Genomic DNA, 115343 nt, shown 5'->3' on the forward strand with positions numbered 1-115343 from the left:
AATCGACTATATGACGCCGATAAAGCGCTACGAGGTGCTTAATAAGATTATCTGCGATTTAAGGGGAGACGATCTCTATTTACACTTAAAAGGGGTAGATGAGCTAAACCTTAGACACGATTCCATTCTCTTGGAAGGTTGCAACACCAGTTTTCAAGGGCACCTACAGCTGGAAACAGAGGATTTTGCCGATAGTTATAATTGGGCCCAGGCCATTGCTGGACCGGTACTTTCTGTTTGCGCCAACTCACCCTTGCTTATCGGCAGGGAATTATGGCAAGAATCGCGTATCGCTCTTTTTACACAAAGTGTTGACACTAGGGCTAGTGCTTATTTGCCCAATGAAAACGATGCCAGGGTAGGCTTCGGAAAAGATTGGGTGCAGGGGTCTATTGTAGATTTTTATCGCGATAGCGTTGTAAACTTTCCGAGTTTGATCACAACCGAGCTGACCACGAATAGCCTGAACGAATTGGATAGCGGTAAAATTCCGAAACTAAAAGCCCTACAGCTACATAATGGTACGGTCTATAAATGGAACAGGCTTTGTTATGGCATTACACAAAACAAGCCACATGTGAGGATCGAGAACCGATACCTTCCCGCAGGGCCAACCACTGATGACGAAATTGCCAATTTTATGTTTTGGGCCGGTCTTATGTGCGGGCGTACCAAGGCCTACGATAGTATACATGAAAAAATGGATTTTAGAGATGCTAAAAGTAATTTTTATAATGCTGCCAGATACGGCAGCTCAGCCCAGTTTTATTGGAACCACAAGGTAATCCCCTACAAAGAACTATTGCTTGACGAACTGCTTCCCTTGGCCTACAAGGGACTTTACGCTATGAAGGTTACACCCAAAGACGTAGAGCACTATTTAGGAATCATAAAGAACAGAATTAACGGAAGAAATGGCGCTCGCTGGATGGTGGAAAGCCTTAGGGCCCTAAAAAAGAAGCACAAAACGCCAGAGGCTGTACGCATATTAACCGCGAGTATGCACGAGAACGAACGAAAAGGTTATACCGTAGATGCGTGGCAATTGGCAAGGGGGCACGAATACGTACTGGAGGAAGAAGAAAAAACGGTGCGCTTGTTTATGAACACAAAGGTGGTTACAGCAGAAGAAAATGACAGTGCCGCTTTGGTACTAAAAATGATGGAGTGGAAAAACATTCACCATCTGCCCATCGTTAACCAACGGAGCGAACTAACTGGATTGTTCACTTGGACAGATGTTAAGCACTATGCCGATAATGACATAAGGCGTAATTGCTCCGCGGCCGATTTGATGCGCACCAAATTAATTACCGTTGCCGAAAACATTACTATAGGAGAGGCCAGGCATATCATGGACACCCATAAGATCAATTGTCTTCCAGTGGTTGCCGGAAAGATCTTGAGGGGAATTATAACTACAAAAGACCTTTAAAATTTAATGGAAGTATTAAATCAGATTTCAAAAGAAACAAGATGTATTGGGCAATTGGAAGGCAAATCAAAAGGGCCTACTCTCGTTTTCTTTGGCGGAATTCACGGAAACGAACCAGCCGGGGTAACTGCATTGGAGCAGGTTTTTACGCATTTACAACAAGTACGGCCGGAAATTAAAGGATCGGTTTTTGGAATACGGGGAAACACGCCTGCTTTGTTTCAAAAGAAACGATATATAGAGAATGATTTGAACCGTCTTTGGTCCGAGGAACAAATAAAGCTGATCAAGAACAAGCCGCGGTCCGAACTTGGGCCCGAGGAATTGGAGCTTCTTGAATTAAAACAGACTATTGAAGACGTCTTACAAAAGCAGGCCCCGCCTTTTTATTTTATCGATTTTCATACGACCAGTAGTGCTACCTTACCCTTTATCACCATTAATGACGCCCTTATTAACAGGAAGTTTTCGAAACAATTTCCCGTGCCTACTATTTTGGGGATAGAAGAGTATTTGACCGGGCCGCTTTTGAGCCACATGAACCAATTGGGCTATGTCTCTTTGGGATTTGAATCTGGCCAGCATGATCAGGAGGTCGCCATAGTTAATAGTATTGCTTTTTTTTGGCTCACATTGGTTTTTGCAGGAGTTTTAGAAAAAGAGGATGTTCCCGATTTTGAGCAGTCGTATAGACAATTAAGCGAATCGGCATTGAATAAAAGCGATTTCTACGAAGTGGCGTATCGCCATGTACTGCATCCTACGGACGAGTTTAAGATGCTTTCGGGTTTTGAGAATTTTCAAAAAGTGTCCAAAGGAAAACTTTTGGCGTGGCAAAATGAAAAGAAAATAATTGCGAAAAAAAACATCTTGTTGTTTATGCCATTATATCAAGAACAAGGCGGCGAAGGTTTTTTCCTGATCAATAAAATATCTAAATGGGCCTTGGCCTTGTCTATAGCCTTTAGAAAAATCAAGGTAGACAATCTTTTGGTTTACCTACCGGGCATATCATGGCAGGGTCCAGAAAAAAAAGCGTTATTGGTTAATTTGACCGTTGCACGCTTTTTTGCGAAGTCCTTTTTTCATTTGTTGGGTTATCGCGCTGCCGAGAAAGACAACACCCATGTGTTAATGCATAACAGGGAGTTGACGGCAAAAAATGAGATGTACCGCAATGAAATTTGGTATAGGGCGTAGGGGATGCTATTTCTAAAAACTACTTATAGTGTATTCTTGAGTAAAGAATCACAAGAGCTAAGGGACTGTCTTTGGGTTGTTACTATTAATCGTTCCCATTAAATAAGACCACTTCATAATCAAAATTTTTTAGTTCCTCGCCAACACCTACATTTTCAATGCTAACCGTGAAAACGGTGTCTTCTGTTAGCGCATTCGTATTGATTGAAGGCACCCATACAATGGTTCTATCTCCATAACTGTTGTCCAGCTCCTCAATGGTAAGTTCTACTGATTGATTATTTTCATTTTTCATGCTTACGCTGGCAGCTGTAAAATCGGCGTTTGCGATTGAAAAAGACCATCGTTGATAGGCAAGTTGCTTGGGAGTATAACCTTTGGGAGGCCAGGAAATGAACTCAGGAGCGTCAGATGGTGGTGTTCCGGCGTTGCCCAACACCCAAATGGCGTTTGTAGCATCGGTGTTTCCTATACCTATCTCCTGTAGTTTAGGCCAAAGCAGCCATCTTCTATGACCCACAGGACCATTCGCAGAACCGGCATCCCGCATATAGGAATCTACTGCTTCAGCGTTTTTGGATTGTGTCAAAAGGGAATTACCTGCACCATCCTTTCCCGCTACCGTATAACATTTCCAGCTATTCGGAGGGGAATGGTCCAAAGCGCCATTTGACTTCATCATCAAAGCGGCATGTTGCGCTTTTTCGCTTTTGGTTTCATTTTCTAAAATTGAATTGTTGAGGCCCGCCGCCCTTCTAAAATATTCGATACGCGCAACTATTTTTTCTATAGTTTTTTGCGGTACTGTACCAGGGTCGCAGGAAGGCTCATCTCCAGACCAGGCCACATCGGGAGATTCGGTTTTAGAGGCAATGTAATAATCCTTATATAGCTTTTTGGCGGCATTACGGGCTGTTAAATCTACCGGAATAGCTTCTTCTTTCCCTTCTTCTTCTTCAACATCAAGAATAGAATCTTCTTTTGAACAGGAGCCTAGGAAAAAAGCAAGACCAATGGCAAGAGCAGGAATTAAAGGGAAGCGCATATGTATAAAGTTTTGGAACTCTTTAAACGTAAAATTTTAAAAATGGGTATAAACTTTTCGATGAACCGTATACATTCAATGCTTCTCACTTGTAATCTTCAACCGAAATTAAGCCACGGTTGTTAGCTTATGGTTGTGGAGCATATGATTTTTATGTAAAAAAATGAGCAGCAATTAATGCTACGATTTTATATAAATTCTGGCTATGATTGACCACAGGAAAACAAGGGTTATGACCGCGCAGAAGGGGGAATGAAAATGTGCTCTTTAATTAGCGTATTTATTAAAGAATTGTTCTGTATCCTCTATGTTTTTAACCAACAAAATCCAGCAAACTTCGGAGAAGTCCGAGAAATCCAATCCGCCAGCAGAAATTGCTTTGTTATTATAACGCCCTTCCTTGCCATTGTATTTATTAGACAAATCCATTGCAAGTTGCCATATTTCAATCAACTTTGGATTGGTGATTTTATCTTTCCAAAACGTATAATTTGGGTCACGAAATCCCGGTGTTCCGTTTCCAACAGCATTTCCATCGGGAATTTTGTAATAGTTAGCGTTTTCTTTAACAAATTTAAGGTCATTAATAGAAGTTACTTCTTCGTTCCAATCGCTATGTTGCACAACATGAATGCGCTTCGAAATATTTAGTTTAGGCAAATCTGATTGAATTTCTTTTAATAATCCGGCCGTAAAATTAGATTGACCCGCTTCTGCAATCCAGACATCGCCTTGGCCCATGAGGGTTTCTAGGGCTATAACCTTAACCTGTTCAATGGCGAGTTGAAAATTTTCATTGGCGTCTGTCCAGTTATCTTCAAATGCAAGTTGAAATAAAGGATTGGGAGGAACATATAAGCCTTTTTGGTTGCCGTAGGTGCCGGCAACCGCATGGTGCCTTATCCCAGAGAACTTAGGATTAGACATTAAAGTCGCAACCGCAGCTACTGAATGAAGATCATCTACATCCGTTTTACAATCATAGTGTAATAACAATAGATCTTTTTTGAGATTGAAACTACCTTTTTTTGAAGTTCTCAAAGGTGTTGCATTACTTTTGAAAGCAAATAAAATAGTTGCTACTACGATGAATATTTGTGTATGATATTTCATAGTGTTGCTTTAATGCAGTCTTTTTTGCAAAGGTTTTTTCATTTGTTAGCGTTATTGTCCATTTTGTACCGAACACGATTTTTTCGTTAAAAACGGACGGTAGCTAATGCCACTATTGAAAACATGCTCTTGCGCTGACTCTTGATATGCTAATACGAGGGGTCACGCTCGTATTAGCAGAAATAACATATAAATATGACCAACAAAATTCCTGCTACTCCCCGGCCTGCCAAACGTTATTTTCCGCATTAATATCTGCCATCAACAAAGAAGGGTCAATAACTACGGCTTTAATTTCAGATACAGGTTTCCCAATAGTAAAAGAATAGCTTGGGTTGGTCCAAGGCCAATCTTCCAATACAGTGCGTGTAATGGCAGGGTACGGATTGTCCTTTTCACCACGCATCATGCGTAGCGGTGCGTAAAACGTTTCGCGTGTATCATCTGCATAGACCACAAGAACATCCATAGGCATGGGCATGAGGCCAATGCGCTCTAAAGTAACAGTAGTTTCAGAACCATTTCCTACAACCTCTTTTATGCCATAGTCAATGGTGTTGGTGGTCTGTGTCCAATCCATTAAGTACCAATCCAATTCTAGACCGGATACTTTTTCAGCACTTCGCTTGATATCATTAGGCACAGGATGTTTGAATTTAAAATCGGCATAGTACTTCTTTAAGGTTTCCATCAGTTTATCCTGACCTATAATATAACCTAACTGCGCTAGAAAAACAGCTCCTTTGCTATATGCCGCAACACCGTAGGCAAAATTGACATCATAACGATCGGCGTGCGTAGTCTGTGGCTGTTCCTTTCCAGAAGCTACTAAGTTAAAATAGCCCCTATAGGAACCTTCAAATGGGTTGGCCTTATTCTGTTCCATGATTTCGTTCATAGCAAGGCTAGAAATAAAAGAGGTAAAGCCTTCGTCCATCCATTCGTGTTTGGCCTCGTTTGTGGCCAGCACAAACTGAAACCACGAATGCGCCATTTCGTGTGCCATAACACCCACTAGACTGCCAAATTTACGCTCTCCGGTAATCAAGGTGCTCATGCCATATTCCATACCGCCGTCACCACCTTGGATAACAGAGTACTGCTCATAAGGATATTCGCCTACGGCTTTGTTAAAAAAGTCCATGGCCGCTGCCGTTTTTGGCTGTAGGTTCTTCCAGTTTTCTTTGATTTCCGGATCGTCCTTGTACAAAAAGTGTAGGGTAGGACCATTTTCCATCTGCAAGGTGTCGTGAAGGTATTCTGGATCCGCTGCCCACATGAAATCATGCACCATTGGGGCTTTAAAATGCCAAGTCAGTGTTTTTCCTTTTTGTTTTTTTACCTTGGTTCCTTCTGCCTCATAGCCGTGTCCAATTTCTTGCGGATTTTGTAAATATCCCGTACCGCCCACGGTATAGTCCTTATTCAAAGTAAGCTTCACGTCAAAATCTCCCCAAACACCATGGAATTCGCGCGCTATGTAGGGGTCTGCATGCCAACCTTCAAAATCGTATTCTGCCATTTTTGGATACCATTGCGCCATAGAAAGGGCAACGCCTTCCTCGTTATTACGACCAGACCTTCTAATTTGAAGGGGAACCTGACCTTTAAAAGCCATCTCAAACGTAGTTTTTGCACCAGGGGCAATCGGTTTTGCCAACTCTACTACCAAAACGGTACCTTCTTCATTAAAAGTAACGGCTTGTCCGTCTTGGGTTAAGCTTCCCACTCGTAAATAACCCATTTCCGTTTCGGATAATAGAGAAATACGACTTTTTTTATCTTCGGTAATCATTCTTTTATCCGGATCAGCTATGGTCTGTAATCGCATGTCCATTTCGCTTCCTGGTTGAAAGGCGTTAAAATATAAGTGATAGTAAACCCGTTTAAGTTCATCTGGCGAATTGTTGGTATAGATCAATTTTTGAGTACCTGTGTACAGAAAAGTCTCTACATCCATGTCCACTTCCATCGTATAATCTACATGTTGCTGCCAATAGGAAGTTGTGTTTTGCGCCAAGGCCGAAAAAACGAATCCCTGAATTAAAAGTAGTGTTGTTAATAATCGCATGGTTTTCATTTTTTTAATTTATAATTGAAGTGTACCGTTAGCAACTTTGGATGCCATAATCAATGCATTGTAAGCATTTACAATCTTACCCGATACGGAAATAGATTGAAGCGTCGCTGTTTTTGAATTATCGCCACCTAAGACCACTTTCGCCTTTATAGGCAAGCCAGATTGTAAAATTACCTTTTTTACCTGTGAAGCCTTAAGATCTGGATACTGTGAAAACAACAGGGCAGCAACACCAGCAACTGCAGGGGCGGCCATAGAGGTGCCTGGCGAAAACTGATATTCATTATTTGGATATGTGGAATAGATATCAGTTCCAGGGGCAAAAATATCAACATTGATCTTTCCATAGTTGGAGTAGGACGCTAAAAGTTCGGAACCATACTTTGGGTCCAATGCGCCAACTGTAATCACATTGTCTGAAAATTCGGCCCCGTTGTTTACTTGGTCGTTTGGAAAGTTGGGATTTGCAGGGTCATCTAAATCAGCACCATCGTTGCCCGCAGCATGCACAAAAAGAACATCGTTCTCTGCGGCATATTTTATAGCGTCGTACACCCATTGGGCATTTGGGGAGAAAGATTTTCCGAAACTGCCATTAATTACTTTAGCACCGTTATCTACCGCATAGCGTATGCCTAAAGCAATATCTTTATCGTATTCATCTCCGTTTGGTACGGCACGGATACTCATTAGGGCTACATTGTTTGCAACTCCGTTGGCGCCTTTTCCGTTATTTCTTTCGGCACCAATAATGCCAGCTACGTGTGTTCCGTGGCTTTCGTCATCCACGCGATTGTCAGGGTTTCCGTTCCCGTAGTTGGTATCGTTCCAATCATAAGGGTTATCACCAACGATTTCCCTACCGTTAAAATCTTTATTGAGGTTGTAGTTTAAGCGCTCTGTAAAGTACTTAATACCATCACCCAATTCTTCCAAGACCTCGGGAATGGTATCCTTTATGCCGAACATTTGAGCTAAGATTGCTTTGTTCCTAAGCATTCCTTCGTCCGTTGTTTTTATTGCTGCTACCTCTTGTTTTGTATAGCTTTCCTTTCCGAGCTGTTTCTTAACCGCAGCATCTGCATCCTTTACCGCCTGTAAAATTTGTTCATATTGCTGTTTGTTCTGTAACGCTTCTTGATAATCGGCATCCAATTTGGTCTTCGCTTTTGCCAAAGTGGCCGCATCACCAATATTGAGCCTTAGCATACGTGCGTATTCTAACTGTTCGTTATAGGATTCCCCTAAAAAGTTATAGCCGTGGATATCGTCCACATATCCATTGCCATCATCGTCTTTGTTGTTTCCGGGCTTTTCACCTTTGTTGGTCCAAAGTACATCGTCCAAATCTTCATGGCTCAAATCCATACCCGAATCTAATACGGCAACGATGACCTTTTTTCCTTTTTTGTTTTTAATGATTTCCGAATATGCCTTGTCCACACTCATTCCGGGAATGGTATCCGACACCAAGTCTAAATGACCCCAGTTTTCTTTTTCGGCTTTACTAAGGTCTGAAATCTTTAATGGGGTTGTGTCTATGTTTTCAACGGGGGTAAGAACTAATCCTCCTGTACTGCCACAACCCACTAGGGTAAGTAGCGAGAGAAGGAAAACGGACTTTGAAATACTGTTCATCATATTTTATGTGTTAATGTTAATCGAATGTGTGTTCAAATTGATTCTTAAGAATTGTTCAGGACAAGGATGTTTTTAGCCCAAGGCTGACAAATATATTAATTAAAGAGTTCATCAAAAGTGTAAATAGTATCTAATCGCACACCTTTTTCTGTATGTTTCACAGTGCACAATTCGTTATGGGCATCATGCTCAAAACAGAGATAAATTTCCTTGTCCGCTGCATAGTTCAGAAAAACTTCTTTTTCCTTTAAGGTAATCAGTGGTCGCGTATCGTATCCAATCACATATACTAGAGGTATATGGCCAACAGTAGGTATCAGATCGGCCACAAAAACGATAGTTTTGCCCTTGTAGGTGATCTGTGGTAGCATTTGTTTGTCCGTATGTCCGTCTACAAAATGAATACCAAACCCTAATTCGGAAGTTTCCATATATGGCAGTTGGTTCAATGGTAAAAAGTGGAGTTGACCACTTTCTTGCATGGGAAGTAGGTTTTCCTTTAAGAAAGACGCTTTTTCCCTTGCATTAGGATCTGTGGCCCACCTCCAATGGTCTTGGTTTGTCCAAAATTTAGCATTCTTAAAAGCGGGTTCATAACCCGTGCGGCCTTTGTTCCATTGTATACATCCACCACAATGGTCAAAATGTAAATGGGTCATGAAGACATCGGTAATATCGTCTCTATGAAACCCATGTGCCGCCAGTGAAGCGTCTAAACTAAAATCGCCCCACAAATGATAGTACCCAAAAAACTTGTCGGATTGTTTATCACCTAGTCCGGTGTCTATAAGGATACGCTTGTTGCCATCTTCTATTAAAAGGCTCCGGGCCGCAATATCTATTAGGTTGTTGGCATCTGCCGGATTTGTTCGCTGCCAAATGGTCTTGGGAACTACCCCGAACATGGCACCACCGTCCAGCTTAAAGTTGCCGGTTTCTATAGGGTAGATTTTCATGAGGGCAAAATAATAAAACCTAGCGAAACCGGTACCTTATTAAGAATAGTTTATCATTTATCCCGTCCTTAGAAATCTTAGGTTTCAACATTTTTAACATTTGTTGACAAATAATAGCGTAATGTTTTTATGGGGATACATTATTTTGATTGCCAACTACCAGCTTAGGCACACAGCCTTGTCACATCAACCTAGTTGACCTTACGGAAAATATTGCTCTTTTTGGTTCGGGTAAGGGCAATTCTAGCTTCATAAATTATTATTTTTACCCAAAACGGATATTATGGTAGAACTGGCAGGAATCATTATTCTCGGCATTGTTGCACAATGGGTGGCTTGGCGCTTAAAATTGCCCGCTATCCTACCCTTAATATTAATTGGGTTAATTGTAGGGCCTTTAGCTACGTTATATACAGAAGATGGAGGAAAGCTCATTGAACCCATATGGACCGGTGAAAAAGGGTTGTTTCCTGGAGATGGACTTTATTATTTTGTGTCCTTGGCCATAGCCGTAATTTTATTTGAAGGCGGCCTTACCTTAAAACGGTCCGAGATAAAGAACGTGGGACCGGTGATTACGAAACTTATCACCTTAGGTTCCTTGGTCACTTTTTTGGCAGCGGGCTTGGCCGCACATTTTATTTTTGGGCTTAGCTGGCAAATTTCGTTTTTATTTTCTGCCTTGATTATTGTAACCGGCCCCACGGTAATCACCCCAATTCTCAGAAATATCCCCCTTAAAAAGGATGTTTCTGCTATTTTGAAATGGGAGGGCATTTTAATTGACCCTATTGGTGCCTTGGCTGCCGTATTGGTTTTTGAGTTTATTAGTGTTGGGGGAGGAGAAGGCTATACGCTAACTGCGTTGATTGAATTTGGAAAAATTCTACTCTTCGGGTTCACTTTTGGCTTTACTTTTGCCCACGGTCTTGCTTTTGCAATTAAAAAGAGCTTTATACCGCATTATTTGTTAAACGTAGTTTCCTTATCTGTGGTGCTTTTGGTATTTGTGGAGTCAGAAGTCTTCGCGCACGAGTCTGGACTATTGGCCGTTGTGGTCATGGGAATGGTTATGGGAAATATGGACCTACCTAATAGAAAGGAACTTTTGTATTTCAAGGAGTCGCTTAGTGTATTGTTGATATCTATATTATTTATACTCTTAGCTGCCAACATCAATATTTCGGATCTTGAATTAATTCTCACTTGGAAAACTGTTGGACTATTTGCTGTAATTGTTTTCCTTATAAGGCCCTTGGGCGTTTTTCTAAGCTCGGCAGGGTCCAGTTTACTATTGAAGGAGAAGTTCTTTATTAGTTGGGTAGGCCCTAGAGGTATCGTTGCTGCTGGTATTGCTTCGCTGTTTGGCTCAAAATTATTGGCTAGGGGTGTACCCGGGGCCGAATATATTACGCCTTTGGTGTTTATGATCGTATTGGGCACGGTCTTGCTTAATGCTACAACTGCGCGTTTATTTGCCAAATTGGTTAAGGTGTTTTTAAATAAATCCGAGGGTATTCTTATCATTGGGGCTTCCAAGGTCTCTCGGCTTATCGCTAACTACCTGCAAAAAAATAACCGGCATGTGGTCGTCATAGATAATAATGAGACGAACGTAAGTAAAGCGACCAAGCTTGGATTAGAGGCCTTCGCTGCTAATATATATTCCGATTCTCTCACGGATTTTATAGAGTTGAGCGATGTAGGCTATTTAATGGCCTTGACCGGAAATTCTGATATTAACAAATATTCTATTGATAAGTTCCAGAAAGATTTTGGGGAAAACGGATCTTTTAGATTGGTGGATGCAGACGAAATGAACGACCCCGAAAACAATCCAAAAGAAGGACTTTTTTCGCATACCGATGATTTTATAAAACTAACGGAAGCGTCAAGAAAAAACCCAAACATTCACGAGATTGCATTAAATGGGGCAGAGCATTACCAAGGTCTAATAGAAATTACCAAGGCAGATGAGGACATTGTGCCGCTATTCTTAAAAACACCAGATGGAGAACTGAAGATTATTTCAGCGTTTAGCGAACAATTTAAAGATATCCAGGAAGGCTATAAATTGGCTTATTTAGGAAAAATGTTTCCTAACGATACCGAAAAAGCCCCTGTTAAAAAGTAGAAAGAAGCTGAAAGAGCCTAATCTGGTTTAGAAGTGACTCAAAACTAAATGGTGTTGGGGTCAATATCTTTTTCTAGTTTTAGATTTATTGGGGAAGAGATTTTCTTACCGGTAGAAATCGATTCACTTTTTAAACGCTTAAATACAAGGATTTTACGCACACATCTTATTTTCCTACATTCACAACAATTGTTATTGCAATAGTACTAACTACTATACATTTGGTTTCGTAATAATAAAAAACAATCAAATGAAGAAGTTAGTGTTTAGTTTAATGGCAGTTGCCAGTCTAGTATTTGTAGGATGTTCGGATGATGATGATGAGAACAAATGTGCCTCATGTGACCTTTTAGGGGTGTCTATTGAAGCTTGTGATAATGGTGATGGAACCGTTACAGTTTCTGGAGCAGGAGAATCAGAAGTATTATCCGGAGATGATCTGGAAGGACAAACTGCCGCAGAATATGTGGAGGCTTTGGAACAAGGTTGTGGACTGTTATCAAATTAAACCTCACAAGTCTTATATTTAGGCTTATAAAATTATTAAAACCAGAAATTCGTCTTAAAAAGATGGGTTTCTGGTTTTTTGTTATGTCTAATAAAAAAGATAAGTTGCCCAGTGCAACGTTATTATGATGCATTAATGGTTGCCTTTGTTAGGGTTATTACTGCCAAGATAAGTGAGCTAAAAAGAATAACTACTCTTAAATACCTAATCGTTCAATTTTAACACTGCCATAAAGGCTTCTTGAGGCACCTCAACATTGCCCACTTGGCGCATACGTTTTTTCCCTTTTTTCTGCTTTTCCAATAGCTTACGCTTTCTTGAAATATCACCGCCGTAACATTTTGCGGTAACATCTTTACGAAGTGCTTTTGTGGTTTCGCGAGAAATAATTTTTGCGCCAATAGCGGCTTGTATAGGAATATCGAACTGTTGTCTTGGGATGAGTTCCTTTAATTTTTCACACATCTTTTTACCAATGTGAACTGCATTATCTGCATGGATTAAGGCAGAAAGGGCATCTACAGGTTGTGCGTTCAATAAAATATCTACGCGTACCAGTTTAGAAACCCGCATTCCTATAGGTGTATAATCAAAAGAGGCATAACCTTTGGAGACAGTCTTTAACCGATCGTAGAAGTCAAAAACGATTTCCGCTAAGGGCATATCAAAATTCAGCTCAACACGCTCGGTAGTCAAGTAGGTTTGATTGGTTATCTGGCCTCGTTTTTCGATACATAAGGACATCACATTTCCCACAAAATCGGATTTTGTTATAATGGTAGCTTTGATATAAGGTTCTTCAACACGATCAATACTAGAGGGATCGGGTAAATCTGTAGGATTATTAACAATTACAGGAGTGTCCGGATTTTTTCGGGTAAACGCGTGATACGATACGTTGGGAACGGTTGTTATGACCGTCATATTAAATTCCCGCTCTAAACGTTCTTGTATAATTTCCATGTGTAGCATACCCAAAAATCCACAACGGAAGCCAAAGCCCAATGCCGCACTACTTTCAGGTGCAAACACCAAAGAAGCATCGTTCAATTGTAGTTTTTCCATAGAGTTTCGAAGCTCCTCAAACTCTTCTGTATCAACAGGATAGATTCCTGCAAAAACCATAGGTTTAACATCCTCAAATCCCGCAATAGGATTAACTGTAGGTTTAGCGGCATCCGTAATGGTATCGCCTACCTTTACCTCTCGCGCGTCTTTGATACCCGTTATCAAATAGCCAACATCGCCTGCTTTAATGCTTTTCTTTGGATGTTGCGTTAATTTTAAGGTACCCACTTCATCGGCGAAGTAATCTTTGTCCGTAGCAACGAATTTAATTTTCTGTCCTTTTTTTATTTCCCCGTTGATGACTCTAAAATAGGTCTCTACGCCACGAAACGGGTTATATACCGAATCGAATACTAACGCTTGCAGGGATTCGTCCACATTTCCTTTGGGTGCTGGTATACGTTCAATAATGGCCGCCAGTATTTCTTCGATTCCGATTCCGGTCTTCGCGCTCGCGGGAATTACTTCCTCTGCTTTGCAGCCCAATAAATCGACGATGTCATCGGTTACTTCTTCCGGATTGGCGCTGGGCAAATCTACCTTGTTGAGTACGGGGATTATCTCCAAATCGTTCTCTAGCGCTAGGTAAAGGTTAGAAATTGTCTGTGCCTGTATGCTCTGGGCAGCATCTACTACCAAAAGGGCGCCTTCACACGCAGCAATGGAGCGCGATACTTCATAAGAGAAATCAACATGGCCGGGCGTGTCTATAAGGTTAAGAATATACGCTTCGCCCTTATAGGTATATTCCATTTGTATGGCATGGCTTTTTATGGTAATACCCCTCTCGCGTTCCAAGTCCATACTATCTAAGAGTTGTTCTTTCTTCTCACGGTCCGTAACAGAACCCGTGAATTCCAATAAGCGATCCGCCAAGGTGCTTTTACCATGGTCTATGTGGGCAATGATGCAAAAATTTCGAATGTTTTTCATAGCAATAGGTACAATGTCTGTTGGTAAATGCCACAAACAGTATAGAATCGTAGCAAAACCAATTGCAAATATACTCTAATTTACAGCGCAATTTTAAGCAACTATGCTGAAAATATGGTCTATTTGAGCGAATAGCATCGTAGGAAGGGATTACAAAATTTATACAGAAAAGCCATAATTATTTATTAGTTTTGGAAGCCAACCCAAATGTAAAGTGAAATCCTTGCCCTTCATTCTTTTTATGGCCTTGTTTTGTGGTCACATAGTCGTAGGGCAATCCTACGAACTTAAGGGAAAGGTACGGGACCAAAAAAATGAAGCGATTCCTTTTGCCTCTGTTTTTTTATTGCGTTCGGCTGATTCTGTTTTGGTAAAAGGAACTTCGGCAGATGAATTTGGAGGTTTTGAAATAAGCGGTATACCTGAAGGCCTCTATCTTTTGCAGGCAAGCTATATTGGGTGGGCCTCCACAAATATGGTATTGGATATTTCAAAGGACATCACTATCGGGGCCGTTATCATAACACAAGAATCCGAAGCTTTGGATGAGGTAGTGGTAACGGCGAATAGGCCAAAAGTAGAGCGCAAAGTAGACCGTTTGGTTTTTAACGTTGAGAACACAGTGCTATCACAAAGCAGTTCTTGGGATATCTTAAAACAAACACCGGGTGTCATTGCCATGCAGGACGAATTACAGATTAGAAACCAAGCTGCCACCGTTTATATCAACGACCGGAAGGTACAGCTCTCTGAAGAGGAAGTTAGAAATTTATTAGAAAATTATCAAGGTGAAAACATTAAATCCGTAGAGGTAATCAGTAATCCTCCCGCACGGTATGACGCCGAGGGCGGTGCGGTGCTTAATATCATTACTAGCAAAAATATTTCTTTAGGCTATAAGGGCAACGTTAACTCTACGTATACACAGGGGGTTTTTGCTAAGTATAATTTTGGCACTTCACATTTTTACAAGACCGAAAAATTAAACCTGAACCTTAGTTATGGGTTTGCGCCCAGAAAGGAATTTTACGATGTGAAAACTGAAATAAATTTTATAAACGATACTGGTATTTTTTCTAGGTGGACAACAGATTTCGATAACACAAACAGGTTGCGTAGCCATGTTGCCGGGATGGCAGTGGATTATGAGTTTGATGACAGAAATGAACTGAACATTACGGCAAACGCACAGTTATCTCCTTACCGAAAATATGACAACCGACAAACTACCGTTATGCGCAACAGATTTAATGCTGTTGATTCAACGTTTACAACCTTAAGCCCAGAGGACGAGAGAAAGAACAACCTGTCCGGAGATATTACGTATAAGCATAAATTTAAGGAAAACGGTTCGGTTTCGATGAACGGGCATTACACAAAATTTGATCTCTCCAGAACACAGAATGTGAATTCCGATTACTTTGATCCAGAGGGTTCATTTTTAAGGGAGTTCAATTTTTTTACGGATGCGGAACAAGATATACAAATTGCCACGGCACAAGTAGACTATACAGGGATGTTAGGCAGCACTAGTATGGCGGCTGGAATGAAAGGTTCTTTTATAGCGTCTGAAAGCACCTTGGATTATTTTTCGGCAAATAACGGATTGGAATTGGACCCGGCCTTGTCCGATCGTTTTTTATATGACGAAAATGTATATGCTGCCTATACCAGCATATCGCATGACTGGGAAAAATGGAGTCTTAAAGCGGGGCTAAGAGCAGAGCACACCCAAAGCACGGGAACTTCTATAGCCCTGTCAACGAGTAATGATTTAGAATATTTTGAGTTGTTTCCTAGTTTTTATCTATTGCACAATAGAAATGAAAACCATAGTTTTTCCTTTGATTATTCCAGAAAGTTGAGACGACCAAGGTACCAAGACCTAAATCCTTTTCGCACGTTTATCAATGAAAACAATTTTGTAGAGGGAAATCCCAATTTAGCACCTAATTTCAGTCATAATTTTAATTTGAACTATACGCTAAAGCAAGAATTCTTTTTTGATTTTTATTATCGTGATAACGGTAATTTTATTTCTAGACTTACTTTCCAGGACAATGAAAACCAAATCTTAAGGGATATTACCCAAAACGTTTTGGAAAGTAACTCGTATGGGTTGGACTTTAACTATGGGAAATCTATTAGCAATAATTGGTATGTGTACAGTTATATTTCTATTTTTCATGAAGATGAGACTTTTTTAGCCCTAGAGAGTGGTAATGTTCCCGTTAAAAATGAAATAGATGGTATTTATGTTGATATTAGTAATTACCTAACACTTTCTAAGGACGGTACGTTCCAAGGCGAGTTCGGCCTTGTCTACCTGTCTGGTTTTTTACAGGGTTCTTATATTCAGTCAGAAACCACAAATCTTACGTTTGGAGTGCGAAAATCTTTTTGGAACAAAAGAGCCTTGGTAAGTCTCGCCGTAAATGATGCGTTAGGAAAGGCCAATGGGAAGATTACCTCTAGGTATCTAAATCAGGACAATAGTTATTTAGCCATTCCTGAAACGCAATATGTTCGTTTTGGGTTTACCTACAACTTCGGAAACTTTAGATTGGAAGATAACGATCGTGAAATAGACAAGAAGGAACGTGACCGTTTGAATTCGGAGTAAGCCATGAAGAGTAAAAGGCTTAAAATTCCTGAACACATGTAGGATAATTCTACATAGTTTGTTTATTTTAGCTCTTATAGCACCAACCTATTTTAATGATCACCAAATTAAGATTTTTTTTATTCTTATTCCTTTCAATTTCGTTTGTAACCGCACAGGATTTTAGTATTAAGGGCGCGGTTTTGGATGCAGACCAAGAGCCGTTAACCTTTGCCAATTTGCTCTTACAAACAAAAGAAGGCAAACTTATAAAGGGTGTAACCACAGATACCAACGGGCTATTTGAACTGAAAGGCGTACAGACTGGAGACTATCTTTTGTTCGCCAGTTATATAGAAAGCACCTCGGATACCTTATCGATTTCGCTTACCGCAGACTTGGATATAGGTAACTTAATTATTTCAAATGAAGCACAAACCTTGGATGAAGTGGTGGTCACTTCCCAAAAGCCGAGCTTGGTAGAGTTGGCAGACCGTTACGTTTTTACTATATCAAATACGGCCCTGGCCGATGGTGATATTTGGAACGTATTAAAACGTACGCCCGGCGTTGTTATCGTTAATAATAAACTTACCGTAAACAATACTGGTAATGTTGGTATTCTTATAAATGGGAGAAAAGTAAATATTCCAGAAAGTGATATTATTGATTTGTTATCAGGCAGCTCAGCTAGCAATGTAGAGGCTATAGATGTCATCACCTCGCCACCCGCAAAATATAGTGCAGAGGGCGGCCTTCTTATAGATATTAAAATGAAGACTAATCTGGTGGCCGGTTATAATGGAGCGGTCTATAATAGATATACCCAAGGTGTTTTTGCAAAGCATACGCTAGGAACCGATCATTTTTTTAAAGGAAAAAAGACAGATTTTTCATTGGCCTATTCGTATAGTAATGACAAGGATTTGGTTCGTTATACTGACATCACTAATTTTTTTGAGAATGGGCTGCCCAACGAAATTTGGACAGCCGAACAAAATGTAATCAGCAAACGTAAACAGCACAATGTCAACGCTTTTTTTGATTACGCGCTAGATGAAAGAAACACCATAAGCTTATCTACCATTAATTCCCTTGCGCCAAACGTAAGCCGGTTTTCCTTTTCGGAAACCGATATTGCTGAGAATCAAGGAGCTTCCAACGGAGGTTTTGATACGTCAAACGATTCAGACTTTAGCCTTTATAATACCTCATTGTATTTAGACTGGGTACACAAGCTAAGTAAAGAAGGTTCCCAATTGTCTTTTAATACACATTATACCTCTTATACTTATGATCGTAACCAAGATATAGACACCGATTTCTTTGATATTAATGGTGCTGTTACGGGAGAAAACGATTTTATTACTCAGACCGTTCAAAATACTGGATTGTTTAGCATTCAGGGGGATTATAGCGCTAATATGGGCAAATCTTCGCAGTTGGAAACAGGTCTTAGGTATGCCTCCATAAATTCGGACAATACTATTGACCAAGAGGGTTTTGACCGAAACCAACCAGGTATAGATCCTACGGAAACCGGTGAATTTATTTATAAGGAAGATATTACCGCGGCCTATGCGAGCTTAAACAATACTTGGAACGATTGGAAGCTGAATTTAGGTCTGCGGGCGGAATATACCGAGACGGAAAGTAAGTTGGATACCGATGAGGAAAATAACGAATTCAATTATTTAGAACTCTTCCCTTCCATATCCTTACTGTACACGCACAAAGAGAAGCATGCTTTTAAACTTAATTACTATCGTCGTATCACCAGGCCTAGGTACGGCTGGTTGAATCCTTTTCAATTCTTTCAGAACAATAACACAGTCGTAGAAGGAAATCCGGACCTGCTACCTACGATTCGCAACTTTGTAACGGTATCGTATACCTTTAATAGAAATCTTACCCTGAGGCCGTTTTATGACATTCAAAACAATGGGTTTTTACAACAGGTTACACAAGATAACGAGGGTAACCTACTAAGGTTCATAGCCACCAACCAAAATGAGAATACAAGTTATGGATTGGATATTATTTATAACAGAAGTATAACCAACAGGTGGTCTACCTATGTGCTGTTCAACTACTACTATAAGGAGAATATTTTTACGGATTTGGAAACCGGACAGCTACAAGATAATAATGCTTGGATAACCTATGTAAGAACGACCCAAAGTTATACCTTTTTAGGGGACAGGTCTTTATTTGCGGATGCTACCTTTAGTTACATGTCACCCACTGTTATTGGAAATTCTGAAAGGGATGCTGTTAGTCAATTAGGATTTTATGTGCGTAAAACTTTATGGAACAAAAAAGCAAGCATATCTCTTACCTTAGATGATATTTTTAACCAAGGCAATCAGTTTTTTACGCGGCAATATCTCAGTCAAGATAATTCTTCTTCCGTACGGCAAGAAAATCGGTTGGTCGTACTTGGGTTCAGATATTCCTTTGGAAACACTAAAATAAGAAACAATAAAAAGCGAAAAAGCACAGATGAACGTGATAGGATATAGACCTAAGCTAAGAAGCGTTTTTATAATTGAGCGGTGTACACCCATGAGCTTTTTTAAATGCCCTGTAAAAGGCGTTCTTTGAATTGAACCCAGAGGTCTCTGATAGAGCGTCTACCGAATATTTGGTAAGGTAGCCATCGTTTATTTTATCCACGGCATACGCTATCCTAAGGTGATTAATATAGTCGTTAAAGTTGCTGAATTTTGAATCTCCAATACTATTGGATATTCTTCGAGAAGGCACGCCTATTGCTTTAGAAAGCGAATGAAGTGTTAGTTCCGGACTCAAAAAAGTTTTCTGTTCTTGAATCACGGCATGAATTCTATTTGATGGCAGCGCGTTTTCCGTTTGGGGTAATTTTAGATGCAGTTTTGGTAGGCCAACAAGTACATGTGGATTCCATAAGAGATAACATGCAACTAGGAGAAAACTGACGTTCACTAGAAATGATACTATATATACATAACTACCAAAACTAGGGATACTATCCAATACCAATAATGCATTATAAATATAAAGAAGCAGTAAAGCCACACTATATATGGTTTGAATAGTTGTTAAATGGAACACCCATTTTTTAACCCTAGTAAACTGGCGGGAACTTTGATTAGGATGTTTTTTAAAAAATGAAACAATCAAATGCCATTGTAGTGCAAGGTAGAAAACAGAGGAAATACTCCTTACGAGAATATTCAACCATTCTGGAAATATACCGTCCTGTCCTCTGTAACTAAGCTCAAAATTTTCAGTTATATTGAAAACATATAACGCTTTGTCGTTGAGGTCCATCATATAGAAAGGGAAGTAATTTATAGTGAAGAACAGAAATGGAACAAGGTGGAGCACATCCCAAATTTTTAGTCTGTTTTCTCCAAAAAGCACGGTCCTTATGTATAAATATGCTAGAGGGAAAATCAAAAAATTAAGGGGAGCGGGAACTTTATATAAGTAGGGAAAATGATTGATTAGACCGTATATAATAAGTAAATAAAAGGAGTGACAAAGCCCAATTAGAAAAAGCATTGCGCCCAACAAAATTCCCGATAAAGAATTATTCTTATTAAACCGAAACCAAATGAGAAAAGATGTAAACAGGCAAAGAATGATTCCGGTAAGCTGTAAAATATCAAAAAACATAAATCTCTAGTGGTTACGTTGTTTTAATTTTTCTGTGGTTTTCTAAGCTTAATATAGTGTTTTTACAGTATTAATTGGCCGTCATTAAGACCCCACAAGTGCCGAGGCTAATTAATAAATAGACACCGGCAAGTATCATAAAAATTTTTCCTCCTTTTTTTTTGTCTTTTGCAAAAAGCACAATGCCTACAAGCAAGAATAATAGTGCTGGCCCAAACATAATCAAGGCCAATACAACTACAAGTCCGTCTAAATTTCCAACTTCCAATATCATAGCGCTTCTCTTTGTAGTTCTTTGAGGCGTTTTATTTTATCGTCTCTATAAAACAAATTCATAGTCTCAAAAGGTATGATTTTATAATCCTTGTTTACAATGTGCACACAGGATTTTTTTATCGCCCTCACATCAAAATTATGAGCGTCTATAAATTGCATAATTATGATACGGAACAGATTATCGTATCCTAGTTCGGGAGCATCTATTTTGGGCAGGCAGCACATAATGCTCTTTAAGTTTTCAGATGCTTTTTCTACGGAATTCCCGGTACTGAACAATTCGACCATCTTGCCGTGTAAATGCTCGTCTTGTTCGTAGATGATCGTATTTTTTCCTTCGTTCAATAAATCGTCCGGATTTATATAGCGCGTCAACGGACTTACATTGTCCCCTAGTTTTAAGGCATAGGCCATGACTAAAGCATCCGGGTTACAGGGAACAGGAATTAGGTCATCTGCTTTAAAAATGGGAGATTGCTCCAATATTTTGCGTCGTACCTCGGTGAGCGTAATCCTATTTTCATCTACTTCAAAATTCTCCAAACGTCCTGCAATTTGAGTAGGTTGAAAAGTAACACCCCTAATACACTTCTGTTTTAACGCGAAATCTATGGTTTTGCCCATCTCATGGTCATTCAATCCTTTCTGAAGGGTAACCACCAAGGTGGTCGAAAGATTTAATTTGTTAAGATGCTCTATGGCTTTTAGGCGCATATCCGCTAAATCTGCACCCCTCAGGGTTTGCAACACTTTATTATCGAGGGAATCGAATTGTAGGTATATTTCAAAATCGGGCGCATAGGTGGCCAATCGTTGTGCGAAATCAAAATCTTTCGCAATTCTTATGCCGTTGGTGTTTACCATCAAATGTTTGATGGGAAGAGTCTTCGCATAATCCAAAAGCTCAAAAAATTGTGGGTGTATAGTAGGCTCTCCGCCACTTAGTTGCACCACGTCCGGTTCGCCCTCGTTTTTAACAATGACATCTAACATTTTTTTCATCTCTTCCAAGGTTCTATGTCGCCCATAAGTAGGCGAAGAACCGGCATAACAAGTAGGACACGTAAGGTTGCAACGGTCGGTCATTTCTATAACCGTTAGGCAAGAATGTTGTTCGTGATCTGGGCAGAGGCCACAGTCGTACGGGCAGCCGTATAATGTTTCTGTATTAAAGCTTTTAGGATATTCAGATGCTTTGTTATAGTTGCGAATGTTTTTGTAGTATTCAATATCATCTGCAATGAGCACTTTGCTGTTACCATGCTCCTTACATTTCTTTAACATGTAGACCTTTTCGTTTTCAAAAACGATTTTGGCATCTACGCGTCGCAAACATTCTGGACAAAGGCTTAGGGTGAAATCATAGTAGGTATACTTACTGTCGGGCATTGATGATCAATTGAAGAATGAATTTATAGTAATATCCCCAACAAATTAAGCATAATAGTTGAATGCTGCTTAGCCTTAAAACAAAAAAAGTGTTTGGCTTTATAAACTCAACACAAAATCGAAATCCAAAATAGCTTACCATAAATAATTTGAAGTAGCTCCCGCTCTTAAGCTTTATTGTCCTTTTCTGTAACCGTTTGATGAAGATAAAAAGAAACATTAGAAATACTACTTCATATAATGCTATCGGATGTCTTAACGAGCCATCGCCCAAATCCATTCCCAAAAAAAGAGAAGTTGTTTTGCCATAGGTAAATTCAGTAGTGCCTGCCAAAAAACAACCAACACGGCCAATGATAATTCCAAGGATTATGGGTAAGGTAAACAGGTCTCCGGAAGACTGTTTTTCACCTATTACTTTCTTAACAAGCTCTACCCCTAGTAGACCACCAAAAAGACCGCCCATAATGGTCTTGTTATTTACAAGTGTCACCCACCCCTCGTTATAGTGCGTGATTGGATTTTCTAGAAATGCTACAAGCCTAGATACTAAAAGGGCCCCAAAAATAGCACCGATGATAATGGAAAGTCTGTTAGTCGATGAAATGTTGTCCTCGCTCTGTTTCCGAAGATAAACGTAGTACCGGAACGCCACAAAGAAAGCTGCATATTCTAATATAAGGTGCATGTTAAGAGTAACTCCGAATAATTGTGGCTCAAAAGGGAGGCTCATCCTTTGAAAAGAATTAGCACAAGAGGGATTGCAACAATAAGAAATACATATAAACCTCCTAAATAAAAGAACACCTTGGCAGCCTTTCGTTTTTCGGCAGCTATACACAACCAGCCCAAAACCAACAGAATAGCTAATGGGACAAAGAGAACAAGCCCTAAAAGGAACATATTAGTACTTGAAAATATTTCTATGTCCGACATGCTAACAATATACTGAATCTTCCTCTGAGACCCGTGATATTTTCTATACCAGACAGGTCTTGTACTGCCTGCAACGAACTAGTTATTTGGGTCCTCCTGCCATTCGGCAATAAACAAGTTGGTGTCTCTCGTACCTCCATTATTACGATTACTGGAAAAAGCCAAATATTTGCCGTCATTGGAGAATACGGGAAAGGCATCAAAGGTTTCGCCATGGGTAACACGCTCTAAATTCTTACCATCAATATCTATAAAATAAAGATTGAAGGGAAATCCTTTTTCGGCCTCAAAATTACTAGAGAACAGTATTTTTTCTCCTGAAGGATGAAAAAACGGACTCCAATTCGCGTTACCTAAAAAGGTTAATTGTTTTAAATTAGAACCATCGGCGTTACATATGAACAATTCCATATCTGTGGGTTCTACCAAACCTTCTGCCAAAAGGTCTTTATATTCCTTAATGGCTTCAGGTGTTTTAGGACGCGATGCCCTAAAAATTAATTTACTCCCATCGGGCGAGAAGAATGCGCCACCATCGTAGCCAAGCTCATCGGTAATCTGTTTTACATCGGATCCATCTAAATTCATGGTGTAGAGCTCTAAATCACCACTTCTGTCGGAAGTAAATACAATTTTATCGCCTTTTGGAGAAACAGTAGCCTCTGCGTCATATCCAGGTTCATTGGTCAATTGTGCTGTAATATTCCCTTTAAGGTCAGCTACAAAAATATCAAAGGAGTCATAGACTGGCCAAACGTAATTACCGTTCTTTCGTAAGGGAACGTCTGGACATTCTTTGTCTACTAAATGCGTGGAACCGTATACGTAATGTTTATTATCAGGTAGAAAATAAGCACAAGTGGTACGTCCCATTCCAGTGCTTACCATGGGCGGTTTTTTATCCTTAAAGCTCTCCTCAATATTCATTAGGAACATTTGATCACATTCCATACCCCAGTCCTTGTTGTTGGATTGAAAAATCATTTGCTTATCGTCCCAGCTCCAATAGGCCTCTGCATTGTCGCCACCAAAGGTGATTTGACGGATGCTTTTAAAATACTTTTCCTCGGGATAAATAAGGGTATCACTACCTGCCATTAAAGAAGTAGCCTCTTTTGGAGTTTCAACCACAGGTTTGGTTTCGGTTTTACAGCTTGTGACCATAAATAGAAGGAACAAAACAAAAAGAATTCTCATTTGATGTGTATTTTTGAGTAAAAATAAAGGCTATGGCTCGTATAATTACAATTTTACTCGTGATTTTTACTATTTCACTTTCTTGTAAAAAAGAAGTGCCTAGAAAAATAAGCTTAGAAGAGGATGTTTCTTTTTTGGCCAATGATAGTTTAAGAGGTCGTGAAACGGGTACTCCGGAAGAGCTGGTTGCAGCAAATTATATACAGCAACGTATGGAAAATATAGGGTTGGTTCCAAAAGGGAATTCGGGTACCTATTTCCAGACCTTTACATTTAAACCAAAAACAGACCCGCATACCGAGGCTCAGTTTGTTTCTGGAGACGGCACCATTACAGGCACTAACGTTGTAGGATACATTGATAATAAAGCTGCTAAAACAGTAATCATTGGGGCGCATTACGATCATTTGGGAATGGGTGGCGAGGGTTCGCTTTATGCAGAAGGAGATGCCATACACAATGGCGCGGACGATAATGCCAGTGGTGTGGGTATAATGCTGCAATTGGCAGAACGCCTACAGGACAGCCTTATGGGCAGTAATTATCTTTTTATTGGGTTTTCGGGAGAGGAAATGGGACTTTTGGGCAGTAACTATTTTTGTAAAAATCCTACTATCGATTTTGAAGAAGCCAACTACATGATCAATATGGATATGGTGGGTCGCTTACGGAAAGACAACACCCTCTCGATAACAGGAACGGGAACGGCGCCGGTATGGAACCAAGTATTGAACAGCACCAATCCAGGTTTTAAATTGGTATTGGGAGAATCGGGTATGGGGCCTAGCGACCATACTTCTTTTTACTTACAGAATATTCCTGCCTTACATTTTTTTACCGGACAGCATAAGGATTATCACAAACCTTCGGACGACTCGAATAAATTGAACTACGAAGGCATGAAAATGATTGAAAACTACATTGTTGCGGTTATTGCAGAATTGGACGATGACCCAAAACTTTCTTTTAGAACTACCAAGAACGAAAGTGAGGAAGTACCCCGTTTTAAAGTAGGATTAGGCGTTATGCCCGATTATCTTTTCGATGGCGAAGGCATGCGAATAGACGGTGTGTCTGAGGATAGGCCTGCTTTTAATGCGGGACTACAAAAAGGGGATGTTGTTATACAATTAGGCGACAGTACAGTAGTTGATATGATGAGTTATATGCGGGCCTTATCCGCTCTTGAGGAAGGTAGTACAGCAAGGGTTATTGTAGAAAGGGACGGAAAGAAGGTAGAGGCCGAGGTGAAATTTTGATACGTTAATCTAACAGAATTCAGATTAGGCGCAACTTTTTTCAATAAGTTCACACATTAGTCTATGTGGCTACTATCTGTAATAAAAACAGTAATAGTGCTAGGCAATTAAATCAGTTTTAGCGAAATCATCATTGCTGTTTTGATGATAATAGCGCTGCATTAAACATAGCCCATGCTCAATTCTACTATGTTGCGATTTTAATAGTACTGCCGAACGGGAAGAAAGGTCTTTAATTGTCATTACTTCTTCATAGCTTATAAGCGAACTTTTTGAGTTTAAAATGGTATGTTTTAATATTTTAAGGTCAAGATTGCTTGTATTTACTATTTCCGTATCAAATTCGGTGAAACCTAAAAATCTTTTTAATGTGATTATATCGTGAAAAAAGCCCTCCATAGTAACAAGTTCTTCCCTTAACTGTAAGGTGAACCTATTTTTTTCCCATGCCAAATCTATAAGAAGCCCAGAAAGATGATCTTGCTCTACTAGATTTGAAGCGCTGGCTAGCGATTGTTCTAAACGATTATTGCAACGGATTAAGCTAAAAAAATGCTGTTCTATGCTATAATTCATAATTTTCACATTACAATTAATAAATCTTTTGAAGCTTTTTATATCCAATGGTACTATTTAAAACATAGGGTTGTTTTACGTTGTAATCTATTCAAAAGCAAAACCAGTTGAAACTCTAAATACAAAAGCATATAAAACAACTGCATACATGGAAAATCCAAACCAAGCGAATATTTTGAAATAACTTTTTACGAAATGGTTTCCTAATTTCCTGAAACCTTCATGGTATATGTCTTTTACTAAATTTAATGTATTCATAAGTAGGGTTTTTAAAATTGTTGTTAAACGGAATTGATGTAATTGTTTCTGACAACTATACTAAAAAGGAAAAACTGGTTAAAACCAAAGTTGAAAGTAGAATCGTCGTTGACTTAATGATTTTTAAATTTTTCATAATAAAAAGGGTTGTTGCTATTAACACTGTAAACTTAGCCCGAATACTCGGTGAAAGGTTTCGTTTTTCGGTGAATGGCGCTTTAATGTAGACGAGTAGGAATATACTTACAAATAATACATTATTGATATATGCAAATTCATTAAAACCAAGAATTGAATTGATGCGATTTGGAGTGTTGTCTCAAACAAGCGATATAAGGAGCAAGGAAGGTTTTGGTAGCACATAACATTTGATGAGAATAGTATGTAAATGCACTTAAAAGTTAAGATATAACCAGGATTTAGTTTACCTTTTTTAAAAATAACAGCACATTATACTTGTAACTCTTGAAGTACATCAACGGTTAGCGGTTTGCTTATAAATTGATCAATACTAGCATTAATTTCAGAGTTTAACTTATCTGCGGGAAGTAGTGATGTAGACAGAAGCACAACCATCATCTTGCATTTGAGGCTTTCGTCTAGTTCTGCATAAAAATCTAGAAACTCCCATCCGTCCATTATAGGCATGTTTACGTCAAGGAATATAATATCTGGCCTAATATATGTGGTGTTGTCGGTTGCAATTAGGAAGTCTAATGCTTCCTGTCCGTTCTCTACAACAATAACATGTTCCGCAAAATTCGCTTCCTTGATCACATGCTTATGTATGTAGTTAGTGGCATAGTCGTCATCTACAAGTAATACACAATTTACTTTTTCCTTCATAAGAGTATGTTTCTAGATACAAGTTAGCGTTTATAATTTTATAATTTGAGCTATGCGTTAACCCATAAACTGGATTGGGCACATGACCCCAATCCAGTTCATCAAAATGAATCCCAAATAACCCAATAGCTAAGGTGTAACCGGCACCAAATTAGGGGAATTACGTAGTTATAATTACAGAAACATAGCTAACGCAACACATGCCAAAGCCTTACAATAGCTTTTTACATAATGATTCTTTAAGTACTTCCTGTATTTTATTTTTATAGTTTTCATAAGCTTGTATTGTTAAAAGGTAGTCTACTATCTATCGAACAACCATAATTTTAAAACATAGGGTTGTTTTACGTTGTAATCTATTCAAAAGCAAAACCAGTTGAAACTCTAAATACAAAAGCATATAAAACAACTGCATACATGGAAAATCCAAACCAAGCGAATATTTTGAAATAACTTTTTACGAAATGGTTTCCTAATTTCCTGAAACCTTCATGGTATATGTCTTTTACTAAATTTAATGTATTCATAAGTAGGGTTTTTAAAATTGTTGTTAAACGGAATTGATGTAATTGTTTCTGACAACTATACTAAAAAGGAAAAACTGGTTAAAACCAAAGTTGAAAGTAGAATCGTCGTTGACTTAATGATTTTTAAATTTTTCATAATAAAAAGGGTTGTTGCTATTAACACTGTAAACTTAGCCCGAATACTCGGTGAAAGGTTTCGTTTTTCGGTGAATGGCGCTTTAATGTAGACGAGTAGGAATAAACCTACAAATAATTACGTTGCGTACTTTCATAAACAACAATAGCTTAGGCATGCCTAAGCTATTGTTGTTTATGAAAGAGCACGGAGAACTGTTCTCTATTGCACGGTAATTTCTAAAGTAGGTTTAAATGTTTCAGTAGTCCTTCCCTATGGGAACGACTAACGGGTACTACATCCTTATCAATCAATACACTGCTATCTTCAATATCTATTATTTTTTTGGTATTGATAACATAAGACCTATGAACTTTAAGAAAAATGTCTTGGGGTAGTTTATCCTTAATCTTTTTAAGTGTAGAATGTACCGTATAATTTGTGTCTGCGGTTTTAAGCAAAATATAATCTCCCCTAGCTTCTATTAAGTTTATACTGGGTATATCTATTTTAACAAGTCTCCGATCTATACTTACGTACAGGTCGTCGGCAGACAAATCTGGGTTTGGATTCCCAAGTATTGGCACAATATTTTTTCCAGTAGAAAGAACCTTTGTCACACTTTTATCAAAACGCTCTTGAGTAATTGGTTTCACTAAATAGTCCACAACACAGTTATAATTAAAAGCATCAAGAGCGAATCCTTTATCTAGAGAGGTTAATATAATAGGAGGCAAACTTTTAATGGATTTAATAAAGTCAAACCCATTAAACAAAGGCATATGAATGTTAAGAAAAATAAGATCTATCTCATTCTCGTTCAAATATTTAATAGCGCTGGTAGCGTTGGGAAAGCTATCTAACATTATAATGTTTTGGTTATTATCGGCTAAGTATTCAATAATAACTCTCGATGTTTCCTCGTCATCAATTATGATACTCTTCATAATCGTACGCTTTTAATAAAGCTCATTAAGCCGGGTAAGATAACTTCAAAATCTACTTTAAGTACTATGCTCTTCTCTAATAAGTTGGCTCTATAATTTTCTGCAATTTTAAAACCATCATTTAATCCTAAAATTTTAAACTTATGATTTATTTTATGAACGTATCCTGCTGTTTTATGGTAATCCTTTTCCTTAAGATGTAATTGGTAGGCTTCTATCTCTTTTGGAAGTTCTCTTTCTATAATACCCAAAAGGGTTTTTGTAAAAATCTTATTTCCTTTTGAGAGTTGCGAGATATAGGTAATATTTGGAGCTTCGGTCATGATCTATATTGTAAATCTTATTAGTCACAGGGATTAATTTTAACCTTCTATAGGACAAAACCCCACCCTACAAATATTATGTAAGAAAAAACCCGTTAATTAATTCGGTTATATATAGTATAACTTCCAACTGCTATACCTATTGTAATTTTTAGACAATATGTTGTGAACACAATAAAAATCGATGTAAAATACAGAAATTACTTATATTTTATTGTGAAACAAGATCTAAGTCTAATCAAATAAAGAAAGTTGCAAGCACCTCTTATTACTAAATCTTGCCGATGTAGCTTTCTGTTCAGACTACTATTTCTTTTTACTTATGTAGTTGCTTTTACCGTTCAAGCCTATTTCAGGTTCCAGTACTCGCCATTGGTAGAATCTTTAAAAAATAGACTGCTTAACCTGTATGCCCCTTAAAGTAGGGCATAAAAGGCTTAAAACTTAAATTCAGACACTTGATATACCATAAGATATCAATCTAGTCGTACGGTATATCATTTAAAATATAACTTTTCAAGCTAACGTTGGGCTTGAATATTTAAACACTATGATTCAGCCACTGTCATAAGATTCTGTACAGATTCAGAACCCCTATCAAGCGAAACTATAGGCGTTATAAATTATATCAGCAGCAAAATCATAATAATGATGTATTTTCTTACGTTAATTACTCTATCACGTAAATTTTATTTCAAAAACTGATTATGCAAACATACCAAACAAATGTATTGATGAGGGATTCACCCGCTCCCATAATGATATTGGATAAGGATTTGGAGATTATAAACCATTCGGATGAATGGTTAAAAGAACACCGAATCGAGCAGGATTCACTCGTCGGGCAATCAATTTATAATATTCAACCAGAATTACCTTTGGGTTTTTTAAAGATTCTTAAACAATCGCTTCATCAAACTAAAAATAACAGTGCAGGTGAAAAATTTCACCTTTCTGATGGTGGAGTTGTATGGTTAAGCTGGAGAATAAAGCCTTGGCGGGACGCTGATGGTGCTGCGCTAGGACTTATAGTAATCTTGGATAATATTACGATTGCAAAACGAAAGGAGGAGTTGCTTAAAAAAGCACAGGCAGTTGCCAAAATTGGGGGATGGGAGGTAGATTTGATTGCCAATGAAGTGTTTTGGACGGACACCACTAGGAAAATTCACGAATTACCAAAGGAGTATATGCCAAAACTTCAGGAAGGGATCAATTTCTATAAGGCAGGAGAACACCGTGATAGAATTTCACTATTGGTCAGTGAGGCCATCAGTTCGGGAACTCCATGGGATACCGAGTCTATTATAATTACAGGTAAAAACAATGAAATATGGATTCGATCTAAGGGCGAAGTAGAAATCGTAAACGGAAAATGTGTGCGTATTTTTGGAACCTTCCAAGATATAAACGAACAGAAGAAGGCAGACCTTAGGTATAGAGAAATATCCGATAGGCTAACCATAGCAACGAAAGCCGCAGGGTTTGGAATTTGGGAGTATAACGTATTGGACAATTCCTTAATATGGGACGATAATATGTATTGGCTATACGGCATCAAAAAGAAGGATTTCTCTGGGGTTCTGGAAGCTTGGGAATCTTCAATTCACCCCAAGGATAAAGAACGTATGCTAAAGGAGTTGGAGATGGCCATTGCCGGCGAAAAGGAATTTAAGACAGAATTTCGTGTAGTAAGTGCTAACGGAAGAGTCCGGTTCATTAAGGCAGAAGCCGTGATACAGCGAGACACGAGAGGTGAACCCCTAAAAATGATAGGTATTAATTGGGATATTAGCGAAATACGAAAAGCCGATATAAAACTAAAAAAATTGTGGAATACGACACGAGAACAAAATGAAGGACTAACAAATTTTGCCTATATCGTTTCACATAACCTTAGAACACATGCAACCAATTTATCTGCTCTGTCCGGTATATTGGTTCAATCAGAACACGGTGGTTTCCAACCCGAAGATGAGGAAAGGAAAAATATTGTTAAAATGATTAATGATGGAGCAGAAAGTCTAACGGAGACGATTACACATTTGAACGAAGTGGTTCAAATACGGTCTGATGTTAAAGAAAAAATTGAAAAAATAAACCTGCGTCAATCAATACAGGGAGTGTTAAGCAATATTGGCAAAGTCATCGCTGATCAAAATGCAATTTATGATATCGACGTAGATGAAAACGTAGAAATAAAAGCAATCCCTGCATATTTAGACAGTATTTTACTTAACCTTTTCACAAATAGTCTTAGATATTCACATCCAGAAAGGAGGCTTAAAATCAATGTTTCCGCAACAAAAATAAAGAATAAAGTTGTCGTAAAATTCTGGGATAATGGCCAAGGAATAGATTTAAAAAGATATGGCAAAAAGATATTTGGCATGTATAAGACTTTTCATAAGCACAAAGATTCTAAAGGAATTGGACTTTTTATAACCAAAAACCAAATCGAGGCTATGGGCGGCAAAATAGACGTGAAAAGCGTGGTAGGGGAATGGACGGAATTCAACTTGTTCTTTAAACACTAATAAATCTAAATGTATGAGTGCTATTAAAAACACCTACATTATCGATGACGATTCATCCTTCACTTATATCATTAAGCTTCAGCTTAAGGGTTTGGGTAAGTTCGGAAAAATTCTGACATATAAGAATGGCCAGGAAGGAATAAGATCTTTGACTAAACAGGTTAATGCCAATGAGGCAATACCCGAAGTAATTTTCCTAGATCTTAATATGCCTATAATGGATGGATGGGAGTTTCTAGATGATTTTGTAAAATTTTCAAATAAAGTTCGTCAAAGAATTTCACTCTATATAGTGAGCTCCTCGATTGATCCTCGTGATTTAGAAAGAATACATAAATTGGATAATGTAAAGGGTTATATTCTAAAACCTATAACTGTAGATGATCTTAACTCCGTAATTAATAAAATTACCTAAGCGCATTAGTGTTGCTTATTGTGTTTATAACCTAAATTTTAATAGCCCCTAAATCAACGGTTCATTTCCATATACACCTAACTATTAATCAAAAAAATAAAAAATTCGATTACTAATTGATAGCACGACGTTTCCTAGTCTAGGAAAGCTAACTCTTGACTAGTAGGATATTTATCTTCATTCATTTTTTCTTAATTTTGACAACTCCAAAAAAGAAAAAACAGATATGCCTAAAATTGGCGACATTCAATTACCGGATTTTCCTTTATTATTGGCTCCCATGGAAGACGTCAGCGACCCTCCTTTTCGTGCTTTGTGCAAGGAGCAGGGAGCAGATGTGGTATATACGGAATTTATTTCTTCGGAGGGACTCATTCGCGATGCTGCTAAAAGCGTAATGAAACTGGACATTTATGAAAAGGAGCGCCCGGTAGGGATTCAGATTTTTGGAGCCAATTTGGATTCTATGCTGCAATCTGTTGAAATTGTAGAAAAATCAGGACCGGATATAATTGATATTAACTTTGGCTGTCCTGTTAAAAAGGTGGTTTCCAAAGGTGCCGGAGCAGGTATTTTAAAAGATATAGATTTAATGGTTTCTTTGACCAAGGCCATGGTAGAGCATACTAAACTCCCCATCACCGTAAAGACCCGTTTGGGTTGGGACGACGATTCCATAAAGATTGTTGAGGTTGCCGAACGCTTGCAGGATGTAGGTTGTAAGGCGATCGCTATTCACGGTCGCACCCGTGCACAGATGTACAAGGGAAACGCCGATTGGAAACCTATAGCGGAAGTTAAAAACAATCAGAGAATGCATATTCCCATTTTTGGCAATGGTGATGTGAACACCCCGGAAGCCGCTGTAAAAATGCGAGATGAATATGGTTTAGACGGTGCAATGATAGGTCGTGCCAGCATTGGATATCCTTGGTTTTTCAGGGAAGTAAAACACTTTTTTGAAACGGGAAGGCATTTAGCTCCACCAACCATGATGGAACGCGTAGATGCCGCACGAAGACATTTACAGATGTCCATAGCCTGGAAAGGAGAAAAACTTGGTGTTTTTGAAACACGTAGGCATTACACGAATTACTTCAAGGGTATCCCGGACTTTAAACCGTATCGAATGAAAATGGTTACCAGCGACGAATCTGTTGATGTTTTTGCGGTCTTTGATGAAGTCTTACAAAAGTTTGGCGATTTTGAGTTTGTGTATTAGATTCGTTAACCGCATTCTAACGTTCATTGCTTTTGTATATAAACCCAATGCTCCTTGTTAAAATTCCATTCGCAGATGTACTTAGGTTCAACCAAAAAATCAAGGATTATTTTAAATTGAATTACGACAGAATAATCTGTATTGGCATCAGAATAGTTTATACCTATTTTGAAGAATTAGCAATACAATTTTTGAAGACTCATTCAAATACAGAGTCGCAATCCTTAGTTGGACCTTCAAATTTTCTTAGGTAAACGTACATGCCATTTTTCGTTTTTCCTTTCTCAAAACCTTCTTGTGTCATCTTTGGGTCTATTTGACTGTAATGACATTTGATTGATTGGAATGCATTGTCCAAATCCTGTTGGGAATATGGAATTTTAGTTTTTAAATACCTGCTAGATTGCCCTCTCAATATTTTGGATTCACTGTCTTCGATACTCTCCGAAGGTGTGCCGTAGTAAAATAGAGACATGGGTTTTCCCCAATCGTTACTTAGAAATACCTGTGTTACGGAGGCACCTACTAAACGATGGTCCATATGGGTAGAACCACCATCTGGCCCCCAGGTAATTATAACGTCGGGCTGCTCTTTTTCAACAATGCCATAAAGTTCTTTTATCATTGCTCTGGCATGTGGCACATGTCCATCATATCCTTCAGCAGCTCTTAATTGGTCATGATAGTCCAAATGGGTGAGCGTTACCCCTAATTTTTCTGCAGCGCATTTCATCTCTTCCTTTCTTGTGGCTACCAAGGTTTCACCAGCTTTATGGTCATGGTAGTCATTTGTACCTAACCTGCCATCGGTAGCGATGACCAGATGTACTTTTGTACCCTCCCGAACGTACTTGGCCAATATTGGGGCTACGGTACTTTCATCATCAGGATGCGCAAATACAGCAAGAATAACCTTGCCTTCATGGGGTTTCTGGCTCCATACCCCGCTGGATTGAAAAAGAAAGATAAAGGACATGGAAAATAGAAGGACGGATCGGATATTTGATGTAAATAAATAATCTGAAATTTTCATAAGGGTCTTATTTTGGGTTATGGAACCGGTGTATTACAGTTTCTAGCTTTAGAGTTTCATTTTAAAGATAGTAAATGATATCTAAATTTTATATTGAATTGCATCGAGTATTAGTGGGGTAAAAATGAAATTCTTTTAGCAAATAATAAAGGAAGCAATTATGGGCAAAACAACCCTATAAATTCGTTTTTATCAAGAAACGAAAAAAAGAGTTCGAAGATTAAAATAGCAAATTGTACCTTACATTTGAATTTTAACTGATTTTAATAGGATGAGCAATAGAGGTTTAGCAGGTGCACTACTACTGTTTTTTCTTGTCATTAACCTAGGTAATGCGCAAATAGAGTTTAAGCTTTGGGAAGACGAAAAAAAACCGTTTTATAAGGAAAACAATCTAATTGAGTTCGAAAAAGAGGCTTGGGGAACAACCGCGCTGGGGAATATTACCGAACCAACACTCACGATCTACCAAGCTGAAGGGCAAAATACAGGCAAGGCAGTGGTAATAATACCTGGAGGAGGTTATGAGTTGGTAGCCATGTATCATGAGGGATATGAATTAGCAGAACTACTTGCCAAGAATGGAATAACAGCCGCGGTATTGAAATACAGAATACCTAATCCCAAATCATCCAATAAACCGCACTTGGTGCCATTGTCCGACGCCAGAAAAGCACTTAAAATTATGCACGAAAAAGCGGACGTTTATGGTATGCGCACCAATGAAATAGGGGTTGTTGGTTTTTCTGCTGGAAGCCATTTAGCAACGGTTCTGGCGCTTTGGAAAAGTGATGATCAAACCGAAAATCCAGACTTCACCGGCTTGATATACGGCGTTACCGATTTAAATGAAGGGAATAGAGGCTGGTTGGAAAGCAACTTGTACCATAGAAAGATGACAGAAGAGGAGGCAGAACAAAACACCTTACTTAAATTGGTAAACAAGGATACTCCACAGGCTTTTTTAGTGCATGCTGTTGATGATGATTCGTGCAGGGTAGAAGAAACTACCATGTATGCTCAAAAGCTTTTGACGCAAGGAGTTTTGGTCGAAACACATATTTTTCCAAAAGGAGGGCACGGCTTTGGTGTTGGTTCTGCATCAGATGGTACTGATCAATGGGTGGGTTTGTTTGTGAATTGGTTAAAGCATAGTACATTTTAGGAAGTATAACCCAGTAGTTATTTGTTCTTATTCAGTAGCTACAGCATATAGATACCTAAAAACAAACGGCAAAACCTAAAAGGGATTGCCGTTTGTTTAGCGTTTGGCTAATTCAAATGAGTGAGTATTGATTTGGGTTTACAATACAGGAGTCAGCACAATATTTCTATAGGCTACATTGCCATGATCTCCTTGCAGGTAAAGTGGGCCTGGCGCAAATACGTCAGGGCTCATTGCTCCGCCAGTTGGACCATGCACCGCTTTGTTATCAATGATTTTTTTACCGTTCAAAATAACGGTTACGTGACGTTCTACCAAGGTTATATCTAGTGTTTGCCATTCACCACCTTGTTTTTCTGCAGCTTCCGTTGGCGTAATTCGACTGTAAAGCGCCCCCATATTATGGCTGTCCAATGGAGAACCATAAGAATCCACTACTTGTATTTCATATAGCCCTCTAAGAAAAATTCCGCTATTATGTCCTTTAGGAACGTTCACCTCCAATTTTAAGTTAAAATCGCTAAATTCTGCTTCAGTCCTTAGATTTCCGTAGGATAGGTAGGTGCCATCTTCTGGTTGTACTGGATCATTCTGTAGGGTGCCGTTCACTATTTTAAAGCCATTGGCTTTTTTCGGATCAATAGGTCGCCACCCTTGGGTATCCTTACCATTAAAAAGAGTGATAGGTTTTCCATATTTAATGCTATCCAAATTGGGGGCAGGGCCCACTGGCGGCATCCGTTTACCGCTAAAAACACTAACTTGTTCTCCCGTTCCATCCCAAGCCGGTCCGGTCATGGTGCCTGTAATGTTATCTCCTGTTCTGGTCATACGCATGGTCCAAGTCCTTATATGGGTACGTTTTTTATCCGTATCTTCCTTATCATGCACCTTTTCACCGGTGCGTGTAACTACTAGGGTATTGTCATCCACAAGATAAATATCGGAAATAGGCAAAACACTACCGCCAATCCATAATAGTTCTCCGTCCAAATACCCTTGATTTTCATGCACGTGTAACCACGCAACGCCACCACTTTCTATAGACATGCCCCACATACCAATAAAGCTGTTTTCTATTTCAACTTTAGGGCAAGAGGTTGTAGCAAAAACGATAGTACTGGATAACAAAAGCGTTAAAAAGAAAAGTGATAATTTTTTCATGGTTTTAGTTCGTTTACTGGTTTTGAAAAAAATATGTATTGATGATGCCTAGTACTATAAAAGTAAGCTTTTAATTTATTTTTACATACTCAGCTTTAAAATTGGTTAAGTATGGTTCATTAGTATCGTAAAGCTTAAGTTCGATCATGCCATATCCTTTATGATATGTAACGGTACTTCAAGTGGGATGAATACATCTGTCCAAACGTTACAATTAAATAGAATGTCTTACTTGATAAATTAATTCATTAATACGAATTTCATTTTTCCCCTGGCACAACTGGAAATTCTGTAATTCTAAGCGTAGTACAGCCGTATGGAATCAGCGTAATCTCCTCTATTTCCATTGTTTTGGAATCGTTAACACCATGTTGTTCTGGGATTTTTGGAGCTCCATTTATAAGTTTCCATTCCTGTAACCGCGAAGCTTTCATTTTAAGCGCTATAGGTGCATTCTTAAGATTCCATGGATACGTATTATCTTGCAAATCACTTTCGATAATTTGAACAACGGATGGTAATGCATCAAGTTCGGATTGAATCAATGCATAATTCCAGTTGTCTTTGGGATATATTTCGGTAAAGGAGCCATAACCGTCATTCCTGTTTTTTGTCCTTTCTTCCCCTTCTATTTTTAGGGCGTATACTAATGGACCTCTTTCAATTGCTGTTGAACCCTTATGCCATTGAGATGTGCGGATATGCATAGGCAATTCAAGCACAAGGCTATCTCCGTTTTTCCATTGGCGATCAATAATTGCGATACCATTATTTACGCTTACCGCTACACTTGTACCGTTAATACTAATTTTAGGGTTGGTGGTCCATTCGGGAATTCGTAAGTGAAATGGAAAATGAGCCGTACGAGATAATTCTAACTTAAATTGAACAGCTTCTCTAAATGGAAATATGGTACTTTCGGTAAGTTGTAAGTCTACTCCATTGGCTACTTTCATTTGGGCTTGGCCAGGACCATATAGTAAAGCGGCCACCCCTCCATCTGGAGTTGCATAAAATAAATTCTGAACAAATTTAGGCCAAGATTGGTGCATGTTGGTGGTGCAACAGGGATAGCCTGTTAGTACTCCAAAGACAAAATCTGTTCCTTTATGGTTCTCAGTTTCGTATGATTCGTGTAGTTGGTCGGTAAGCTCAACTTGATTAGCAGCTTGAAAATACTGTCGTGAAGTAAAATCATCAGATGCTTGGGTAGGGAGTGCATTATACGCGATGCGTTCTAATAGGTCGGCAAATTGAATATCTCCCGTAATCTGAAGGATACTTTCCAAGGAGAACATCTTCTCCGATACAGAACAGAATTCTACGCCCTTTACGGGATCTGTACCATGTAAGGGCTCATCCCCTCCGTACATGCCCTGGGGCTGTCCATGGAATGTTCTGATATCTGCTAAAGCTTTCTTGGTGGCTATAATAAATTTTTCGTCCGCTTCCTTTTGATACCGGACAATGGGCTGTTTTAATCCTTGCGCTAAGTTTACGGTGTGCATACTACCAATTTGAGCAATACTTGTGTTTTTGATTTCAGTAGTATCAAATGGATACCCTTTCATCTTAAAAAACTGATAGGGTACAACGGAATCCATAATTTTGGTATCATTTAAAAAAATAGACGTCCAAGGAAAGGTTTGTTCATCAATAACATCTCCAAGCTCCAATAAAAATGCGTCTCCGGTAATGTTGTATAGCCAATAGACCACCTGAAGATTATCTGCGCCCCTGCGCCCAGCCCAAAACGTATTGGTGTCCAAGGGCCTGGTATGAAGTTCTTTAAGTTGGTATTTAAAATACTTCGTTAATGTTTTAATGACTCGCTCATCCCCTGTAGCGCTGTAGTGTTGCCGTAGGATTTTTAACATGACCATTTTAGGCCACCAGTCCTTTCTGTTGCCACGTTGGAGCCCAGGCTCGTATTGCGGCTCAATTTCAAAAGGTATTGGACCTATATATCCCTCGGCGGTTTGATTGTTCAACGTCCATTCTATCCAAGGTTTTACCTTGGATTTTAGTTCGGCATCATCTAATAAATAGGCCAACGGAAGTAAGCCATCAATCCAATAAGGTCCTCGTTCCCAACCGTCCCCATCACCACCCAGCCATCCGTTTCTGGAGCCTACTACTTCTGGATAAATACTGTCCAGGTTTCCTGTAAGGCCGGTTGCCATAGCTAGTAACTGACTACGGAGCCATCCTTTTGGCTGTATTGCCCCCAAAGGAAGTTCTAAATACGCCCTAGGTTGTAAAGGTGTTCTGTTCTGGATATAATTTGAACTTGCTATTTGGTGCTTTTCCTTGTTTTTATTTTCAACTTGATTGCAAGAAGAGAAGATAGAAGCGATAATTGCTAGTAGCAGTGTTTTTTTCATTTTTGAAAGTGAATTTCAGCCAAAATTAATGACCTAGTAAGAATCTGATATGGGGTATTTCTGCCCATCAACATTCTAAATTGTTTTTTCTTTTCTGCTAGTTCAACACTAACTCCTTCAAAGGTTATTCTTAATGGTTTTGCGCTGTCATCTATGATAAACTCCATAACGTCCTGGTTTCGTGCTATGAAACTCTTAAAATAAAACTAGCTACAAAATAAAAGGACAGCTTTAGGCTTTATGTGAAAAGATAAATATAGCTAAAAATTCAAAAAAGTTAGAAATGTCGTTTAATGAAAAGTTTTGCATTAAAAAGACAACAAGAATACGACATCATTGATTTCAGTTGTTTTAAAAGGTTCGTGTGTTAGATACTTGAGGCAATTGATTAAATTAGAGTTTTAGGAAAAGATTGCGTAACGCATTCTGGAATTTGTAACAAACAAAATCATTGGTAACTTTAGAAATAGTCTACTAAAACTACATCCATGAAACATACCTTTTTTATTCTGATGGCCCTATTGTTTGTCAATATCAACGTAATGGCGCAATCGATTAACACAAAGGTTGTTTTGATTACGTTGGATGGGCTGCGCTGGCAAGAATTATTCTCAGGGGCCGACCCAATGTTGGTCACTAACGAAGCCTTTGTAAACGACACAACCGCTTTGAAACAAGCATTCTGGAGGGAGAGTGCCACAGAACGGCGAAACGTTCTTTTTCCATTCCTATGGAAGGAAGTTTCGGAAATCGGCCAATTACACGGAAATAGAAATTTAGGCAGCAAGATGGATTTGACCAATACCTTATGGTTCAGCTACCCCGGTTACAGTGAAATCCTAACAGGCCATGCAGACGACATTCGAATTACCAGCAACGATAAATTTCCCAACCCGAATACAACAGTGCTGGAGCTGGCCAACAAAGACCCAAGATATAGGAATAAGGTAGCGGCTTTTGGCAGTTGGGATGTATTTCCTTACATCATAAACGAAGATCGTTCAGGGGTACCTGTCAATGCAGGGTTTGGATTAGCAAAGGGTGATGCGCTTACGGAGCGTGAAAAATTCCTGAACCAATTGCAACCTAGGGTGCCAAGCCCATGGGGAACTGTTCGGCTGGACGCGTTTACTCACTATTATGCCATGGAGCATCTGAAAAAGCACCATCCCGAATTCGTCTATATTGCTTATGGAGAAACGGATGATTTTGCCCATGATGGCGATTATGCAGCTTATTTGAAATCTGCGCAAAACACAGATACATTAATAAAAGAACTTTGGGAATTGACTCAAAATGATCCTTTTTATAAGGATAACACGCTTTTTCTCATTACCACAGATCACGGTCGTGGTACGGAACCCTTAGAAACATGGAAAGGGCACGGCGATTCGGTAATCGGTGCCGGTTCTGTTTGGCTTGTTGCTTTCGGGAAAGATGTTTCTGTTAAAGGTGAAGCGGCCAGAACCGAGCAATTATATAGCAATCAAATTGCGCCTACTATTCTTAAAATCTTGAATTTGAAGAATGGTTCGACGAAAATGAAAGGGAAACCGCTACAATTGGAAACAAATTAATTTACCTCAGGTTTTATGTATAGTTTGTTTTGGTCAAAAGAAGGCAATATTTGAATTCTTTATATGGGTAGCTATTATTTACTTTTATATAATGGCCCAACATCGCCCTAGGAATCTAAATGGAACATTGGCCAACGCAATCATTTGCTTAGTAGCGATTAGATAAGAGTAGACCTTCTTATTTAGAAATCACACCACTGATCGCTTCTCCAATAGCCATAAGTTCTTGAGTCTCTGCCGCTGTAAAATCATAGGGCACACGTTTTCCTATTCCTATTACGCCGTATAGGTTGTCATCCATTAGCAGGGGAGCGGCAATGGAACCTTCTACTTTAGTCTCCTTGGCAGCTGGCCTTGCTACGCCACTATCATCGGTCTGGAGGTTACACATTTCTACCGGTTCTTTTCGTTCAGCGGCAATCCCGGCCATACCTTTCCCTATGGGAATCGTAGCTAGTTTAGGGAGTAAAAAATCAGGAACACCAACATGGGCCTGTACGTTCAAGAGTTCTGTTTCTTGGTCTAAAAAATGTAAGGTGCCGGTAGTACAATCAAAACTGGAAACGACGGTTGCTAGTAGGTTTTGCCAATCTGTATTCTCGTTTTTTAATAGCGTACGTACTTTATTAAGTATAGAAAAGTTTATGGAATTCATGAGGTATGGTTTTGATGTTTCTAATTGCTGCTTAAAGTTTTATAGTAACAGCATAAAGATACTACTTTGCCTTATTGTTTTTTAACACCTTGTCTAAGCACGATATGCTATATGATATAAAAGCTATTTTAGTCTTTAGTAAGCTTACTTCCCCACCAGTCGTCATTGGGTTGAAAATCTGGAGATAGAAATTGGAGGCGTTGGGCTTCCAATTGAGGTAGCAGAACATCTATTTTTTGTTGCTTTAGTATTTTAGCCAGTTTTGGGTCAAAGGTACTATCAGGTAACGGTTTGTTGGCGTTTACATCTTTTAGGAATCTAGTTAGTTTGTTGGCCATGGCTTCCCCTCGCTCGGCAAACTGACTCAATACGTTGTTTTGTTCTCTTGGGTCGGAGGATAATTTGTATAGCTCGTAACGGTTATCTTCCCAATAATGAATAAATTTCCAATCGCCTTCACGCATCATAGATGCAGGTTCTCCACCTTGATTTCCGTAATGGGGATAGTGCCAAAATAAGGCTCTGTCTTCAATTTTGGCTCCCTCCAAAAGGGGTTTTAAACTAACGCCGTCTATGTGCTGTTTTGGTTTCAACGGTAAATTAGCCAAATCCAACAAAGTGGGGTAAAAATCGGTTCCTATGGCGGGATAATCTACCTGTTTCACATCTTTTAACCAAGGCACTTTAATGAAATAAGGTTCGCGAATGCCACCCTCCCATTGGTAGCCTTTTCCTCCGCGTAAAGGAAAATTAGTGGTGGAAAATGCGTCCCCTGAAACCACGCCACCATTGTCAGAAGTAAAAACGACGATGGTATTTTCCTCCAGTCCTAGCGCAATTAATTTATCCAATACGATTCCCACGGCGTCATCCATTTGTTGTACCAATCCGGCATATATTGGATTGTCCTGTACGGTGCGGATGGGCAAAACCCGTTCCATGTCGTAACCAGCATCTTTTATCCCTTGCTTTTCGGCTTTAGCGCGATATTTAGCCCAAGTCCGTTCGCTTGTTTGTATGGGGCCATGCACAGCATAAAAGGAGAGGTAGGCCAAAAAGGGGGTGTCCTTGTGCTGTTCAATAAAGTCTGCCGTTTCTTTTCCAAGTCGCAACGAAAGGTTTTCGCCTGGGGTAGTATTCTCTAGATTTGGATTTTCCCATGGAGAAAAGAAACCTCCGATTGGGCTCCCCTTATCCCAGCCACCTTTATTTATTTGGAAACCATGGTCTGTTGGCCAGCTTCCTTTCGAGCCCAAATGCCACTTTCCGGCAAAAAAAGTTTTATAACCGTTTGAGGCAAAGGCTTCCGCTAAGGTCGTATCGTTTTTAGGGAGTACATGGTTATAGGCAGCGGGCAGCAATTTGTCGTTTCTGTTCAAGGCCCTCCAACTTGTTCCGGATTTAGCACCTATCCAATCGGTAATTTGATGCCTTGCGGTGAACTGTCCCAGCATAATACTGGCACGGGATGGGCTACAAACTCGACTCGCAGCATAACCCTGTGTAAAAATAGTGCCTTCCTTGGCAATACGGTCCACGTTCGGCGTTTCGTAAAAGGTGCTTCCAGTAGCGCTGAGGTCATGTAGGCCAAGATCATCGACTAATATAAAAACGATGTTTGGCTTTTTCTTTACTAGTTTTTTCTCTTTTGGGTTACAGGAAACCAGAATGACACTAAAAAAACTAAGGAGTGTAAAGTTCAGGATTTTCATATTCGCTTAGGATTATGCTAATTTTTGGGAGGCAGACCAATTTAAGTACCCTCAATAATAAGAAATATATAGCCGTAAACATAGTCGCCAATAGGTGATAGATACCAAACGTATTTCCAATACTTTTTTTTGGTCAAATAGATTTTGTGTTAAATAAATCTTAGCAACAAAGTATATTGTCTTAAGAAAAGCATAATTGACAACAGATAAATTCATTGCCTTTAATTTTTTAGTACCTTGAAAATAAAAATTTATGAAAGATTCTGCAATGTTTTGGGTAGGGGCAACCACGTTGGTGCTACTAACAGTAACGGTTATGGCAGCTATGAACTTCCCTTTTAACTGGGTATTCTATGTAACGGTTTTAGGACAAGTGATGATTGTTTTTATGGTATACCGGGTGTTAACGGACAACTACAAAACCGAGAAAACCTTTGCCGATTTTTATGAGGACAACCCTATTGGGAGGGAGGAACGGTACAGATAAAATGTTACGGCATCAATTCATCTCAACGCCACCTAATACACCTCAAAATTAAAACCTGCTGTAATAATGCTGGAAGTGAATGTAGTATCCCTGTCGTATTTATAGAATTTTAAATCTATACGTTTTAAACCGAATTTCCAGAGTTTGGCTTTGGTAAAAATGTCAGTGTAGGAAACACCCAAACCTAATTGGTTGGCCACATACTCCGACAAATCATAGTCCGAGGTATAGAATTCTTCCGTTGACAGTGCTTTTTCAAAGGGGCGAAAATAATCTGCCGCACTTTGGCGGTAGTACCGGTAGGAAGGGTATATCGTAAACTTGTTCGATAGTTTTATGGGGAGCTCAACATTTGCGGTGTGGGAGACTATTCCCCAAGTATCATTATAGTATCGGTAAAAGGTTCGGAGTACAAATCGGTCGCTTACAAACCAATTTAATCGTCCACCTAGCGCTACTTTTAAACGGGTATCGGGAAGTTGTTCCATGGCATCCGCTAACTGAAAATCACCAACAAAGGAGTCCGCAATATCTGCAAAATAGACACGCTGAAAAGGAGTGGAAAGCAATCCTTGCTGTTGCACAAAATCTAGGGATAATGACCCTTGTACATTTTTATGCAGTATCTGCGAAAAACCAAAACCTAGATTATAGGAGTTTCTATTTTCATTTTCAAAGGGAACAAATTGCGGACTGTAACTGGTATTCCCGGTAATTGTATTGTCCAAGAAAAATCCATTATTAAGGCCGTTTCCGTTGGGGGCGAAGGGCCTTAATTCAAATGGATAAATTGCGGTCCAAGAATCTAGATATACGGTTCCGTTAACACTAATTTCGGTATTTCGTTCATTGAACAACCTTGTGTAACTACCGCCAAAACCTACCGAAAAGTAATCATATTCCGAAGATACCGAAGCTAAAGCTGACCAAATTTTGTTCCGGTCGTCCGAAGCGTGGCTATAGGACGCGGTTAGGTTTGTCCAAACATCGTTGCTTGAAGCGCCCGAACTGGCTACGAACGGATCTGCTTGCCGGGTACCATCAAAAGGGTCCACATTACTGGATGAGGCAGAAGTGTATGCAGAGACCCCCGCGTCAATAGTCAACACATCATCGTCGTTAAGCGGAATAGCTATAATTATGGTTCCGGTAGCGTCCGTTAGTTCTTCCGTTCCAAGACCTCCTGTTACCGCTGCATTATCACCATCTTGATTGTAGTAGCTAGATAATAGGTCCACTTCCACGGTTTCCAATACGCGTTTTTTGTAGCTCTTTTCATCCTCTAGCTGCTGCTGTGAAAACGTCATGAACGAAGTCAGGAAAAAGAGCAGTAGTATGTTTTCTTTAATTCTATTCATAACTAAAATGGAAAGCCTTTTATTTATAACGGCGCGATATCAACGTCAATTTAAGATGTACAACTATAAGCGTACAGTGCAAAACCTAATTACATCCGCATCCACCACCTGTTTTCCCTCCATTTGCCCCGGCCGCCCCTTCTCTGTACGTATGCGCAATAGTGACATTACGGTCGCAAGGTAGGTCGGACAGTTGCATATCCGGATCGTTAATAGCCACCTTTTCATATTCTTTTACCACGACACAGCTATTGAAGCAACATGCCAGCACTAGTAAAATGACCAATGGTTTACTCATAAGGTGTTTATTTTAATATTCTTTGATTTGAAAACTTTCCCGTCTTCGTCTATAATAATACATTCCACATCTGGGAGCTGATTAATACGGTCCAAACCGGTTTCTACGCCCATAACAAAAACGGATGTTGCCAACGCATCGGCAAGCTCCGCTTTTGGTGCAAAAACAGTAACACTTAAAATACCAGTGGATGGGTATCCCGTCCTTGGGTCAATAATGTGGGAATATCGTCTTCCATTTAAGACGACCTGTTTTTCATAATTCCCAGAGGTGACTACGGCCTTGTCTACAACCGGAAGCAAGCCAAACCCCTTGTTTTTATCCATAGGGTTGGTAAGTGCCACTTTCCATTCGCTACCATCGCGTTGTTTTCCCCAGGTGTTCATGTCTCCTGAAGCGTTTATAATCCCTGCTGGAACACCTTTTTTTAGCAATAGCTCTTTTGCCTTATCTGCAGCATAGCCTTTTCCAATGGCGCCGAAACCTATTTTCATACCAGGGAACTTAAGAAAAACTGAAGTATGCTGTTCGTCTAAGAGTATGTTTTGAAAACCTACCATTGAAACTGATTTTTGAATTTCTGCTTTGCTCGGTATTGTTTTCATGCTTCCATCAAATTTCCAGATACGGTCCATAGACGCATAGGAAATGTCGAACGCGCCATCTGTTAGTTTAGAAATTTTCAAGCATCGATCTATTAAATCAAAAAGTTCTTGGGAAACTACGACCGCTGTTTTTCCAGCCGCATCATTAATTTTGGATGTTTCTGAATCTGGGGTCCATGAAGATATTAGTTTTTCTATCCGATCAATTTCCGAAATAGCCAGTTGTATATAATGGTCTCCTTCAATTGCGTTTTGTGCAACAACAGTTATCTCAAAACGACTCCCCATTAATTTCAACGTTTGTTTGTAGGAGTTTTGAGCACTTACCATGCAACAAAAACCTCCAAGGAGAAAAAGTAGGATAGTTTTCAAATTCAGTTCAAATAACGATTAAGTTCTCTTATATACTCTTTGGGCGCAAGTCTTTTATAACTAGTCTGCCCCAGTTCTTTACCATCTGCATTTAGCACGACAACTAAGGGAAATATACCTTTTTGGTTATACTTTTCGGCTAATAATTTATTGGCCAAAGTCTGTTGTTCGGAAAGTTGATTTGTTTTTTTTCTAGGAAAATCTGCTCGTAGCATCACATAGTTTTCAGCGGCATACTTTTGAAACGTTGGGGTACTCCAAACCTCATGATCTAATTTTATACAGGGCGCACACCAATCCGAACCTTGAAAAACCAGAATAATAGGTTTCTTGGACTCCTTAGCGGCAGTCTTTGCCATCTCAATATCGGTTTGCCAATCTTGGGATATTCCGTGTAAAGAGAATAAACAAAGAATTATAACTAAAATAAGATGTTTGCTCATTTATAACTTCTAATGGCCAATTGTTTAAAATATAAACCAAAATTTTTAATATAAATTGTTTGCAAGAGGTAATAAAGCTAGTAAAAACTACTGTTGAAAAGGTTTTGTGTTGTTGGTAAAACGTAACAGCGGGTAGTTCATTTGAAGTTTCTTTCACTAAATCAGCAATCTGTAAATTTCTCGGACTTGGATTGGTTAGTAAATGAATTATCAGTAATTGGCACGCTAACTAGTTGCAAATGCAGTAATCAGGACAATCTTTTGCAGAAAAATCCATGAATTTTACGGTACTTTAAAAAGAGAAAGAATCGTTATTTAGATTATAAGGCCGAAATTGTGATAAAACGAATTGAAGAAGAACTAGCATTAAAACTACGGCAATGGGGGACCGAACAAGCTGGCATATCTTGTATACTTCAAATGGATATTGACTATAATGAAACTTCCGTTAGTACTAGAAACCGCTACCTAAAATTCATGATTGTGACCCAATCGGCGGAGCAACTTATGAGTGAAGCCGTTTGGTTAGAAAATTTTGGATGCTATTCAAAATGTCATAAAGCAAACCATGGTTTTTTTCAAATTATTAAGGCTACTTATGAAAGCGGAATTACTATTAACTTTGTACTGATTGAAGGTGAAGACAAAAATGATGCCTACAAGTTCTGCGAAATAGAAGACTTGGAAAAGAGTGTAAAAATATTGCTGTGTAAAAATTAGGGCATTTGATGTTTGAGCGAATTTTTGTTAGATTGTTTTCGAGAAAATCAAGATTTAGATGTTCCAAGGCCTTTCCAAATAATTTTAAGTCTGGACTTATGAATGACTGAGGGCCCTGACCCTAGCTAATTTACCTGCCTCATTTAGCTGAATTGGCCAAGCTATTGTTTAAATCCTCCACAGAGTTCATTAAAATTGCGCTTGCCTCATTTTGTATTTGATTATAATGTTCTACGTATAGTAAACAGCACACGATAATAGCCAAGACAACGACAACATCCATTATTAATCTGGACCTTTGAGAGATTTCCTTTTTTTTCATAAAATCTAAACTTTTGATTTTCAGTAGGAAAGATACCATAAAATAATAGAATTAACAAACATTTAAGAAAATTACCATTTCTTTGTTTTCGGCCTATTGAAACATAATGAGAACGGCTCCTAAAGCTGTAAGCACTAATATCATTTTTCTAAAGAAGGATTCCTTAATCAATTTGATGATTTTTATTCCCAAGAAGAAACCTAGCAAAATACCAGGTAGCAGTTTAAGATTAAGGATTAAGGTTTCTTCCGAGATAGTTTCCCAAACAAAAATATGAAAGGGAAGTTTTATAATATTTACAATTAAAAATAGCCAAGCAGCGGTACCAATAAAGTGATTTTTTGGCAATCGCATTGCTAAAAAGTAAATATTGGAAAACGCACCGGCCAAGTTTCCTACCATCGTCGTTATTCCTGCGACAACACCAATTGCGCTGGAAAATGACCAATGCCTAGGTACAGTTTTAATTTTTTTCCTATCCCACCAATACATCATAAAAACAGTAATTAGTATAATGATGGCCATACCTATTTTAAACAGGGATTCTGGAAGGTCCTTGCCTACGTAAACGCCGATTAAAACCCCCAGCGTCATCCAGGGCAATAGTCGGAAAACATAGCGCCACTGTGTATGACGATTGTAGTATATGACTGCAAAAACATCGGCAAGGACCAGTAATGGCACTACCATTCCCGTAGATTCCTTAGCGCCAAAAGCCAAGGCCATAAAAGTGACGTTAATGACAGCAATCCCTTTAATTCCTGCCTTGGAAAGTCCAATCACAAAGGCCGCCAAAATAGCGAGAATCCAAGATGTTAGGGAAATTTCCATAGTCGTTAATATGAGTGCAAAGGCTATTGGGCGAACAAAGCGCAAAAGTATTCTAATTTATTTTATCTTTAGGCGTTAACCAACAGCCAAACCATGGAATTAAGCACCCTTGACTATAGTTTTATCATAGTTTTCTTCGCTATTATTTTAGGGATAGGAATTTATGTCTCTAAAAAATCTGGTAAAAATTCCACTGAATTTTTTCTCTCTGGCAGAACAATGCCTTGGTGGCTTTTGGGTCTATCCATGGTCGCTACTACATTTTCAACAGACACGCCCAATCTAGTTACAGATATAGTGCGTACAACTGGAGTTTCTGGAAACTGGGTGTGGTGGTGTTTTTTACTTACCGGAATGTTGACCGTTTTTGTCTATGCCAAACTTTGGCGTAAATCCAATGTAAATACAGACCTAGAGTTTTATGAGATGCGTTATGGTGGCAAACCCGCCAGTTTTCTTAGAAAATTCCGAGCGATTTATCTGGGCGGACTTTTCAATATTATCACCATGGCCTCTGTTACTTTGGCAGCCATAAAAATAGGAGGTATTATGTTGGGTCTTGAGCCTTGGCAAACTGTGGTTGGAGCAGGATTGATTACGGTAACCTTTAGTGCTCTTGGTGGATTTAAAGGTGTTGTCTATACAGATTTCCTGTTGTTCTTTGTGGCAATGTCAGGGGCAATTGGAGCTGCTTACTATTTGGTAAACATACCAGAAGTTGGTGGGATTGCTGCGCTTATGGCAAATGAAAACGTAACTGAAAAACTATCAATCTTACCTGATTTTAGTAACCAAAAAGCGCTCATAACCTTATTAATTATTCCATTGGCAGTACAATGGTGGAGTTCTTGGTATCCTGGAGCCGAGCCTGGCGGAGGCGGCTATATCGCCCAACGTATGTTGGCGGCAAAAGATGAGAACCATGCCATTGGAGCCACCTTCTTTTTCAATATCATGCATTACGCACTAAGACCGTGGCCTTGGATTTTAGTGGCTTTGGCATCTTTGGTCGTGTACCCGGATATTGCAAGTATAGCTACGGCCTTTCCGAATATCGAGGAAAGCAAATTAGGTCATGACCTTGCCTATTCTGCCATGTTGACAAAGTTACCTAGCGGCCTTTTAGGGGTCGTACTTGCGTCTTTAATAGCCGCTTATATGAGTACAATTTCTACCCAATTAAACTGGGGGTCTTCCTATATCGTTTTTGATTTTTACAAAAGACAGATTAACCCGGATGCCACTGAAAAACAAATGGTAGCGGTGGGTAGATTAGCTACGGTTTTGCTTATGGTGCTTAGCGCATTGTTCGCTTTAACCTTACAAAATGCTATTGAGGTATTTGATTTGTTAATACAGTTTGGCGCGGGTACGGGATTGGTTTTTATTCTACGTTGGTTTTGGTGGCGTATAAATGCCTGGAGCGAGATAACGGCCATGTTCGCCTCTGGTATTTTGGTTATTAGTCTGGCAAAAACAAGTTTAGGGGATATGCTCTTCGACCCCACAACAGGTGTTTTTCCAGATTGGGCGAATTACCCGTTCATTGTGGTGGTAACTACCACTATTTGGATGGCGGTCACTTTGATGACCAAGCCAGAATCCGATGAAACCTTACGAAGCTTTTATAGAAGAATTCAACCGGGAGGACCAGGTTGGGCTAAAGTGGTTGGGAAAGCCAAGGAAGATAAAGTCGAGATTATTACTACGGACGAAAAATGGAGTGTTCCCGCTGGTATTACCGCCATGCTTCTGGGTGTATTATTGATATACACCATCATGTTCGCCACCGGATACTGGATTTATGGTGAAACACTACATGCTTCTGTATTAACTGGCGTTGCTGTAATTGCCGCTATCTTACTTGTAAAGGCGTGGAATAGGTTAAAAGGTAATTTGCTATAATTATGAAGGACCGAATTCTTTCTGTTGATATTTTTAGGGGAATGACCATAATCCTTATGGTATTGGTGAATACACCAGGAACTTGGTCTAACGTATATGCTCCTTTTTTACATGCACCTTGGCATGGTTATACCCCAACAGATTTGGTGTTTCCATTTTTCTTGTTTATCGTAGGAACGTCTATAGCATTCGCCTATCAAAACAAAGAGATAGATGCAGGTGTTTACAAGAAGATTACCATTAGGACTTTAAAGCTGATAGGATTGGGACTTTTTTTAGGTGCTTTTACGATAAGTTTTCCATTTATTAAGGATTTTGCCGACATTCGGTTTCCAGGGGTTTTGCAGCGTATTGGGGTCGTATTCTTTTTTGCGGCTATTTTATTTATCAATGTAAAATGGAGAACACTTTTAGGAATTACAATAGCCCTGCTGGTAGGGTATTGGCTTTTAATGACTTTAGTGCCCGTAAACGGAATAGCCTCCACTTTGGATAGAGCGCCTAACAATATTGCGAACTGGTTGGATGTCCAGGTTTTTGGTTCCCATAACTACAAACCGGATTATGACCCAGAAGGCTTGTTGAGTACCGTACCATCGATAGCGAGCGCTTTGTTGGGTATTTTTACAGGATTGATTTTGACTTCTAAACAGGTAAAAAAAACCACCCTGTTAGTTGGAATAGGTGGTAGTTTATTAATTATTGGCCACCTATGGGACATGGTTTTTCCAATAAATAAAGCCTTGTGGACAAGCAGTTTTGTGTTGGTCACCGCCGGATGGGCAAACCTCATATTGGCGTTGATTTATTACCTTACTGATGTACGAAAAATTGAGTTCGGCACTATCTTTAAATATGTTGGTGCCAATCCAATTATCGTGTATTTCCTGTCCAGTTTTATTGCTAAAATTATGGGGCAAATACAAGTAGCCGACACTTCACTACATGGTTGGCTCTTTCAAAATATTTACGTCCATGATGTTATATCTATGGAGCTATCCTCTTTGTTGTATGCCCTATCCGTTGTGGCGTTTTACTGCTTTTTGGCATATTTCTTGTACAAAAGAAAGCTGTTCTTTAAAGTATGATGGCACATAGGTTTTTATTAGGCAACTGTTTTATAGTTCTTTTTCTATTCATTTTTGGCAACAACTCTTCAGTTTTTGGCCAGGAAGATTATCGTGAAGGGTATATCGTTAGAGCCAAAAACGACACACTGTTTGGAAGGGTAAGCAATCGTAGGCTTGGACCTTGGGGAGGTCTGCATAATAAAATAAAGTTTAAGGGCAAGGGCTTAAAAAAACGGTATGCCCCTAAAGATTTGATGGCTTATAAAAAGGGAGATTCCATTTATAGGACCCTAATGTTGGGAAGTAGTCCTCAATTTTTACTGTTAAAGACAGAAGGTCCTGTTTCGCATTATTCCTATTACTTTGAACCGGAACCAAATTCACGTTTAATTCTGGATGTAGATTATATTAAAAAAGGAAACGGTCCTTTAATACGTTCCTCTGAAGGTGTTTTTGGACTCAGAAGAAAAAGGCTTTCATCATTTTTTAGTGATTGCCCCGAGCTGGTCAAAAAAATTCAAAGCAAGGAGTTTAAGTACGTTTTTGAAGTCGTTGATTTTTATAATGATTGGATTACAAATCAACAAAAATAGAATAATAGTATGATCCTACTTTTTAGTTCCACGGATGCCCCACCAAAAAATGTTCTAGGTACACCCCTATGTTCCTGTTGCTTTGAACCTAAAACTGGGTTTTATAGGGATGGTTTTTGTAAAACTGGGCAAGAAGATTATGGCACACACGTGGTGTGCGCTATTATGACCAACGAGTTTTTGGAATACACAAAATCGAAAGGGAACGACCTATCTACGCCTATCCCGCAATGGTCCTTTCCAGGTTTGATTGCAGGCGATAAATGGTGCCTCTGTATACTTCGATGGTTAGAGGCTGTAAAGGCTGGCAAAGCACCTAAAATTGTTTTGGAATCCACCCATGAAAAGGCACTGGAGTATACCACTTTAGAGTTGTTGAAAAGCTATGAATTATCCTAGCGTTTAAATGCCCACTTCAAGAATTCAGGAAAGGCATTGGCCCAGGTAGGTAAATCGTGCTTACCACCATTAACTTCCAGATAGGTGATGTCTCCTGGATAAGAATACCCTTTTTTCTTCAATTCTTTAATCACATCTTGCGTGTCATCAATAGCATCTATGACTCCATTGTTATTTCGATCTGCTGTTTCATCCGCAGTACCGCATTGAAACCAGAACTTCTGTCCGGTTATATGAGGCCTATTTTTAATGATATCTAAAATAATTCTACTTCTATCTAATTTGTCTCCTTTCACATACGCTTTATTACGCCACCAAAAGGAACCGCTGAAAACGCCTGCTTTATGAAAATAAGTAGGGTGTTTATAAGCAATATCCAACGCAGACAAACCACCTAAGGACATTCCGCAAAACACCCAGTCGGCTTGTTTTTTGGACAACTTGAACTCCGACTTTAAAAAAGGAAGAAATTCTTCGATTATAAATTTCGAATACTGCGTAGCTTTATTACCCCTGTTTTTAAAATCAGGAGTACCACTGGTACCGTATTCATTGATTCTATTTTCATTACAGGAAATACCAACGTAACAAAACGGTTTAATTGTGTCATTAGAAAAAGCATCTGTTAGCGTTTTTTCCAATTGCATGGCCTGATAATCCTGCCCATCGTTCATCAGCAATACAGGAAAGGCGTGCGCACTTTTTCGGTAGTTACCAGGTGCCACGAATCTAAAAACTACCTTTCTATTCAAGTTTTTTGAATAAAACGAACCTTTTGCACTTATAAAATCAATCTGAAATCCCATCTTTTACGCTTAGTGAATGCAAGTATAACGCTAAGTGAAAAATAAAATTCATTATGTCAAAAAATAAATTACTTTTGCCCCCCTTAAATAGTTGGTTATTAATCTATTTGCGTAATTTAAGACAATGGCAAAAGTTGAACACATATCGTATTACTCCAACACCCTTGGGCGTAATATTATGGTAGAAGTAACAGGGCATTGGGGGCAGCCTATTTTAATGTTCCCATCCTCTGGGGGACAGTATACCCAAAATACGGATTTTGGACTAAACGCTTCCGTTGCCCACTTAGTGGAGGAAGGAAGGGTGAAACTTTACAATGTAGAGACCATAGATATGTTGTCTTTTTACGATGATAATATGGATTCTGAGACCAAAATCCATAATTATGAATTGTACATGCAATTTTTAAAGGATGAATTCATTCCGTATATTCAAAAAGAATGTAACACGCATAGAATTGGGGTTGCGGGAGTGAGCTTTGGAGGGTTTCATGCAGCTAATGTTGCCTTTCGTTTTCCGGATGTAGTTTCTCATTTGATTGCCATGAGCGCAGCGTTCAGCATCAGAAACATGACACCATATTCCGAGGATATGCGTATTTATTTCAATTGTCCGGCAGAGTTTATGGAGAACGAAGAGGGCTGGAAATACAATCACATGAAAATAGTTTTGGGCACTTCGGATTGGGATATCTGTTTGGATAAGAACAAGCACATGTCCGGAATCTTAAACAGGAAAGAAATTGCGCATTGGTACGATGAAAAAAAATGGCAAGATCACGATTGGCCTTTATGGAGAATGATGTTTCCGGAATATTTAGGAAAGTACTTTTAAATTTGAATAAATAATGTTCAATAATTCGGGTAAAATAAGAATTCCAGTAATTATAGTTATACTGGGTCTGACACTTCTTGAAAGCTGTGATAAAGAAGAATGTACTAGAATTGATAAAATTGGGGGAGGTATTCTTCCTGAACAGGAAATAGAGGTTCCCTGTGATTTTCCCGAACCAAAACCTTTAGGATTGTTAACCGATAAAAAAATAGAATAAGGTTTCTGTATTCGCAGGAATGAAAAATAGATGATTTAATTATGGTAAAAAAAGTAGGTATTTTATTTGGGATGGAAGACACCTTTCCATGGGCCTTTATAGATAAGGTAAACGAAATGGGCAAAGGTGAAGTTGTCGCTGAAGCCGTTCAAATTGACAAATTACAACAAGGGATTGACTATGGGTATCATGTAATCATAGACCGTATCTCTCAGAGCGTTCCTTTTTATCGTGCGTATTTAAAGAACGCCTCTTTAATGGGAACTGCGGTCATCAACAATCCATTCTGGTGGAGTGCGGATGAAAAGTTTTTTAATAACTGTTTGGCAATGGAATTGGGTGTTCCCGTTCCTAAAACGGTATTATTACCCTCAAAAGAAAGACCGGACGATACGTCGGAAACTTCTTTTAGAAATCTAAAAGCACCTTTGGATTGGGAATACATGTTTAACTACATTGGATTTCCAGCGTATATGAAACCACATGACGGTGGTGGATGGAAAAACGTATACAAAGTAGAAAGTGCAGACAATCTTTTTGAGTGCTTGGAAGAAACCGGACAGTTGGTGATGATGCTTCAAGAAGAAATACAGTTCGATGATTATTATAGAGTATACTGTTTGGGTCAGAAATATGTACATATTATGCCTTATGAGCCAAGAAATGAGTTTCACGCCCGCTATGCTACCGAGCCAAAAACTACTGGCGCTGAACATACGAAATTGATGAAGACAATAACGGAGTATACCTTAAAGCTGAATAAGGCTTTGGGTTATGATTTTAATACTGTCGAGTTCGCTATTCGTAACGGTATTCCATATGCCATTGATTTCTGTAACCCCGCTCCAGATGCGGATATCAACTCAGTAGGACAAGAAAATTTTGATTGGATCGTAGAGCATTCCGCAAAATTGGCCGTTGAAAAAGCAAAGGCACACAAGCCAAAGAAGAACGGAACCTCCTGGGGTTCATACGTTACCAATGCGGCTACACCGGTAAAAGCCATAACAAAAAAAGTGACTTTAAAAACAGCAGCGCAGGCTAAGAAAACAGCTGTTATGAAAGCTGTTACACCAGTTAAAAAAGTAGCTGAGAAAAAGGTAACAGCAAAGAAAAACGTCGCAAAACCAGCAGCAGTTAAAAAAACTGTTTCAAAACCAAAAACAACAGTAAAAAAAGCTCCGGCAAAGGCGACAGCTAAAAAATCGAAATAGAAAAACGTATTAAAAGCACACACGATTATGCATAAGTTCACACTGGGAATAGAAGAAGAATTTCAAATTCTCGATAGCGATAGCTTAAAACTTCATTCCCAGATGTCGAAAATTATCGATGGTGGAAAAGTGTTTCTAAAGGAGCGTATCAAAGAGGAAATGCATCAATCCATGGTAGAAATGGGAACTAATATTTGCGAGAATATTGGCCAGGCCAGGGATGAAGTTTCTTATTTAAGACAACAAATTTTTGAATTGGCTGCAAAAGAAGGATTAACTGTTGCCGCTGCCGGAACACACCCTTTTTCGCACTGGAGCGAACAGTTGATTACTCCGGACCCAAGGTACGATCAACTTATTGCAGAAATGAAAGATGTGGCACGTTCAAATCTCATCTTTGGCATGCATGTACACGTTGCTATTCCCAACAGGGAAGAAGGCTTACATGTTATGAATACAGCCCGTTACTTTTTGCCACACTTATACGCACTGTCTACAAACTCCCCTTTTTGGGAAGGACGGGAAACTGGTTTTAAATCGTTCCGTTCCAAGGTTTTTGACAAATTTCCAAGAACAGGTATTCCACCCTATTTTAGCAGTGTCTCTGAATATGATGAGTTTGTGAATTTATTGGTAAAGACCAACTGTATTGACAATGGCAAAAAAATCTGGTGGGATATTCGGTTACATCCATTTTATCCAACGGTAGAGTTTAGGATCTGTGATATGATCATGACCGTAGATGAGGTACTATGTATTGCATCGTTAATGCAGTGTATTATTGCCAAGCTAAGTAAGCTACATCAAAAAAACCAGAGTTTTAGATCGTATAGACGAATTTTGATCAATGAAAATAAGTGGCGCGCCGCACGTTGGGGCGTAGAATCCAAACTTATCGATTTTGGCAGACAGGAAGAGGTAGCTTTCCCGGTATTGATAAATGAACTTTTGGAATTTATCGATGATGTAGTGGATGAACTCGGCTGTCGTACAGAGGTAAACTATGTGTACCAAATGCTAGAACAAGGTTCTGGCGCAGATAGGCAGCTAAAAGTATATGAAGACACCAAGGACCTTAAAAAGGTAATGGAATATGTGGTGGCTCAAACGCGTAAGGGCCTTTAAAGTATATCGTCTATGAAATTAAATAAAGATTAATCAAATTTCTTACGATAGGTAGATAATCTATAGATGCAGACAAAATATAAAATTGCAGTTTTAGACATGAATGCAGGGCATGCCAACGAGGGTATGCGGTGTATAAAGATGCTGGTAGAACAGTTTTTAGGTCAGAAACACATTAAGGGAAACTATGATGTTTTTGATGTTCGTGTAAACAACGAAATACCCAAGATAAAGGATTACGATATGTTTATATCGTCCGGCGGTCCAGGGACACCTTTGATTGTGGGTGAGCTATGGGAAAACAACTATTTTAATTTTTTGGATGCGGTACTGTTACATAATCTTTCCAAACCCAATAAAAAACACCTTTTTTTAATCTGTCATTCTTTTCAAATGGCTTGTTTGCATTGGGACTTGGCTAAAGTCACAAAACGCAGGTCTACTTCATTTGGCGTCTTACCTATGCATAAGACCAAAAGTGGAGAGCACGAGGTATTGTTCCAAGACTTAGACGATCCTTTCTATGCCGTAGATTCAAGGGATTATCAGGTAGTAGGGCCTAAGGAATGGAAGTTAGACAGTTTGGACGGAAAGGTATTGTGTATTGAGAAAGACAGGCCAAACGTTGCCTTGGAGCGCGCTGTAATGGCTATCCGTTTTTCAAATGAAATATTTGGCACCCAGTTTCACCCAGAGGCAGATGCAGAAGGGATGACCCGTTATTTTAAACGTGAGGACAAAAAAGCGGTAGTGATAAAAAAATATGGAAAAAGAAAATATAAAAATATGTTGGAGCATCTTAACGATGATGATAAAATTATGAAAACCAATGCTGTAATTATTCCTAGATTTTTAAAATTAGCCGCTGAATCCATTGAGCGGATAAAACTTCAGAACGTATGATCTCCAAAATTAGAGAACAGTTCAATACTGGTTTTAAAGAAGAGTATTACGAAAATCTAAAAAAAGAAATTGTAGACACTTATGGTGAGGGAACTGGTTTCCGATTGTCGGAGAGTCCAATTTTTGTTAGCAAAAAATTAAAGGAAGAACTATTTGATGCGTGTGAAAGCATCATAGATCAATTGTGGCAAATGGATTTTGAAAAAATCCGTAAACAGTTTGTGCCTAAACATATTCAATCTCCATCAACATTAGGCAGACCACACTTTTTAGCCATAGATTTTGGGCTATGTGAGGATGGACAAGGCGGCATTACCCCAAAATTAATTGAATTACAAGCCTTCCCAACCTTGTTTTTTTATCAGCCATTTTTAGGAAAAGCCTTTCTAAATAATTACCCGGCCATACCAAAAAAGGGACTTCATTATTTTTTTAGCGATCTGGACGAAGCTCAGTATGTTAAGGAAGTAAGAGATGTAATCATTGCAGATGAGAAGCCTGAAAATGTTATTTTAATGGAGTTATATCCAGAAAAACAGAAAACTCGTATCGATTTTTGGGCCACTAAAAAAGCTTTGGGAATAGAGGTCGTTTGTATGACTAAAATTTCAAAAGAAGGCAAAAAATTATTCTATGTTAGGGACGGAGTTAAAACTCAAATTAACAGAATATACAACAGGGTGATTTTTGATGAATTTGAGCGTACAAAGGACTTAAAGACCGAATTTAATCTTAACGATGAGGTAGATGTGGAGTGGGTGACGCATCCAGATTGGTTTTTTATGATATCAAAATGTGTAATGCCCAAATTGAAGCACAAAAACATACCCAACTCGTTCTATTTGAATGATTTTCCTTCGGATATTCAGCTTGAACATTATGTGTTGAAACCTTTGTTTTCATTCGCTGGATTAGGGATAGACCTATATCCGACCAAGGAAAAAATAGCAAGTATCTCCGATAAGCAAAATTATATCCTTCAGAAAAAGGTCACGTATGCATCGGCCATTAAAACGAAAACAGAAAAAAATTCCAAGTGCGAAATACGCATCCTTTATATTTGGGACGAAAAGAACAATCGCCTAAAACCGGTAACTAATCTTGGCCGTATGAGCAAAGGGGAACTGATTAGTGTTTCCCACAATACAGAAGAAACTTGGATAGGCTCTTCTATTGGTTTTTTTGAGGAGTAATTTGCGTTTTCGAAAACTTTCTAAAGGGGATAACAATTTACAAATTTGCTTTCGCTTAAAGTGGCCTAAGCCCAAAACGATATAATGGTCACACCCGAATCGTCTCGACTCCGTTCAATATCACACAAGGCTTAGAAGCAACTGTTTTAGGGCTTATTTACGCCGTGAAATTTTGTCTAACGCCTAACGTCCATCAACTTCGCTACATATTTTCCGATTACATCAAATTCAAGGTTTACAATAGATCCCTTTTTGTAGGAATTGAATCTCGTATGCTCATACGTATAGGGGATAATGGCCACTTGAAAAGAATTAACGCCAGAATTTACGACGGTAAGACTGGTGCCATCAATAGTGACGGACCCTTTTTCAATGGTTGGGTTGCCTTTGGCGGCATCATATTCAAAGGAAAAAAACCAGCTACCATCTTTTTCGGTAACCTGCGTACAAGTTCCGGTTTGGTCTACATGGCCTTGAACAATATGGCCATCTAAACGAGAGCCTAAAATCATGGCTCTTTCAAGATTTACCCGATCCCCGATTTTTAAATTGTTTAAGTTGGTTTTTTGTAATGTTTCGTCAATTGCCGTTACCGTATATTCATCTCCTTTGACCGCTACTACGGTAAGGCAAACACCGTTATGTGCCACGCTTTGGTCAATCTTTAATTCTGAAGTTATATTGGATTTTATTGTAATATCCAAGTTGGTTGCGGTGGCATCCAGACCAATAACCTCGCCTAAGGTTTCAATAATTCCAGTAAACATGTATCGTTTTTATTAAGTAGTTTTGTGCTTGCTTTTAGATAGCACGTTAAATTGTTTTATATAACCCTTTCGCCGCTCTTTTTGGGCGGAGGAAACTTTAAAAATGGTTTTGTAAAGAGATACAAAGGTAAAGAATATCATGGAGGAAAATAGGAAAATTAGGTTGGGGATATCGATAGGGGATTTGAATGGCATTGGTTGTGAGGTTGCGCTAAAAACGTTTGAAGACAGTAGAATGTTGGATTTTTGCACCCCAATTTTTTTTGCTTCCAACAAGACTATTTCCCACCAAATGAAAGTTCTGAACATAAACATTGTTTTTCATGGGGTACCGGATGCAGACAAGGCAATAGACGGGAAAGTAAATATCGTAAACGTTTGGAAGGAGATACCCAACATACAGTTTGGAGAGGCAACCGAGGAGGCTGGAAAATTTGCCATACAATCTTTAAAAGCTGCCGTAGCTGCCCTAAAGGAAGACGTTATAGATGTTTTGGTTACTGCCCCCATCAATAAGAACAATATTCAATCAGAAGAATTTAAGTTTCCAGGTCATACAGATTACCTAGCACAAGAACTAGAAGGCGAAAGCCTTATGTTTATGGTCACGGATGACCTTAAAGTTGGACTGTTAACGGATCATGTTGCAGTTAAGGACGTTGCTTCGGCAATTATTCCTAGACTGATAAGGGACAAGGTAAATACGATTGAAAAGTCGCTCATGATGGATTTTGGCATACGAAAGCCAAAAATTGCGCTTTTGGGAATAAATCCGCATAGTGGCGATAATGGAGTAATAGGAAAAGAAGATGATGAGGTTTTGAAACCTGTTATCCAGGAAATGGCGAACAATGGTCATTTGGTCTACGGACCTTATTCGGCCGATAGTTTTTTTGGCTCTGATGGATATAAGAAATTCGATGCTATTTTAGCTGCCTACCACGACCAAGGTCTTATTCCGTTCAAAACCTTGTCTTTTGGAAAAGGGGTGAATTTTACCGCGGGCTTGGATAAGGTAAGAACCTCTCCGGATCATGGTACAGCTTATGAAATAGCCGGTAAAGGCAAGGCTGATTATAGTTCGTTTAAAGAGGCAGTATTTACGGGAATTTCTATATTTAAGAACAGAACCGAGTATAAAGAGCTCACCGAGAATGTCCTTAAAAAGCAGCGAATGAAACGTTAGTGACTTCGTTTTTTAAGACCACAGGGCCTAAAGATAAATAGTTGATAACTATTGGCATTTATGAAAATAATAGTATCTTTGCACCCGCCTTTTAAGGTAAAGGTGATAATTTAAGTTGTACACAATGAAGCAAAAGGAGTATCGTATTCCTTTCTCTGGATTGAAGCAAGGAAAGCACAACTTTAATTTTGAAATTGATAAAACGTTCTTTGATTCTTTTGAATATGATGATTTTAACGATGCTAACATCAGTGTGGGTGTTCTTTTAAATAAGACCTCTACAATGATGGAGTTGGATTTTGACGCTACTGGCACCGTAAATGTAAATTGTGATATCACAAGCGAACCATACGACCAACCTATAGCTTCTGAGCTAAGGCTAATCGTTAAATTTGGAGAGGAATATAATGATGAGGACGATGTAATCCTTATTCTTCCCCATGGCGCGCATGAATTGGATACGGCTCAATTTATTTATGAAATGTCGGTATTGGCAGTGCCTCAGAAAAGAGTTCATCCCGGTATTGCAGATGGCACCTTAAAGTCTGACGTATTGGATAGGCTTCAAGAGCTGCAGCCAAAAGGAAAAGAAGAGAATACAGAAGAAAACGACCCAAGATGGGACGAATTGAAAAAACTATTAACGGATAAATAAAGTTTTATAATGGCACATCCTAAAAGAAAAATTTCCAGAACTAGGAGAGATAAGAGAAGAACACATTACAAAGCGGTTGCACCTACATTGGCTACCGATTCCACGACTGGAGAAATGCACTTGTTTCACCGGGCGCACTGGCACGAAGGAAAATTATACTACAGAGGCCAAGTATTAGTTGATAAAACAGAAGAGGTAGAGGCATAAAATGCTTTGACCCAATGATAGAACTCCCACCTTTAAACAGGGTAGGGAGTTTTTTTTCGTTTTATAGTATTGTCAAAGCTTTGCTCATGAAAGCAGTAGCGCCCTACCGACTTTAGTTCTAGGCAGTATTTTTTTAAAAACCGACCCGTTATGTATCAGAAGTCAGCTAAAATCATTAATTTTCACAACTTTTGACCTGTTTTTGAACGGTTTTTACACAAAAGCAATTTAAATATGACCAAAATAACAGCAGCTATTACCGCTGTGGGTGGCTATGTTCCCCAATTCGTTCTCACCAATAAAATGTTGGAGGGTATGGTAGACACCAATGATGAGTGGATTACCAGTAGAACAGGAATAAAGGAAAGAAGGGTCTTAAAACCGGAGGAAGGGGAAGGAACCTCTTATCTGGCCATTAAGGCGGCCAACGACCTTATAGAAAAAGGAAACGTAGACCCTGCGGAAATAGATTTGATTATTGTGGCAACGGCAACGCCAGACAGCATGGTGGCATCCACGGCTGCTTTTGTAGCTTCTGAGATTGGAGCCAAAAATGCTTTTGCGTATGACCTGTTGGCAGCTTGTTCCAGTTTTCTGTTTGGGATGTCAACGGTAGCTTCCTATATAGAAAGTGGTCGTTATAAAAAGATACTGTTGATCGGGGCGGACAAAATGTCCTCTATTTTGGACTACACAGACCGTACTACATGTATCATTTTTGGAGACGGTGCCGGTGCGGTTCTTTTTGAGCCAAACACGGAAGGATTGGGATTACAAGATGAATATTTGCGTGCAGATGGTTCTGGAAGACAATTTTTGGGTATGGAAGGCGGCGGTTCCCTTATGCCAGCGACTATAGAGTCCGTAACGAATAAAAAACACTATATATTTCAGGAAGGAAAAACGGTATTTAAATTTGCCGTTTCCAATATGGCCGATGTAGCCGAACGTATCATGAACCAGAACAACCTAAGCAGTGAGGATGTAACTTGGTTAGTGCCCCATCAAGCAAACAAACGAATTATTGACGCTACTGCGAACAGAATGGGCGTGGATCACACCAAAGTAATGATGAACATTCAACGTTACGGGAATACCACCTCTGGAACCTTACCTTTGTTATTGCACGATTATGAAAAGCAATTAAAAAAAGGAGACAATCTTGTATTTGCTGCTTTTGGCGGCGGATTTACCTGGGGCTCAATTTATTTAAAATGGGCATACTAATTTATTAAACTACCAACTAAACATATTGTTACACTATGGATATTAAAGAAATACAAAGCCTTATTAAGTTCGTTGCCAAATCTGGCGCAAGTGAAGTAAAACTGGAAACAGACGATATTAAAATCACTATCCGTACAGGTAGCCTTGGTTCCAATGAGCCTACCTATGTACAGTCCATGCCTATGGCACAAGCACCAATGGTGCAATCTGTACCTGTACAGTCGGAAACGCCTGCTGCCCCTGCTGCACCGGGCAAAGAAGTAGCGGCGGCAGATGACGATGCCAAATATATTACCATCAAGTCTCCTATTATAGGAACATTCTACAGAAAACCGGCACCGGATAAGCCCTTGTTCGTGGAGGTTGGCGATACCATTGCAGTTGGTGATGTGTTATGTGTTATAGAAGCAATGAAACTGTTTAACGATATAGAATCCGAGGTTTCTGGAAAAATCGTTAAGGTACTGGTAGATGATTCTTCTCCGGTAGAATTTGACCAGCCTTTATTCTTGGTAGATCCATCTTAATTTTAAGTTTAGAAGTTTTACAGTTTGAGGTTGAACGCCAAGGCATTTGAACCAACAGACTACTAAACCATAAACTCTTAAACTAAAATACTATGTTCAAAAAAATACTAATAGCAAATAGGGGAGAGATTGCCTTACGCGTCATACGTACCTGCAAGGAAATGGGTATTAAGACGGTGGCCGTCTACTCCAAGGCAGACGAAGAAAGCTTGCATGTGCGTTTTGCAGATGAAGCGGTTTGTATTGGTCCGGCTCCAAGCAGCGAATCTTATCTTAAAATACCGAATATTATAGCCGCTGCCGAAATCACTAATGCAGATGCCATACATCCAGGATATGGTTTCTTATCTGAAAACTCTAAGTTTTCCCGGATATGTGCAGAGCACGATATTAAGTTTATTGGTGCGTCGGGTGATCAAATAGACCGTATGGGAGACAAGGCTACGGCCAAAGCGACCATGAAAGAGGCGGGCGTACCATGCGTTCCAGGTTCTGCAGGGTTGTTGAAAGATGTTGATGATGCCAAAAAAATAGCCAAGAAGATGGGCTATCCGGTCATGATCAAAGCGACTGCCGGTGGTGGTGGTAAGGGAATGCGTGCCGTTTGGAAAGAGGAGAAAATGGAGGAGCTTTTTGAAAGTGCCGTACAGGAATCTACCGCCGCTTTTGGGAATGGCGGTATGTATATGGAAAAACTTATCGAAGAACCTAGGCATATCGAAATTCAGATTGTTGGGGATCAATATGGCAAAGCCTGTCATTTATCCGAGCGGGACTGTTCCGTACAACGAAGACACCAGAAATTAACGGAAGAAACACCGTCCCCGTTTATGACGGACAAGCTTCGTGATGCTATGGGCGATGCTGCCGTAAAAGCAGCGGAATATATTAAATACGAAGGTGCAGGTACTGTGGAGTTTTTGGTAGACAAACACCGCAAGTTCTATTTTATGGAAATGAATACGCGTATTCAGGTAGAGCATCCGATTACGGAACAGGTCATTGACTATGACCTTATCCGAGAGCAAATTTTAGTGGCGGCAGGAGTTCCGATTTCTGGTAAAAACTATTATCCTAAGTTGCATTCCATAGAGTGTAGGATAAATGCCGAGGATCCTTACAATAACTTTAGACCTTCCCCTGGAAGAATAACCACCTTGCACACACCTGGCGGACATGGAGTGCGTATGGATACTCACGTATATAGTGGCTATAGCATACCGCCTAACTACGACTCCATGATAGCGAAGTTGATTACTACGGCGCAAACACGGGAAGAGGCTATTAACAAGATGAAACGTGCTTTGGACGAGTTTGTTATCGAAGGCATTAAAACCACGATACCGTTTCACCGACAGTTAATGGAGCATCCGGATTATTTGGCGGGAAATTATACCACAGCGTTCATGGACGATTTTGTCATGGATCCTGAACCAAAGGAATAGATAGCATAAAACTCCGGCTCTAAGGTCGGAGTTTTTTTATGCCCCGAATTCGAAAGTGGTAAAGTGTACTGAAATTTAACAGGAGAAGCCTAGGGATGTTCAAAAGCTTGTTTTTTTCGGTTTCGGCAATAGTTTTGGTAAAACTATAGAAATGCATGCCCATGTTACCACAAATACTTTTGAAAGTATAAAAAATCCATTAGATTAGGTGTTCACAAAAAAGATATAAGAGTACACGGGTACTCTTAGCGAATTGTTGGCTGATATTTTAAAAACAACATAGAATAAATGAATTTTATAGATATATCTGATTTAAACATATCAACATATCTTGACGTTTTAAAACGAGATACCCAACGTAATAGCTTTCTGTTATACCAGCATAAAGGCGACTTTTTTGCTGATAATAATAGGATTGGCAATGTTAATCAAGAAGGTGCTCATACGAAGTTTTTAATGGTATTAGAAAAAGCAAGACAAGATAATATAGCCCTAGTTTTATCTCCTGAATACTCTTGTCCTAAAAGCGTTATTGATTTAATCATTGATAATGAAAATATGCAACCTCCATCAAATAAAGTATGGGTACTAGGAGGAGAATCAGTTAACAAAGAGGAAATAGCACAGTTACTTGCTGTTAATCAAGATGGTGTTTTTATACATTGCGAGGACGTAATTTCAAAAACGGATAAAAGTTACTCTGACCCACTATATTACATCTTTAGAGGAGTTCATAAAGGTCTAACTAAATTGATTGTTCTAATTCAGTTCAAAACAAGACATATGGGAGTTTGGTCAGGTGATGTAGAAAGGAACAATTTAATAGAAGGAAATAATATTTACATTATCAAAAATAGCAATACATCTGTTAGGCTAATGTCTTTTATATGTTCTGAAGCAATGAATGTAAGAACAGATTTAAACCAACAAGTTAAAAATGAAATTTTATGGGATGATATGCCATTTCTAATACTCCATCCTCAAATCAATCCAGACCCTTCACATCAAAGCTTTGTAGACTTTAGGAAGTTTATTTTAGAAGGAGAAAAAAAGGAAGTTGTCTCACTTAATTGGGGAGTGAACACTTATTTTAATGGAAACAATTGGTATTCTGCAAGAGGAAATACAGCAAGAAGCGGAATCTTTTTCAAAACAGATGAATTAAACTACGAAAATACTCGTGTAATTAGAAATCATAGAAAAGGATTGTATTTTTTACATATCAATAAGAATAAGTTTGTTTATTATTTCGATGGTATCCCTGAATTATTTCATTTAGAAAATCCACCTGTACACATTAATGAAGGACAAGCTCCGCAACGAAGAAGAGAAGGTCCCGAAGTTATTGAAATATATTGTTTTGATATTGCTACATCAACTTTTAATTTGATTCAAGCTACTGATGATAATCATTTACAGTTTTTTATAGATAGAGGGATCGCTAATGATTTTCTACTTAATGCGGATAATTCAATTGTGGATAAGGAAAGACTAATAAATATTTCAATTGGCAAAGTCATTGGTAAGCTTGAAAACAAGTGGTGTGAAGTTATATATTTGAATAGCTTCAACCTGAAAGAAGCAGATGAGTGTAATTGTAGAATGACTTATGTGGAAGATACATATGCATCAAGTGAAACGATTAGAACCCTTAATTGCACTAATTTAATAGAATTGGATCAGAAAATTCTACCAGATAAATCCAAATATCCAGAAAGTATAAAAGATCTTGCTTATAATAATATTATTCTTTCGTATTCTCAGGATGCATCTAACTACAAATACAAGTTTAATTTAACGAATGAAAATGGTGATACAAAAATGGCAACAGTTTGTTATTTAGGTAATGTTTCAGCTAGTCAGGTTAAAAACACCTATGATGAACTACAAAAACTATTTGACGAAGGGACAGAAAGTAAACGTAGAATAGTTGTTTTTTATAAAAATGGAACAGATTTACGTTCTAAATATGATGAAACTGCAGGCAGTATTACCACTCCCTCTAATGATAATAGTTCAATTCTTTAAAAATTATGGATACTTCCCAAATTATAGAGAAATCGAGAGATTTTTTTACTCATTTTGAGCCGATTAATGACACTTTGTATAAGGGCAACTATCAAATAAACGATAAGTTAGCTGGAGTCTATTTTTTAAACTTCAGTGCAAACATAAGCGAACAGGATTTTGAGGAACTTCAATATAAATATTTGGCTGAAGAATTTTACAAAAATGAAGACAGCCTTCAATGGAATATATATTTACTCTTCATTAACAGTACTATTGATGAAGAACTAAAGTCAAAGATATTATCTAACGATAAATATGCTCGTAAGCTAATCTTCCAAGAAAGTGAGTTTCTGGACTATTTTGAGTTGGAAAAATCAATTAAAACCTCTTTGCCCGATATAGTTTCTGAATGGAAAAAGGAGCTGGAGAGTGTAGATTTACAGGAAGTTTATAGTGAATCTTCCTATGTAGATGCTGTTGCCAACTTTCTTGAAAATTCAACAATTAAGGAAGTAAACGAAGGAGCTTCAAGAGACTTATCAAGTATTCCAACAATAGAAAGAATTGCAAATATTAATCTTAAAGATAATTACAGAGGCTTTCCTTTAGTCAGAAATTTTGATTTTGGCGCAGTAAATCTAATTAATGGAGCAAATGGAACAGGAAAAACAAGTTTACTCGAATCAATTGAACTCATTTTAACTGGTAAAACAAATAGAAATAGCGATAAAGATGAGGAAGCAGGATCTATAAGCGCTATTTTAAATAATGATATTGAAGAAGTATACACCCCATACGATAATGGTAAGTATAAGGCCAGAGATATCAAGTGGTATAGTCGTAATCATCTTGTAAGAGGAAACAATTGCTATCAATCATTTAATCAGTTTAATTTTTTTAATACTGATGCTGCATATCAGTTCGCATCTTCCGATCACGAGGATCAGATTAATGAATCTTTAAAACAAATTGTTCTTGGTGCTGAATATACATTTTTGAGAGATAGAATTCAGGGTTTTGAAGGTAGACTAAGACCCGAGCTAAATAGTTTAGAAAAAGGATTAAAAGAGCAAAACGAATTAGTAACCCATCACTTACAATTAATTAAAGATTTAAATTCTGATAAAAATCTTGAAGATATCAAGAAAAATATAGGAGATAATATCCTAACCCTGAAGTATAAAAACACATTATCTATAGATAATTATTCAATTTCAAACTTGTATATCAATGAAATAAAGACGGAAATCGAATACATTCTTAATCAAAATCTTGTTTTTAACCAAAACACCCTTAATAAATTAAGAAGCCAGATTGATGAACAATTAGATACGGTAAGTACTCTAAAGGATAAGTATGATGAAAGAATTGCTCAACGAATAGATTTTCTTAACCAGCAAAAGACTTTAGAAGTAAATCGTGATAAAATAAAATCAATACTTAAATATTTTGCCATTGAAGACCTTAGAAGCATAGAAGATATTGAGGAGCAAATTCAAAAGCATAATTTGAAAATCTCAAAATCTGAAAAGATTAGAAAGGACTTTTCTATATTAAATCTTGATTCTTTTTTGAATGAGAAAAAAGGATTTGAGGATTTGCAAAACTCCAAAAACGAAGATTTTCAAAAGGTTAATACCGATAGAAAAGAGATAGAAAATGAAATAAGAATATTAAGTGAAAATTTCTCAGCTGTTGAAGACATACTCAATAAAATCAAATTATTGGGTAAAGATTTTTTATCGCACAATGAACATTCCCAAAACTGTCCTCTATGTGAGCAGCAAATTTCCCATAATGAGTTGTCTGATAAATTAGATGAAGATTTCAAAAATAATGTGGATAAGAGCATATTGGAGGGAAAATCAAAAAAATTATCGGAGCTAAAAACCAAGGAGGCAAACTTAACCACTGAATTAAAAATGTTAAATGCCTTGAAATTTATAGCTCAGGAAGAAGTGTTGGGTTATGGGACATTGTCTGTAAAGGAAATTGCCGTCCGCTTAAATTCTATTTTGGATGAAGAAGCATCAGTAATTCAGAGTAAAACAAAAATAGAAAAAACTTTAGCCCAAGTAACGGCTATTGGAGGTTCTGTTTCGGAGTTCAAATCATTAAGGGAAGAAATCGGTACATATTTGAATACTAATACTTCTTTTGAAAAAATTGATATAGATAATCTTTTATTACAATTAGAAGATGACATTAAAAAAATAGTTAATACTATCGAAAAACTAAGTCAAGAGAATGATTTACTTATTTCGGACTTAAATAAGTCGCTCCAACAAAAGGAAACCAAAAACGATATTTCAGAAATATTAGATGAAATAAAATCCCAGGACGAAAAGGTAAAAGCTGTAGAGCGTAGCTTTATTAAGATTAAAACATATTTAAACCTTCAAGATGATTTGTCTATTTCAGAGTTAAGTAAAGATTTATACGTTTTAGAAGAAAATATCAAATCTCTCAGAGACTCTGAGAATAGGCAAAAAGAGCTACAAAGAGTTACAAAAGAATTGGAAGATGCAAAGTCTTTCATTACAGAAAACACACTTAAACATACTCGTCTTGAAAAGGCTGTAAAGGTACTTCAAGAACTAAAATCAAACGATGGAGAAAGTGTCTTAGCAGATTATTTTGATAAAAATTTGAAAGAAATAAAAGATATATTTAAGACGATTCACGCACCGCAGGAATTTACAGATTTAAAATTTGAGAATAAGAGATTAGTTTTATACAAAAATGAGGATAAGTACTCAGTAAATCAAATAAGTACTGGACAAAGAGCCGCACTAGTAATATCAATTTTTATTAGTCTTAACCGAAAGCTGAAGAATGGTCCGAATATTATAATATTTGATGACCCAGTTACTTTTATTGATGATTTTAATGCTTTATCTTTTTTGGATTTCATAAGATATTTTATTGTCAAGGAGAATAAACAGATATTCTTTGCAACAGCTAATAAGAAATTTTCAACATTATTTAAGAAGAAATTTGAATTTTTAGGTGAAGGATTTTTTAAGGAATTCGAATTAAAAAGATAAAAAACATCAGCTAACAACACCTATACGCAATACCCTTCGGGATACTGCGCATAGCCAATCCGTTGTGCTAAATTAAATGCTAGTTTTGGAATCAGTTTTTAGTAAACAACGACATCAAACCAAACACACAACATGAACCTAAGCTACTGGGAATATAAAACTTGGTTTTCCAATATAGATTTTACAATCGTCGGGAGCGGCATCGTAGGCCTAAATTGTGCCTTAAGGTTGCGACAACAGTTTCCTAATGCCAATATAGTGGTATTGGAGAAAGGGCTGTTGCCCCAAGGGGCCAGTACCAAGAATGCTGGTTTCGCTTGTTTTGGTAGTATTTCCGAGATTTTATCGGATTTAAAAACCCATTCAGAGGAAGAAGTGCTACAATTGGTACAAGACCGTTGGGACGGTGTAGCGGCCTTAAAGCAGACCTTGGGCACTACAGCAATGGATTTGCAAGTACACGGAGGGCATGAACTATTTTTGAAGGAGGATAAAAGTCTTTATGAGGAATGCATCGCAGCGTTGGATACCGTAAATGAACTACTAGAGCCTGTTTTTGGAGAAGCGGCTTTTGAGATAAAATCTAATTATTTTAAGTTCAAAGGCATAGAGCCAAACTATATATCCCAGTGTTTTGAAGGGCAGATCGATACCGGAAAAATGATGCAAGGCTTATTACAGAAAGCAAATTCGGAAGGGATTCGAATTTTAAACGGAGTCACCGTAACGTCTTTCCAAGACAATGGTGATGCCGTAGCCATTGAGACAAACGAGTTTACCCTTTCATCAAAGAAGTTGTGTATTGCCGTTAACGGATTTGCAACCGACCTGATACCTGAAAACGTAAAACCGGCAAGAGCTCAGGTAATCATTACCAAGCCTATTGATAATCTTGGTATAAAAGGAACGTTTCATTTACAGGAAGGCTATTATTATTTTAGGAACATAGATAATCGAATTTTATTGGGTGGCGGTCGTAATCTAGATTTTAGCGCAGAGGAGACGACCGAGTTCGGCACAACAAAACTAGTACAAGACAAACTTGCCGAAATTCTACATCATGTTATTTTACCCGATACCCCTTTTGAAATAGATTACGCTTGGAGCGGAATCATGGGTGTGGGCGAACAAAAGAAACCCATAGTAAAATTACAATCCGACAATATTGCGTGCGGTGTACGCTTAGGAGGCATGGGTATCGCGATTGGCACCACGGTAGGAAGGCAATTGGCAGATATGTTTCAACAGTGATTCCATTTTCATATGAAATTAATTTGCTAGCATTGCATACGATGGGATATTCTTTATATATTGTCATCCCCATAATATCTTCACCTTAGGTAATTTGACACATCCTTAACCTTTCGATTGTAGTTCGCTGCACTATGGTATACACATAGCTGAACACTATAATATGAAAATAGATTTTAAAAATTACGGGATATATGCCTTGTTGTCTTTATTGATGTCCACTGCTTTTGGATGCTCTAGTATACAAACCCGCTATCAGCGAGAATATAATAGGATTTGGAGAGAAATGGTTAAGAGCGAAGCATGGCAAAAATCATTGGAAAAACAGGCACAAGAACAGGAGCTATATGCCAGTACGGACAATGACATGATACTCGTAGAAGAAGTACCTGAGGTCAAAAGCAATACCTTGTTTGAAAAAGACTATCAATTTTTAGTGTCGAGGGCTTATTTTAAAATCATAACAGAAGCGGAAAAAGCAGATGCGAGCATATCTTCTGAATATAAAATGTTAAAGGAACAGGAGGAAAATAACTCCGTAGGAATCGACAAACAATTTATAAGGAGAATGGATGAAGTCACCAAAAAGTACAATGCGCATAAGGCGATGCTGGGCGGACTAAAGTCTTGGAATATCTTTAGTGAGAATAGATCTGGAGATCTTGATTATTTTAAGGCCGAAAACCGCGAAGCAGTAGCTAAAATGAAACATGAGGGAGAGGGTAACGATCAAATCGTAAATTATCTCATTTATAAAATGGCAGACCTATACCATCTTGAAGAATAGCGACCATTTTCAGAAGCTCAAAAAAACTGCATTTAACCATTGCGCAATATATGTTGCAGAGCGGTTAGAACGATTGAACCGCCAGGCCAAGGAGATTTCGGATGCCCTTACTTCCGAAACTAAAAGTAGTGCTGGAGATAAGCACGAAACGGGAAGGGCGATGCTCCAACTGGAACGTGAAAAATTAGGGGCACAACTTGCCGAAGCCGAAAAAATGCAAGCCTTGTTGCATAAAATTCCTAGAAATACAGCGTTTACCTGTGTTGGCTTAGGTGCCTTGGTAATTACAAATACGAACTCCTATTTTATTTCTGTTTCCGCAGGAGAAACTACCCACGAAAACGAGAAAGTATACTGCATTTCGCCAGCTACCCCAATAGGAAAACTACTCATGGGAAAACAGGAAGGAGATAGCTTTCGTTTTCAATCCAAGGACACTACCTTGTTGACAGTCATTTAATTAAGGGTTAATGGTATTGCTTTTCTTCGTACCTTATAACCACTAATCAAAATATATAATCATGACAACAGAACAAGTAGCTCAGAAATTGGTGCACCTTTGTAAAGAGGGCAAGTATCCGGAAGCTTACGATTTGTATGCAGACGATGCAGTAAGTGTAGAAATGGACGGCTGGGCAGCCGGAGAACAGATTACCAAAGGGAAAGCGAATATTTTAGAAGGATTCAACCAATGGCAGAGTAATATCCAAGAAATGCACGGCGGCAGCGTGGGTGATGCTGTGGTGGCCGGTAATCATTTTGTAGTCCCTATGACAAGCGATGTGACTTTTAAACAAGGAGGTCGCGTTCAAATGGATGAACTATGCGTTTATGAAGTGGCAAACGGACAAATTAAAAAAGCACAATTTTTCTACGAATTGCCTCCGCAGTAGTTTTTAAAGTTTAATCAAGACGGGGTTTGCTTCGATTAGCCTTTTTAAGTGCAGCTTTCTTTTTGGATTTCAGCCGTTTTTCTATGGATGATCTAGACGGTTTGGTAGGCTTCCTTTTTTTAGGGGTTACAAGTGCTGTTTTGAGTACGTCTAACAAGCGCTTTATAACTATGGATTTATTCGTGTGCTGACTTCTGGATTCATCACACTGCACTACCAGTAATCCGTTTTTGGATAATTTGGACTGTAGTTTTAAATAGAGTCGACTTTTTTCTCTTTCGGATAATCCATTGGAATTCTGGACATCAAATGCTACTTCAACTTTAGAGGATACCTTATTTGCATGCTGACCACCAGGGCCACTGCTACGTATGGCCTTAAATTGAAGTTCCGATATAATTACATCACGATCCAAAATAATAGTTTGGGTAAAAATAAGCAAAGCTAGTAAATACCAGTTTTGAGAAAGCACTAAAGGTAAACAGATGACCCTATAAGCTATGTTTTATAAGCCTATTTAAAGGCTGTAATTCCAACAAAATCAGAGACACTATCGTATGCGCTGGTTGATGGTGTTTAAGGAAATATTCAGATACAATTCTTTTCCTTTTGGCAAAACAGTAGAATGCTGAAAATAAATTGATTCACCATTTTCCATAGTTCCTATATTAAGATAATAATTGCCCATGGGATAACTTTCCTTAACCGTAACGGCTAGTCCTGAAGTATCTGAAGCCTTTAGTTCATGTGCATATACGATTATGGTTTTATCCGATTGGGCGTATGATTTTAATTGTGACATGGAAATGCTGTTGGCTTCTCCAAATAGTGACGCGACGTATAGATTTCTTGGATTTCTGTATAGCTCCATAGGCCGACCTTCCGTAATAATACCTGCATCCCGTAATACAATCATGCGGTCCATAAAAGGCAATACATCGTTATGATCATGCGTAGCGACGATACAGGTAATCTCGTTATCCTTTGCGTACTTAAATATGTTTCTACGTAGGTTATTTTTTAGGAAGTTATCAATATGTCCAAAAGGTTCGTCCAATAGCAGCACTTCAGGTTTTTGCGCTAGCACTCTTGCTAATGCCACGCGCTGTTGCTGGCCACCACTTAGGGTGTTTACTTTTTTATTTGCAAAATCTGTTAGCGCTATCATTTCCAACAAGGCCGTTGTTCTTTCTTTTAATTCGGCTGGATAGAACACGGATAAGTATTGCGCTATGTTTTCTGCCACGGAAATGAAGGGCATCAAATCAAAATCTTGGGATAGGTATTTCATAAACGGCGCTCCCGGGACTAGATTATAAGCAGGGCCTAATACGGGTTCATCTTTCCAAAGTACAGACCCCTCTTTTAAATCCATCAATCCGTACATGATTTTCAATAACGTACTTTTTCCACAGCCACTTTCTCCAATCAAGGCCAAATGTTCCCCTTTGGCAATTTTAAGATTTATGTTTTTTAGAACTAATCCTTTGTCATAGGCATAAGAAACGTTCTTTACTCTGAGCATACTTTAAGTTTTATATAGTAGTATAAAAAAATCCGTCCTAACAAAAGAACGGATTTACAACTATTTTATTGATGTAATCTTCTACTCTTTAAATTCTTTTAAAACCGCTTGGTTAGGTAGTTCGTTAAAGCCCATGTTGTATAGGGTAAATCCAAAAATGTCGGCATATTGTTCAATAGTCTTACTTACGGGTGTACCTGCGCCATGACCTGCATTGGTCTCTATTCGAATTAAGGTGGGATTATCACCCATTTGTTTCTCTTGCAGTTCTGCCGCAAATTTAAAACTGTGGGCTGGTACTACACGGTCATCGTGATCTCCGGTAGTGACTAAAGTAGCAGGATAGGAAGTTCCTGCTTTCACGTTGTGTACGGGAGAATAGTTTTTCAAATAACTGAACATTTCTGCATCGTCTTCAGAGGTGCCGTAATCGTAGGCCCAGCCTGCACCAGAGGTGAAGGTATGGTAGCGGAGCATATCCAATACGCCCACTGCAGGTAAGGCTACTTGCATCAAATCTGGTCTTTGGGTCATGGTGGCACCAACTAGCAAACCACCATTAGAGCCACCACGGATAGCTAGGTATTCTTTAGAGGTATACTTGTTGTCAATGAGGTATTCCGCTGCTGCGATAAAATCGTCAAATACATTTTGTTTTTTTGTTTTGATACCGGCATCGTGCCACTTCTTGCCATATTCGCCACCGCCTCTTAAATTGGGTACGGCATAAACGCCACCTTGCTCCATCCAAACGGCATTTACAATACTAAAAGAAGGGGTGAGGCTAATGTTAAAGCCACCATAGCCATATAGGATGGTGGGGTTCTTGCCATTTAATTCCAAGCCTTTTTTGTGCGTTATAATCATAGGCACTTTAGTGCCGTCCTTGGAGGCGTAGAACACTTGTGTGGATTCGTAATCGGCAGGGTTAAAATCGATTTCCGGTTTCCAATACTGCTCGTATTCACCTGTTTCTACATTGTATTTAAAGGAAGAACCTGGGGTGTTGTAGTTGGTAAAGGAGAAATAGAACTCTTTATCCTCTTTTTTTCCTCCAAAACCGCTCGCACTTCCCAGCCCGGGAAGCTGTACCTCCCGTATCTGTTTTCCATCGTAATCGTATTGATATACCTTGGAAATAGCATCAACCATGTATTCTGCAAAGAAATAGCCTCCACCAGTACTAGGGCTTAATACATTTTCAGTCTCCGGAATAAAATCCACCCAATTTTCAAGACTTGGATTAGCTGCATCTACGGTTACTATTTTCTGGTTCGGGGCATTCCGGTTCGTTACAAGATATAGTTTGGAACCTACGTTTTCGATGAGGTAAACGTCAGATTCCGTATCGTCTACAATCGGAATCAATAGTCCATTAGGGTCTTCTAAATCTCTAAGAAATAATTTATTGCCAGAAGTAGATGTCGAGGCCGAAATGGTAAGGTACCGATTGTCTTCTGTTACCCTTGCGCCTACATATCTATGTTTTTCCAAGGGGGTTCCGCCGTAGATAAGAGCATCCTCTTTTTGATCGGTTCCGAGTTTGTGGTAATATACTTTATGTTGGTCTGTTTTTGCGGATAGTTCGCTGCCTTCGGGTTTGTCATAGCTGGAATAATAGAAACCTTCGTTTCCTTTCCATGAAAGGCCGCTAAACTTTATATCTACCAAGGTATCGGCAATAATTTCCCGGGTTTCGGTTTCCATAACAATGGCCTTGCGCCAGTCGCTGCCACCTTCAGAGATGAGGTATGCTGCAAGAGAACCGTCTTTTGTAAAGCTGAGTCCGGCCAGGGATGTAGTTCCGTCTTCGGAAAAAGTATTGGGGTCTAAAAATACTTCGGCTTCGGCATCTCCTTTTTTGCGGTACACCACATATTGGTTCTGTAGCCCGTTATTCTTATAAAAATAGGTGTACTCGCCTTCTTTAAAGGGAGAACCTAATTTTTCATAGTTCCATAATTTTTCTAAGCGATTTTTAAGATCGTTCCTAAAAGGAATATTCTCCAGATAGCCAAACGTAGTTTCGTTTTGGTCTTTTACCCATGCTTCGGTTTCCTCGCTTCGGTCATCCTCTAGCCAACGATACGGGTCTGGTACATCGGTTCCGAAATAGGTATCAACGGTATCAACTTTTTGTGTAGTAGGATAGGTCACGGCTATGGTTTCTCTTTTGGTTTCTGTTTGGCACGCTGTAAATGTAAGAAGTGTTGCTAGGCCTAGAATTGATTTTTTCATGTTTTTAGATGAATTTGTCTCGTTAAAATTACCATAAAAAAACCTTCAAAACAGTACTGTTTTGAAGGTTTTAACATTCTACTCGGACTTTGATTAAACCAGTTTGTTTTCGACTAGGTACTCTGCAATCTGTACCGCGTTCGTGGCAGCACCTTTTCGGAGGTTGTCTGCCACGATCCACATATTTAAGGTATTTCGTTGTGTTTCATCCCTACGAATCCGCCCAACGAATACCTCATCCTTGTCATGCGCGTAAATAGGCATGGGATAGGTATTGGTGTCGGGATTGTCCTGGACGGTAACGCCAGGGGTATCGTTTAGGATTCGGCGGACTTCATTCAATTCAAAATCATTTAAAAATTCTACGTTTACCGATTCCGAGTGCCCTCCTGCCGTTGGAATACGCACTGCTGTTGCGGAAATAGAAAAAGAGCGATCATCCAATATTTTTTGTGGTTCGCGTGCTAGTTTCATTTCTTCCTTGGTATATCCGTTTTCTAGAAATACATCACAATGAGGTAGAGCGTTTCGGCCTATAGGATAGGGATAGGCCATTTCGCCTTGTATCCCCGCTATTTCGTTTTCTAGTTGCTTAACTGCTTTTACACCAGTCCCCGAAACAGATTGATAGGTAGAAATAACTACCCGTTTCATTTTATATTTTTTGTGTAAGGGTGCCAGGGCCATAACAAGTTGAATGGTAGAACAGTTGGGATTGGCAATAATTTTGTCCGTTACGGTAAGTTCGTTTGCGTTAATTTCTGGAACCACTAATTTTTTAGTAGCATCCATACGCCATGCGGATGAATTGTCTATAACCGTAGTACCTACCTCTGCAAACTTAGGAGCCCACTCCAAAGAGGTATCTCCACCAGCAGAAAAAATGGCAATTTGCGGTTTTTGTGAAACCGCGTCTGCCAAACCTATAATGGCATATTCTTGATTTTTATAGGTGAGTTTTTTACCTACCGATCGCTCCGAGGCCACCAACAACAGTTCGGTTATAGGAAAATTCCGTTCTGCCAATACTTTCAACATTACTTCGCCTACCATACCTGTGGCTCCTACTACTGCTATTTTCATTTTGTATTCATTACAATTGAGCGACAAAAATAGGTATTCTCTAATGTTGCGCCATCAAAATAGTAAAGAATATTAAAAATATAACAATATGTTTATTTTAAAACACTTTATGAAGTTAAGCGTGCGTATTAGGGTCATCTTATACTAACAATATATTGATGTAATCATAAAAAAACCGCTACCAGTGTTAGCGAAACAACTGGTAACGGTTTACATAGTTAAACTGCAAGAGTGCAGCGGCACGTCCCGAATTTGTTCAGGAAATACGTTCTATCCTTATTTCTTTAAGGCATCTCTAATCTCAGCAAGCAATTCTTCTGCCGTAGGTCCTTTTGGTGCGGCTGGAGCTTCTTCAACTGGTGTTTTTGTTTTGTTGTAGGCTTTTACAATCATGAATAATACAAATCCAACGATAATCAAGTTAATAATGGCATTTACCCATTTCCCGTACATGATGGCATTCTCTGGTTTTGTAACCGTACCGTCTGCTGCAATAACCGCTTCGTCTAATATTATTTTCATATCGGCAAAGTCTACGCCCCCTGCAAAATGACCAATAATGGGCATCATAATGTCGGATACAAATCCGCTTACAACCAATCCTACGGCACCTGCCAAGATTACGGCAACCGCCAGGTCAATGACATTACCTGTCATTATAAAATTCTTGAATTCTTTTAACATGATTTAGTGTTTTTAAAATGGTTAATGATTAGGCTGCAATGTACTAAAAAAAAACCTTCTTAATAAAACGTTAATTATTAATCACGAAACTATGCAACGTTTTACGCGCTGTGAAATACCGGTCAGCAGTTCATAAGTAATGGTATTTGCTGTTTCGGCAAATGCTTGTGCAGATAATCCTTTGCCAAAAATAAGCACTTCATCCCCCTCCTTGCAGTCGATTCCCGTAATATCGACCATAATCATATCCATACATACATTACCAATAATAGGTGCTTTTTTTCCGTGAACGCTTACCACAGTTTTTCCGTGACCATAATGTCTTCCAATACCATCTGCATGGCCTAGCGGTAAGGTTGCGGTAACCATTGGACTGTTAGTGCTAAAACCTCTATTATAGCCCACACTTTCGTTTGCACCAAGATGATGTATTTGTGCAATAATCGTTTTTAGACTGGCAACGGGTTTTAATGCTTTGTCAATTTTAGCTTCGTTTCCATAGCCGTAAAGTGCAATACCGCTCCGTACCATATCATATTGTGCTTCTGGGTAATTAATGATTCCAGAGGTGTTTAATAGATGGCAAAATGTTTTGTAATGGAGTAGTTCGTCCAACTGTTCGGCAATGGTATGAAATAGGTTGATCTGTTTTGTTGTAAACTCTTTTTCCGAATGGTCTTCTGAGGCCGCTAGATGTGAAAACAATGATAGCGCTTTAATCTGCTTAGCATCATTCAGTTTGGTTGCTATCTGCTGTATGTCCTCTTTTTTAAATCCAAGCCGATTAAGGCCTGTATTAAATTTGAGATGCACGGGATATTGGTTTTGGCCGTGCTTTTTTGCAGTACTTAAGAACCCGTCCAAAATATGCATGGCGTAGATACTAGGTTCAAGGCAGTGTTCTATAATGGCATCAAAACTCACTTCCTGCGGATGCAATACAAGAATAGGTTTCGTAATGCCTGCCTCTCTTAAGGCGACACCTTCGTTGGTATAGGCAACTGCAAAGTAGTCGGTTCCCAGCTCCTGAAGCTTTTTGGCTATTATCTGGGCGTCGCTTCCGTATGCAAAAGCTTTCACTACCGACAAGAATTTGGTTTCTGGCCGTAATTTGGAGCGTAAATAATGGTAATTGTGTGCCAAGGCCTTTAAGTCCAGCTCTAGGACGGTCTCTCTTGCCTTAGCCATTAGCGAGTTTGTCTTTATGGTCTATTTCTTCTGAGCTCACATCCATTGTTTTAACCCGTTCCCTTAGCATCGCTTTATAAAATGCACCTCTACTCAGCGGTTCGTATTCTTCAGTTTCACCTAACATGACCAATTTGTCGTTACTTGATTTTCTAAAACTGTAATTTGCCAAGTTCCCGGTTCGGGTGCAAATGGCATGTACTTTGGTAACATATTCTGCAGTGGCCATTAGGGCGGGCATAGGGCCAAAGGGATTTCCCTTGAAATCCATATCCAAACCGGCCACGATAACGCGTATGCCTTTATTGGCCAGATCGTTACAAACGGTTACAATTTCGTCATCAAAAAATTGAGCTTCATCTATTCCTATAACATCACATGTATCTGCAAGAATACGAATATTTGCTGCCGCCGGGACTGGTGTAGAGCGTATTTCATTATCATCATGAGACACCACCATTTGATCATCATAACGCGTATCTACCATCGGTTTAAAGATTTCGGTCTTTAATTTTGCGAACTGGGCGCGCTTAAGTCGCCGAATTAGTTCCTCGGTCTTACCGGAAAACATAGATCCGGCAATTACTTCGATCCAGCCGAACTGTTCTTTGTGGTTAACGGTATTTTCGAGAAACATTTTGTAATTTTAGACGAAAATAAGAGGTTTTTTCGTTGTTATTTATAGAATGATAAAGTTATTAAAAAAAGAGATGGTTTGAAGGGGATATAAATAGCTTTGCTATCAGAGTACAATATAGAATCGAAAAAGAAAACATAAGAGTATACTATTATATCCGGTTTTAGCACTGGAATAGAAAGAAAAAGCAAGAGATGAAACAGAAGTTGAAAGAGGAGTTGATTAGAATGTCTACAGACATCATTACGTCCAAGGACATGAATAGTCTTCCAGAATTGTATGAGGCGGCAAAAGGATTGTACGAAAAATTAGCCGTGCTTAAGTTTATCGAGGAGGAGTTGAACGAAATCCAGGTTGATGTATCTAAAAACGTCATCGCGGAGAAATTTGAAAAAATGGCCAATGCGGTATTGAGTGCCAACTCTTCTGTGCCGGAAAGTAATCCGCACCAAGAAGATATTATTATTCCTGGAATGGATACCATCAAGGATATGGTTTCAGAAATGCCGAGTTCCGAAAATTTGGAAGAGGTATTGAACGAATTTATGACACAGCCTAATTTGATGAAAAACGATATGGAACTGTTTATGCCTACTGAGAAACAAAAGGCAGAAACTCCAAAATCATTGAATGATCGTTTGTCCAATAGCGAACTCAAGGTAGATTTAAACAATAGGTTAGCGTTTGTTAAACACCTGTTCAAAGGCAGTACAGAGGACTATAACCGGGTACTTTCACAGTTGAGTACTATTGACACTGAAGAACGTTCCATTGCGTTTATTACGAACATGGTAAAACCCGATTATAAAAATTGGGAAGGAAAAGAGGAATATGAACAACGGTTCATGGACCTGATTGCGCGAAGGTTCGCATAGGTAAAATAATTGGACAACTGTATAAAAGACCTGGCATTTTGCTGGGTCTTTTGTGTTAGAACTAAACTTCATATTCATTACTTTTGGAGCGACTACAAGATGAGCATGATATGGGAAAACTGTACTTGGTACCTACGCCAATTGGAAATTTAGAGGATATGACGCTCAGGGCAATCCGCATTCTAAAAGAAGTTGATTTAATTCTTGCAGAGGATACACGAACAAGTGGAAAATTGCTACAGCATTTTGAGATTGGGACCCAAATGTATAGCCATCATATGCACAACGAGCATCGATCTATAGATGGGATTATAAACCGATTGAAGAACGGGGAGACTATAGCCCTTATATCCGATGCCGGAACACCAGCCATATCCGACCCCGGATTTTTGTTAACACGCGCATGCATAGAACAGGATATAGCGGTAGAATGTTTGCCCGGTGCAACGGCCTTTGTTCCAGCTTTGGTCAATAGTGGATTGCCAAATGATAAGTTTGTTTTTGAAGGATTTTTGCCTGTAAAAAAGGGAAGACAAACCCGATTAAAAATATTGGCAGACGAAACCAGAACCCTAATTTTTTACGAATCGCCACATAAACTACTAAAAACACTGTCTAATTTTGTCGAGTATTTTGGTGCCGATAGACCGGTATCGGTTTCCCGGGAACTTACCAAATTATACGAAGAAACCGTCCGCGGTACTGCCGAGGAAGTTTTGAAACAGTATACGGATAAACCTCCCAAAGGTGAAATTGTTATCGTTGTTGGTGGAAAGAAATGAAGCAACTACTAACCGAAATAAGAAAATGTACTGTTTGTGAGGATTGCTTACCTCTGGAACCACGTCCAATAATTTCGGCAACCCTGAATTCGAAAATAATACTGGTAAGTCAGGCGCCAGGGAAAAAGGCACATGATAATAATAGGGCTTGGGACGACCCTAGTGGCAAGAAGTTGCGTGAGTGGTTGGGCGTAACTGAGGAACAGTTTTATAATCCGGATAATTTTGCCGTGCTGCCTATGGGATTCTGTTATCCGGGCAAGGGAAAAACAGGAGATTTACCTCCAAGAAAAGAATGTGCACCTCTGTGGCATCAATCGGTTTGGGAACAATTTAAGGATGTGAAATTGATATTGCTGATAGGGAAGTATGCCCAAGACCAGTATTTAGGCGCTAGTTCCAAAAAGAATTTGACGGAAAATGTAGCTAGTTACCCTGATTTTCTTCCAAAATATTTTCCATTACCGCATCCGTCTCCTGTGAATCATTTTTGGCGCGGTAAGAATCCCTGGTTCGAGGGGGATGTTGTTGGGGAGTTGGTCCAGATAGTGAAAAAAATATTAAAATCTACCCCGTAATAAAAAGCCTAAGCAACCAACGATAATATATCCAAGGGTTTGCCTTAGGCTTTCCGATATTCTATTATCCAAATGAATCAATGTAATAAGACAGATTAAAACTAAAGTAAATGCAATAAAGTCTTTATAATTTTCAACTATGAATTCTTTCATGATTTTTTGCTTTATTTCCTTAGTAATTTCCAAAATCTATTTTTCTTTATTTGTAACATGAAAAACTACCACTTTTCCAGGGCTAATTCTTTTGAATTTATTTCAGGTAAAAGACCGTGTGAATAATAATCACGGAGAAAAAATTGGTTTTACACATCAACTACTGTAAAAGTATATTTTAAAGTGTGGAAAAATTTGTCACAAATTACTTTATCAATACAGCAAATTTCCTTGTGGTAATGGATGACGAGTTATTCAAAGTATCAGATTAAATAAAGGACAGCAGCTAAGTAGTTAAATTAGCCGAAAATCAATTTTCAAGACAACTATGTCTTGATAAAACCAAATAAATAACTGAAAATCATAGAGTTGCGAATAGAAATAAAGGAGAAATCTGTAAAAATCTTATTTGCCCTTAATTTACACTGTAATATATTGTAAAGGAGAGTTCTAGCGAGTATAAACAGGGCAATCACCAAAGCTATTTCTAAATGATAGGTTAAATTCAAATTCACCATTAATTAAAGAAGAATTTTAAACGTTATTGCCAGGCATGAAGCAATCTGCTTACTACATTTTCCAAACTTTGAGATTGCTTCGTCGTTCCTCCTCGCAATGACGGTTTAACTAAAAAACTATCTGAGAACTGACATCAAAAATCTCACATCTAATAAGCAGAACCATCATGCTTCCCTTTCTCCCATCCGTGTTTCCCTAAATAATGCTTGCCGCTATCTACGGCATCATCTTCAATAGAAGTTCCCATAGAATCGTTCCATCGGTTGAGGTAGCCAAAGAGGGAAATAACCCCTAACATTTCCACAACTTCCCCCTCGTTCCAGTGTTGGTACAATCGTTCTTTTATTTTGGCATCTACTGCGTTGGGGACTTGGGAAGCTTGTAATGAAAAGTCGAGTGCTACCCTTTCTGCTTCGGAAAAGGCTGGGTGGGTTTGGTATTCCCAAATATTATCCAGTTGTTCTTGCTCTGCACCATAACGTTCCGCAGCGCGGATGGCGTGTGCTTGGCAATAGCGGCAGCCCGTGGCGTTGCTACTTACCCAAGCGATCATTCTTTTTAGAGCAGAAGTTACCCTCCCTTCATTAGCCATAACGGCCTTGTTCAAGTTTATAAAAGCCTTGGAAATGGCAGGTCTGTGTTGCATGGTCAATACAGAATTAGGGCAAAAACCTAGGGTCTCGTTGAAAAATTTAGCCAGTTCGGCAGTTTCTGGACTGTGACTGGCATCTAGCGGATTTACTAAGGGCATATTTGGAAATTAGAAGTTAAAAATCTGAAATACGAATTTATAGTTTTTAAAGCGTTTTCTTCTTAAATACATCATAACCAACATCAAATAGGTTAATTGCGCTCTTGAGGGATAAATTATTTATGTGATATCGAGCCCAGTCGATATTGATAGGTGTGCCTAACTTCTCTTCTGGGCTCGAAATGACATTCTAGATTATTGTATTTTTGAACACATACAAGAAACATAAAAATTATGGCGACAACAAATCATATTACAACGAAATGGAAAGGCGGAATGGCCTTTGAATCTACGAACCCATCCGGGCATACCGTAAACATAGACGTAGCCCCTGAAGATGGCGGCGAAGGAAGCGGGTTTAGACCTAAAGCCTTGATGCTATCCGGACTCGCAGGTTGTTCTGGATTGGATGTCGCCATGCTCATAAAAAAAATGAAGTTAGAAGTGGATGATTTTCAAATTGAAACAATCGCTAACTTAACAGACGAGCATCCAAAGTATTACGATAAAGTAACCATAGAATACCATTTTCACGGTGCCAATCTTAACGAGGAGAAACTACAGCGTGCTGTAGATTTATCGGTAGAAAAATATTGCGGCGTCATGGAAATGTTCAGAAGATTTGCGGAGTTGGAAATCAAGACCATATTTCATAAATAACGTCTTTGCGAGGCACGAAGCAAAATGTTCATTCGATGTTCCCAAGCAACAGATTGCTTCACTTTGTTCGCAATGACGTATAAAACAACCACATGCGCTGGACCATAAAACCAAAACCCGAATCAGAACAGATGGACGCGTTAGCCGAAGCGCTAAAGGTCGATGGTTTGGTTGCGCAATTATTACTACAACGGGGAATAAATACCTATGAAGAGGCGAAGAACTTTTTTAGACCGCAATTAGAGGATTTGCACGATCCTTTTTTGATGAAGGATATGGATATTGCCGTTAGAAGAATTAAGACAGCAATAGCCAACAACGAGAATATTTTGGTCTTTGGGGATTACGATGTGGATGGGACAACAGCCGTAGCTTTGGTTTCTTCCTATTTATTAAGCTATTATCCCAATGTCGCTACGTATATTCCGGATCGGTATGCAGAAGGTTACGGAGTGTCATACAAAGGAATAGACTTTGCGGAAGACAATGGGTTCACTTTGATTATTGCTTTAGATTGCGGCGTAAAGGCAATTGATAAAGTGGCTTATGCAAAAGAAAAAGGGGTTGATTTTATCATCTGCGACCACCACAGACCCGGAGAAAAGCTACCCGATGCCGTTGCTGTTTTAGATCCAAAAAGGTCCGATTGCGAATATCCTTATGACGAATTATGTGGTTGCGGGGTAGGTTTTAAGCTGATACAAGCATTAGGTTCCCAAAAAGGAGAAACAATCTATGACCTAACACAATACCTTGATTTAGTGGCTACTGCGATTGGGGCCGATATTGTTCCAATAACTGGGGAGAATCGAATTTTGGCTTTTTATGGTCTACAGGTTATCAATGAAGCACCGCGAATCGGTTTTAGAGCCATTATCGACCAAGTAAACAAAGCAACCTTGACCATTACCGATGTGGTATTTATTATTGCTCCAAGAATCAACGCGGCCGGCCGAATGAAGCACGGACAACATGCGGTAACTTTGCTTACGGAAACCAACATAGAACAGGCTGCAACATTTGCAGCTGAAATAGAGCGATTTAATACGGATCGTAGAGGCCTGGATCAAGAAATCACTCAAGAAGCACTTGTTCAGATTCAGGAAAATCAAGAGGAAGAAGGCTTCACCTCTGTGGTGTATAAAGAGACTTGGCATAAAGGGGTAATTGGAATTGTGGCGTCAAGATTAACGGAAACGTATTATAGACCCACATTGGTCTTTACGAAAAGCGGTGATAAGTTGGCTGCATCTGCAAGATCGGTAAAGGGTTTTGATGTCTACAATGCTTTAGAAGGTTGTTCCGATTATATTGAACAGTTTGGAGGGCATAAATATGCAGCTGGACTTACTTTATTGGAAGAACAGTATAATAACTTTAAACATCAATTTGAAAAAGTAGTCAAGGAATCTATAGACCCACAATTATTGGTGCCGGAGATAACGGTTGATGCCATCATCCAATTAAGTGATATCACCCCAAAATTGATGCGTATTTTGAAGCAGTTTGCACCATTTGGCCCAGGAAATATGAGTCCTACGTTTATGGCAGAAAACTTGGTAGATACAGGATACGCTAAAGAAGTTGGAGCCGAAGGGGCGCACCTCAAAATTTCAGTGGCACAAAACGATCGATATAAGATAGGGGGAATAGGCTTTAATTTAGGGGATAAATTACCACTGGTAACCAGTAGAAAACCCTTTAGCGCAGTGTTTTCTATTGATGAGAACGAGTGGAAAGGGAATATAAGTCTTCAATTAAAATTAAAAGATATCAAATGAAAATAGAGCATATAGCTATTTGGGTGTCTGATTTAGAATTGATGCGTCAATTTTATAAGACCTATTTTGGTGCTGCTTCAGGAGAAAAATATCACAATCCTATAAAGAATTTCACTTCTTATTTTTTGAGTTTTGGTACGGGTTGCCGATTAGAATTGATGCAGAAACCCGAGATCACTTTTGTTGAAAACCGAGCAATGGAATATTTAGGAATAAGTCATTTCGCAGTATCTGTTGGCTCCAAAGAACAAGTTAATACACTTACCGAAAAACTGAGAACGGATGGATTTACAGTAGTTGGAAATCCAAGGACAACAGGGGACGGCTACTATGAAAGCGTGGTTTTAGACCCAGAAAAAAATAGAATAGAAATTACCGTATAGCGCATGAACATCGGAAAAGATTCAAATGAGGCATTGCTATAAGAAGTTCCATGTTCTTTAGAAGTATGTTTTGCTAGGGAATATACCATTTATTCGGGTTACTAATTGCTGCACTACAGTTCTACAACCATCTGTATATTACAACGCTCGTATGGAGTAGGTAAACCGGATACTTTTTTGAACCCTAGTTTTCGATATAGTTTTATGGCCGGAGTCAAAATGGTGTTACTTTCCAGGTACACATGGTCCGCGCCCAGTTCTTTTGCTTTGTTAAGAATTGCCTTTCCCAGCAGGTACCCTATTCCCCTGCCGTGTGACGCTGGGGAAACGGCCATTTTTGCCAGTTCATAGGAATATGGATGATTTTCCAGTTTTTGCAAGGCACAAACCCCTACTACTTGCTTGTTATCAAGCGCTACAAGAATTGCCCCACTTTTATTCAAGATATAATCCTTTGGAAAATCCAAGGCTTTGTAATCGGAATCTTCCATTTTAAAGTATCGTCGTATCCAAGCTTCATTGAGCAGTTTAAAATCGGCTTGGTAGTTATCGGTATAGGGTATAATTTTAATGCTCGCGGATTCCCGTAATTTTTTCTGTTCCAATACCCTATCGAACAAGGTTTTATCATTCAGTAAATATTCCAGCTCTAGGATACCCTGCCAAATGTTATGGGTGCTTTGTTGGAATAAATCCATGATGGCACTATTAACATCGAGATACTGTTTTTGGATATCTTTGGCTATCTGTTGTCCGGTTTTTGTTAAACAAATGAGTTGTTTTCTTTTGTCCGATCTATCTTTTGTTTTCGCAATTAGGTTTGCTTTTTCCATATCGCGAACAATTTTTACGACCGATGGATGGGAATGTCCTATCTGATCGGCGATAGCCGTTATGGACTTTTCTGTTGTTTCTTGTGTTAGCACATAAAAAACCGGGAACCAATTCGGTTTTAAATCTACGCCATATAGTGCATAGAGTTTTGTCGCATCTTTTGTCACCGTTTCGCTCAACATGCGTAATCGTGTGCCCAAGGCCATTTCGCCCAAAGAATCATAAATCATATAAGTTTCTATTTACGTAACTGGTTACGAATATAGTATATTATTGCAAACCATACTTCTTAATATTTAGTTTTTATTGATAAACTAAAGTTCTCCCTGTTTAATTGGGTATAAACCCAAAAGCAAGTATGATTAAAAGGTATTCAGCCAGAATTTTAGCTTTGGTAGAATACCCGAGCAACTACAGTGACCATAAAACGCAGATTTTCATTTGGTTTTTTTACATAAAAAAATCAGCGCCCTATCGCTCAAAACGTATATTTGGCAAACTTTTATCAAAGAAATGGACCCCTACGCTGCATTACGCTTTAAGGAATTCAATATATTTTTAGGTGTACGTTTTGCCATGGTTTTCGCATGGTCTATGCAGTTTATTGTTATAGAATGGCAGGTATATACTATGACCAAGGACCCACTTTCTTTGGGTATCATAGGTTTAATGGAGGTGATTCCTGCCGTAGGCATGGCATTATTTGCCGGACATATTGTTGACCAAAAGGAGAAACGAAACTTGTTGATTAAATGTATCCTAGGATTTTCGGTCATCAGTTTAGGACTTTTTTTATTAAGCTGGCCTGGGCTAGAAAGCGAGTGGGAAGCCAAAAGTATACTGTACGGAATTTATGGTTTGGTATTTTTGGGCGGCTTGGTACGCGCCTTTTTAGGTCCAACGATATTCTCTTTAATTGCGCTACTGGTGCCAAAGAAAATTTATCCCAATGCTGCTACTTGGAGCAGCTCTACCTGGCAAATGGCTTCTGTCTTAGGTCCTGCATTGGCAGGATTTTCAATAAGTATTATTGGCGTGCATTGGTCTATGTGCGTTATCGTCGGGTTCTCTATATTGGCCTTGCTATTATTATTTCAAATCGATAAAAAACCCATTTTAAATCCTAAAATTGGCGAACCTGTTTTTGATAGCTTAAAAGAAGGCTTACAATTTGTCTTTAAAACAAAGGCGGTATTTGGGGCATTGACCTTGGATATGATTGCGGTACTTTTTGGTGGTGCGGTTGCCTTATTGCCCATTTTCGCACAAGATATTTTACAGGTAGGTTCGGAAGGATTCGGTATCCTACGGGCGGCTCCTGCGGTAGGAGCCGCCATAACCATGTTGGGTGCAACACGTTTCCCCTTACATAAGAAGGCGGGTAAAAAATTACTCTGGGCGGTAGCTGCTTTTGGTGTTTGTATTATTGTTTTTGGACTTTCTACTTACTTCTGGCTGTCAGTAATTGCACTGTTCTTAAGTGGAGCCGTTGATGGCGTTTCTATGATTATTCGCCAGACCATTTTACAATTAAAGACACCGGATAATATGCGGGGAAGGGTAGCGTCTGTCAACTCTATGTTTGTAGGGTCGTCCAATGAGTTAGGTGCATTTGAGAGTGGGGCAACGGCCAAACTTATGGGTACCGTAACTGCAGTCGTATTTGGAGGGTCAATGACCTTACTTACGGTTGGGATTACCGCTTTGGTCTCCCCAACATTTAGGAAATTGGACTTGTCAAAAGATATAGCGGTTCATGAGCGTGATTAATGCTGTCTACGGGTGATATATCCGAGGCATTTTTTAACCATGTTACGTATAAAAATTAGTATCTTAGTAGCTCGTTTTAAATATAAGAATCACGTTTAAAAGATAGTAAAAATGCGAAAATTACTCATGTTAGTCGCAGTAGGTACCTTAATGGTAAGCTGTGGAGAAAAGAAAGAAGAAAAAAAGGAAGGTTTTGAAATGAACCGTGCCAAAAAAGAAGTAAAAAAAGAAGCTGTTTCTGAAACTGTTCCGGTAGACATGGACAATAAAGGAGTAGGTCCCTTTACCTCGGTTAGCTTTGATGCGGACATTAATACAGATATGGCGGCTGCGGGTGAAGCGAAATTTCAAGCGATTTGTACTGCTTGTCACATGGCGGAACAACGTATGATTGGCCCGGCGCTCAAAGGTGTGTATGACAGAAGAAGTCCGGAATGGGTAATGAATATGATTATCAATCCTGATGGCATGTTGAAGGAGGACCCGATTGCAAAAGCTTTATTAAAGGAATATAACAATGCGATAATGCTCAACCAAAACCTTACCGAGGAAGAAACAAGGAATGTTGCAGAATATCTGAGAACGTTGTAAACGAACTTTATATATGTAATCTAACCCTTTCAATGTAATTGGAAGGGTTTTTTTATGCCAATTGCGTTGCTTTTTAGCAAAGCATCTTGTCTGTCTTTTTGTTAGTTTTGTTATAAATACACGACTAAAAATCCAGTTTAAACTATAAATAATGCAAACAAAACCAATTACGGTAGCTGTGGTATCCGACGTGGCCTGCCCATGGTGTTATATCGGCAAAAGAAGGCTAGAGTCTGCGCTGGAGCAATGGCAAGGTGCACCGGTAGAAATTACGTGGCATCCGTTTCAATTGGACCCTACTATTCCCCCTTCTGGTTTTGATAGGGATACCTATTTAAGATCAAAATTTGGCGATTTAGATAAAACCAAGGCTATGACAGACCGGCTTATGGATGTGGGTGCAGAATTGAATATCGAATTTAATTTTGGCGAAAATTGGTTGGCGGTAAATACCTTGTCTTTGCATCAATTACTTCATGTAGCCGGGGAAGAAGGATTTAAGCCCCAACTAAAAGAACGCTTCTTGTATGCTTATTTCACCGAAAATTTACACCTAAATACAACTGAAGTTCTCATCGCAATTATGGCAGAATTCGGCTGGACCCGCAAGAAAACGAAGGAAGTACTAGCCGATGATACCATTGCTTATGCCGTAAAACAGGAAATCGCCCATTATCAGAACCTCGGTGTCTCCGGCGTACCATTTTTTATTATTAATGATAAATACGGCATCAGTGGAGCGCAACCGAGCTCGGTTTTTTTAGAGGTTTTTGAACAAGTTGCTCCATTGAAAAATATTGAGTCTGGTGAAAGTTGTGATTTGGATGGTGATAATTGCTAAATAAGATGTATGCTGGTTTTTAATCAACCGTCACTTTATTTTCTGTATATTTTTTTAACCGTAAAGTTTCGCCATCAAATTCGGCGTAGGTATAATATTTTATCCAATCGCCCAAGTTGGTGTATTTTGATTTCTGATTTAATTCAATTTCAAGAGGAAGATGTCTATGGCCAAAGATAAAATGATCGTAGTGCTTTGTTTCTAGCTTTCGCTTGCAGTATTGCACCAACCATTCCTTGTCCGCTCCCAAAAATTGAGCATCGTCATCTCCAGATATAAGTTTGTTTTTTACAGATAAATAGTGTGCTAGCCGGACCCCAATATCAGGATGCAACCAACGAAATAACCATTTACAAAACGGATTTGTAAATACTTTTTTCATGCGTTTATAGCCTTTGTCTTCCGGACCAAGACCATCGCCATGGCCTATAAAAAAAGAGGTACCGTTAATGGTATACTGTTGCGGTTTATGAAATACGGGAATATTAAGTTCTTTTTCAAAATAATCGTTCATCCAAAGGTCATGGTTGCCTACAAAGAAATAAATGGGAATTCCAGCATCAGAGATTTCTGCTAGTTTCCCTAAGGTTCTAGTAAATCCTTTGGGAACAACGGTTTTGTATTCCATCCAAAAGTCGAAAAGGTCACCAAGTAAAAAAATAGCTGCTGCATCTTTCTTGATTTCATCCAACCAGGCTACAAATTTTTTCTCGCGCGGTAAACTTTCGGACATGGTAGGAGCTCCCAAGTGATTATCACTTGAGAAATATACTTTTTTGCCTTTGGGTACGGGTATAGCTTTCATTTAGGCTACAAATATAGCAGAATCGCGTTTTGCTTTGGCAAATGAATCAATAATCATTTGATACGTGTCAATATCAGGCATTCTTAAATTGTATATTGAAATGAGAGCGGTAAGAGTTACCGTTATTAATTTAAACAATACCAAATGAACGACGATATTAAGAATATTGAGAATAGAATAAAACAGATAATCGAGAAAAATGAAGATTCTGTTAAGGGCTTTGAAAAAGCAGCTGAAAATGCAAAAGAACGTGGAATCAAAAATTATTTTGAGCAACGTGCGCAAAAGCGCAAGCTATTTATAAAAACACTACATAATGCCACACCGGCATTGCAGACTGGAACTATGGAAATAGATGGTTCGGTAAAAGGAACAATGCATAGGATGTGGATGGACACGAAAACCTTTTTTACTAGCGATACAGATGAAGCTATGCTAGAAGAATCGGTTAGAGGAGATAAGTCTGCCATTTCTGAGTATAATGAACTTTTGACAGATACAATGGTACCGCATCGCATACGTGAAATCATCCGCGAGCAGCGCGATGAGATTAAAAATGATTTGGAAACCCAGCAGATTTTGGAAGAAATTGCCTAAGGATTTTTAGTACTTCTGACGGTATAGCATTTAATTAAAGTGCCCGGACGTTTAAACGTCCGGGCACTTTAATTTTTGGCAAACTATGGTATTAGTGATTATCGCTAGCGAACCACTCTGCAAAAGAGGTCTCTGTTTCTTGAAGTTTTAAGGAATGCAGTTTAATATTCTCAGGTAGTCTGTCTGCTATTTTTTTAGAGAAATCTATGACCATATTCTCACTAGTGGGCTGGTAATTGGCAAGTATTACATTATGCCCGCGATCAATGAGTTCCTTTGCCAACTCTATATGTGGTGTGTTTTTATTGAATACTGTGGCGTGATCAAATTTGTCAACTATTTCTTCTTTTACAATTTTTTTCAGATCGGTAAAATCTATGACCATTCCCAATTTCACATGGGTAGTATCGGTTATAGGCTTGCCGATAACCGTAACAGAAAGTTTATAGCTATGTCCGTGAACATTACGGCATTTGCCATCATAACCATAAAGGGCGTGACCGGTTTCAAAATTAAACTGTTTGGTAATACGTATGTTGCCCATGAAATTCGATTAAAAAGCAAAGGTAGTAAATCTTTGAACGGATCTACAGGGGAGGTATCAATCTAAAACAATGTCGGTATTTCCAGGAAGTAATAGCACATGGCAACAGTCGGCACCAACTTTGAATTGTGATGTAACGACAGCTTTATCGGCAATGAAACCCCTGAACTCAATAGTGGCGGACTTATTTTGGTATTTTAAGCGGTAGCTATCATTGAAAATAGGATAAAAACCAGAATCGCTAAAGTTGCCGTATGTATTTGAATCGAGGTCCAGTGTTAAATCTTCACCTGAATCAACTACTATAACCCGAAAACGATCAAGCGGTATTTTAATACCAGATGCATCTTTAACGGTTACAGAAAGGGTGACAAAATTTTAAGTACACACATCGGCTTCACAATCGCGTACGGTTGAATCATCTTCGTTCGTGCAACCAAATTGAAGAAAAACTAGTAAGATAAGAAACGATTTTGACCACATAAATCTATCTGCTTAAGAGATGTACTATGAACAAAACGTTGCGTAAAAGATGTATTTATCTTTTATACTTTTTTTGGGACCTTACCTTTTTTCCAAAATAGATTATCAAAACAAATAAGGCAAGAATAGGAAATACTAGATTTCCGTTTAATAATCGAAAAAATCCCATCAGGTTAAATACTTAAAAAAGAAGAAATGAAATTTAATACGTATTAGTATGTGATGATTTTACTTCTTAAGAGGTTAGAAATGGATATTAGGTTTTCTTCTTTTGGTAACCTTGTATGACAGTGTCAGTTCATTTTGTTTTCACCCTTTCCAAGCCATTCAATTAGCTTTCATTCTTAAAAATAGGATTTTTTAATTCTGCCTATATTACATTTGCACCCCTTTTATTGGTAATTATAGCTAAGCGTGCTGACATTTCTTGAAGAATAATTGTGGTTATATTATAATAATGGCATTTCCTGAAGTAAAGCATAGCTAGAACCTACACTAACCAAAGTGCATGTTGAAACCTTTCTTGGGCCAACAAATGCAGGAGCAACTAAAAGCCCAGAGCTCATTTTTTTTTGACCAAACTATTCTTCTGATTTGTTTAAGCTATAAATAGCAAAACTACCAAGCCAATGTGTACCTCCATAATTTTCATCTACTATGTTAGGTAATGAATATATTAAATGACTAGCAGCAATATTCTTCAAATGTTCTAATTCGGGTAATTTTTTAGTAATACCATACAAACACCAAGCCCTACTAAAATTTAACCCATCTAAATGTACTAATTTTCCATCGGTGCGGTCTTTTATTTTTCCCGGCACTAAACTAAAATTTGGTTTTAGCAATTTTGGTAAAAAGGCTTGTAGCCATATTTTATACTTATCTGCAGGCAACACTTTACTCACTAAGTTGGCTTCTTCTAAACATGGTGATAAAAAGTCAAAACCACTTGGCTCCCATTCTAATGGGCAACCTCCAACAATCTCGGTATCTTTAATATAAAAACGTTCTACGCACGTTAGAATAGCTTCTTCTAATTCTTTATTATTTAAAAGCCGTGCATAATCTAGGGCGAAAGAAAGGGCAAATGCTGTGTTTGTATGTTCACCTACACGAATGGGATAACTTAGTTTAGGTAAAAAATCAATAAAAGATTCGGTCATCAAGGTGGTTAGGGGATTCATATTTTCTTCTAGAGCTCTTGCCAACGGGTCGTCCCAATTATGAAGTTCTTCAGCCAACTTAAGTACCCATGCCCAACCATAAGTGCGTTCGTATGAAGCATTACCTTCAATTTTAAAATAGGCTACTTCAATTGCTATATTCTCTTTTGTGATGGATCGACTAAGTTTTTCACGAATTTCTGAAGCGTTGTTAAGTTTTGGAAATTGCTTAAGTAACCTAACAAGCGACCAGTGACCGTGTACCGCGGAGTGCCAGTCGTAACAACCATAAAATGCAGGGTGTAGTTCTTTTGGTGTTCCATAGGCCGTCGAATCTTGTAATGATTGATTTAATTTATTCGGATATTCTATATCCATACATGTTAAGGGCAGCAATGCCAATCTGTTAGCTTCTTCTATTGTTAATTGCGGCGGCGTAATTAATTCTGTCGCTGCTTTTATGGTTGCAGCGTTATTATTTTCACCTTTACAGGATAAAAACAGGATAACACATAAGAGCGCGATTATTTTTTTTATTTTCATTTAACTTATCGTTACTGTTTTTAGTATAAGGCAACTAATCAGGTTAAGTTCAAATTTAGCGATTAGATTCAATGCTTGAGTGCCATTCAGCCCATTTTTCAAACCAGTATTAACTATCCTACGAATTTTAGTAAAATATTGAGCCTATTTTGGGTTTTCAAAGTACACCGATATTTTCTGTTTGTTGGTTCTCGAAGACTTTGATGCTTCTTTAGGCAATGTTCGTCCTTTGAAAGAAAGGATGCAACTGTTGTGACTTTCTTTAAGGATTGTAGTTAGCTAAACGTTCTGGTAGCATAAAATTTTCTCTCTAGTCGATTTAAAATGGACATTATCTACAAAAGGCTATTCTTCTAGATAACGCTATACTTTTAGCCACTAATAAAAAGTAAGTACGAACCACCAATAACGAGCAACGGACTGGCAACCATGAGTAGGATAACGCTCGCAGCATACAGGCCCCAAAATGAAACGATTTTAACATCTTGGGGATTTCTAGTATTATATACAATGTTTACTTGTTCACCAATATCATAGGCAGGCGGACTACTCTTAACCGAACTGGTGAAATTGACTAACTCTTGTGAGCGATTTTGAAACTCGAATACTGGCGCGTATAAGGTTGAGTTTTTACCTCGAGAGGTCTCGTAAGCCACTACATTTGCCTCAGCACGGATACCTTTGTTCAATAAATCTTGGGTTTTTTGGTACTGCTGCCAGGATAAATACCCCAGAAAAGATCCCAGTGCGAACAGTAGGAAATAAAAGAGTATCCAAAGTTGCATTCTTTTACGGATCATTTAGGGTTAACGTTTGTACCGTCTGTTGTTGCGTATTCTGCCACCTATATAAAAAACAATGGCAATAAGCATTCCAATGGGGAGAATCAGGTCGCTGTTTAAAAAGTTTAAAAGTTCCATACTATTAAAATATTTTCTGATTTAAGAACGATGCTGCCTTATGTTTAGTATCTGAATAAAGCCATATGTTTAAGGCCTTAGTCGTGTAAAAAGTCATTTCTTAACTACTTTTTCTTAAATTTTTCCAATGCTTTTTTAGTAAACTCAGATAGCACCAGACTACCTGTAATTTTAGCTCTTTCCGTTAATAATGTATCCCAATGTTCTGTATTGTTCCAAAGTGCCTTTTTCCACGCTAATAAAGCAGCCGGATTGTAAGTCGATAGTTTGTGTGTGAAATAATCAGCTTCCTTGTCCAAGTCCTCTAGATTGTCAAGAACCTTGGCGTACAGGCCTTTTTCTTGTGCCCAATATGCGGTTTTCCATTCCGTAGCAGCTAGTGACAGCTCGGAAATTGCGGCAGTTCCTATTTTACGTTCCACTGCTGGAGCAATAACTAAAGGTGCTATGCCAATAGATAGTTCAGATAGTTTTACGGACGCAGCTTCAAGAGCGAAAGCGTAATCACAAGCGGAAATTAAACCTACCCCACCACCTACGGCTTTGCCCTGAATACGACCAATGATTACCTTTTTGCAACGGCGCATTGCATTGATAACGTTGGCAAATCCACTAAAAAAAACCACGCCCTCTTGCAGATTTGATACCTGCAATAATTCATCAAAGGAAGCACCTGCACAAAATGCTTTCTTACCTTCGGATTTGAGTAAGATTACGCTGACCGTATCGTTATCGGAAAGAGAATCTAATTCTGCCGTTAGCCTATCCAAAAGGTCTGAGGTAAACGAGTTACTTGCAGGGTGTCCAAACTCTATTGTTGCAATTTGGTTTTCTATTTTTGTATACAAGCTTCCGTTAGGTCTATTCGTTGTCATATGCTTAGGATTCAATGTTTAAAATTCAAGGTTTGGGTTTAAAGGTAAGGACTTGTTAGGTAAGTTAACGTGCAACAGTAATTGTATAATTTAGGAAGAAAGTTCAATAGGTATTGTTTTGGACCCTTCTCATTCTGCATGTAACAATGGTCTAAATTTTTTCCGAAACTTCCAGACTAGGGCACCGCCTCTAATCAACATCCAAACGGAAAAAGCTATCCATATTCCGGTAAGGTTCCAACCCATGAATTTTCCTAGAAACAGCATAGGGATAAAGCCTATAAATGTAGCTATAAGTAGGGTATTCCTGAGATAGCGCATTTCTCCTAGTCCTTTGAACAAACCGTCAAGAACAAAGGCTACGGTATTGATGGGGAGACCAAGGATAACAATAAAAAATACACCATAAAAGGCTTCCAATACTACATTTTCTTTAGAAAAAATAAAACCGATTGGGTAGTAGAAAGCAAATGCCAATACCATAAGCACTAAGCTTACGCAACTACCATAAAGCACAATTTTTTTAGATAGGCCCCAAAGGCCGTTATAGTCTTTCGCGCCTAATAGTCTACCTCCCATGATGTTTCCAGCAGCACCATATCCGTCTATAAAAAAGGCGGAAAAGAGCCATATATTAATAGCGATCGTATGCGCTCCAATATATTTGTCTCCCATAGCGGTAGCCTCTCGCACAGCAAGTATCATGGCTGTATTCAGAGCTATGGCACGCACAAAAAGATTAAGGCTCATGATAACTAATCGACCTAGTTGCGGATGTATGGGAAATGTAAACTTAAGGCTTATTTTTGTTTTCGTAACTAACAGCACGAACGCCATAATCGCCATTACTCCTTGTGCTGTTAAACTGGCATAGGCGGCACCTTCCAAGTACAACGGCTCTATCCAGCCTTCTATGCCAAAAACAAGGATAAAATCTAAAACCACATTCACAACAGCACCAACAATAGCGATCATCATGGGCCAATATGTGTTTTGAAGCCCTCTGAAAATCCCCATTATGGCAAAAACGAATAAAGTCAACGGAAATCCCCAAACGCGAATAGAATAGTAACTGATACAATACTGTAGTATTTTACCCGATGCATTTAACAGTCTAAAAATGTCTTCCACTATAAAAATGGTGGATATTAAAATAAGTATGCTTAGCCCAATGTTTAAATAGATGGCCTGTGCCGGTAAGGATTTTACATCTTCTAGTTTTCCGGCTCCGAGGTATTGGGAGATAATGGCCGAAATAGCGCTACGGGTCTGTCCTAAAATCCAAATGAGCATAGATAAAAAGGAACCTACGATTCCTGCAGCGGCTAAAGATTCTAGGCCGTCTACGGGTATATTCCCAACAATGGCCGTATCGGTAATAGACAATAGGGGTTCAGCTATCCCGGCAATAGTGGCTGGAATAGCCAATTTATTTATATTCTTAAGATTGATAGTAGTTTTCAACTAAGGTATTTAAAGGAGGAGTTCATAACAATGAAACGGGTGTTCGCTTTGATCGGGAAAATAGATATCCTCTAATTTTTGATATCCGCGTTTTTCGTAAAAATATTGGTTTCGTTTATTTTGGCTAAAGGTATCCAATCGTACCGAAGTAAACTGCTTGCTTCTCGCGTGATTTTCTCCAAAATCCATTAATTGTTGCGCAAAACCCTTTCCTTGATAGTTCGGGTGAATTGCTAACCGATGTATATATAAATGGGAGCTATTTTTGGTTAACCATGTTACAGCGGCATATTCTTCGTCCATAAGAAATGACAGTACTATGCAGCCAATAATAATATGCTGTTGCTTCAATACAAATAACTCCTTTCGTTGGATATCTTTTATAAATTGCCTTTCATTGGGATAGTCAACGGTCCATTGAAAGATGCCTTTCGCCTCCATATCCAGGCGACAGGCATCGCATAGAGTAAGAATATCTGGAATTTCCGATATCTTTGCAGGCTCAATCATAAAATAAATTTAATTTAATTGTAAATTTAGAGTAATAATCAATATATCAGTTATGACCAATATCCTTGTTCCTATCGGTACTTCTTCAGATGCTCACGAAACTCTGCAATATGCAGTAGATTTTGCTTCGGATTTCGGAGCCCGTATTTATGTAATGGAAGTGTTTAGCGCAGTAGCTAAGGCAGGTACATTAGCTAATGTTTCAGAAAAAATTGCTGAAAAAGGAAAGGAGCGTCTAAAAGGGGTCATTTCTCAAATAGAAAACAAAGGTGTTGAGATTAAAGTGGTCACCTACAAAGGAGAACTGGTAGATGGCTTAAACGATATTGATAAAGAAATTGGGATTGATCTTATTATTCTCGCTCCGCGTAGTAATGATATACAGGAAGAACTTTACTTAGGAAGTACTTCTGGGGGTATTATAAAACGGACAGACATCCCAACATTGGTGGTGCCTAAGGGAACCAAATATAAGAGTTTTAGAAGTGTTTTAGTAGCATTCAAATCGGGTATCGTAAAGCGTAAAAGAATCTTGGACCCCTTGGTTAATATCTGCAATAAGCATCGGTCTAATGTAAACCTGTTATTGGTAAAGACTCCGGGTTATTCCGACGATGATTTGAAAGTCAATACGGCTTTAATGGATATAAGCTCTCAGCTAACAATCACCGAAAATGCCACCACGTATCTTGGTGTTTTAGAGCATTTTCAATCCAAACATCCAGATTTGTTATGCGTTTTTAGGCGAAAAAGAGGTTTTTTTAAAAAGTTATGGGAAAAGAGTACCATCTTAAAATCAGAATTCGCTGCTCCGATTCCTGTCTTAATTTTAAGTGTGAAGAAAGATTAAGATTTCTTTGATAGCGTGTTAAAAAGTAGTTCCTTTGCCGCTCTTTGGGGGATTAGCTCAGTTGGCTAGAGCGCTTGCCTGGCAGGCAAGAGGTCACCGGTTCGAATCCGGTATTCTCCACCAGTAAACAAAGGGCTTCACAGAGTTTTATCTTGTGAAGCTTTTTTATTTGCACGCAATTTGCACTCAAAACCGGGTTTAAATTAGGCTCGGTATTGTTTGATACAAATTGGTCTGTTTTGATACTCCTTCATTCTTTTACAGAACATTTCTATTTATGGGTTGCTTTAACTTCAATATTATATTAAGGTATCTAAGCTCCATAAAATCTTATCCACTCAATTGTTGAACACCTTTTTGTTAAGCATGCGGGGAACGCCCTACATGTATTACGGCGACGAGCTGGGTATGACGAACATGGATATGCCCACTATTGAAGAATATGTAGACATCGATGCAAAAGGAAAATACAAAGGTGCCTAGGCGGCCAATGAAAATATAGAAGCCCTCATGAAAGTTCTGAACTATAGTTCTCGTGAAAACGGTCGTACCCCAATGCAATGGGACGCTACAGAACATGCAGGATTCATGACCGGTACCCCTTGGAAAAGAGTCAATCCAAACTATAAAGAAATCAATGTAGCATTACAAGAAGGTGATCCAAATTCGGTGCTTACCCATTTCAAAAAGATGACGGCTCTTCGCACAGAAAACCCCGTTTTAGTCTATGGGTCCTATACGTTACTACAACCCGAACATGAAGAAATATATGCATATACACGAGAGCTGGATGGAAAGAAATTCTTGGTGCTGCTTAATTTCTCGGAAACCGAATCTGACATCGAACTAGAGGAACTCAAAGGAATTAACTCAGAAAATGTCATTATTAACAATTATACCGAAACCTCCATTAAAGGTATTAGCATTTTTCTGAAACCTTACCAAGCAATTATCTACAGCATATAAATAAAAATAAATATGGCAATATTGTAAAAGATTGTAATATAGGCAGCAGGTTAATCCATATCCTTTCGAACAACTGAAAAAATCCGACCTAAGAACTATGGTATCAATCGGTAGTGCATGAAATGAGGATTTATAAAAGTACTACCTAAGCCTTAAAACTATTCTAAATTCGTTTGATGATTTTTCATAATCAAGGCACTAATTGAGTAATCTAAATTCCTGTGGCGAATGCCCCACTTTTTGTTTGAACAATCGGCTAAAATGTTGCGGATATTTAAAGCCTAACTCGTAAGCGATTTCACTGACCGATTTATTGGGGTCGAAGATCTTTTCCTTGGCCACGTCAATGAGTTTGTTCTGTATGTATTCTTGGGCGGAATAGCCCGTTTCCTTTTTGACCAGATCCCCAAAGTAGTTTGCGCTCAAATGCAAATGTTCGGCAAAATGGCTTACAGAAGGAAGTCCGTGTTTCTGGGGTTTTTCAGAGTTGAAATATTCATTCAGCAGCGTTTCGAAATTTTCCAAGGAACTTTGGTGTGCTACTTCGCGTGTCAAAAACTGGCGATCATAAAATCGCAGGCAATAATCTAAAAACAGTTCTATGTTGGCAACAATCAATTTCTTGCTGTGTTTGTCTAGGTTTTGCTCCAGTTCATATTGAATTTTATCGATCAAGCTTAAAAGGATCTTGCGCTCTTTGGCAGACAAATGTAACGCCTCATGGCTGGCATAGGAGAAAAAACTATACTGATTCATTTTTCTGGCCAAATCCGTACCTAACAATAAATCAGGATGAATAATCATGGCATAGCCTTTGGGCATATAATCGGGGTCGTAGTCGCCAAATTTCACATTTTGGCCTGGGGCCATAAAAACAAGGGTGCCTTCATCATAATCATAGTCTTTGCCGCCATATTTCAATTTGCATCCCTCGGCATCCTTTAAAAAAATTGCGAAGCATTTAAAATGAAAACCATCATATTCGGGTTTTGTAGAGCCGGATTTATCCACCTTGTTAAAATCGACAATACCGACCAATGGATGCAATACCCCATAATTACGTAATTTCAAATAATCGGCAACTGTATTGATTTCTAAAATGTTCTGCATGACCTTCTAAATTTTCAGTTAAAGATAAGTTACTGATTACCAGAACAGCAAACGAATCTCTTTCAATCCGTAATAATGGTACGAACATCCGTAATTTGGGTATTACAATTCCTATTTTCTTTAGGTATTTTTGGATTGAGTAAAATTAAAGTAAGATCAGAATGATTTTATTTAGCACGCTTCTGACTTCAGTTTTGGAAGCAGTAGTAAACGAATCAATAAAAGGAGAAAATTATAAATGAGTTCTTTAATAGTAAACTAAATAAAGTATCGAAAAAATGAAAAATCTAATTACAACAATACTTATTATTATCCCCCTAGTCACTTTCGCCCAACAAGAAGATTATGCTATCTCATCCTATCAAGACGAGGGCTTTAAGGCTCCAAATACACATTATATTGGTGAGGCCTGGTTAAATGGAGTACTAGAGGTAGAAGGAGATTTAAACTTTCATATAACCAAAGCCAACTTTAAGGCAAATTCTACGCTAGACTGGCACAAGCACGACTCCGCTCAAGTCTTGATTTATGTTGAGGGCCAAGGGTACTATCAGGAACGCGGAAAAGACCCAATCATTCTTAAAGAAGGCGATGTCCTTAGATGTGAAAAAGATATAGAGCATTGGCATTCTTCCACCAAAGAAAGTGATGTTACTTATTTAGCCATATATGGAGGAGAAAATCCGACCACTTGGACCGAGGTGCTTACGCAAGAATATTATGATGAAGTCGCTGAAAACCTCAGTAATTAAGTACGGTTACACTTTCAAGACTTTTTAAATTAATTTTCTAAGAATAAAGTAAGCATGTTTCGTAAAAAGCTTTTAGTCACTTTGCTAATTTTTTGTAGTCTAAGTTTAGAAGCGCAAGAGACCAACAGGACTATCATTGTCTATCTATCGCGGACAAAAAACACTAAGGCCGTTGCCGAAATGATACACATGGAAGTAGGCGGGGATTTGATTCCTTTAGAACTTCAAAACCCCTATCCCGCAGATTATAACGCCATTGTAAAACAAGTTTCTGAAGAAAACGAAAGTGGTTTTCTACCTCCTTTGAATACTAAAATAGAACTAGCTAAATATGACACTATATTTTTGGGTTTTCCTACGTGGGGGATGCAGTTGCCGCCCCCTGTACAAAGTTTTTTAAATGATTACGATTTAACGGGTAGGACGGTTGTTCCCTTTAATACTCACGCAGGATACGGGTTGGGAAGCAGCTTACAAACAATAGGAAAATTGTGCCCTAACAGCACCATGTTGGAAGTATTCTCGATTAAGGGAGGAATAGGACGCGATGGCGTTTATTTGTACATTAAGGAGGACAGGGCGGTAGAAGTAAAATCTGAAGTGAAAAATTGGCTTCAAAAGATTGGTGTGCTACGGTAGTATTTAACGGTGCCATATCATGCCGAGAACAATAAATTTTGTATATTCTATATATTCACATACTTACACGAAAATCATGGCAAACTTCAATCTAAAAATCAATGGAAAAACCCAAGAAGTAGATATAGATCCTACTACTCCTATGCTTTGGGTTTTACGAGATCATCTAAAATTAGTAGGCACAAAATACGGCTGCGGTATTGCCCAATGTGGTGCCTGTACGGTACATTTGGGTGACAATGCGGTTCGCTCCTGTCAACTTCCAGTTTCAGCGGTTGGTGAACAAGAAATCACAACCATTGAAGGTTTGTCTGACAACGGCGATCATCCAGTTCAAAATGCTTGGTTAGAAATTGATGTACCTCAATGTGGTTATTGCCAAGCAGGACAGATAATGTCAGCCTCCGCCTTGTTGAAAAGAAATCCTAATCCTTCAGATGAAGAGATTGAAGATGCCATGAACGGTAACATCTGTCGCTGTGGAACGTATACAAGAATAAAAAAGGCCATTAAAACAGCCGCTAATTCCGAAAACGTTTAGACAACCTTAAAAAAAGAAAAAATGACACTTATAAAAACACAGATAGGAAGACGGGCTTTCATTAAAAATACCAGTTTGGCCGGAGGCGGACTTGTTCTTGGCTTTAGTTTCCTGAATTCCTGTAAGCAGAAGGATATTGAAAAAATAGCGGTTCGGGAAATGCCCAAAGAATGGTTCGAGATGAACTCTTATCTTAAAATTGGTGATAACGGGCTCGTAACCATCTACACGCCCAATCCGGAATTCGGTCAGAATATCAGAACATCCATGCCTATGTTGGTGGCAGAAGAGTTAGATGTGGACTGGAAAAACGTAATAGTTGAACAGGCACCTTATCATGCAGAGAAGTACGGATTTCAATTCACAGGTGGCAGTAGGGGAATAAGTGCTAGATGGCAACCCCTTAGAATGGCCGGTGCAACCGCTAGGCAAATGTTAAAAGAAGCGGCTGCACAAACCTGGCAGGTTCCTGTAGAAGAAATTACTGCAGAGGCCGGGGTATTGCAACATGCAGCCACGAAAAAATCGGCGGGTTACGGCGCAATGGCATCGGTTGCAGCGACAATCGATGTCCCGGAAGAAGTGCAATTGAAAGAAGTAAAAGATTTTAAACTTATAAGTAGCTCACAAAAAAATGTAGATGCGAAAAGCATTGTTACCGGTGCGCCTTTGTTTGGAATGGATATGCAAAAGGAAGGAATGTTAATCGCCATGATCGTACATCCGCCCGCTTTTGGCATGACCTTAAAATCGGTTGATGGCGAAACGGCCAAAGCCATGCCGGGCATAAAGGATGTTGTTACAATAAAAAGCTTCAAAGACGGGTTTGAAAAGGGCGGGTTCGATACGAACGCTTTTCCCGAATTGGTGGCAATCGTGGGTAACTCTACTTGGGAAGTGATGCAGGCGAAGAAAAAGTTAAATGTGGAATGGCAACCTACTTCTGCCTTTTCAGAAACAATCGCGGGGTTTAGAGGAAAAGAAACGAGAAATGTACCTGCGGGATTGGAATCTACGACCGCCCATATAGCACAAATGGAAATAATGGCGGCCAAGCCGGGGAAGATTGTCCGAAAGGATGGGAATCCTGAGACGGCGTTTAAAAATGCTGCAAAAATAGTGGAAAGAAGCTATTCGGCCCCTTTTCTTGCACACAATAATATGGAGCCTTTAAATGCTTATGCCCATGTAGAGGGCAATAAAGTAAAAATTGCTGCGCCTATTCAGATTCCGTCTTTGATTATCCCTACGATTGCAAGTAGTCTGGGAATACCGAAAGAGAATATTGAAATGGAACTACCCAGAATGGGTGGTGGTTTTGGACGTAAGGCCTATGCCCACTTTGTGGTAGAAGCAGCCCTAATATCCCAAAAAGTAAATGCTCCGATCAAGTTGGTATACAGCCGTGAAGACGATATGACAAACGGTATTTATCGACCAGCGTATCAAGCTACCTATCGCGCCGCTTTTGATGAAAATAATACCTTGACGGCATTACATGTGAAGGCAGGTGGCGTACCAGAGAGTCCATTGTTCGCAAATCGTTTTCCTGCCGGTTCTATTGATAATTATTTGGCTGAAGAGTGGACGATTGATTCTAACATTACCATAGGTGCTTTTAGAGCTCCTCGATCGAATTTTATGGCCGGTGCCGAACAGGCGTTCTTAGATGAAGTTTCGGAAGCCATGGGCAAAGACCCGATTCAATTCCGATTGGACTTATTAAAACGTGCTAAAGATAATCCGGTTGGAGAGGCAAATGACTATGATGCCGATCGCTATGCCGGAGTTTTGGAACTGGTACGGGAAAAATCGGCTTGGAACGAAAAAGATGAAACGAAACATCGAGGGGTGTCTGCCTATTTTTGCCATAACTCCTATGCGGCCCATGTACTGGATATACGAATGGAGAATGGCAAACCTGTTGTCGAAAAAGTGGTTTGCGCCATTGATTGTGGGGTCGTGGTAAACCCTGATGCGGCTACGAACATGGCGGAAGGCGCCATAACCGATGGTGTCGGAAATGCTCTTTTTGGAGAATTGACCTTTGAAAACGGGGTGCCCCACAAAAATAATTTTCACCAATATAAAATGATCCGTATGAAGGAAGCACCAAATGAAATCGATGTGCATTTTGTGCAGAATGAAATTGATCCAACAGGTATGGGGGAACCTCCGTTTCCTCCCGTTTTTGGAGCTATGGCAAATGCATTGTATAAAGCAACGGGTACAAGGTATTATAAACAACCTTTCGTAACTGACAAACCCCCTCTGGTCGGGTAACTTTATCTATCTAATTTATGGGATATCAAAAAGTAATTTTATCCTTTGTAACAACATTGATCTTCTCGTTTTCGGGGCTAGCACAAGCAGGTAACGATGCAACAAGACATGAAAACATGATGGTCAGGATTGCAGCATTAGAAATATATCCTGAATATTTAGAGGAATATAAGGCCATTTTAAAGGAAGAGTCCGAAGCCTCGGTACGCTTAGAACCGGGTGTAATCTGCATTTTTCCCATGCACCAGAAAGAGCATCCCAACCAAATTCGTTTACTGGAAATCTATGCGGATTCTAATGCATACCAATCGCATTTAAAAACCCCGCATTTTTTAAAGTATAAAACCTCCACCCTAAAAATGGTGAAGTCCTTGGAACTGATCGATATGGAAGCGATGGACCTGGAATCCATGCCAGCTATCTTTAACAAATTAGAATAAAAACTTTAAAATTAAATTTCATGTCTACTGTAAAAACTAAAATAGGGAGAAGGTCCTTTATCAAAAGTTCGGCGCTGGCCGGTGGTGGCATGATGCTCGGTTTTAGCTGGTTGGCTTCGTGTAAAATGTCCCCAGAAGAGGTGAACGATTTACCGAAGGAATGGTTTAAGATCAATGGTTATTTAAAGATTGCCGATAATGGACAAGTGACTATTTTATCTCCAAATCCGGAGGGCGGTCAGAATGTAAAAACGTCCATGCCCATGATCGTGGCTGATGAACTGGGCGTTGATTGGGCAGCTGTTAGTGTAGAACAAGCACCTTTAAATACGGATGCTTTTACCTTTCAATATCTTGGAGGTAGCCAATCCATTCGAAGAGGATGGGAAGGTCTTCGAATGGCAGGTGCTTCTGCGAGGGCGATGCTCATCGCAGCTGCTGCAGAAACTTGGCAAGTTCCCCGGGAAGAAATTACCACGGAGGGTGGATTTTTATATCATAAGAAAAGTGGTGCCTCGGCAAGTTATGGGGAATTGGCCTCTGCTGCTGCAAAACTTGAAATACCCGAAGAAGTTCAATTAAAGGAAATTGGGGATTTTAACATCATAGGTACTTCTCAAAAGAATGTAGATGGACAAAAAATAGTGACCGGAAAACCGTTGTTCGGAATCGATACCCATCGCGAGGGCATGCTCATAGCTATGATTGTACATCCTCCTGCATTTGGATTAAAGCTAAAGTCCATTGACGATACCGAGGCAAGCAAGATGCCCGGAATCAAGGATGTTTTCACCATCAACGTGTTTAACGACGGATACGAAAAGGCTTTTTTTGATACACGGACCTTTAATGAAGTGGCGGTTATTGTCGGTGATTCCACCTGGGAGGTCATGAATGCCAAGAAAGCCTTAAAATTGGAATGCGAACCCATTGAAAGTTCCACGGATTCCCGGGACCGATTTGGCCGAAAATGGAAAGAGCATACTCCGGCCGGATTAGAAAATACAAGCGCACATTATGCTCAAATGGATGCCATAACCTCACAAAAAGTAGAAGTAAGACGCCGAGACGGTGATCCCGACACCGCCTTTAAAAGAGCTACGAAAATTATAGAGGCCACGTATACTGCACCATTTTTGGCACACAATTGCATGGAATCCATGAATTTCTTTGCCGATGTGACTGCGGAAAAGGCGGAACTTATCGGCCCCTTGCAAAAACCAGAATTGACGGAGCAAACCCTCTCGACACGTTTAGGAATGCCGCTCGAAAATATCGATATTCAAATGACCCGTTTGGGTGGGGGCTATGGTCGAAGATCTTATGCCCATTGGCTGGTAGAGGCCGCTCTCATATCACAAAAGATGAAGGCACCGGTAAAACTAGTCTACAGCCGTGAAGACGATATGACCGATGGTATCTACAGACCCGCTTATCAGGCAAAATATCGTGCGGGTCTAGATGCGAACAACAAATTGATTGCTTTTCATGTGAATACTGGGGGTATTCCTCAAAGTCCATTGCACCAAGACCGTTTTCCGGCAGGTGCTGTTGACAATTATCTGGCGGAGGATTGGACCATTGATACCAATCTTACCGTGGGATCCTTTAGGGCACCCAGTTCCAACTTTATGGCCTGTGCGGAACAGTCCTTTTTGGATGAAGTTGCTGAAGCGGCCGGGAAAGACCCCATTGATTTCCGATTGGAACTATTGGACCGCGCCATCACCAATCCCCTAGAAGGAAAAACCAATGATTATGATGCTTTACGGTATGCCGGCGTTTTAAAATTAGTTAAGGAAAAATCAAATTGGGGGAATTCGGATAACGGCTTTTCGAAAGGAGTGGCTGCCTATTTTTGTCACAACTCCTATGCCGCTCAAGTGTTGGAAATGCGTTGGGAGAACAATCAACCCATTATCGAAAAGGTTACCTGTGCTGTCGATTGTGGTATCGTCGTAAATCCTGATGCAGCTATTAATTTGGCCGAAGGAGGAATCGTTGATGGTATTGGTACCGCTCTCTATGGGGAACTGACTTTTGAGGATGGGGTACCGCAAAAGAACAACTTCGACACCTACCGTATGATACGTATGGGTGAAGCACCAAAAGAAATCGATGTGCATTTTGTAAAAAGTGAGGTGAGCCCTACCGGCCTCGGAGAACCCACCTATCCGCCAATTTTTGCAGCGTTGGCCAATGCACTATACAAGGCTACCGGAAAACGCCACAATCATCAACCATTTCTTACAAAGGAAAATATAATCGGATAGTATATTTGTTAGAAAATAGATAGTTTCAAATTAGGAACCTTTTTTGGGACAATACAATGAAACTATTTTTAGATGACTAGCTTTTTGCCTTTTAATTACCCTTATTTTCTTGATAGTTAATTTGTCAATTGTTGATAACTCAAAATTCTTCCTTTTTCAAGAAATTTCAAATTGTATCATTTGAATCGTTTTGAAACCAAATGAAATTATCCAAATTTTATTTGGTTCGATTTGTACTGATTTAACATAAGTAATTGTTTTTCAATTTTTTGTGAATAAAAATATGTACATAATTGAGTTTTTACACCTCTCTTCAATTACCTTTATCCAAAGTATTCTACAAAGGAAAACAAAAAACCTTTTGTTTATAGCTCTCTGTAGTATAGTATTGTCCTGTTCGGACGATAACGAACCTGAAATAGATTGCAGGCTTTTTGACCCTGCCTTTCCGTCCTTATTTATAAGTCTGGTAGATGTAAATGGAGCGAACCTATTTGAAAATGGGACTATAGATTCAGATAGTTTGCGCGTAACAGGAGATTTTGAAGGTGCTGGGTTTGTTTTTAACCCAGCAAACGAGTTTGCTGTTCCAGATGCGGAAATTCGAAAATTGGACAATACCATTGGGCTTGCCGTTCCAAACCTAGCCACGTTTGAACATACAATTTTTTGGAGTCAAAACGATTCTATTGTAGTTGGCGTTACCGGAGCGTTAACAAGAATTCCTTGTAACATCAGTTATTTTACACCCGTAAATGCTAGCTACGAAGGTAGCCAGATAACTTTAACAGAAGTGCCTCCGCTTCAATTTTTGGTAGTATTGGAACTTGCCAAGGGGTCATGATTCCTTGGGAACAATGTCCCAATCCCTATAAGGTTGTTGAGATAATTGCGAATTGTAATATTTTATATCTCCCGTAACCTCCTCGCCTAACCAATCCGGTTTTTCAAAAGGTTCGTCCTCGTGCTGTAGTTCTATTTCGGCCACGGTAAGTCCTTTGTTTTCTCCCAAGAATTCATCGACCTCATAAATATGTTTGCCTATTGGAATTTCATAACGAATTTTTTCTACAATGACGGCCTCGCAGAGGTCTACCAAATCCGTGGCATCGGAAAAGGAAATTTCTTGTTCCCATTCAAAACGGGTGGTTCCGGAGTCGTTTCCCTTGCCTTTAATGGTCAAAAAGCCTTTGTCGTTTTTTATACGGACACGCACTGTACGCTCTGGATCTGTATTTAGAAAACCTTGTACGATTCGCATCTGGGTTTTGGCTTCGTTTTTATACCCCTGGGATTTCACCAAAAATTTACGTTCAACTTCTAGCATGTTATTTATTTTCTGCGATTTTGATGATAATATCTGATGTCAGTCTGTTTTCTGCGTAGGGATTGTTGGCCAACCAGACCATGGTCTGCGCAATGCTTTCGGGTGCAATGGTTCTGTATTTTCTTAAAGAACCGATCAGAAAAATACTTAAAATTTTCATCAGCTGTTTTCCAAAATACTCCGCAGGCCTACTTTCATTTCTATCGCCTCCAATAAGGCTGGGTTGTAAGATATGGGTTTTTGGCAGACCTAAATCTAAAACGGCAGTTTCCATCTCTCCTTTTACCTTGTTATAAAAAACGCTGCTATTGGGGTCTGCACCCATTGCGGAAATAACCAAAAAAGTAGTAATATTATTTTTCTTACAAAGCTGGGCCGCACTTACTGGAATACCAAAATCTATGGATTTATACAGTTCCTTGTTGGGTGTTTTAGCCTTTGTGGTGCCGATACAGCAGAACACCTCGTCTGCCGTAAAGGCTGCTTGTTGTTCTTCAAGTTTCAAAAGATCGCATTGTATTTCGCTGAGTTTAGGGTGGGTTAAACCTAATGGATTTCGGGTAAATACCGTAACACTGTTATAGCGGTCATCGGCAAGGAGCAGTTGCAGCAATATACCGCCCGTTAATCCTGTTGCCCCTAAAATAATGGCTTTTTTGTCCGATAATTTCATCCTTATAAATATAATGGAAAGCGGACACCTAAGGTTTAAAGTTTTGCTAAAGTTGTGTGCTTCAGTTTTAAAATTACTGTTGCCGCAGCTCTTGTCTCCCACTTTTTATTTGGTGCTAATGCCGCAACTTTCGTAGTAAATGAAAAACCCGCTTGTCGTAAATGGAGGGAAATATATGAACAATCGGGCTTCTAAGTACCAAAGTACAGGTCTTCTTAAGTTGCGAGAGGGTCAGGGAGCATATTTTTTCAACGAATTCTACATCAATCCTTACGAATACTAAAGCGGTACAAAAACCACTACAACGCACCGCTACATTTGGTCAAGAAAACAAATCGAACATAAAAAAACAATAACATGAAAAATCTAATCACACTTGCCATCTGCTGTTTTACTACCCTATGTTTTGCCCAACAGCCTAGCGGACCTTATTTGCTAGTATCTACGCAGAATGCTCAAATTCCCCTAAAAGAAACAAAAACCGAGGTAGCGATATCCGGTACTATTGTTCACGTGAAAACCACCCAAGTCTATCAGAATTTGGGAACGGAACCTATAGAGGCGAAATACGTGTTTCCCTTATCTATAAGGGCAGCGGTGCATAAAATGCAGATGAGTATTGGCGATAGAACCATAAATGCTAAGATATTTGAACGACAAGAAGCCCAGAATGTGTATGAAACTGCAATGAACGAAGGCAAACGCGCCGCCAAACTGGACCAAGATCGGCCCAATGTGTTTCAAATGGCGGTGGGCAATATTATGCCCAAGGATGAAATTAGAATTGATATCTACCACACGGAACTTTTGGAGCCGGTAAACGGTCAATACCAATTTGTGGCACCGGCTGTTGTGGGGCCAAGGTTTACCGGCGAAAGTACCGTAAATGAAAATGCATTTGCTACGCCGTACTCCGCCAAGGGAATTTCGGACTCTTTCGATTATGATATGACAGTAAGCATTAATACGGGAATGCCCATCCAAAACGTAAGCAGTAGTAGCCACAAAGTAAATGTGAAGTATCCCGATATAAAAACCGCCGAGGTATTTTTGTCCAAAAGCAACGAAAATCCATCAAATAGGGATTTTATCCTAAATTATAGCTTACGGGGAAAGCAGATTCAATCCGGATTATTGCTTTACGAACATGGCGATGAAAACTTCTTTTCTTTTCAAATGGAGCCCATGGAAAATGTTACGCTACAGGATATTTCGTCTCGCGAGTATATTTTTATTGTAGATGTTTCCGGTTCTATGAACGGATATCCGCTGGAAGTTTCCAAGGAATTGATGCGAAATCTATTATGTAACCTTAGGTTGACAGACACTTTTAATGTACAATTATTTGCTTCCAGTTCTACTGTTTTTAACCCGGTATCGGTAGAAGCCAACGAACAGAATATTGAAGCTGCCATTCGGTTTCTTTCGGAAGGCCAAGGCGGTGGCGGCACCCAATTGCTCAGTGCTTTGTCCGAGGCCTATAAATTGCCTAGAAAAGACGCCAGTAGTTCGCGTTCTATGGTGGTCATTACCGATGGATACATCAGCGTAGAAAAAGAAGCTTTTGAATTGATTCGGAATAATCTTAATACTGCCAACGTATTTACGTTTGGAATCGGTTCCAGTGTTAATCGCTATTTGATCGAAGGTATGGCAAAGGTGTCCAATAGCGAATCTTTTGTCGCCACCACCAAAGCCAGCGCACAATACGCGGCCGAAGATTTTAAGGAATATATTGATAGTCCGCTACTTTCACAGATTAGTCTAGAAGCTGAGGGCTTTGAAATCTATGATGTTTATCCCCAAACCGTCCCTGATGTTTTTGCATCGCGACCCATAACCATTTTCGGAAAATACCGGGGTGCTCCAAAAGGAAAACTTATCTTGAAGGGCTATCAGGGAAAAGAAGAAATTCGTCAAGTATTTAAAGTGTCCAACGGTAAATTGAGCATAAAAAATAAAGCACTACGCTATTTGTGGGCGCGGAAGAAAATAGAAGAACTGGACGATTATAAAAAACTATTTAGTGACGATGTAAAGGATAGCGTAATCTCCTTGGGTTTAAAATACAACCTAGCCACCAATTATACTTCTTTTGTTGCGGTAGATGAAATGGTGGTAAATAAAGATGGTTCATTGAAAACCATAAAACAACCTTTGCCTATGCCACAGAACATGAACAACTCCGCTGTTGGGGCAGAGGCTGCGGTAAGCGCCAAATCCGCTTATAACAAGTCCTTTGAGATTCAGTTTTTGGACGCTATATCAAAGTCGGAACAACGGCAGATTACTATGACTTTTAAAGCATTATACACCAAATTAGTTGAGAAAACTTTGGAGAAGAATGAAAAGCTACGCATCAGTTTTGATAAAACAGGAACGCTTATTGGGGTAGAAATTTTGGAAGATGGAAAATGGGTTTTGTCTAAAAATTTGACCAAGGAGTTCTTGGAATTCGTAACAACGAGTTTAAAACTAAATCATAATAGGAGTTTTATTATTGAGAAATAGGCGGGTTGGTGTTTCTCTTTTTGGTAGAAAAGGCCTGCAAGGATATCTTATTCTTGCAGGCTTTTATCTTGTTGTTAATAATGTTCCTTCCCCAGAATGGGTAAGGAACACCCCAGATTTCTATTTGGGCTAGATGCACAAAAGCTATAAAACACCATAATCTATCTTTTTTAATAACAGTTTCCCTCCTTGGGAGGGATTAAGGGATACTTCTTTTTCAACGAATTCTAATCGGATGCTTACGAATACTAAAACAGCCCATAAATAGGGATAAAACGGCTCTATCTTGGCTGTAACAAGCAAAACAACTAAAATCAACACCATGAAAAATAACATCTTAATTATCGCTTTTAGCCTCGGATTTTTCGCTGTGAATGCCCAGGATTTTAAGGAAACGAGAAAATACATAGTTACCATCGAAACGGCTACAAAACAACAGGAATATGAAACGACCAAAACCCATATTCTAGCTCCTGGCCCAGGCATGCAAAAAGTAGCAACCTTGGAAATTCCAAAGTCAGAAGCCTTTCACGAAATGCGGATTTCTGTTTTGGAAAAACCTCAACTGAACCAAATTAAAGAAGTGATAAAGGTAGAGTTTGAATATAGCGGGTATAGCCTGTCCATTAATACCTACTATTTTTTAGTTACCGAGAATGGGAACTATATCACCTTGCCAAAAGTCACTAAAATTTATGATGACATCACCGAACCCATTGTAGATTATGTATTCCCCACACAAAAACACGGGAAGGAAGAAACAATTATGAAGGCCATATTCCATTACACGAATAATTACAGCACCGAAGAAATCGAAGTAATCCAAAGCATTGTTTGGAACGATGACGACTTTGGTACGCAAGGGGCAATTGCAGGTTTAGAGAATCAATAAAAATTAATAGTAATCTAAAATTCAAAATTATGAAAAATGTAAAAAGAAGCATCCAAGTGTTAAGTCTGTTCGCCATGGCAAACCTATTTGCCCAAACAGCGCCCGAAGTCCAATTTGCAGTAAACAGCGACTCAACAGCTGTGGAAGACCGCTCCCACGAGTATTTGTTGGCCCACAGGGTACATTTGCGCGAAACTCCATCTTTAAAAGCGAAAAAAGTGACCGTTTTGGACATTGGCACAAAGCTGACCCTTTGGGAAGAAAGCCCAAACCAAGATGAATTGAACGGAATAAAGAGCAACTGGTACAAGACCAGAATAGGAACCTCGGAAGGTTGGGTCTGGGGCGGAATGATTGCACAAAAGACCTTTGGCAGCCAAGCCAATTACGATGTAAAATTCGTCTACGGACTGGAAAGTGTCACAGTAAATGAAGCGGGCGCGTCCGAAGTAAAACATCAGCTAAGGGCCTTTAAAAATGGTAGGCAAATAGATAAAATTGTTTTTGATGGATATGAGGCTACTCCATTGGAAATCAAAAATATCGGAAACAAGGGGCTGTTTAATGTGGAGGATATTTTGACCCTTACCATTCCAAATTCAGAAAACGGAAATCCTATTGGAGCGCACTATATTTTTTGGAACAACGGAAAATTTACGAACGTAGCCAGTTTGATCGATTATTCTGATGCTAAGTACGCTAAGAGCGAACAGTTTGTTTTTCCATCGGATATGGAAGGCATCAAAAGCACGATTGTTCTAGAGACCCTAATTACCGATTATCAAGTAGCCGCTGCAAATGATTTAAGCACAGAAAATACTAAAATGATCGTTAGTTTTTATACTTGGGACGGTTATAAATTGTCACAGAAAGAGTCGTTACCTCCAATTTCTACCGATTTGGTGAGTAATACGAAGGGGTAGGAACAATGTCAGTTTGAGCGCGGTCGAGATATAATGCAGGAACAATGGTTTTCTCCCGGGTGTTCGGGAGCGCTCAAACTGACAAATCCTAATGTATTTCAGCGCTTTAAAGTAGCAAAAAAACTACCTCCGCTCAGACGAGGGGAGGTAGTTTTTCTACATCGCAGGCAGTTAGAAAAATCGGAGAGGTGTAAAGCCCAAGCCATAATCTCATAGTACAACAACAAATCTTAACACCAAAATTTAAAAAAAAACCCATGAAAACCCTAATAAGAACAATATCATTTTTAGTGTTGGTGGTAGGTTGCAAGCAGTCGTTTCCGCAGATGTCGGAAACGGCTCTTGCTGTACCTAAGATTAATGAGACAGCATCAAAATCCGTTGTGTTTATCGCTGGCTTTGATGAAGGCGACAATACCTATTACAGCAATGCAAAAAAGTATTATGAAACCAAAGGTATGACGGTGGTGGATAATTTGTTTTCCCTAGAAGAGCTACTACAATGGCTGAATCAACATTCAAATCAGGAAATAGTTTTCGATGAAATCCATATCGTTGCCCACAGTAATCCGTGGTTGGGAATGTCCTTAAGAACGAATTATAACGGAGAACGAATTACCCTTAAAACTTTAAAACAGGCTACCGACAACAATGAAATACCAAAGCCTACTAACGCAATCAATCAAGAAACTAAAATTATTTTTCATTCCTGCGGATTGGGTCAAAACAAAGCACTGCTGCAGAAGTTGAAAACTGTTTTTACCACTACTGTAGCCCCAATTGTACACGCATCTGACTTT

At 39.0% G+C, this 115343-nt stretch carries 109 protein-coding genes, 1 tRNA gene and 1 pseudogene (2 of these 111 only partly in view); 61 read left to right on the plus strand and 50 right to left on the minus strand.

Annotation, left to right across the window (positions count from 1 at the left end):
* Together MS6x_RS10355 and MS6x_RS10360 are read left to right on the plus strand one after the other, a co-directional pair.
* Positions 1-1435, plus strand: partial view of a glutamate-cysteine ligase family protein gene (locus MS6x_RS10355; RefSeq protein WP_482601704.1) — the 3' portion only. The gene continues 416 nt to the left of window position 1, outside the view; only the last 1435 of its 1851 coding nucleotides appear in the window; its start codon lies beyond the left edge, outside the window; the stop codon is at positions 1433-1435.
* 6 nt (positions 1436-1441) lie between these two features.
* Complete coding sequence (locus MS6x_RS10360) at positions 1442-2635, plus strand: aspartoacylase (RefSeq protein WP_482601706.1); 1194 nt, start codon at positions 1442-1444, stop codon at positions 2633-2635.
* Between the two features lie 85 nt (positions 2636-2720).
* On the opposite strand, the gene MS6x_RS10365 is transcribed toward MS6x_RS10360, so the two are convergent.
* The 5 genes from MS6x_RS10365 to MS6x_RS10385 all read right to left on the minus strand — a co-directional run bounded on the left by MS6x_RS10365 (position 2721) and on the right by MS6x_RS10385 (position 9470).
* Positions 2721-3680 carry a CAP domain-containing protein gene (locus MS6x_RS10365; RefSeq protein WP_482601708.1) on the minus strand — a complete coding sequence of 320 codons (960 nt, stop codon included), beginning with the start codon at positions 3678-3680 and terminating at the stop codon, positions 2721-2723.
* Between the two features lie 267 nt (positions 3681-3947).
* Positions 3948-4793 carry a hypothetical protein gene (locus MS6x_RS10370; RefSeq protein WP_482601710.1) on the minus strand — a complete coding sequence of 282 codons (846 nt, stop codon included), beginning with the start codon at positions 4791-4793 and terminating at the stop codon, positions 3948-3950.
* A 214-nt stretch (positions 4794-5007) separates the two neighbouring features.
* On the minus strand, positions 5008-6864 hold the full coding sequence (locus MS6x_RS10375; protein WP_482601712.1) for a M1 family metallopeptidase: 1857 nt from the start codon (positions 6862-6864) through the stop codon (positions 5008-5010).
* A gap of 18 nt (positions 6865-6882) precedes the next feature.
* Positions 6883-8514 (minus strand): S8 family peptidase, encoded by a 1632-nt coding sequence (locus MS6x_RS10380; protein ID WP_482601714.1) that lies wholly within the window; start codon positions 8512-8514, stop codon positions 6883-6885.
* A gap of 95 nt (positions 8515-8609) precedes the next feature.
* Entirely contained in the window at positions 8610-9470 is an 861-nt protein-coding gene (locus tag MS6x_RS10385) for an MBL fold metallo-hydrolase (RefSeq protein WP_482601716.1), read from the minus strand.
* A 283-nt stretch (positions 9471-9753) separates the two neighbouring features.
* Between MS6x_RS10385 and MS6x_RS10390 the strand changes: the two genes are divergently transcribed.
* Together MS6x_RS10390 and MS6x_RS10395 are read left to right on the plus strand one after the other, a co-directional pair.
* Positions 9754-11604, plus strand: coding sequence for a cation:proton antiporter (locus tag MS6x_RS10390; protein WP_482601718.1), 1851 nt, complete (start codon positions 9754-9756; stop codon positions 11602-11604).
* A gap of 250 nt (positions 11605-11854) precedes the next feature.
* Positions 11855-12112, plus strand: coding sequence for a hypothetical protein (locus tag MS6x_RS10395; RefSeq protein WP_482601720.1), 258 nt, complete (start codon positions 11855-11857; stop codon positions 12110-12112).
* 204 nt (positions 12113-12316) lie between these two features.
* Here MS6x_RS10395 and lepA read toward each other — a convergent pair whose 3' ends face one another.
* The gene (gene lepA, locus MS6x_RS10400) at positions 12317-14113 is read right to left on the minus strand and encodes a translation elongation factor 4 (protein ID WP_482601722.1); all 1797 of its coding nucleotides are present in this window, start codon (positions 14111-14113) and stop codon (positions 12317-12319) included.
* Between the two features lie 214 nt (positions 14114-14327).
* Between lepA and MS6x_RS10405 the strand changes: the two genes are divergently transcribed.
* Together MS6x_RS10405 and MS6x_RS10410 are read left to right on the plus strand one after the other, a co-directional pair.
* Complete coding sequence (locus MS6x_RS10405; protein ID WP_482601724.1) at positions 14328-16736, plus strand: TonB-dependent receptor; 2409 nt, start codon at positions 14328-14330, stop codon at positions 16734-16736.
* 95 nt (positions 16737-16831) lie between these two features.
* Positions 16832-19237 (plus strand): outer membrane beta-barrel protein, encoded by a 2406-nt coding sequence (locus MS6x_RS10410; protein WP_482601726.1) that lies wholly within the window; start codon positions 16832-16834, stop codon positions 19235-19237.
* A gap of 7 nt (positions 19238-19244) precedes the next feature.
* Here the strand turns inward: MS6x_RS10410 and MS6x_RS10415 are convergent, their stop codons facing one another.
* The 5 genes from MS6x_RS10415 to MS6x_RS10435 form a co-directional block, all read right to left on the minus strand.
* On the minus strand, positions 19245-20030 hold the full coding sequence (locus tag MS6x_RS10415; RefSeq protein ID WP_482601728.1) for a helix-turn-helix domain-containing protein: 786 nt from the start codon (positions 20028-20030) through the stop codon (positions 19245-19247).
* 415 nt (positions 20031-20445) lie between these two features.
* On the minus strand, positions 20446-20649 hold the full coding sequence (locus MS6x_RS10420) for a hypothetical protein (RefSeq protein ID WP_482601730.1): 204 nt from the start codon (positions 20647-20649) through the stop codon (positions 20446-20448).
* Positions 20646-22040 carry a radical SAM protein gene (locus tag MS6x_RS10425; RefSeq protein ID WP_482601732.1) on the minus strand — a complete coding sequence of 465 codons (1395 nt, stop codon included), beginning with the start codon at positions 22038-22040 and terminating at the stop codon, positions 20646-20648. The genes MS6x_RS10420 and MS6x_RS10425 overlap by 4 nt, the downstream gene beginning before the upstream one ends.
* Positions 22027-22773 (minus strand): prolipoprotein diacylglyceryl transferase family protein, encoded by a 747-nt coding sequence (locus MS6x_RS10430; protein ID WP_482601734.1) that lies wholly within the window; start codon positions 22771-22773, stop codon positions 22027-22029. Before MS6x_RS10430 ends, MS6x_RS10425 begins: the two co-directional genes overlap by 14 nt.
* Before the next feature lie 281 nt (positions 22774-23054).
* Complete coding sequence (locus tag MS6x_RS10435) at positions 23055-24173, minus strand: TolB family protein (RefSeq protein WP_482601736.1); 1119 nt, start codon at positions 24171-24173, stop codon at positions 23055-23057.
* A gap of 32 nt (positions 24174-24205) precedes the next feature.
* Here MS6x_RS10435 and MS6x_RS10440 point away from each other — a divergent pair, with 32 nt between their 5' ends.
* Positions 24206-25432, plus strand: coding sequence for a M28 family peptidase (locus MS6x_RS10440; protein WP_482601738.1), 1227 nt, complete (start codon positions 24206-24208; stop codon positions 25430-25432).
* Positions 25433-25531: 99 nt separating this feature from the next.
* On the opposite strand, the gene MS6x_RS10445 is transcribed toward MS6x_RS10440, so the two are convergent.
* The 6 genes from MS6x_RS10445 to MS6x_RS10470 all read right to left on the minus strand — a co-directional run bounded on the left by MS6x_RS10445 (position 25532) and on the right by MS6x_RS10470 (position 29024).
* Positions 25532-26056: a hypothetical protein gene (locus tag MS6x_RS10445; RefSeq protein WP_482601740.1), complete on the minus strand. Its 525-nt coding sequence runs from the start codon at positions 26054-26056 to the stop codon at positions 25532-25534.
* A 39-nt stretch (positions 26057-26095) separates the two neighbouring features.
* Entirely contained in the window at positions 26096-26266 is a 171-nt protein-coding gene (locus tag MS6x_RS10450) for a DUF6747 family protein (protein ID WP_482601742.1), read from the minus strand.
* Positions 26267-26716: 450 nt separating this feature from the next.
* Positions 26717-27112 carry a response regulator gene (locus MS6x_RS10455; protein ID WP_482601744.1) on the minus strand — a complete coding sequence of 132 codons (396 nt, stop codon included), beginning with the start codon at positions 27110-27112 and terminating at the stop codon, positions 26717-26719.
* Between the two features lie 356 nt (positions 27113-27468).
* Positions 27469-27639 carry a DUF6747 family protein gene (locus MS6x_RS10460; RefSeq protein WP_482601742.1) on the minus strand — a complete coding sequence of 57 codons (171 nt, stop codon included), beginning with the start codon at positions 27637-27639 and terminating at the stop codon, positions 27469-27471.
* 354 nt (positions 27640-27993) lie between these two features.
* Positions 27994-28701, minus strand: coding sequence for a LytR/AlgR family response regulator transcription factor (locus tag MS6x_RS10465; protein WP_482601746.1), 708 nt, complete (start codon positions 28699-28701; stop codon positions 27994-27996).
* On the minus strand, positions 28698-29024 hold the full coding sequence (locus MS6x_RS10470) for an Hpt domain-containing protein (protein WP_482601748.1): 327 nt from the start codon (positions 29022-29024) through the stop codon (positions 28698-28700). Before MS6x_RS10470 ends, MS6x_RS10465 begins: the two co-directional genes overlap by 4 nt.
* A gap of 707 nt (positions 29025-29731) precedes the next feature.
* Here MS6x_RS10470 and MS6x_RS10475 point away from each other — a divergent pair.
* The 3 genes from MS6x_RS10475 to dusB all read left to right on the plus strand — a co-directional run bounded on the left by MS6x_RS10475 (position 29732) and on the right by dusB (position 33198).
* Complete coding sequence (locus MS6x_RS10475; protein ID WP_482601750.1) at positions 29732-31561, plus strand: sensor histidine kinase; 1830 nt, start codon at positions 29732-29734, stop codon at positions 31559-31561.
* Positions 31562-31574: 13 nt separating this feature from the next.
* Positions 31575-31976 (plus strand): response regulator, encoded by a 402-nt coding sequence (locus tag MS6x_RS10480; RefSeq protein WP_482601751.1) that lies wholly within the window; start codon positions 31575-31577, stop codon positions 31974-31976.
* A gap of 226 nt (positions 31977-32202) precedes the next feature.
* Positions 32203-33198, plus strand: coding sequence for a tRNA dihydrouridine synthase DusB (gene dusB / locus MS6x_RS10485; RefSeq protein WP_482601753.1), 996 nt, complete (start codon positions 32203-32205; stop codon positions 33196-33198).
* A 199-nt stretch (positions 33199-33397) separates the two neighbouring features.
* On the opposite strand, the gene MS6x_RS10490 is transcribed toward dusB, so the two are convergent.
* Entirely contained in the window at positions 33398-34231 is an 834-nt protein-coding gene (locus MS6x_RS10490) for a PIG-L deacetylase family protein (RefSeq protein WP_482601755.1), read from the minus strand.
* Between the two features lie 271 nt (positions 34232-34502).
* Between MS6x_RS10490 and MS6x_RS10495 the strand changes: the two genes are divergently transcribed.
* A complete protein-coding gene (locus MS6x_RS10495; RefSeq protein ID WP_482601757.1) occupies positions 34503-35396 on the plus strand; it encodes an alpha/beta hydrolase in 894 nt (297 codons plus the stop codon).
* 138 nt (positions 35397-35534) lie between these two features.
* Here the strand turns inward: MS6x_RS10495 and MS6x_RS10500 are convergent, their stop codons facing one another.
* From MS6x_RS10500 to MS6x_RS10510, 3 genes are all read right to left on the minus strand, one after another.
* Positions 35535-36560 (minus strand): 3-keto-disaccharide hydrolase, encoded by a 1026-nt coding sequence (locus tag MS6x_RS10500; RefSeq protein WP_482601759.1) that lies wholly within the window; start codon positions 36558-36560, stop codon positions 35535-35537.
* 260 nt (positions 36561-36820) lie between these two features.
* A complete protein-coding gene (locus MS6x_RS10505) occupies positions 36821-38944 on the minus strand; it encodes a beta-L-arabinofuranosidase domain-containing protein (RefSeq protein WP_482601761.1) in 2124 nt (707 codons plus the stop codon).
* On the minus strand, positions 38941-39111 hold the full coding sequence (locus tag MS6x_RS10510) for a hypothetical protein (RefSeq protein WP_482601763.1): 171 nt from the start codon (positions 39109-39111) through the stop codon (positions 38941-38943). The genes MS6x_RS10505 and MS6x_RS10510 overlap by 4 nt, the downstream gene beginning before the upstream one ends.
* 321 nt (positions 39112-39432) lie before the next feature.
* Here MS6x_RS10510 and MS6x_RS10515 point away from each other — a divergent pair, with 321 nt between their 5' ends.
* Positions 39433-40521, plus strand: a complete 1089-nt coding sequence (locus MS6x_RS10515) for a phosphoglyceromutase (RefSeq protein ID WP_482601765.1) — start codon at positions 39433-39435, stop codon at positions 40519-40521.
* Positions 40522-40699: 178 nt separating this feature from the next.
* Here the strand turns inward: MS6x_RS10515 and MS6x_RS10520 are convergent, their stop codons facing one another.
* Together MS6x_RS10520 and MS6x_RS10525 are read right to left on the minus strand one after the other, a co-directional pair.
* Positions 40700-41176 carry a GAF domain-containing protein gene (locus tag MS6x_RS10520; RefSeq protein ID WP_482601767.1) on the minus strand — a complete coding sequence of 159 codons (477 nt, stop codon included), beginning with the start codon at positions 41174-41176 and terminating at the stop codon, positions 40700-40702.
* 128 nt (positions 41177-41304) lie between these two features.
* On the minus strand, positions 41305-42888 hold the full coding sequence (locus MS6x_RS10525; protein ID WP_482601769.1) for a sulfatase: 1584 nt from the start codon (positions 42886-42888) through the stop codon (positions 41305-41307).
* A 253-nt stretch (positions 42889-43141) separates the two neighbouring features.
* On the opposite strand from MS6x_RS10525, the gene MS6x_RS10530 reads away from it, so the two are divergent.
* The gene (locus tag MS6x_RS10530; RefSeq protein ID WP_482601771.1) at positions 43142-43375 is read left to right on the plus strand and encodes a hypothetical protein; all 234 of its coding nucleotides are present in this window, start codon (positions 43142-43144) and stop codon (positions 43373-43375) included.
* Positions 43376-43407: 32 nt separating this feature from the next.
* On the opposite strand, the gene MS6x_RS10535 is transcribed toward MS6x_RS10530, so the two are convergent.
* From MS6x_RS10535 to MS6x_RS10550, 4 genes are all read right to left on the minus strand, one after another.
* Positions 43408-44733 carry a DUF3570 domain-containing protein gene (locus MS6x_RS10535; protein ID WP_482601773.1) on the minus strand — a complete coding sequence of 442 codons (1326 nt, stop codon included), beginning with the start codon at positions 44731-44733 and terminating at the stop codon, positions 43408-43410.
* An 85-nt stretch (positions 44734-44818) separates the two neighbouring features.
* Positions 44819-45031: a DUF4266 domain-containing protein gene (locus MS6x_RS10540; RefSeq protein ID WP_482601775.1), complete on the minus strand. Its 213-nt coding sequence runs from the start codon at positions 45029-45031 to the stop codon at positions 44819-44821.
* Positions 45028-46008, minus strand: coding sequence for an FAD:protein FMN transferase (locus MS6x_RS10545; RefSeq protein WP_482601777.1), 981 nt, complete (start codon positions 46006-46008; stop codon positions 45028-45030). The genes MS6x_RS10540 and MS6x_RS10545 overlap by 4 nt, the downstream gene beginning before the upstream one ends.
* Before the next feature lie 2 nt (positions 46009-46010).
* The gene (locus tag MS6x_RS10550; RefSeq protein WP_482601779.1) at positions 46011-46451 is read right to left on the minus strand and encodes a thioredoxin family protein; all 441 of its coding nucleotides are present in this window, start codon (positions 46449-46451) and stop codon (positions 46011-46013) included.
* Positions 46452-46787: 336 nt separating this feature from the next.
* Between MS6x_RS10550 and MS6x_RS10555 the strand changes: the two genes are divergently transcribed.
* Entirely contained in the window at positions 46788-47171 is a 384-nt protein-coding gene (locus MS6x_RS10555; RefSeq protein WP_482601781.1) for a hypothetical protein, read from the plus strand.
* 139 nt (positions 47172-47310) lie between these two features.
* Here MS6x_RS10555 and MS6x_RS10560 read toward each other — a convergent pair whose 3' ends face one another.
* Both MS6x_RS10560 and MS6x_RS10565 read right to left on the minus strand, forming a co-directional pair.
* Positions 47311-47493 carry a hypothetical protein gene (locus tag MS6x_RS10560; protein WP_482601783.1) on the minus strand — a complete coding sequence of 61 codons (183 nt, stop codon included), beginning with the start codon at positions 47491-47493 and terminating at the stop codon, positions 47311-47313.
* 93 nt (positions 47494-47586) lie between these two features.
* Positions 47587-48324 (minus strand): sulfite exporter TauE/SafE family protein, encoded by a 738-nt coding sequence (locus tag MS6x_RS10565; RefSeq protein WP_482601785.1) that lies wholly within the window; start codon positions 48322-48324, stop codon positions 47587-47589.
* A gap of 93 nt (positions 48325-48417) precedes the next feature.
* Between MS6x_RS10565 and MS6x_RS10570 the strand changes: the two genes are divergently transcribed.
* Genes MS6x_RS10570 through MS6x_RS10585 form a run of 4 tightly spaced genes read left to right on the plus strand, consistent with a single transcriptional unit; the run spans position 48418 to position 52291 of the window.
* A complete protein-coding gene (locus MS6x_RS10570; protein ID WP_482601787.1) occupies positions 48418-50229 on the plus strand; it encodes a sodium:solute symporter family protein in 1812 nt (603 codons plus the stop codon).
* Positions 50230-50231: 2 nt separating this feature from the next.
* The gene (locus MS6x_RS10575; protein ID WP_482601789.1) at positions 50232-51317 is read left to right on the plus strand and encodes an acyltransferase family protein; all 1086 of its coding nucleotides are present in this window, start codon (positions 50232-50234) and stop codon (positions 51315-51317) included.
* Positions 51314-51892 carry a hypothetical protein gene (locus tag MS6x_RS10580; RefSeq protein ID WP_482601791.1) on the plus strand — a complete coding sequence of 193 codons (579 nt, stop codon included), beginning with the start codon at positions 51314-51316 and terminating at the stop codon, positions 51890-51892. Before MS6x_RS10575 ends, MS6x_RS10580 begins: the two co-directional genes overlap by 4 nt.
* A gap of 9 nt (positions 51893-51901) precedes the next feature.
* On the plus strand, positions 51902-52291 hold the full coding sequence (locus tag MS6x_RS10585) for a DUF2237 family protein (RefSeq protein ID WP_482601793.1): 390 nt from the start codon (positions 51902-51904) through the stop codon (positions 52289-52291).
* On the opposite strand, the gene MS6x_RS10590 is transcribed toward MS6x_RS10585, so the two are convergent.
* Positions 52288-53097 (minus strand): alpha/beta hydrolase, encoded by an 810-nt coding sequence (locus tag MS6x_RS10590; protein WP_482601795.1) that lies wholly within the window; start codon positions 53095-53097, stop codon positions 52288-52290. The genes MS6x_RS10585 and MS6x_RS10590 overlap by 4 nt on opposite strands.
* 124 nt (positions 53098-53221) lie before the next feature.
* On the opposite strand from MS6x_RS10590, the gene MS6x_RS10595 reads away from it, so the two are divergent.
* The 6 genes and pseudogenes from MS6x_RS10595 (at position 53222) to MS6x_RS10620 (ending at position 58584) form a co-directional block, all read left to right on the plus strand.
* Positions 53222-53932 (plus strand): alpha/beta hydrolase-fold protein, encoded by a 711-nt coding sequence (locus MS6x_RS10595; RefSeq protein ID WP_482601797.1) that lies wholly within the window; start codon positions 53222-53224, stop codon positions 53930-53932.
* Between the two features lie 13 nt (positions 53933-53945).
* Positions 53946-54149, plus strand: coding sequence for a hypothetical protein (locus MS6x_RS10600; RefSeq protein WP_482601799.1), 204 nt, complete (start codon positions 53946-53948; stop codon positions 54147-54149).
* A 41-nt stretch (positions 54150-54190) separates the two neighbouring features.
* Positions 54191-55135, plus strand: a pseudogene (locus tag MS6x_RS10605) (ATP-grasp domain-containing protein); the annotation flags it as partial.
* Positions 55136-55390: 255 nt separating this feature from the next.
* Positions 55391-56488 carry a carboxylate-amine ligase gene (locus tag MS6x_RS10610; RefSeq protein WP_482601801.1) on the plus strand — a complete coding sequence of 366 codons (1098 nt, stop codon included), beginning with the start codon at positions 55391-55393 and terminating at the stop codon, positions 56486-56488.
* A gap of 66 nt (positions 56489-56554) precedes the next feature.
* On the plus strand, positions 56555-57391 hold the full coding sequence (locus MS6x_RS10615; RefSeq protein WP_482601803.1) for a type 1 glutamine amidotransferase: 837 nt from the start codon (positions 56555-56557) through the stop codon (positions 57389-57391).
* Complete coding sequence (locus MS6x_RS10620; protein ID WP_482601805.1) at positions 57388-58584, plus strand: hypothetical protein; 1197 nt, start codon at positions 57388-57390, stop codon at positions 58582-58584. Before MS6x_RS10615 ends, MS6x_RS10620 begins: the two co-directional genes overlap by 4 nt.
* 176 nt (positions 58585-58760) lie before the next feature.
* On the opposite strand, the gene MS6x_RS10625 is transcribed toward MS6x_RS10620, so the two are convergent.
* Entirely contained in the window at positions 58761-59351 is a 591-nt protein-coding gene (locus MS6x_RS10625) for a riboflavin synthase (RefSeq protein ID WP_482601807.1), read from the minus strand.
* A gap of 139 nt (positions 59352-59490) precedes the next feature.
* Here MS6x_RS10625 and pdxA point away from each other — a divergent pair, with 139 nt between their 5' ends.
* From pdxA to MS6x_RS10685, 12 genes are all read left to right on the plus strand, one after another.
* Entirely contained in the window at positions 59491-60537 is a 1047-nt protein-coding gene (gene pdxA / locus MS6x_RS10630; RefSeq protein WP_482601809.1) for a 4-hydroxythreonine-4-phosphate dehydrogenase PdxA, read from the plus strand.
* A gap of 124 nt (positions 60538-60661) precedes the next feature.
* The gene (locus MS6x_RS10635; protein ID WP_482601811.1) at positions 60662-61192 is read left to right on the plus strand and encodes a YceD family protein; all 531 of its coding nucleotides are present in this window, start codon (positions 60662-60664) and stop codon (positions 61190-61192) included.
* Positions 61193-61201: 9 nt separating this feature from the next.
* Positions 61202-61399 carry a 50S ribosomal protein L32 gene (gene rpmF / locus MS6x_RS10640; protein WP_482601813.1) on the plus strand — a complete coding sequence of 66 codons (198 nt, stop codon included), beginning with the start codon at positions 61202-61204 and terminating at the stop codon, positions 61397-61399.
* Positions 61400-61633: 234 nt separating this feature from the next.
* Positions 61634-62626 carry a beta-ketoacyl-ACP synthase III gene (locus MS6x_RS10645; RefSeq protein WP_482601815.1) on the plus strand — a complete coding sequence of 331 codons (993 nt, stop codon included), beginning with the start codon at positions 61634-61636 and terminating at the stop codon, positions 62624-62626.
* 35 nt (positions 62627-62661) lie between these two features.
* Positions 62662-63153: an acetyl-CoA carboxylase biotin carboxyl carrier protein gene (gene accB / locus MS6x_RS10650; protein WP_482601817.1), complete on the plus strand. Its 492-nt coding sequence runs from the start codon at positions 62662-62664 to the stop codon at positions 63151-63153.
* Between the two features lie 92 nt (positions 63154-63245).
* A complete protein-coding gene (gene accC / locus MS6x_RS10655; protein WP_482601819.1) occupies positions 63246-64598 on the plus strand; it encodes an acetyl-CoA carboxylase biotin carboxylase subunit in 1353 nt (450 codons plus the stop codon).
* Positions 64599-64886: 288 nt separating this feature from the next.
* Positions 64887-66626, plus strand: coding sequence for a hypothetical protein (locus MS6x_RS10660; RefSeq protein ID WP_482601821.1), 1740 nt, complete (start codon positions 64887-64889; stop codon positions 66624-66626).
* Between the two features lie 5 nt (positions 66627-66631).
* Positions 66632-69655, plus strand: a complete 3024-nt coding sequence (locus tag MS6x_RS10665; protein ID WP_482601823.1) for a hypothetical protein — start codon at positions 66632-66634, stop codon at positions 69653-69655.
* Between the two features lie 132 nt (positions 69656-69787).
* On the plus strand, positions 69788-70906 hold the full coding sequence (locus MS6x_RS10670; protein WP_482601824.1) for an NAD(P)/FAD-dependent oxidoreductase: 1119 nt from the start codon (positions 69788-69790) through the stop codon (positions 70904-70906).
* A 163-nt stretch (positions 70907-71069) separates the two neighbouring features.
* Positions 71070-71693 carry a hypothetical protein gene (locus MS6x_RS10675; RefSeq protein ID WP_482601826.1) on the plus strand — a complete coding sequence of 208 codons (624 nt, stop codon included), beginning with the start codon at positions 71070-71072 and terminating at the stop codon, positions 71691-71693.
* Entirely contained in the window at positions 71683-72153 is a 471-nt protein-coding gene (locus MS6x_RS10680) for a 3-oxoacyl-ACP synthase (protein ID WP_482601828.1), read from the plus strand. The genes MS6x_RS10675 and MS6x_RS10680 overlap by 11 nt, the downstream gene beginning before the upstream one ends.
* 61 nt (positions 72154-72214) lie before the next feature.
* The gene (locus MS6x_RS10685; protein ID WP_482601830.1) at positions 72215-72586 is read left to right on the plus strand and encodes a SnoaL-like domain-containing protein; all 372 of its coding nucleotides are present in this window, start codon (positions 72215-72217) and stop codon (positions 72584-72586) included.
* A 10-nt stretch (positions 72587-72596) separates the two neighbouring features.
* Here the strand turns inward: MS6x_RS10685 and arfB are convergent, their stop codons facing one another.
* The 7 genes from arfB to MS6x_RS10720 form a co-directional block, all read right to left on the minus strand.
* The gene (gene arfB / locus MS6x_RS10690) at positions 72597-73001 is read right to left on the minus strand and encodes an alternative ribosome rescue aminoacyl-tRNA hydrolase ArfB (RefSeq protein ID WP_482601832.1); all 405 of its coding nucleotides are present in this window, start codon (positions 72999-73001) and stop codon (positions 72597-72599) included.
* Positions 73002-73136: 135 nt separating this feature from the next.
* Positions 73137-74111: an ABC transporter ATP-binding protein gene (locus MS6x_RS10695; protein WP_482601834.1), complete on the minus strand. Its 975-nt coding sequence runs from the start codon at positions 74109-74111 to the stop codon at positions 73137-73139.
* A gap of 81 nt (positions 74112-74192) precedes the next feature.
* Entirely contained in the window at positions 74193-76349 is a 2157-nt protein-coding gene (locus MS6x_RS10700; RefSeq protein WP_482601836.1) for a prolyl oligopeptidase family serine peptidase, read from the minus strand.
* A gap of 93 nt (positions 76350-76442) precedes the next feature.
* Positions 76443-77432 carry an aspartate-semialdehyde dehydrogenase gene (locus MS6x_RS10705; protein ID WP_482601838.1) on the minus strand — a complete coding sequence of 330 codons (990 nt, stop codon included), beginning with the start codon at positions 77430-77432 and terminating at the stop codon, positions 76443-76445.
* A gap of 276 nt (positions 77433-77708) precedes the next feature.
* The gene (mscL, locus tag MS6x_RS10710; protein ID WP_482601840.1) at positions 77709-78116 is read right to left on the minus strand and encodes a large conductance mechanosensitive channel protein MscL; all 408 of its coding nucleotides are present in this window, start codon (positions 78114-78116) and stop codon (positions 77709-77711) included.
* An 81-nt stretch (positions 78117-78197) separates the two neighbouring features.
* Positions 78198-79304 (minus strand): alanine racemase, encoded by a 1107-nt coding sequence (alr, locus tag MS6x_RS10715; protein WP_482601842.1) that lies wholly within the window; start codon positions 79302-79304, stop codon positions 78198-78200.
* Positions 79297-79941, minus strand: a complete 645-nt coding sequence (locus MS6x_RS10720) for a thymidine kinase (protein ID WP_482601844.1) — start codon at positions 79939-79941, stop codon at positions 79297-79299. Before MS6x_RS10720 ends, alr begins: the two co-directional genes overlap by 8 nt.
* Positions 79942-80135: 194 nt before the next feature.
* Here MS6x_RS10720 and MS6x_RS10725 point away from each other — a divergent pair, with 194 nt between their 5' ends.
* The 3 genes from MS6x_RS10725 to MS6x_RS10735 all read left to right on the plus strand — a co-directional run bounded on the left by MS6x_RS10725 (position 80136) and on the right by MS6x_RS10735 (position 82176).
* Positions 80136-80816: a hypothetical protein gene (locus MS6x_RS10725; RefSeq protein ID WP_482601846.1), complete on the plus strand. Its 681-nt coding sequence runs from the start codon at positions 80136-80138 to the stop codon at positions 80814-80816.
* Between the two features lie 110 nt (positions 80817-80926).
* Complete coding sequence (gene rsmI, locus MS6x_RS10730; RefSeq protein ID WP_482601848.1) at positions 80927-81598, plus strand: 16S rRNA (cytidine(1402)-2'-O)-methyltransferase; 672 nt, start codon at positions 80927-80929, stop codon at positions 81596-81598.
* Entirely contained in the window at positions 81595-82176 is a 582-nt protein-coding gene (locus tag MS6x_RS10735; RefSeq protein WP_482601850.1) for a uracil-DNA glycosylase family protein, read from the plus strand. The genes rsmI and MS6x_RS10735 overlap by 4 nt, the downstream gene beginning before the upstream one ends.
* Before the next feature lie 820 nt (positions 82177-82996).
* Here MS6x_RS10735 and MS6x_RS10740 read toward each other — a convergent pair.
* Positions 82997-83599, minus strand: coding sequence for a carboxymuconolactone decarboxylase family protein (locus MS6x_RS10740; protein WP_482601852.1), 603 nt, complete (start codon positions 83597-83599; stop codon positions 82997-82999).
* Between the two features lie 234 nt (positions 83600-83833).
* On the opposite strand from MS6x_RS10740, the gene MS6x_RS10745 reads away from it, so the two are divergent.
* The 3 genes from MS6x_RS10745 to MS6x_RS10755 all read left to right on the plus strand — a co-directional run bounded on the left by MS6x_RS10745 (position 83834) and on the right by MS6x_RS10755 (position 86423).
* Positions 83834-84259 (plus strand): OsmC family protein, encoded by a 426-nt coding sequence (locus MS6x_RS10745; protein ID WP_482601854.1) that lies wholly within the window; start codon positions 83834-83836, stop codon positions 84257-84259.
* Positions 84260-84351: 92 nt separating this feature from the next.
* Positions 84352-86040: a single-stranded-DNA-specific exonuclease RecJ gene (gene recJ, locus MS6x_RS10750; RefSeq protein WP_482601856.1), complete on the plus strand. Its 1689-nt coding sequence runs from the start codon at positions 84352-84354 to the stop codon at positions 86038-86040.
* Positions 86037-86423 carry a VOC family protein gene (locus MS6x_RS10755; RefSeq protein ID WP_482601857.1) on the plus strand — a complete coding sequence of 129 codons (387 nt, stop codon included), beginning with the start codon at positions 86037-86039 and terminating at the stop codon, positions 86421-86423. Before recJ ends, MS6x_RS10755 begins: the two co-directional genes overlap by 4 nt.
* A gap of 113 nt (positions 86424-86536) precedes the next feature.
* Here MS6x_RS10755 and MS6x_RS10760 read toward each other — a convergent pair whose 3' ends face one another.
* Positions 86537-87487, minus strand: a complete 951-nt coding sequence (locus tag MS6x_RS10760) for a bifunctional helix-turn-helix transcriptional regulator/GNAT family N-acetyltransferase (RefSeq protein WP_482601859.1) — start codon at positions 87485-87487, stop codon at positions 86537-86539.
* A gap of 283 nt (positions 87488-87770) precedes the next feature.
* Here MS6x_RS10760 and MS6x_RS10765 point away from each other — a divergent pair, with 283 nt between their 5' ends.
* The 3 genes from MS6x_RS10765 to MS6x_RS10775 all read left to right on the plus strand — a co-directional run bounded on the left by MS6x_RS10765 (position 87771) and on the right by MS6x_RS10775 (position 90459).
* Positions 87771-89027, plus strand: coding sequence for an MFS transporter (locus MS6x_RS10765; RefSeq protein WP_482601861.1), 1257 nt, complete (start codon positions 87771-87773; stop codon positions 89025-89027).
* Positions 89028-89138: 111 nt separating this feature from the next.
* The gene (locus tag MS6x_RS10770) at positions 89139-89618 is read left to right on the plus strand and encodes a c-type cytochrome (RefSeq protein WP_482601863.1); all 480 of its coding nucleotides are present in this window, start codon (positions 89139-89141) and stop codon (positions 89616-89618) included.
* Positions 89619-89769: 151 nt separating this feature from the next.
* The gene (locus MS6x_RS10775; RefSeq protein ID WP_482601865.1) at positions 89770-90459 is read left to right on the plus strand and encodes a DsbA family oxidoreductase; all 690 of its coding nucleotides are present in this window, start codon (positions 89770-89772) and stop codon (positions 90457-90459) included.
* A 19-nt stretch (positions 90460-90478) separates the two neighbouring features.
* On the opposite strand, the gene MS6x_RS10780 is transcribed toward MS6x_RS10775, so the two are convergent.
* Complete coding sequence (locus MS6x_RS10780; protein ID WP_482601867.1) at positions 90479-91264, minus strand: UDP-2,3-diacylglucosamine diphosphatase; 786 nt, start codon at positions 91262-91264, stop codon at positions 90479-90481.
* Between the two features lie 144 nt (positions 91265-91408).
* Here MS6x_RS10780 and MS6x_RS10785 point away from each other — a divergent pair, with 144 nt between their 5' ends.
* Positions 91409-91861 carry a ferritin-like domain-containing protein gene (locus tag MS6x_RS10785; RefSeq protein WP_482601869.1) on the plus strand — a complete coding sequence of 151 codons (453 nt, stop codon included), beginning with the start codon at positions 91409-91411 and terminating at the stop codon, positions 91859-91861.
* 91 nt (positions 91862-91952) lie between these two features.
* Here the strand turns inward: MS6x_RS10785 and MS6x_RS10790 are convergent, their stop codons facing one another.
* The 6 genes from MS6x_RS10790 to MS6x_RS10815 form a co-directional block, all read right to left on the minus strand.
* Positions 91953-92405 (minus strand): 6-pyruvoyl trahydropterin synthase family protein, encoded by a 453-nt coding sequence (locus tag MS6x_RS10790; protein ID WP_482601871.1) that lies wholly within the window; start codon positions 92403-92405, stop codon positions 91953-91955.
* Positions 92406-93469: 1064 nt separating this feature from the next.
* Positions 93470-94594, minus strand: coding sequence for a DUF2891 domain-containing protein (locus MS6x_RS10795; protein WP_482601873.1), 1125 nt, complete (start codon positions 94592-94594; stop codon positions 93470-93472).
* Positions 94595-94965: 371 nt separating this feature from the next.
* Positions 94966-95379: a DUF3592 domain-containing protein gene (locus MS6x_RS10800; protein ID WP_482601875.1), complete on the minus strand. Its 414-nt coding sequence runs from the start codon at positions 95377-95379 to the stop codon at positions 94966-94968.
* 239 nt (positions 95380-95618) lie between these two features.
* The gene (locus MS6x_RS10805; RefSeq protein WP_482601877.1) at positions 95619-96389 is read right to left on the minus strand and encodes an enoyl-CoA hydratase/isomerase family protein; all 771 of its coding nucleotides are present in this window, start codon (positions 96387-96389) and stop codon (positions 95619-95621) included.
* 129 nt (positions 96390-96518) lie between these two features.
* Positions 96519-97853 (minus strand): MATE family efflux transporter, encoded by a 1335-nt coding sequence (locus tag MS6x_RS10810; RefSeq protein ID WP_482601879.1) that lies wholly within the window; start codon positions 97851-97853, stop codon positions 96519-96521.
* A gap of 9 nt (positions 97854-97862) precedes the next feature.
* The gene (locus MS6x_RS10815; RefSeq protein ID WP_482601881.1) at positions 97863-98363 is read right to left on the minus strand and encodes a GNAT family N-acetyltransferase; all 501 of its coding nucleotides are present in this window, start codon (positions 98361-98363) and stop codon (positions 97863-97865) included.
* Between the two features lie 52 nt (positions 98364-98415).
* On the opposite strand from MS6x_RS10815, the gene MS6x_RS10820 reads away from it, so the two are divergent.
* The 4 genes from MS6x_RS10820 to MS6x_RS10835 all read left to right on the plus strand — a co-directional run bounded on the left by MS6x_RS10820 (position 98416) and on the right by MS6x_RS10835 (position 100179).
* Positions 98416-99213 (plus strand): universal stress protein, encoded by a 798-nt coding sequence (locus MS6x_RS10820; protein ID WP_482601883.1) that lies wholly within the window; start codon positions 98416-98418, stop codon positions 99211-99213.
* A gap of 46 nt (positions 99214-99259) precedes the next feature.
* Positions 99260-99336 (plus strand) — tRNA-Ala (locus MS6x_RS10825).
* A gap of 204 nt (positions 99337-99540) precedes the next feature.
* Positions 99541-99696, plus strand: a complete 156-nt coding sequence (locus MS6x_RS10830) for an alpha-amylase family glycosyl hydrolase (RefSeq protein ID WP_482607160.1) — start codon at positions 99541-99543, stop codon at positions 99694-99696.
* Positions 99697-99711: 15 nt separating this feature from the next.
* The gene (locus MS6x_RS10835) at positions 99712-100179 is read left to right on the plus strand and encodes an alpha-amylase family glycosyl hydrolase (protein ID WP_482607161.1); all 468 of its coding nucleotides are present in this window, start codon (positions 99712-99714) and stop codon (positions 100177-100179) included.
* Positions 100180-100377: 198 nt separating this feature from the next.
* Here MS6x_RS10835 and MS6x_RS10840 read toward each other — a convergent pair whose 3' ends face one another.
* Positions 100378-101289, minus strand: coding sequence for a helix-turn-helix domain-containing protein (locus tag MS6x_RS10840; protein ID WP_482601885.1), 912 nt, complete (start codon positions 101287-101289; stop codon positions 100378-100380).
* Between the two features lie 278 nt (positions 101290-101567).
* Between MS6x_RS10840 and MS6x_RS10845 the strand changes: the two genes are divergently transcribed.
* The 7 genes from MS6x_RS10845 to MS6x_RS10875 all read left to right on the plus strand — a co-directional run bounded on the left by MS6x_RS10845 (position 101568) and on the right by MS6x_RS10875 (position 109061).
* Positions 101568-102041, plus strand: coding sequence for a cupin domain-containing protein (locus MS6x_RS10845; RefSeq protein WP_482601887.1), 474 nt, complete (start codon positions 101568-101570; stop codon positions 102039-102041).
* Positions 102042-102122: 81 nt separating this feature from the next.
* Positions 102123-102680 carry a flavodoxin gene (locus MS6x_RS10850; protein ID WP_482601889.1) on the plus strand — a complete coding sequence of 186 codons (558 nt, stop codon included), beginning with the start codon at positions 102123-102125 and terminating at the stop codon, positions 102678-102680.
* A gap of 76 nt (positions 102681-102756) precedes the next feature.
* Positions 102757-103221 (plus strand): (2Fe-2S)-binding protein, encoded by a 465-nt coding sequence (locus MS6x_RS10855; RefSeq protein ID WP_482601891.1) that lies wholly within the window; start codon positions 102757-102759, stop codon positions 103219-103221.
* Positions 103222-103242: 21 nt separating this feature from the next.
* Entirely contained in the window at positions 103243-105504 is a 2262-nt protein-coding gene (locus MS6x_RS10860; RefSeq protein ID WP_482601892.1) for a xanthine dehydrogenase family protein molybdopterin-binding subunit, read from the plus strand.
* Positions 105505-105521: 17 nt separating this feature from the next.
* Positions 105522-105944, plus strand: coding sequence for a putative quinol monooxygenase (locus MS6x_RS10865; RefSeq protein WP_482601894.1), 423 nt, complete (start codon positions 105522-105524; stop codon positions 105942-105944).
* Between the two features lie 20 nt (positions 105945-105964).
* Positions 105965-108217, plus strand: a complete 2253-nt coding sequence (locus tag MS6x_RS10870; protein ID WP_482601896.1) for a xanthine dehydrogenase family protein molybdopterin-binding subunit — start codon at positions 105965-105967, stop codon at positions 108215-108217.
* 361 nt (positions 108218-108578) lie between these two features.
* Complete coding sequence (locus tag MS6x_RS10875) at positions 108579-109061, plus strand: hypothetical protein (RefSeq protein WP_482601898.1); 483 nt, start codon at positions 108579-108581, stop codon at positions 109059-109061.
* On the opposite strand, the gene MS6x_RS10880 is transcribed toward MS6x_RS10875, so the two are convergent.
* Both MS6x_RS10880 and MS6x_RS10885 read right to left on the minus strand, forming a co-directional pair.
* Positions 109056-109544 (minus strand): CYTH domain-containing protein, encoded by a 489-nt coding sequence (locus MS6x_RS10880; protein WP_482601900.1) that lies wholly within the window; start codon positions 109542-109544, stop codon positions 109056-109058. The genes MS6x_RS10875 and MS6x_RS10880 overlap by 6 nt on opposite strands.
* A 1-nt stretch (position 109545) precedes the next feature.
* On the minus strand, positions 109546-110217 hold the full coding sequence (locus MS6x_RS10885; RefSeq protein WP_482601902.1) for an NAD(P)H-binding protein: 672 nt from the start codon (positions 110215-110217) through the stop codon (positions 109546-109548).
* A gap of 357 nt (positions 110218-110574) precedes the next feature.
* On the opposite strand from MS6x_RS10885, the gene MS6x_RS10890 reads away from it, so the two are divergent.
* From MS6x_RS10890 to MS6x_RS10905, 4 genes are all read left to right on the plus strand, one after another.
* Complete coding sequence (locus MS6x_RS10890) at positions 110575-112728, plus strand: VIT and vWA domain-containing protein (RefSeq protein WP_482601904.1); 2154 nt, start codon at positions 110575-110577, stop codon at positions 112726-112728.
* Positions 112729-113050: 322 nt separating this feature from the next.
* Positions 113051-113620 (plus strand): hypothetical protein, encoded by a 570-nt coding sequence (locus MS6x_RS10895; RefSeq protein WP_482601906.1) that lies wholly within the window; start codon positions 113051-113053, stop codon positions 113618-113620.
* 29 nt (positions 113621-113649) lie between these two features.
* Positions 113650-114543: an SH3 domain-containing protein gene (locus MS6x_RS10900; RefSeq protein WP_482601908.1), complete on the plus strand. Its 894-nt coding sequence runs from the start codon at positions 113650-113652 to the stop codon at positions 114541-114543.
* A 257-nt stretch (positions 114544-114800) separates the two neighbouring features.
* Positions 114801-115343 carry the 5' portion of a hypothetical protein gene (locus tag MS6x_RS10905; RefSeq protein WP_482601910.1) on the plus strand. Its footprint extends 498 nt past the window's final position, so 543 of the gene's 1041 nt are visible here — the first part of the coding sequence; the start codon lies at positions 114801-114803; the stop codon falls past the right edge of the window.

The sequence above is a fragment of the Maribacter sp. MS6 genome (genome assembly GCF_056839185.1).

Coding starts and splice junctions, on each gene's coding strand:
- rsmI (WP_482601848.1), top strand. CDS start 80,927: ATGGGAAAACTGTACTTGGTACCTACGCCAATTGGAAATTTAGAGGAT.
- MS6x_RS10600 (WP_482601799.1), top strand. CDS start 53,946: ATGTTCAATAATTCGGGTAAAATAAGAATTCCAGTAATTATAGTTATA.
- MS6x_RS10530 (WP_482601771.1), top strand. CDS start 43,142: ATGAAAGATTCTGCAATGTTTTGGGTAGGGGCAACCACGTTGGTGCTA.
- MS6x_RS10380 (WP_482601714.1), bottom strand. CDS start 8,514: ATGATGAACAGTATTTCAAAGTCCGTTTTCCTTCTCTCGCTACTTACC.
- MS6x_RS10645 (WP_482601815.1), top strand. CDS start 61,634: ATGACCAAAATAACAGCAGCTATTACCGCTGTGGGTGGCTATGTTCCC.
- MS6x_RS10620 (WP_482601805.1), top strand. CDS start 57,388: ATGATCTCCAAAATTAGAGAACAGTTCAATACTGGTTTTAAAGAAGAG.
- MS6x_RS10430 (WP_482601734.1), bottom strand. CDS start 22,773: ATGAGCCTCCCTTTTGAGCCACAATTATTCGGAGTTACTCTTAACATG.
- MS6x_RS10745 (WP_482601854.1), top strand. CDS start 83,834: ATGGCGACAACAAATCATATTACAACGAAATGGAAAGGCGGAATGGCC.
- MS6x_RS10720 (WP_482601844.1), bottom strand. CDS start 79,941: ATGTTTCTCGAAAATACCGTTAACCACAAAGAACAGTTCGGCTGGATC.
- MS6x_RS10790 (WP_482601871.1), bottom strand. CDS start 92,405: ATGGGCAACATACGTATTACCAAACAGTTTAATTTTGAAACCGGTCAC.
- MS6x_RS10455 (WP_482601744.1), bottom strand. CDS start 27,112: ATGAAGGAAAAAGTAAATTGTGTATTACTTGTAGATGACGACTATGCC.
- MS6x_RS10685 (WP_482601830.1), top strand. CDS start 72,215: ATGACAACAGAACAAGTAGCTCAGAAATTGGTGCACCTTTGTAAAGAG.
- mscL (WP_482601840.1), bottom strand. CDS start 78,116: ATGTTAAAAGAATTCAAGAATTTTATAATGACAGGTAATGTCATTGAC.
- MS6x_RS10435 (WP_482601736.1), bottom strand. CDS start 24,173: ATGAGAATTCTTTTTGTTTTGTTCCTTCTATTTATGGTCACAAGCTGT.
- MS6x_RS10570 (WP_482601787.1), top strand. CDS start 48,418: ATGGAATTAAGCACCCTTGACTATAGTTTTATCATAGTTTTCTTCGCT.
- MS6x_RS10740 (WP_482601852.1), bottom strand. CDS start 83,599: ATGCCCTTAGTAAATCCGCTAGATGCCAGTCACAGTCCAGAAACTGCC.
- MS6x_RS10890 (WP_482601904.1), top strand. CDS start 110,575: ATGAAAAATCTAATCACACTTGCCATCTGCTGTTTTACTACCCTATGT.
- MS6x_RS10770 (WP_482601863.1), top strand. CDS start 89,139: ATGCGAAAATTACTCATGTTAGTCGCAGTAGGTACCTTAATGGTAAGC.
- MS6x_RS10760 (WP_482601859.1), bottom strand. CDS start 87,487: ATGATTTATGATTCTTTGGGCGAAATGGCCTTGGGCACACGATTACGC.
- MS6x_RS10420 (WP_482601730.1), bottom strand. CDS start 20,649: ATGATATTGGAAGTTGGAAATTTAGACGGACTTGTAGTTGTATTGGCC.
- MS6x_RS10865 (WP_482601894.1), top strand. CDS start 105,522: ATGGGATATCAAAAAGTAATTTTATCCTTTGTAACAACATTGATCTTC.
- MS6x_RS10735 (WP_482601850.1), top strand. CDS start 81,595: ATGAAGCAACTACTAACCGAAATAAGAAAATGTACTGTTTGTGAGGAT.
- recJ (WP_482601856.1), top strand. CDS start 84,352: ATGCGCTGGACCATAAAACCAAAACCCGAATCAGAACAGATGGACGCG.
- MS6x_RS10500 (WP_482601759.1), bottom strand. CDS start 36,560: ATGAAAAAATTATCACTTTTCTTTTTAACGCTTTTGTTATCCAGTACT.
- MS6x_RS10660 (WP_482601821.1), top strand. CDS start 64,887: ATGAATTTTATAGATATATCTGATTTAAACATATCAACATATCTTGAC.
- MS6x_RS10425 (WP_482601732.1), bottom strand. CDS start 22,040: ATGCCCGACAGTAAGTATACCTACTATGATTTCACCCTAAGCCTTTGT.
- MS6x_RS10860 (WP_482601892.1), top strand. CDS start 103,243: ATGACACTTATAAAAACACAGATAGGAAGACGGGCTTTCATTAAAAAT.
- MS6x_RS10780 (WP_482601867.1), bottom strand. CDS start 91,264: ATGAAAGCTATACCCGTACCCAAAGGCAAAAAAGTATATTTCTCAAGT.
- accC (WP_482601819.1), top strand. CDS start 63,246: ATGTTCAAAAAAATACTAATAGCAAATAGGGGAGAGATTGCCTTACGC.
- MS6x_RS10580 (WP_482601791.1), top strand. CDS start 51,314: ATGATGGCACATAGGTTTTTATTAGGCAACTGTTTTATAGTTCTTTTT.
- MS6x_RS10505 (WP_482601761.1), bottom strand. CDS start 38,944: ATGAAAAAAACACTGCTACTAGCAATTATCGCTTCTATCTTCTCTTCT.
- MS6x_RS10870 (WP_482601896.1), top strand. CDS start 105,965: ATGTCTACTGTAAAAACTAAAATAGGGAGAAGGTCCTTTATCAAAAGT.
- MS6x_RS10775 (WP_482601865.1), top strand. CDS start 89,770: ATGCAAACAAAACCAATTACGGTAGCTGTGGTATCCGACGTGGCCTGC.
- lepA (WP_482601722.1), bottom strand. CDS start 14,113: ATGAAAAACATTCGAAATTTTTGCATCATTGCCCACATAGACCATGGT.
- MS6x_RS10475 (WP_482601750.1), top strand. CDS start 29,732: ATGCAAACATACCAAACAAATGTATTGATGAGGGATTCACCCGCTCCC.
- MS6x_RS10415 (WP_482601728.1), bottom strand. CDS start 20,030: ATGATGGACCTCAACGACAAAGCGTTATATGTTTTCAATATAACTGAA.
- pdxA (WP_482601809.1), top strand. CDS start 59,491: ATGGAGGAAAATAGGAAAATTAGGTTGGGGATATCGATAGGGGATTTG.
- MS6x_RS10610 (WP_482601801.1), top strand. CDS start 55,391: ATGCATAAGTTCACACTGGGAATAGAAGAAGAATTTCAAATTCTCGAT.
- MS6x_RS10845 (WP_482601887.1), top strand. CDS start 101,568: ATGAAAAATCTAATTACAACAATACTTATTATTATCCCCCTAGTCACT.
- MS6x_RS10470 (WP_482601748.1), bottom strand. CDS start 29,024: ATGACCGAAGCTCCAAATATTACCTATATCTCGCAACTCTCAAAAGGA.
- MS6x_RS10765 (WP_482601861.1), top strand. CDS start 87,771: ATGGACCCCTACGCTGCATTACGCTTTAAGGAATTCAATATATTTTTA.
- MS6x_RS10450 (WP_482601742.1), bottom strand. CDS start 26,266: ATGAATACATTAAATTTAGTAAAAGACATATACCATGAAGGTTTCAGG.
- MS6x_RS10510 (WP_482601763.1), bottom strand. CDS start 39,111: ATGGAGTTTATCATAGATGACAGCGCAAAACCATTAAGAATAACCTTT.
- MS6x_RS10705 (WP_482601838.1), bottom strand. CDS start 77,432: ATGAAAATAGCAGTAGTAGGAGCCACAGGTATGGTAGGCGAAGTAATG.
- MS6x_RS10895 (WP_482601906.1), top strand. CDS start 113,051: ATGAAAAATAACATCTTAATTATCGCTTTTAGCCTCGGATTTTTCGCT.
- MS6x_RS10840 (WP_482601885.1), bottom strand. CDS start 101,289: ATGCAGAACATTTTAGAAATCAATACAGTTGCCGATTATTTGAAATTA.
- MS6x_RS10440 (WP_482601738.1), top strand. CDS start 24,206: ATGGCTCGTATAATTACAATTTTACTCGTGATTTTTACTATTTCACTT.
- MS6x_RS10615 (WP_482601803.1), top strand. CDS start 56,555: ATGCAGACAAAATATAAAATTGCAGTTTTAGACATGAATGCAGGGCAT.
- MS6x_RS10885 (WP_482601902.1), bottom strand. CDS start 110,217: ATGAAATTATCGGACAAAAAAGCCATTATTTTAGGGGCAACAGGATTA.
- MS6x_RS10465 (WP_482601746.1), bottom strand. CDS start 28,701: ATGAAGAGTATCATAATTGATGACGAGGAAACATCGAGAGTTATTATT.
- MS6x_RS10695 (WP_482601834.1), bottom strand. CDS start 74,111: ATGCTCAGAGTAAAGAACGTTTCTTATGCCTATGACAAAGGATTAGTT.
- MS6x_RS10675 (WP_482601826.1), top strand. CDS start 71,070: ATGAAAATAGATTTTAAAAATTACGGGATATATGCCTTGTTGTCTTTA.
- MS6x_RS10525 (WP_482601769.1), bottom strand. CDS start 42,888: ATGAAAATCCTGAACTTTACACTCCTTAGTTTTTTTAGTGTCATTCTG.
- MS6x_RS10460 (WP_482601742.1), bottom strand. CDS start 27,639: ATGAATACATTAAATTTAGTAAAAGACATATACCATGAAGGTTTCAGG.
- MS6x_RS10360 (WP_482601706.1), top strand. CDS start 1,442: ATGGAAGTATTAAATCAGATTTCAAAAGAAACAAGATGTATTGGGCAA.
- MS6x_RS10805 (WP_482601877.1), bottom strand. CDS start 96,389: ATGACAACGAATAGACCTAACGGAAGCTTGTATACAAAAATAGAAAAC.
- MS6x_RS10635 (WP_482601811.1), top strand. CDS start 60,662: ATGAAGCAAAAGGAGTATCGTATTCCTTTCTCTGGATTGAAGCAAGGA.
- MS6x_RS10495 (WP_482601757.1), top strand. CDS start 34,503: ATGAGCAATAGAGGTTTAGCAGGTGCACTACTACTGTTTTTTCTTGTC.
- dusB (WP_482601753.1), top strand. CDS start 32,203: ATGCCTAAAATTGGCGACATTCAATTACCGGATTTTCCTTTATTATTG.
- MS6x_RS10585 (WP_482601793.1), top strand. CDS start 51,902: ATGATCCTACTTTTTAGTTCCACGGATGCCCCACCAAAAAATGTTCTA.
- MS6x_RS10375 (WP_482601712.1), bottom strand. CDS start 6,864: ATGCGATTATTAACAACACTACTTTTAATTCAGGGATTCGTTTTTTCG.
- rpmF (WP_482601813.1), top strand. CDS start 61,202: ATGGCACATCCTAAAAGAAAAATTTCCAGAACTAGGAGAGATAAGAGA.
- MS6x_RS10520 (WP_482601767.1), bottom strand. CDS start 41,176: ATGAATTCCATAAACTTTTCTATACTTAATAAAGTACGTACGCTATTA.
- MS6x_RS10785 (WP_482601869.1), top strand. CDS start 91,409: ATGAACGACGATATTAAGAATATTGAGAATAGAATAAAACAGATAATC.
- MS6x_RS10820 (WP_482601883.1), top strand. CDS start 98,416: ATGACCAATATCCTTGTTCCTATCGGTACTTCTTCAGATGCTCACGAA.
- MS6x_RS10540 (WP_482601775.1), bottom strand. CDS start 45,031: ATGAGTAAACCATTGGTCATTTTACTAGTGCTGGCATGTTGCTTCAAT.
- MS6x_RS10385 (WP_482601716.1), bottom strand. CDS start 9,470: ATGAAAATCTACCCTATAGAAACCGGCAACTTTAAGCTGGACGGTGGT.
- MS6x_RS10575 (WP_482601789.1), top strand. CDS start 50,232: ATGAAGGACCGAATTCTTTCTGTTGATATTTTTAGGGGAATGACCATA.
- MS6x_RS10815 (WP_482601881.1), bottom strand. CDS start 98,363: ATGATTGAGCCTGCAAAGATATCGGAAATTCCAGATATTCTTACTCTA.
- MS6x_RS10700 (WP_482601836.1), bottom strand. CDS start 76,349: ATGAAAAAATCAATTCTAGGCCTAGCAACACTTCTTACATTTACAGCG.
- MS6x_RS10595 (WP_482601797.1), top strand. CDS start 53,222: ATGGCAAAAGTTGAACACATATCGTATTACTCCAACACCCTTGGGCGT.
- MS6x_RS10800 (WP_482601875.1), bottom strand. CDS start 95,379: ATGCAACTTTGGATACTCTTTTATTTCCTACTGTTCGCACTGGGATCT.
- MS6x_RS10535 (WP_482601773.1), bottom strand. CDS start 44,733: ATGAATAGAATTAAAGAAAACATACTACTGCTCTTTTTCCTGACTTCG.
- alr (WP_482601842.1), bottom strand. CDS start 79,304: ATGGCTAAGGCAAGAGAGACCGTCCTAGAGCTGGACTTAAAGGCCTTG.
- MS6x_RS10480 (WP_482601751.1), top strand. CDS start 31,575: ATGAGTGCTATTAAAAACACCTACATTATCGATGACGATTCATCCTTC.
- MS6x_RS10880 (WP_482601900.1), bottom strand. CDS start 109,544: ATGCTAGAAGTTGAACGTAAATTTTTGGTGAAATCCCAGGGGTATAAA.
- MS6x_RS10565 (WP_482601785.1), bottom strand. CDS start 48,324: ATGGAAATTTCCCTAACATCTTGGATTCTCGCTATTTTGGCGGCCTTT.
- MS6x_RS10755 (WP_482601857.1), top strand. CDS start 86,037: ATGAAAATAGAGCATATAGCTATTTGGGTGTCTGATTTAGAATTGATG.
- MS6x_RS10795 (WP_482601873.1), bottom strand. CDS start 94,594: ATGAAAATAAAAAAAATAATCGCGCTCTTATGTGTTATCCTGTTTTTA.
- MS6x_RS10395 (WP_482601720.1), top strand. CDS start 11,855: ATGAAGAAGTTAGTGTTTAGTTTAATGGCAGTTGCCAGTCTAGTATTT.
- MS6x_RS10665 (WP_482601823.1), top strand. CDS start 66,632: ATGGATACTTCCCAAATTATAGAGAAATCGAGAGATTTTTTTACTCAT.
- MS6x_RS10560 (WP_482601783.1), bottom strand. CDS start 47,493: ATGAAAAAAAAGGAAATCTCTCAAAGGTCCAGATTAATAATGGATGTT.
- MS6x_RS10900 (WP_482601908.1), top strand. CDS start 113,650: ATGAAAAATGTAAAAAGAAGCATCCAAGTGTTAAGTCTGTTCGCCATG.
- accB (WP_482601817.1), top strand. CDS start 62,662: ATGGATATTAAAGAAATACAAAGCCTTATTAAGTTCGTTGCCAAATCT.
- MS6x_RS10855 (WP_482601891.1), top strand. CDS start 102,757: ATGGCAAACTTCAATCTAAAAATCAATGGAAAAACCCAAGAAGTAGAT.
- MS6x_RS10365 (WP_482601708.1), bottom strand. CDS start 3,680: ATGCGCTTCCCTTTAATTCCTGCTCTTGCCATTGGTCTTGCTTTTTTC.
- MS6x_RS10670 (WP_482601824.1), top strand. CDS start 69,788: ATGAACCTAAGCTACTGGGAATATAAAACTTGGTTTTCCAATATAGAT.
- MS6x_RS10490 (WP_482601755.1), bottom strand. CDS start 34,231: ATGAAAATTTCAGATTATTTATTTACATCAAATATCCGATCCGTCCTT.
- MS6x_RS10725 (WP_482601846.1), top strand. CDS start 80,136: ATGAAACAGAAGTTGAAAGAGGAGTTGATTAGAATGTCTACAGACATC.
- MS6x_RS10410 (WP_482601726.1), top strand. CDS start 16,832: ATGATCACCAAATTAAGATTTTTTTTATTCTTATTCCTTTCAATTTCG.
- MS6x_RS10590 (WP_482601795.1), bottom strand. CDS start 53,097: ATGGGATTTCAGATTGATTTTATAAGTGCAAAAGGTTCGTTTTATTCA.
- MS6x_RS10515 (WP_482601765.1), top strand. CDS start 39,433: ATGAAACATACCTTTTTTATTCTGATGGCCCTATTGTTTGTCAATATC.
- MS6x_RS10550 (WP_482601779.1), bottom strand. CDS start 46,451: ATGAGCAAACATCTTATTTTAGTTATAATTCTTTGTTTATTCTCTTTA.
- MS6x_RS10625 (WP_482601807.1), bottom strand. CDS start 59,351: ATGTTTACTGGAATTATTGAAACCTTAGGCGAGGTTATTGGTCTGGAT.
- MS6x_RS10390 (WP_482601718.1), top strand. CDS start 9,754: ATGGTAGAACTGGCAGGAATCATTATTCTCGGCATTGTTGCACAATGG.
- MS6x_RS10370 (WP_482601710.1), bottom strand. CDS start 4,793: ATGAAATATCATACACAAATATTCATCGTAGTAGCAACTATTTTATTT.